Annotated in this window: 102 protein-coding genes, 1 pseudogene and 2 riboswitches (2 of these 105 running past the window's edge); of the genes and pseudogenes, 70 read left to right on the forward strand and 33 right to left on the reverse strand. The window is 40.6% G+C overall.

Annotated features, from left to right (window positions below; translation table 11 throughout):
• The 4 genes from ABOA58_RS02790 to ABOA58_RS02805 all read left to right on the forward strand — a co-directional run.
• Nucleotides 1–215 carry the 3' portion of a P-II family nitrogen regulator gene (locus ABOA58_RS02790; RefSeq protein WP_063235326.1) on the forward strand. It extends 148 nt beyond the left edge of the window, so the window shows 215 of its 363 coding nt (coding positions 149–363); the start codon falls outside the window, past its left edge; the stop codon is at nt 213–215.
• Nucleotides 216–786: 571 nt separating this feature from the next.
• The gene (locus tag ABOA58_RS02795; protein ID WP_133351753.1) at nt 787–1,437 is read left to right on the forward strand and encodes a LytTR family DNA-binding domain-containing protein; all 651 of its coding nucleotides are present in this window, start codon (nt 787–789) and stop codon (nt 1,435–1,437) included.
• Nucleotides 1,438–1,567: 130 nt separating this feature from the next.
• Nucleotides 1,568–3,094, forward strand: coding sequence for an acetyl-CoA hydrolase/transferase family protein (locus ABOA58_RS02800; protein WP_350301113.1), 1,527 nt, complete (start codon nt 1,568–1,570; stop codon nt 3,092–3,094).
• 394 nt (nt 3,095–3,488) lie between these two features.
• Nucleotides 3,489–4,595 carry an AI-2E family transporter gene (locus ABOA58_RS02805; RefSeq protein ID WP_289348694.1) on the forward strand — a complete coding sequence of 369 codons (1,107 nt, stop codon included), beginning with the start codon at nt 3,489–3,491 and terminating at the stop codon, nt 4,593–4,595.
• Nucleotides 4,596–4,651: 56 nt separating this feature from the next.
• Here the strand turns inward: ABOA58_RS02805 and ABOA58_RS02810 are convergent, their stop codons facing one another.
• The 3 genes from ABOA58_RS02810 to ABOA58_RS02820 all read right to left on the reverse strand — a co-directional run bounded on the left by ABOA58_RS02810 (nt 4,652) and on the right by ABOA58_RS02820 (nt 8,683).
• On the reverse strand, nt 4,652–6,070 hold the full coding sequence (locus tag ABOA58_RS02810; protein ID WP_350301114.1) for an NAD-dependent succinate-semialdehyde dehydrogenase: 1,419 nt from the start codon (nt 6,068–6,070) through the stop codon (nt 4,652–4,654).
• A 204-nt stretch (nt 6,071–6,274) separates the two neighbouring features.
• On the reverse strand, nt 6,275–7,543 hold the full coding sequence (locus ABOA58_RS02815; RefSeq protein WP_350301115.1) for a dicarboxylate/amino acid:cation symporter: 1,269 nt from the start codon (nt 7,541–7,543) through the stop codon (nt 6,275–6,277).
• Between the two features lie 219 nt (nt 7,544–7,762).
• Entirely contained in the window at nt 7,763–8,683 is a 921-nt protein-coding gene (locus tag ABOA58_RS02820; protein WP_350301116.1) for a ketopantoate reductase family protein, read from the reverse strand.
• A gap of 603 nt (nt 8,684–9,286) precedes the next feature.
• Here ABOA58_RS02820 and ABOA58_RS02825 point away from each other — a divergent pair.
• From ABOA58_RS02825 to ABOA58_RS02850, 6 genes are all read left to right on the forward strand, one after another.
• Nucleotides 9,287–9,736 (forward strand): LytTR family DNA-binding domain-containing protein, encoded by a 450-nt coding sequence (locus tag ABOA58_RS02825; RefSeq protein WP_350301117.1) that lies wholly within the window; start codon nt 9,287–9,289, stop codon nt 9,734–9,736.
• A complete protein-coding gene (locus ABOA58_RS02830) occupies nt 9,733–10,155 on the forward strand; it encodes a DUF3021 domain-containing protein (protein WP_350301118.1) in 423 nt (140 codons plus the stop codon). The genes ABOA58_RS02825 and ABOA58_RS02830 overlap by 4 nt, the downstream gene beginning before the upstream one ends.
• Nucleotides 10,156–10,166: 11 nt before the next feature.
• Complete coding sequence (locus ABOA58_RS02835) at nt 10,167–10,436, forward strand: 2TM domain-containing protein (RefSeq protein ID WP_350301119.1); 270 nt, start codon at nt 10,167–10,169, stop codon at nt 10,434–10,436.
• Between the two features lie 248 nt (nt 10,437–10,684).
• Nucleotides 10,685–11,620: an ABC transporter ATP-binding protein gene (locus ABOA58_RS02840; RefSeq protein WP_350301120.1), complete on the forward strand. Its 936-nt coding sequence runs from the start codon at nt 10,685–10,687 to the stop codon at nt 11,618–11,620.
• Nucleotides 11,617–12,492, forward strand: coding sequence for an ABC transporter permease (locus ABOA58_RS02845; RefSeq protein ID WP_350301121.1), 876 nt, complete (start codon nt 11,617–11,619; stop codon nt 12,490–12,492). Before ABOA58_RS02840 ends, ABOA58_RS02845 begins: the two co-directional genes overlap by 4 nt.
• 23 nt (nt 12,493–12,515) lie before the next feature.
• Complete coding sequence (locus ABOA58_RS02850) at nt 12,516–13,178, forward strand: 4'-phosphopantetheinyl transferase family protein (RefSeq protein WP_350302773.1); 663 nt, start codon at nt 12,516–12,518, stop codon at nt 13,176–13,178.
• Nucleotides 13,179–13,425: 247 nt separating this feature from the next.
• On the opposite strand, the gene ABOA58_RS02855 is transcribed toward ABOA58_RS02850, so the two are convergent.
• Both ABOA58_RS02855 and ABOA58_RS02860 read right to left on the reverse strand, forming a co-directional pair.
• Nucleotides 13,426–13,983 (reverse strand): 3D domain-containing protein, encoded by a 558-nt coding sequence (locus tag ABOA58_RS02855; RefSeq protein WP_101224913.1) that lies wholly within the window; start codon nt 13,981–13,983, stop codon nt 13,426–13,428.
• A 663-nt stretch (nt 13,984–14,646) separates the two neighbouring features.
• Complete coding sequence (locus tag ABOA58_RS02860) at nt 14,647–15,711, reverse strand: M20 family metallopeptidase (protein ID WP_350301122.1); 1,065 nt, start codon at nt 15,709–15,711, stop codon at nt 14,647–14,649.
• 163 nt (nt 15,712–15,874) lie between these two features.
• On the opposite strand from ABOA58_RS02860, the gene ABOA58_RS02865 reads away from it, so the two are divergent.
• Nucleotides 15,875–16,381, forward strand: coding sequence for a general stress protein (locus ABOA58_RS02865; protein ID WP_350301123.1), 507 nt, complete (start codon nt 15,875–15,877; stop codon nt 16,379–16,381).
• Between the two features lie 49 nt (nt 16,382–16,430).
• On the opposite strand, the gene ABOA58_RS02870 is transcribed toward ABOA58_RS02865, so the two are convergent.
• From ABOA58_RS02870 to ABOA58_RS02880, 3 genes are all read right to left on the reverse strand, one after another.
• The gene (locus ABOA58_RS02870; RefSeq protein ID WP_350301124.1) at nt 16,431–18,425 is read right to left on the reverse strand and encodes a methyl-accepting chemotaxis protein; all 1,995 of its coding nucleotides are present in this window, start codon (nt 18,423–18,425) and stop codon (nt 16,431–16,433) included.
• A 204-nt stretch (nt 18,426–18,629) separates the two neighbouring features.
• Nucleotides 18,630–20,102, reverse strand: a complete 1,473-nt coding sequence (locus ABOA58_RS02875) for a PH domain-containing protein (protein WP_350301125.1) — start codon at nt 20,100–20,102, stop codon at nt 18,630–18,632.
• Nucleotides 20,102–20,596 carry a PH domain-containing protein gene (locus tag ABOA58_RS02880; protein ID WP_350301126.1) on the reverse strand — a complete coding sequence of 165 codons (495 nt, stop codon included), beginning with the start codon at nt 20,594–20,596 and terminating at the stop codon, nt 20,102–20,104. The genes ABOA58_RS02875 and ABOA58_RS02880 overlap by 1 nt, the downstream gene beginning before the upstream one ends.
• Before the next feature lie 304 nt (nt 20,597–20,900).
• Here ABOA58_RS02880 and dacB point away from each other — a divergent pair, with 304 nt between their 5' ends.
• The 3 genes from dacB to bluB all read left to right on the forward strand — a co-directional run bounded on the left by dacB (nt 20,901) and on the right by bluB (nt 23,989).
• Nucleotides 20,901–22,322 carry a D-alanyl-D-alanine carboxypeptidase/D-alanyl-D-alanine endopeptidase gene (gene dacB / locus ABOA58_RS02885; protein ID WP_434547781.1) on the forward strand — a complete coding sequence of 474 codons (1,422 nt, stop codon included), beginning with the start codon at nt 20,901–20,903 and terminating at the stop codon, nt 22,320–22,322.
• 328 nt (nt 22,323–22,650) lie between these two features.
• Nucleotides 22,651–23,256: a uridine kinase family protein gene (locus ABOA58_RS02890; RefSeq protein WP_350301128.1), complete on the forward strand. Its 606-nt coding sequence runs from the start codon at nt 22,651–22,653 to the stop codon at nt 23,254–23,256.
• Between the two features lie 91 nt (nt 23,257–23,347).
• Nucleotides 23,348–23,989, forward strand: a complete 642-nt coding sequence (gene bluB, locus ABOA58_RS02895; RefSeq protein ID WP_063235341.1) for a 5,6-dimethylbenzimidazole synthase — start codon at nt 23,348–23,350, stop codon at nt 23,987–23,989.
• A gap of 124 nt (nt 23,990–24,113) precedes the next feature.
• On the opposite strand, the gene rpoN is transcribed toward bluB, so the two are convergent.
• Nucleotides 24,114–25,475 carry an RNA polymerase factor sigma-54 gene (gene rpoN / locus ABOA58_RS02900; protein ID WP_350301129.1) on the reverse strand — a complete coding sequence of 454 codons (1,362 nt, stop codon included), beginning with the start codon at nt 25,473–25,475 and terminating at the stop codon, nt 24,114–24,116.
• 385 nt (nt 25,476–25,860) lie between these two features.
• Between rpoN and ABOA58_RS02905 the strand changes: the two genes are divergently transcribed.
• From ABOA58_RS02905 to ABOA58_RS02915, 3 genes are all read left to right on the forward strand, one after another.
• Nucleotides 25,861–27,186: an aspartate aminotransferase family protein gene (locus ABOA58_RS02905; RefSeq protein ID WP_350301130.1), complete on the forward strand. Its 1,326-nt coding sequence runs from the start codon at nt 25,861–25,863 to the stop codon at nt 27,184–27,186.
• 18 nt (nt 27,187–27,204) lie between these two features.
• The gene (locus ABOA58_RS02910) at nt 27,205–28,638 is read left to right on the forward strand and encodes an aldehyde dehydrogenase family protein (RefSeq protein WP_434547782.1); all 1,434 of its coding nucleotides are present in this window, start codon (nt 27,205–27,207) and stop codon (nt 28,636–28,638) included.
• A 218-nt stretch (nt 28,639–28,856) separates the two neighbouring features.
• Entirely contained in the window at nt 28,857–30,377 is a 1,521-nt protein-coding gene (locus ABOA58_RS02915; RefSeq protein ID WP_350301132.1) for an aldehyde dehydrogenase family protein, read from the forward strand.
• A gap of 470 nt (nt 30,378–30,847) precedes the next feature.
• On the opposite strand, the gene ABOA58_RS02920 is transcribed toward ABOA58_RS02915, so the two are convergent.
• Nucleotides 30,848–32,896 carry a molybdopterin oxidoreductase family protein gene (locus ABOA58_RS02920; protein ID WP_350301133.1) on the reverse strand — a complete coding sequence of 683 codons (2,049 nt, stop codon included), beginning with the start codon at nt 32,894–32,896 and terminating at the stop codon, nt 30,848–30,850.
• A gap of 151 nt (nt 32,897–33,047) precedes the next feature.
• Between ABOA58_RS02920 and putP the strand changes: the two genes are divergently transcribed.
• From putP to megL, 4 genes are all read left to right on the forward strand, one after another.
• Nucleotides 33,048–34,517 carry a sodium/proline symporter PutP gene (putP, locus tag ABOA58_RS02925; protein ID WP_350301134.1) on the forward strand — a complete coding sequence of 490 codons (1,470 nt, stop codon included), beginning with the start codon at nt 33,048–33,050 and terminating at the stop codon, nt 34,515–34,517.
• 114 nt (nt 34,518–34,631) lie between these two features.
• Nucleotides 34,632–35,957 carry an ATP-binding protein gene (locus ABOA58_RS02930; protein ID WP_350301135.1) on the forward strand — a complete coding sequence of 442 codons (1,326 nt, stop codon included), beginning with the start codon at nt 34,632–34,634 and terminating at the stop codon, nt 35,955–35,957.
• A 47-nt stretch (nt 35,958–36,004) separates the two neighbouring features.
• Entirely contained in the window at nt 36,005–37,141 is a 1,137-nt protein-coding gene (locus tag ABOA58_RS02935) for a DEAD/DEAH box helicase (RefSeq protein ID WP_350301136.1), read from the forward strand.
• 239 nt (nt 37,142–37,380) lie between these two features.
• Nucleotides 37,381–38,556 carry a methionine gamma-lyase gene (megL, locus tag ABOA58_RS02940; RefSeq protein ID WP_350301137.1) on the forward strand — a complete coding sequence of 392 codons (1,176 nt, stop codon included), beginning with the start codon at nt 37,381–37,383 and terminating at the stop codon, nt 38,554–38,556.
• On the opposite strand, the gene ABOA58_RS02945 is transcribed toward megL, so the two are convergent.
• Complete coding sequence (locus tag ABOA58_RS02945) at nt 38,553–39,290, reverse strand: TspO/MBR family protein (protein ID WP_350301138.1); 738 nt, start codon at nt 39,288–39,290, stop codon at nt 38,553–38,555. The genes megL and ABOA58_RS02945 overlap by 4 nt on opposite strands.
• Before the next feature lie 202 nt (nt 39,291–39,492).
• Nucleotides 39,493–39,623, forward strand: a riboswitch (FMN riboswitch).
• Nucleotides 39,624–39,769: 146 nt separating this feature from the next.
• On the opposite strand from ABOA58_RS02945, the gene ribE reads away from it, so the two are divergent.
• The 4 genes and pseudogenes from ribE (at nt 39,770) to ABOA58_RS02965 (ending at nt 43,188) form a co-directional block, all read left to right on the forward strand.
• The gene (ribE, locus tag ABOA58_RS02950; RefSeq protein WP_350301139.1) at nt 39,770–40,408 is read left to right on the forward strand and encodes a riboflavin synthase; all 639 of its coding nucleotides are present in this window, start codon (nt 39,770–39,772) and stop codon (nt 40,406–40,408) included.
• A gap of 18 nt (nt 40,409–40,426) precedes the next feature.
• Nucleotides 40,427–41,065, forward strand: a pseudogene (gene ribB, locus ABOA58_RS02955) (3,4-dihydroxy-2-butanone-4-phosphate synthase); the annotation flags it as partial.
• Nucleotides 41,066–41,143: 78 nt separating this feature from the next.
• Nucleotides 41,144–41,614, forward strand: coding sequence for a 6,7-dimethyl-8-ribityllumazine synthase (gene ribH / locus ABOA58_RS02960; protein ID WP_048685088.1), 471 nt, complete (start codon nt 41,144–41,146; stop codon nt 41,612–41,614).
• A 407-nt stretch (nt 41,615–42,021) separates the two neighbouring features.
• The gene (locus ABOA58_RS02965; protein WP_350301140.1) at nt 42,022–43,188 is read left to right on the forward strand and encodes a DHH family phosphoesterase; all 1,167 of its coding nucleotides are present in this window, start codon (nt 42,022–42,024) and stop codon (nt 43,186–43,188) included.
• Between the two features lie 62 nt (nt 43,189–43,250).
• Here the strand turns inward: ABOA58_RS02965 and ABOA58_RS02970 are convergent, their stop codons facing one another.
• From ABOA58_RS02970 to mreBH, 7 genes are all read right to left on the reverse strand, one after another.
• The gene (locus ABOA58_RS02970) at nt 43,251–44,117 is read right to left on the reverse strand and encodes a YihY/virulence factor BrkB family protein (RefSeq protein ID WP_350301141.1); all 867 of its coding nucleotides are present in this window, start codon (nt 44,115–44,117) and stop codon (nt 43,251–43,253) included.
• Between the two features lie 405 nt (nt 44,118–44,522).
• Complete coding sequence (locus ABOA58_RS02975; protein WP_350301142.1) at nt 44,523–45,749, reverse strand: cation:proton antiporter; 1,227 nt, start codon at nt 45,747–45,749, stop codon at nt 44,523–44,525.
• A gap of 6 nt (nt 45,750–45,755) precedes the next feature.
• Nucleotides 45,756–46,253 carry a cation:proton antiporter regulatory subunit gene (locus ABOA58_RS02980; RefSeq protein ID WP_137017835.1) on the reverse strand — a complete coding sequence of 166 codons (498 nt, stop codon included), beginning with the start codon at nt 46,251–46,253 and terminating at the stop codon, nt 45,756–45,758.
• A gap of 52 nt (nt 46,254–46,305) precedes the next feature.
• Nucleotides 46,306–46,869, reverse strand: a complete 564-nt coding sequence (locus tag ABOA58_RS02985) for a tyrosine-type recombinase/integrase (protein ID WP_350301143.1) — start codon at nt 46,867–46,869, stop codon at nt 46,306–46,308.
• Between the two features lie 566 nt (nt 46,870–47,435).
• Complete coding sequence (locus tag ABOA58_RS02990) at nt 47,436–48,008, reverse strand: VanZ family protein (protein WP_350301144.1); 573 nt, start codon at nt 48,006–48,008, stop codon at nt 47,436–47,438.
• Between the two features lie 11 nt (nt 48,009–48,019).
• On the reverse strand, nt 48,020–48,250 hold the full coding sequence (locus ABOA58_RS02995; RefSeq protein WP_350301145.1) for a hypothetical protein: 231 nt from the start codon (nt 48,248–48,250) through the stop codon (nt 48,020–48,022).
• Between the two features lie 1,427 nt (nt 48,251–49,677).
• Nucleotides 49,678–50,685: a rod-share determining protein MreBH gene (gene mreBH / locus ABOA58_RS03000; protein WP_350301146.1), complete on the reverse strand. Its 1,008-nt coding sequence runs from the start codon at nt 50,683–50,685 to the stop codon at nt 49,678–49,680.
• A gap of 125 nt (nt 50,686–50,810) precedes the next feature.
• On the opposite strand from mreBH, the gene ABOA58_RS03005 reads away from it, so the two are divergent.
• The 7 genes from ABOA58_RS03005 (at nt 50,811) to map (ending at nt 55,865) form a co-directional block, all read left to right on the forward strand.
• Nucleotides 50,811–50,939: a hypothetical protein gene (locus ABOA58_RS03005; RefSeq protein WP_350301147.1), complete on the forward strand. Its 129-nt coding sequence runs from the start codon at nt 50,811–50,813 to the stop codon at nt 50,937–50,939.
• 40 nt (nt 50,940–50,979) lie between these two features.
• Nucleotides 50,980–52,077, forward strand: coding sequence for an AbrB family transcriptional regulator (locus tag ABOA58_RS03010; RefSeq protein WP_350301148.1), 1,098 nt, complete (start codon nt 50,980–50,982; stop codon nt 52,075–52,077).
• A gap of 432 nt (nt 52,078–52,509) precedes the next feature.
• Nucleotides 52,510–53,301 carry a flagellar motor stator protein MotA gene (gene motA, locus ABOA58_RS03015; protein WP_101224885.1) on the forward strand — a complete coding sequence of 264 codons (792 nt, stop codon included), beginning with the start codon at nt 52,510–52,512 and terminating at the stop codon, nt 53,299–53,301.
• On the forward strand, nt 53,294–54,049 hold the full coding sequence (motB, locus tag ABOA58_RS03020) for a flagellar motor protein MotB (RefSeq protein WP_350301149.1): 756 nt from the start codon (nt 53,294–53,296) through the stop codon (nt 54,047–54,049). Before motA ends, motB begins: the two co-directional genes overlap by 8 nt.
• Before the next feature lie 45 nt (nt 54,050–54,094).
• Nucleotides 54,095–54,370, forward strand: a complete 276-nt coding sequence (locus ABOA58_RS03025) for a late competence development ComFB family protein (protein ID WP_230177842.1) — start codon at nt 54,095–54,097, stop codon at nt 54,368–54,370.
• Between the two features lie 126 nt (nt 54,371–54,496).
• Complete coding sequence (locus ABOA58_RS03030; RefSeq protein WP_350301150.1) at nt 54,497–55,012, forward strand: type 1 glutamine amidotransferase domain-containing protein; 516 nt, start codon at nt 54,497–54,499, stop codon at nt 55,010–55,012.
• Between the two features lie 106 nt (nt 55,013–55,118).
• Nucleotides 55,119–55,865 (forward strand): type I methionyl aminopeptidase, encoded by a 747-nt coding sequence (gene map / locus ABOA58_RS03035; protein WP_350301151.1) that lies wholly within the window; start codon nt 55,119–55,121, stop codon nt 55,863–55,865.
• Nucleotides 55,866–55,905: 40 nt separating this feature from the next.
• Here the strand turns inward: map and ABOA58_RS03040 are convergent, their stop codons facing one another.
• The 4 genes from ABOA58_RS03040 to ABOA58_RS03055 form a co-directional block, all read right to left on the reverse strand.
• Complete coding sequence (locus ABOA58_RS03040) at nt 55,906–56,148, reverse strand: DUF2164 domain-containing protein (RefSeq protein ID WP_063234700.1); 243 nt, start codon at nt 56,146–56,148, stop codon at nt 55,906–55,908.
• A gap of 11 nt (nt 56,149–56,159) precedes the next feature.
• Nucleotides 56,160–56,675, reverse strand: a complete 516-nt coding sequence (mobB, locus tag ABOA58_RS03045) for a molybdopterin-guanine dinucleotide biosynthesis protein B (protein WP_350301152.1) — start codon at nt 56,673–56,675, stop codon at nt 56,160–56,162.
• A complete protein-coding gene (locus ABOA58_RS03050) occupies nt 56,663–57,928 on the reverse strand; it encodes a molybdopterin molybdotransferase MoeA (RefSeq protein ID WP_350301153.1) in 1,266 nt (421 codons plus the stop codon). Before ABOA58_RS03050 ends, mobB begins: the two co-directional genes overlap by 13 nt.
• Before the next feature lie 97 nt (nt 57,929–58,025).
• Nucleotides 58,026–58,250 carry a DUF1128 domain-containing protein gene (locus ABOA58_RS03055; RefSeq protein ID WP_034305672.1) on the reverse strand — a complete coding sequence of 75 codons (225 nt, stop codon included), beginning with the start codon at nt 58,248–58,250 and terminating at the stop codon, nt 58,026–58,028.
• Between the two features lie 221 nt (nt 58,251–58,471).
• Here ABOA58_RS03055 and ABOA58_RS03060 point away from each other — a divergent pair, with 221 nt between their 5' ends.
• Both ABOA58_RS03060 and ABOA58_RS03065 read left to right on the forward strand, forming a co-directional pair.
• Nucleotides 58,472–58,864 (forward strand): YtxH domain-containing protein, encoded by a 393-nt coding sequence (locus tag ABOA58_RS03060; RefSeq protein WP_350301154.1) that lies wholly within the window; start codon nt 58,472–58,474, stop codon nt 58,862–58,864.
• 16 nt (nt 58,865–58,880) lie between these two features.
• A complete protein-coding gene (locus tag ABOA58_RS03065) occupies nt 58,881–59,720 on the forward strand; it encodes a YihY/virulence factor BrkB family protein (protein ID WP_350301155.1) in 840 nt (279 codons plus the stop codon).
• Between the two features lie 234 nt (nt 59,721–59,954).
• Here ABOA58_RS03065 and ABOA58_RS03070 read toward each other — a convergent pair whose 3' ends face one another.
• Together ABOA58_RS03070 and ABOA58_RS03075 are read right to left on the reverse strand one after the other, a co-directional pair.
• The gene (locus ABOA58_RS03070; RefSeq protein WP_350301156.1) at nt 59,955–61,874 is read right to left on the reverse strand and encodes a heavy metal translocating P-type ATPase; all 1,920 of its coding nucleotides are present in this window, start codon (nt 61,872–61,874) and stop codon (nt 59,955–59,957) included.
• A 333-nt stretch (nt 61,875–62,207) separates the two neighbouring features.
• Complete coding sequence (locus ABOA58_RS03075; RefSeq protein ID WP_350301157.1) at nt 62,208–63,374, reverse strand: MFS transporter; 1,167 nt, start codon at nt 63,372–63,374, stop codon at nt 62,208–62,210.
• A gap of 189 nt (nt 63,375–63,563) precedes the next feature.
• Between ABOA58_RS03075 and cax the strand changes: the two genes are divergently transcribed.
• Nucleotides 63,564–64,622 carry a calcium/proton exchanger gene (cax, locus tag ABOA58_RS03080; RefSeq protein ID WP_350302774.1) on the forward strand — a complete coding sequence of 353 codons (1,059 nt, stop codon included), beginning with the start codon at nt 63,564–63,566 and terminating at the stop codon, nt 64,620–64,622.
• 469 nt (nt 64,623–65,091) lie between these two features.
• Nucleotides 65,092–65,904 carry a YfkD famly protein gene (locus tag ABOA58_RS03085; RefSeq protein ID WP_350301158.1) on the forward strand — a complete coding sequence of 271 codons (813 nt, stop codon included), beginning with the start codon at nt 65,092–65,094 and terminating at the stop codon, nt 65,902–65,904.
• Between the two features lie 35 nt (nt 65,905–65,939).
• Here the strand turns inward: ABOA58_RS03085 and yfkAB are convergent, their stop codons facing one another.
• Nucleotides 65,940–67,061, reverse strand: a complete 1,122-nt coding sequence (yfkAB, locus tag ABOA58_RS03090) for a radical SAM/CxCxxxxC motif protein YfkAB (protein WP_434547783.1) — start codon at nt 67,059–67,061, stop codon at nt 65,940–65,942.
• Nucleotides 67,062–67,217: 156 nt separating this feature from the next.
• Between yfkAB and ABOA58_RS03095 the strand changes: the two genes are divergently transcribed.
• Both ABOA58_RS03095 and ABOA58_RS03100 read left to right on the forward strand, forming a co-directional pair.
• Nucleotides 67,218–67,403, forward strand: a complete 186-nt coding sequence (locus ABOA58_RS03095) for an SE1561 family protein (protein WP_101224874.1) — start codon at nt 67,218–67,220, stop codon at nt 67,401–67,403.
• Nucleotides 67,404–67,691: 288 nt separating this feature from the next.
• Nucleotides 67,692–69,260 carry a fumarate hydratase gene (locus ABOA58_RS03100; protein ID WP_133351834.1) on the forward strand — a complete coding sequence of 523 codons (1,569 nt, stop codon included), beginning with the start codon at nt 67,692–67,694 and terminating at the stop codon, nt 69,258–69,260.
• A gap of 49 nt (nt 69,261–69,309) precedes the next feature.
• Here the strand turns inward: ABOA58_RS03100 and ABOA58_RS03105 are convergent, their stop codons facing one another.
• Entirely contained in the window at nt 69,310–69,447 is a 138-nt protein-coding gene (locus ABOA58_RS03105; RefSeq protein ID WP_170971547.1) for a hypothetical protein, read from the reverse strand.
• A gap of 109 nt (nt 69,448–69,556) precedes the next feature.
• Here ABOA58_RS03105 and ABOA58_RS03110 point away from each other — a divergent pair, with 109 nt between their 5' ends.
• The 6 genes from ABOA58_RS03110 (at nt 69,557) to ABOA58_RS03135 (ending at nt 75,279) form a co-directional block, all read left to right on the forward strand.
• Nucleotides 69,557–69,742: a hypothetical protein gene (locus ABOA58_RS03110; protein WP_101224872.1), complete on the forward strand. Its 186-nt coding sequence runs from the start codon at nt 69,557–69,559 to the stop codon at nt 69,740–69,742.
• A 339-nt stretch (nt 69,743–70,081) separates the two neighbouring features.
• Entirely contained in the window at nt 70,082–70,867 is a 786-nt protein-coding gene (pdaA, locus tag ABOA58_RS03115) for a delta-lactam-biosynthetic de-N-acetylase (RefSeq protein ID WP_434547760.1), read from the forward strand.
• 122 nt (nt 70,868–70,989) lie between these two features.
• Nucleotides 70,990–71,874, forward strand: a complete 885-nt coding sequence (locus ABOA58_RS03120; protein ID WP_350301160.1) for a DNA-3-methyladenine glycosylase family protein — start codon at nt 70,990–70,992, stop codon at nt 71,872–71,874.
• Entirely contained in the window at nt 71,871–73,259 is a 1,389-nt protein-coding gene (gene rlmD, locus ABOA58_RS03125) for a 23S rRNA (uracil(1939)-C(5))-methyltransferase RlmD (protein ID WP_350301161.1), read from the forward strand. Before ABOA58_RS03120 ends, rlmD begins: the two co-directional genes overlap by 4 nt.
• A 402-nt stretch (nt 73,260–73,661) precedes the next feature.
• Nucleotides 73,662–74,624 (forward strand): tRNA dihydrouridine synthase, encoded by a 963-nt coding sequence (locus tag ABOA58_RS03130; protein ID WP_350301162.1) that lies wholly within the window; start codon nt 73,662–73,664, stop codon nt 74,622–74,624.
• 127 nt (nt 74,625–74,751) lie between these two features.
• Nucleotides 74,752–75,279, forward strand: a complete 528-nt coding sequence (locus tag ABOA58_RS03135) for a DUF1456 family protein (RefSeq protein WP_350301163.1) — start codon at nt 74,752–74,754, stop codon at nt 75,277–75,279.
• A gap of 164 nt (nt 75,280–75,443) precedes the next feature.
• On the opposite strand, the gene ABOA58_RS03140 is transcribed toward ABOA58_RS03135, so the two are convergent.
• Nucleotides 75,444–76,343 carry a 3-hydroxyacyl-CoA dehydrogenase gene (locus ABOA58_RS03140; RefSeq protein ID WP_350301164.1) on the reverse strand — a complete coding sequence of 300 codons (900 nt, stop codon included), beginning with the start codon at nt 76,341–76,343 and terminating at the stop codon, nt 75,444–75,446.
• Nucleotides 76,344–76,628: 285 nt separating this feature from the next.
• On the opposite strand from ABOA58_RS03140, the gene ABOA58_RS03145 reads away from it, so the two are divergent.
• Entirely contained in the window at nt 76,629–77,897 is a 1,269-nt protein-coding gene (locus ABOA58_RS03145; protein ID WP_350301165.1) for an S-adenosylmethionine decarboxylase related protein, read from the forward strand.
• 562 nt (nt 77,898–78,459) lie between these two features.
• Here the strand turns inward: ABOA58_RS03145 and ABOA58_RS03150 are convergent.
• Nucleotides 78,460–78,600, reverse strand: coding sequence for a hypothetical protein (locus ABOA58_RS03150; RefSeq protein ID WP_350301166.1), 141 nt, complete (start codon nt 78,598–78,600; stop codon nt 78,460–78,462).
• Between the two features lie 373 nt (nt 78,601–78,973).
• Here ABOA58_RS03150 and ABOA58_RS03155 point away from each other — a divergent pair, with 373 nt between their 5' ends.
• From ABOA58_RS03155 to ABOA58_RS03180, 6 genes are all read left to right on the forward strand, one after another.
• On the forward strand, nt 78,974–80,164 hold the full coding sequence (locus ABOA58_RS03155; RefSeq protein ID WP_350301167.1) for a glycine C-acetyltransferase: 1,191 nt from the start codon (nt 78,974–78,976) through the stop codon (nt 80,162–80,164).
• Between the two features lie 44 nt (nt 80,165–80,208).
• Nucleotides 80,209–81,168, forward strand: coding sequence for an L-threonine 3-dehydrogenase (locus ABOA58_RS03160; RefSeq protein ID WP_350301168.1), 960 nt, complete (start codon nt 80,209–80,211; stop codon nt 81,166–81,168).
• Between the two features lie 329 nt (nt 81,169–81,497).
• Complete coding sequence (locus tag ABOA58_RS03165; RefSeq protein ID WP_350301169.1) at nt 81,498–82,892, forward strand: amino acid permease; 1,395 nt, start codon at nt 81,498–81,500, stop codon at nt 82,890–82,892.
• A 178-nt stretch (nt 82,893–83,070) separates the two neighbouring features.
• Nucleotides 83,071–83,364, forward strand: coding sequence for an RNA polymerase alpha subunit C-terminal domain-containing protein (locus ABOA58_RS03170; protein WP_137024044.1), 294 nt, complete (start codon nt 83,071–83,073; stop codon nt 83,362–83,364).
• 96 nt (nt 83,365–83,460) lie between these two features.
• Nucleotides 83,461–84,381, forward strand: coding sequence for a type I pantothenate kinase (gene coaA, locus ABOA58_RS03175; RefSeq protein WP_350301170.1), 921 nt, complete (start codon nt 83,461–83,463; stop codon nt 84,379–84,381).
• 619 nt (nt 84,382–85,000) lie between these two features.
• Entirely contained in the window at nt 85,001–86,506 is a 1,506-nt protein-coding gene (locus tag ABOA58_RS03180) for a malate:quinone oxidoreductase (protein WP_350301171.1), read from the forward strand.
• A gap of 329 nt (nt 86,507–86,835) precedes the next feature.
• Here ABOA58_RS03180 and ABOA58_RS03185 read toward each other — a convergent pair whose 3' ends face one another.
• Entirely contained in the window at nt 86,836–87,909 is a 1,074-nt protein-coding gene (locus tag ABOA58_RS03185) for a potassium channel family protein (RefSeq protein WP_350301172.1), read from the reverse strand.
• 382 nt (nt 87,910–88,291) lie between these two features.
• Between ABOA58_RS03185 and ABOA58_RS03190 the strand changes: the two genes are divergently transcribed.
• The 10 genes from ABOA58_RS03190 (at nt 88,292) to ABOA58_RS03235 (ending at nt 97,978) form a co-directional block, all read left to right on the forward strand.
• Nucleotides 88,292–88,498, forward strand: a complete 207-nt coding sequence (locus ABOA58_RS03190) for a hypothetical protein (protein ID WP_350301173.1) — start codon at nt 88,292–88,294, stop codon at nt 88,496–88,498.
• 83 nt (nt 88,499–88,581) lie between these two features.
• Nucleotides 88,582–89,919, forward strand: a complete 1,338-nt coding sequence (locus tag ABOA58_RS03195) for a YjiH family protein (RefSeq protein WP_350301174.1) — start codon at nt 88,582–88,584, stop codon at nt 89,917–89,919.
• 335 nt (nt 89,920–90,254) lie between these two features.
• Nucleotides 90,255–91,880 (forward strand): nickel ABC transporter substrate-binding protein, encoded by a 1,626-nt coding sequence (gene nikA / locus ABOA58_RS03200; protein WP_350301175.1) that lies wholly within the window; start codon nt 90,255–90,257, stop codon nt 91,878–91,880.
• A gap of 17 nt (nt 91,881–91,897) precedes the next feature.
• Nucleotides 91,898–92,842, forward strand: a complete 945-nt coding sequence (nikB, locus tag ABOA58_RS03205; RefSeq protein ID WP_350301176.1) for a nickel ABC transporter permease subunit NikB — start codon at nt 91,898–91,900, stop codon at nt 92,840–92,842.
• Nucleotides 92,839–93,669, forward strand: a complete 831-nt coding sequence (gene nikC, locus ABOA58_RS03210; RefSeq protein WP_063234728.1) for a nickel ABC transporter permease subunit NikC — start codon at nt 92,839–92,841, stop codon at nt 93,667–93,669. The genes nikB and nikC overlap by 4 nt, the downstream gene beginning before the upstream one ends.
• A gap of 18 nt (nt 93,670–93,687) precedes the next feature.
• Nucleotides 93,688–94,515: a nickel import ATP-binding protein NikD gene (gene nikD / locus ABOA58_RS03215; protein ID WP_350301177.1), complete on the forward strand. Its 828-nt coding sequence runs from the start codon at nt 93,688–93,690 to the stop codon at nt 94,513–94,515.
• 33 nt (nt 94,516–94,548) lie between these two features.
• Nucleotides 94,549–95,364 (forward strand): nickel import ATP-binding protein NikE, encoded by an 816-nt coding sequence (gene nikE, locus ABOA58_RS03220; protein ID WP_350301178.1) that lies wholly within the window; start codon nt 94,549–94,551, stop codon nt 95,362–95,364.
• 397 nt (nt 95,365–95,761) lie between these two features.
• A complete protein-coding gene (locus tag ABOA58_RS03225) occupies nt 95,762–96,538 on the forward strand; it encodes a transporter substrate-binding domain-containing protein (protein ID WP_137017804.1) in 777 nt (258 codons plus the stop codon).
• Between the two features lie 64 nt (nt 96,539–96,602).
• Nucleotides 96,603–97,247, forward strand: a complete 645-nt coding sequence (locus ABOA58_RS03230; protein WP_076370951.1) for an amino acid ABC transporter permease — start codon at nt 96,603–96,605, stop codon at nt 97,245–97,247.
• Nucleotides 97,244–97,978: an amino acid ABC transporter ATP-binding protein gene (locus ABOA58_RS03235; RefSeq protein ID WP_101224851.1), complete on the forward strand. Its 735-nt coding sequence runs from the start codon at nt 97,244–97,246 to the stop codon at nt 97,976–97,978. Before ABOA58_RS03230 ends, ABOA58_RS03235 begins: the two co-directional genes overlap by 4 nt.
• A 228-nt stretch (nt 97,979–98,206) precedes the next feature.
• Here ABOA58_RS03235 and ABOA58_RS03240 read toward each other — a convergent pair whose 3' ends face one another.
• A complete protein-coding gene (locus ABOA58_RS03240) occupies nt 98,207–100,714 on the reverse strand; it encodes an NEW3 domain-containing protein (protein ID WP_350301179.1) in 2,508 nt (835 codons plus the stop codon).
• Between the two features lie 255 nt (nt 100,715–100,969).
• Between ABOA58_RS03240 and ABOA58_RS03245 the strand changes: the two genes are divergently transcribed.
• The 6 genes from ABOA58_RS03245 to ABOA58_RS03270 all read left to right on the forward strand — a co-directional run bounded on the left by ABOA58_RS03245 (nt 100,970) and on the right by ABOA58_RS03270 (nt 108,068).
• A complete protein-coding gene (locus ABOA58_RS03245; protein WP_350301180.1) occupies nt 100,970–102,196 on the forward strand; it encodes an ROK family transcriptional regulator in 1,227 nt (408 codons plus the stop codon).
• Complete coding sequence (locus tag ABOA58_RS03250) at nt 102,196–103,287, forward strand: extracellular solute-binding protein (protein ID WP_350301181.1); 1,092 nt, start codon at nt 102,196–102,198, stop codon at nt 103,285–103,287. Before ABOA58_RS03245 ends, ABOA58_RS03250 begins: the two co-directional genes overlap by 1 nt.
• A 15-nt stretch (nt 103,288–103,302) precedes the next feature.
• A complete protein-coding gene (locus ABOA58_RS03255; protein ID WP_350301182.1) occupies nt 103,303–104,415 on the forward strand; it encodes an ABC transporter ATP-binding protein in 1,113 nt (370 codons plus the stop codon).
• Nucleotides 104,412–106,100 carry an ABC transporter permease gene (locus ABOA58_RS03260; RefSeq protein WP_350301183.1) on the forward strand — a complete coding sequence of 563 codons (1,689 nt, stop codon included), beginning with the start codon at nt 104,412–104,414 and terminating at the stop codon, nt 106,098–106,100. The genes ABOA58_RS03255 and ABOA58_RS03260 overlap by 4 nt, the downstream gene beginning before the upstream one ends.
• A 15-nt stretch (nt 106,101–106,115) precedes the next feature.
• On the forward strand, nt 106,116–107,600 hold the full coding sequence (argH, locus tag ABOA58_RS03265) for an argininosuccinate lyase (protein ID WP_350301184.1): 1,485 nt from the start codon (nt 106,116–106,118) through the stop codon (nt 107,598–107,600).
• 261 nt (nt 107,601–107,861) lie between these two features.
• On the forward strand, nt 107,862–108,068 hold the full coding sequence (locus ABOA58_RS03270) for a hypothetical protein (protein WP_350301185.1): 207 nt from the start codon (nt 107,862–107,864) through the stop codon (nt 108,066–108,068).
• Nucleotides 108,069–108,192: 124 nt separating this feature from the next.
• Here the strand turns inward: ABOA58_RS03270 and ABOA58_RS03275 are convergent, their stop codons facing one another.
• From ABOA58_RS03275 to ABOA58_RS03285, 3 genes are all read right to left on the reverse strand, one after another.
• Nucleotides 108,193–109,671 (reverse strand): sodium:solute symporter family protein, encoded by a 1,479-nt coding sequence (locus ABOA58_RS03275; RefSeq protein ID WP_350301186.1) that lies wholly within the window; start codon nt 109,669–109,671, stop codon nt 108,193–108,195.
• Nucleotides 109,668–109,868, reverse strand: coding sequence for a DUF3311 domain-containing protein (locus ABOA58_RS03280; protein WP_048685209.1), 201 nt, complete (start codon nt 109,866–109,868; stop codon nt 109,668–109,670). Before ABOA58_RS03280 ends, ABOA58_RS03275 begins: the two co-directional genes overlap by 4 nt.
• A gap of 274 nt (nt 109,869–110,142) precedes the next feature.
• Nucleotides 110,143–111,483 (reverse strand): amino acid permease, encoded by a 1,341-nt coding sequence (locus ABOA58_RS03285; protein WP_350301187.1) that lies wholly within the window; start codon nt 111,481–111,483, stop codon nt 110,143–110,145.
• Between the two features lie 208 nt (nt 111,484–111,691).
• Nucleotides 111,692–111,770, reverse strand: a riboswitch (glycine riboswitch).
• 503 nt (nt 111,771–112,273) lie between these two features.
• Here ABOA58_RS03285 and ABOA58_RS03290 point away from each other — a divergent pair.
• From ABOA58_RS03290 to ABOA58_RS03300, 3 genes are all read left to right on the forward strand, one after another.
• The gene (locus tag ABOA58_RS03290) at nt 112,274–113,662 is read left to right on the forward strand and encodes an amino acid permease (protein ID WP_350301188.1); all 1,389 of its coding nucleotides are present in this window, start codon (nt 112,274–112,276) and stop codon (nt 113,660–113,662) included.
• A 65-nt stretch (nt 113,663–113,727) separates the two neighbouring features.
• The gene (locus ABOA58_RS03295) at nt 113,728–113,910 is read left to right on the forward strand and encodes a hypothetical protein (RefSeq protein ID WP_350301189.1); all 183 of its coding nucleotides are present in this window, start codon (nt 113,728–113,730) and stop codon (nt 113,908–113,910) included.
• A 137-nt stretch (nt 113,911–114,047) separates the two neighbouring features.
• Nucleotides 114,048–115,343, forward strand: the 5' portion of a protein-coding gene (locus ABOA58_RS03300; protein WP_350301190.1) for an FAD-binding oxidoreductase. Its footprint extends 54 nt past the window's final position; the window shows 1,296 of its 1,350 coding nt (coding positions 1–1,296); its start codon is at nt 114,048–114,050; its stop codon lies off the right edge, out of view.

Here is a 115,343-nt window from a genome sequence, read left to right on the forward strand (position 1 = left end):
ATAGAGGCAGAAATCGTGAAATGTCACTACATGACAGAATGAAAATAGAAATCGTCGTGTGTGAAGTGCCAGTTCAGGATGTTGTGGATGTAGCAAGGAAATTCTTGAGTACAGGTAAACCAGGTGACGGAAAAATCTTCATTTATGAATTGGCGAATGTTGTGAATATCCGTACCGGGAAAGAAGGTCATGATGCGTTAAAAAATGACATCTGAATGTCCGGCCTAATGTGCCGGATACCGTTGATGCTAAGAAAGGGAGCTGAAAATGGGGAGACTGGTCCGAATTGTTAATGCAAAAAAACAGAAGATCGTTAATACGCTCATTTCAGAGGATGTATATCAACCTGATGACCGACCCTTTTTATTGGAATTGCCACTGAAAAATCTAGAGGAGATACTATCTCTAAGAATAAAATCCTCGTTTCAAAATCCCCGTTTTAAAAAATAATCTTTCAGCCGTTAACCTATATGGGGAGAGCGGCTTTTTTTATGCGTTCCACCCTCCGCTATGGCATTTAAATGTTAGTATATAAGGAAACTTTTTTCTTGAATCCCCCATGGAAATCGGGGAGCTTTCCAACTATAATGAATAAGAATATAAATTTAAATACGATTTTTTTGCTTTTTTCGACGCTTTTCGCTTAGTTACTTCAATTTTTCTTTAATTTTACGAAAAGAAAATTCAAAAAAATGTAAGTTTACCAAAAAACTATGAATTAATTCATGAATGCCCTGTTGAATAATAGGGAAATTATTAATATGTTCTTTTAAGAGGTGAAAGGAAATGGATCAATTTACGGTCGAATCCGTTTTAAATATCATCAGGGAATTTGTACCGAAGGATGCTTCAATTTCTGTGGCTGATTCCGAAAAATACATTTATTATCAACCGAGCAAACAAGTCGACTTAAGAATAAAACCAGGTGATTTAATCAGTGAAAACACAGCGACATATAAAGCACTGAGTGTCCGTAAAAAAATAGGGGTGCAGGTTGAAAGCAATGTATTTGGCGTACCTTACTATGGCCTGAGTGTTCCTATCATGGACCAGGGCAATCCTTTAGGAGCGGTTACGGCCATCTTGCCAACAAAGCCATTAATTTTACCGACATCATTTTTGACCATTAAAACGGAAGATCGCTGGATACCGCTTCCATATGATGAAATCATGTATCTGGAAGCTCAAAATAGGAAAACTAAAATTCAGTCCGAACGTGTGAGTGGATTTCATAAAATGAACTTAAGTGAATTGGAATTCATTTTACCTAGTGATTTATTCATTCGTGTGCATCGTTCGTACATCGTCAATATCAACTATATTCAAGAAATCCTTCCCGATTTTCATTCTACATTTTTACTGATAATGAAAGACAATTCTAAAATCCAGGTCAGTCAAACGTATGCAAGTCAATTCAGGAGGGCTTTAGGATTTTAATGATTCTCCCTTGTGTGAATAAAATGCTGGTTTATGCCCTATATAAGGCTTTTCATTCGAAAATGAATGTGACGATTACACAGGATTGGTAAAATTAAGTGTAAGAAAAGCGAAAATGGGGGTCTTTTGTATGAACGAAAGCGTTTTCAAAAAAATTCGCAATGAACAATTTAAGGGGAAAGTAGTTACAGCGGAAGAAGCAGCTTCATGGATTAAAGATGGGATGAAACTCGGTATGAGTGGATTTACCCGTGCTGGTGATGCTAAAGTTATTCCGATGGCTCTAGTTGAAAAAGCAAAAACTGAAAAATTCAAAGTTGACGTTTATACTGGTGCTTCATTAGGACCGGAAGTCGATCAACATATGGCGGAAGCCGGTATCATAAACAAACGTTTGCCGTTCCAAGCGGATAAAGGCATTCGCAATAAAATAAATGCTGATGAAGTCACTTATGTGGACCAGCATTTATCTCATACTGCTGAACAAGTTCGTCAAGGCATTGTCGGACCTATAGATTTTGCAATCATCGAAGCATTGGCGATTACGGAAGAAGGATTGATCATCCCGACAACTTCTGTAGGTAACTCAGCCATATTCGTTCAAGAAGCTAAACATGTAATCATTGAATTGAACGTGTCCCATCCAGAAGGATTGGAAGGGATGCATGATATATATACACCAGCAAAACAAGGGGAACGCGAACCGATTCCTATGACTAAAGCTAGCGATCGCCTTGGATCGATCGGTATTGCGGTTGACCCTGAAAAAGTAATGGGAATCGTCATTTCTACAGATCTTGATGCACCTTCTACAATCGTGCCTCCGGATGAAGAAACTGCAACAATCGCCAACCACCTCATTAACTTCCTTCGTGAAGAAATCAAGGCTGGCCGTTTAACTGAAAGTCTTGCTCCGCTTCAGTCGGGTGTAGGTTCAGTGGCAAATGCAGTATTCGCTGGCTTCCTTGATTCTGAATTTAAAGATTTGGAAGTTTATTCAGAAGTGCTGCAAGATGCGGTATTTGATTTAATCGATGCTGGAAAAGTTAAATTCGCTTCAGGTTGTTCGATCACATTAGCTGAAGAAAAAGGGAAGCAAGTTTACGGTGAGCTTGAAAAATACCGTGATAAACTAGTTCTTCGTCCACAAGAAATATCCAACCATCCTGAAATCATCCGCCGCCTTGGCTTGATTTCAATCAATACAGCGTTAGAGTGCGATATCTATGGTAACGTGAACTCGACCCATGTTTCTGGGACAAGAATGATGAATGGAATCGGTGGATCGGGAGATTTTGCCCGTAACTCACGCCTAGGCATTTTCGTAACGAAATCATATGCAAAAGGCGGCAAGATTTCCAGTATCGTTCCTTTCGTTTCTCATGTGGATCATACTGAACATGATGTGGATGTATTAGTGACAGAGCAAGGGATTGCAGATTTACGTGGCTTGGCACCAAAAGAGCGCGTAGAGTTAATCATAGAAAACTGTGCGCATCCTGACTACCGTCAACAGCTTCGTGCATACTTCACTGAAGCTGTTGCGCAAACGGGCGGGCATCAAACTCCGCACATTCTTGAAAAAGCATTTTCATGGCATACGAACCTAGCTAAAAACGGTACGATGCTTGAAGCGGTTCTTCAAGATCAAAAATAAGACTCAAAACCCCGCCAATACAGCGGGGTTTTTTTATTTGGGTCCGTGTCCGGTATAGGTGAAAACCCATGAATCTTTCGTCACATCAATGGAATATTGAAAGGTAAATAGATTATTTCTCCTAAGTAATTTGTATGATGTATCCTATTGATTCTTTTTCCTGCGACATATAACAGATTTAAAGTGTAAAATGATGCTTAACCATCAAAAGGATAGGGAACTGTATCTTTAGGCTTTTTTCTTTTATTTTTGTATATAATTATTCATCCAAGTTATAGAAATATGGTAAACTGCTAACAATGAATGATTATATACATAGGATTTTTCGCATTTATGATGTTGTTTCCTTAGAAATAGGGAGTTAAATAGAATTGCTTATAGTGGAGGAGATAATTTGTTCAAGCAAAAACTGCATTTTTGGACGTTAGAGTTATTACTATTGTCTTTACTTTTTTATGTTGGTACAAAGATTTCTTTTCTTTTTGAACCAATAGTCATTTTTACATCTACATTGTTCTTTCCAATCTTGATTTCGGGTTTTCTCTACTTTTTGTTCAACCCTACCGTTGATTTCCTCGTTAAAAGGAGAATGCCAAGGGGATTGGCGATTTTATTGCTTTACGTATTTTTCCTTGGGTTGATAAGTTTACTGGTCGGTCTGGTTGGCCCGTCACTTTCCAAACAGGTTACGGATTTACTCAATAACCTTCCGGATTATTTCAATCAAACAAGGAAGTTCATTGAAGATTCAGCGGAGTCAAAATGGTTTTTGTGGACGGTGGAACAAGATTATGTACCTCTGCAAGAAGTAGGGGATTCGCTGCAAAAATATTTGACGAACTTACCTAGTAATATAACGAACAGTTTAACTTCCGTTTTCAGCGTAGTGACGAATATTACTTTAGTGGTCGTAACGGTTCCTTTCATCCTGTTTTATATGTTGAAGGATGGGGATAAGCTTCCGGCCGCCATTATGAAATTCGTACCGGTTCGCTATAGAAAACCAGCTTTGACAGTACTTCAGGAAACTGGCGGGACTCTTACTACATACATACAAGGGCAGATGCTTGTTTGCATGTTTGTCGGGATCGGAACGTTCATCGGGTATTTAATCATTGGTTTGCCTTACGCGTTCTTATTCGCGCTGATTGGTGCTGTAACCAATATCATTCCATATGTAGGTCCGTTTATCGGAGCCGCTCCTGCTGTCATTGTGGCTTTGATTCATTCACCGACCGAGGCGTTATTGGTCATTCTGGTTGTAACGGTCATTCAGCAATTGGATGGTAATTTCATTTCACCGCTAGTCATCGGGAAAAAATTGAACACACATCCGCTTACCATCATCATCCTATTGCTCGTCGCGGGAAACATTGCCGGTATCATCGGCATGATTTTGGCCGTTCCGACTTACTCCGTTGTTAAAACGATTGTATTGAATATCGTTAAATTCATCAGGATCCGAAAAGAGGAAAAGCTTGAAGAAGATATATTGGAATGAAAAAACGGGCCCGACTCAATTGAGTCGGGCCCGTTTTCTTAGTGCTCCTAAATAGGTTACAAACCTAAGGAAATATATTTTACTTCCAGGAATTCTTCGATGCCTTGGTGTCCGCCTTCACGGCCGAGCCCGCTTTGCTTGAATCCGCCAAATGGAGCTTGCGGAACGGAAGGAAGTCCATCGTTCAAGCCTACAATACCGAATTCAAGTGCCTCGGTGAATTTGATGCCCTTGGTGATATTTTCAGTGAAGACGTAAGCTGCCAAACCGAAGATGGAGTCATTTGCCCTCTTGATTGCCTCTTCATCAGTCTTAAAGGAGGCAATGGGAGCTAGCGGACCAAATGTTTCTTCCTTCATGCAGAGCATGCTGTCATCAATGTTGGACAATACGGTTGGTTCAAGAAAAAGGCCGCTTATTGATTTACCGCCAGCTTCGAGCTTAGCGCCGCTGCTGATTGCTTCATCAATTTGTTTTTGAACCTTATCCACTGCATTTTGATCGATAAGCGGACCGATATCGACGCCATCTTCCAGTCCGTTTCCTACCTTTAGTTCCTTTACCTTGCCAACGAGCTTTTCGATGAAGGCTTCTTGAATGGCTTCGTGGACATAAATGCGATTTGAACAGACGCATGTTTGTCCTGCGTTACGGAATTTTGAACTGATGATGCCATCTACCGCTTTATTAAGGTCGGCATCTTCAAGAACGATTGCTGGTGCGTGGCCCCCGAGCTCTAGCGAGATTTTCTTTACCGTGTCAGCTGAGCCCCTCATAAGCGTTTTACCGACTTCTGTAGAACCGGTAAACGTCAATTTGCGGACCCTCGTATCTTGAAGCCATGTTTCACCGATTTCTGATGATTTTCCTGTCACGACATTGATGACTCCTTTTGGAATGCCAGCTTCTTCAGCTAATTCAGCCATTTTTAAAGCTGTTATGGGAGTCAGGTTTGCCGGTTTAATGACGACTGTGCAGCCGACGGCAAGCGCTGGTGCCACTTTTCTTGTAATCATGGCTGCAGGAAAGTTCCAAGGCGTAATGACAGCTACAACCCCGACAGGCTGTTTAGTCACGAAAAGCCGCTTATTGGACACGGAAGCAGGGATCGTTTCGCCGTACACCCTTTTTCCTTCTTCGGCAAACCAAGATAAAAAGCCATTTGCATATGTCATCTCACCAAGTGCTTCTTTAAGGGGCTTTCCTTGCTCTTCAGTCATGATTTTTGCCAGTTCTTCTTTATGATCATCAATCAATCGATGCCATTTCCAAATCAGTTCAGCACGTTCGTAGACTGAGAGTGCAGCCCAGCCCGTAAAGGCTTCATATGCGGCATCTGCAGCCTTTGCCGCTTCAGTTGCACCGCCTTTAGGAACGGTGGCAACTATTTCATCCGTTGCCGGGTTTCTCACTTCAATTTTATCCAATCCAAAATCCGACCACTCACCGTTAATAAATAATCCGTAATCCTTCATGATAAAACCTCCTAATTTGGTTAAATCCATCAAACTACTAAAACTTTTAACTTTATACTTTTACCTGTTACATAAAAGTATAAACACTTTTCACTGATTCTGAAATTTATTTGATTGGCTATTTATAGAAAATTGGCTAATTGATAGAAAGGGAGCAATACAAAAAAAGAGGTGCAAGTTGCACACCTCTTCATTAGTGTTCGATTATTTTTCCGTTGAGACGGCCACTTCACTCATATCACCTGAGATGGCCTGGTTTGGATTGAATTCACCTTCTGATTTAGAAATGACCACTGTAGCGACACTGTTACCGATTAGATTGGTGATGGCACGTGCTTCAGACATGAAGCGGTCGACTCCCAGCAGTAACGCCATTCCTTCAACTGGAATCATTGGGAAGGCAGCTAATGTTGCAGCAAGTGTAATGAAACCGGATCCCGTTACACCAGCAGCACCTTTGGATGTTAACATCAAGATTCCTAGAAGGGTCAATTCCTGCCAGATGCTTAAATCGACACCATAGGCTTGGGCGATGAAAATCGCAGCCATGGATAAGTAGATGGATGTGCCATCAAGGTTGAAAGAATAACCGGTTGGGACAACCAACCCGACTACCGATTTTGAGCAACCGTATTTTTCGAGCTTTTTCATCACGCTTGGCAGGGCGGATTCCGATGAAGAAGTTCCTAAAACTAAGAGGATCTCTTCTTTTATATAGGCAATGAACTTGAAAATATTAAAGCCGTACATTTTTGCAATCGAGCCAAGGATAAGAACGATGAAAAGTGCCATTGTGATATAAACACTGCCCATTAATTGTCCTAACGAGGTTAAAGAACCAAGGCCAAACTTACCGATTGTATAAGCCATTGCTCCAAATGCGGCCAATGGAGAAACTTTCATGATCATACCGACGATGCCGAAGAAAATGTCGGCAATATGCTGAAAGAAAGAAACGACTGGCTGCACTCTCGGTCCCATTGCCGCCATGGATAATCCGAATAATACGGCAAAGAATAGAATAGGGAGTAAGTCTCCGCCAGCCAGTGCGGCAACGGCATTATCAGGAATGATATTAGAAATGAAAGCAACGGCGCCATGTTCCGTTTCGGAAGCGGCTGTCGTATATTGTGATACATCTCCGCCCTCGACTGAATCGATGTTAAAGCCTTTACCAGGTCCCAGCAGATTGACCACGATGATTCCGATGGCAAGTGCGAAAGTGGTAACGATTTCAAAATAGAGCAGGGCCTTTCCGCCGATGCGGCCAACCTTTTTCATATCGCCCATACCGCCAATTCCGATTACGACGGTTAAGAAGATGATTGGTGCAATGACCATTTTAATCATTTTAATAAATAAATCTGCCAATATCTTCAGCTGCTCACCGAAAGCAGGGAAGAAGAAACCGACTGCTATACCCAGAATGATACCGATGATGACTTGAACTGTTAAATTTTTTAATATTTTCAAGGGGCATTCTCCTTTGTTATATGATAGCGCTTTCTTAACTTGATAATAGTGTAACAGAAGAAAGAATCAGAATATTCTTTTGGTGATATTGTTTTCTTTTTGTTCTTTTTGGTCTTGGGGATTTTGAATAACTGAAGAGGAATTAAAAGTGAAGATTAGGATATAAAGAGATTACTAAGCCGAAAAAAAATACCGGTGGAGCACCGGTATTGGCGAAAATTAATTTTCAAAAGGTTTTATGAGTGCATATAGAGTTCCGATCACAGGAAGTTTCAAACCGGCCTTGTCGGCAAGGCGCAGTGCACCGCCCTGTAAATGTTCCACTTCGAGGGTTAGGCCCTTCCGGCGGTCCTGGTGCATGGACGAGGTTGATTCGTCAGGTAAACCTGCCATGTTTTCCAACGCTTGAGCAATATTCTCCACAGTAATACCGACGTCATAAGCATTTGCAAGCTCCTTCATTTCAATAAGGACTTTTTCTAGCAATCCATTGGTTTCCGGGAATCTCCGTATCGTGCCGATAGGGAGGTTCGATGCAGTTGTCACACCGGAAAAAGCGGTGATGAACATATATTTGATCCACATCCTGATCAATATATTTTCCGTTCTGCTTACCTTCATGATAGCTGATCCGGCCGCCTGTTCGAATTCATCACAAATCTTTTTTTGTGACGGATGAAGCGGGCCATAGATTAAATCGTGATTTTCATTGGAGTGAATGACATGACCTTTTTCATCAAGGGTTGCTATGATGAAGGCGCTTCCTCCCAAGACGGCTTCTTCGCCCAGTTCGTCCTGTAAAATGGATATATGTTCCAACCCGTTCAAAAGCGGGAGGACCTTTGCGCCCTTTTCAACAAGCACCTTTAAATCTGTAAGGGTGCCTTGCAGATGCTGGCCTTTTACAGCGAGAATCACAAGATCGACCTTTTCTATATCATTTACATTCTCTGTGATATGAAGGTCGTTTAATTGGTAGTTTCCATGTGGGCTGGTTATGCTGATCCCGTTTTCCTTCAATTGTTTGGCGCGGTTTTTTCGGACAAGGTATTGAACATCCTGCCCGGCCTGCTGTAACCTGCCCCCAAAGTAGGAGCCGAGTGCCCCGGCCCCTATAATGACTATATTCAAAGTGCACACCTCTCTTTTGATTAAGATATTCTAATCATAACATTGACTGAATTTTCGGTAAATGTTAAGGATTATAAAGTGTTTATAAGCTTGGTTGCCTAAGTCAATCGGTCCTCATTGCAGTGGTCAAAAATGGAAATTTGGAGTATGATTGCTTTACCATTATATTTAGGCAAATCCTGTTTAATAGATAAATCCGCACAGTATCACATGGATACTGTGTTGTTTTAGTTGACAAAAGGAAAAGGCATTTGTGATTTTATAGTGAAATAGATTCGAGAATGCTATTAAAATATATATTGTTCCAGCCTTGTGTATTATTTCATATCTCTAATTCCTATTGCCATTCCAGACTAGCTGTTAATTCGTAAATTACCTTAGTTTATGTAGGGCGGAACAGTAAAATTGGTCATAAACGAAATTGAAAGGTTATTACTACATGTAAACTTCAAAGGATTTTAAAAAGTGTTATTTTTTTCGATATAAAAAGAGTATGAAATGTATTTTATAATCAATTCCAGGTAAGTTATAGATTGTTTTCAACCACTTATGATTAAATTTGAAAAATCATGAAATGCCCATGGTATATTTTAGAAGAAGCGGAGGAGGCTTATGCAAATTAAGCTAATAATCGATGAAAAATATGTCGAGCCAGAAGTAGTTATCCATGCAAATGAGTATAGCAGCCAAATAGAACAACTTATGAAGTATTTGAAGGCTACGAGTACAGATGTAATTGACGGATATTTACAAAAAGAAATTTTCATGTTGAAAATTGTCGACATTTACTTTGTATTTTCAGAAGGAGCTAAGGTTTACTTTCAAACAGAAGAAAATGAATATGAATCCAAGCGTAAGTTATATGAACTTGAGGAGTTATTAGAAAAAGATTTTGTACGTGTAAATAAATCCACACTTGTGAATGTAACGAAAATTTCCTCTATGAAGGTTGAGGGAATGGGGATGATGCAGCTCGTGATGAATAATGAAACGACTGTCCTTGTTAGTCGTTCGTATTTAAAAGGTCTTAAAAAGAGATTAGGAATCGGGAGGGATACATGATGAAAATCATTATGCAGGTTTCCCTTTTAGGAATGGTAATCGGACTAAGTATTTCCTATACAATCATTACTATTATCTTATTACAAAATCCAACCCATAAGATAGACGGTCAGGAGTTATTTTTAGAATTTCTTTTAGCTATTATTCTTGGGTTTGGCTGTGGTATTACTTTACTTATTTTTTACATTGAGCGATGGCCGATAACGCTAAAACTATTCATACATTATGCTGTTTCTTTGTTGCTTGTACTTGCTTGCGGTGCAAAAGGGCAGTGGTATGAAAGCCCATTTGAGAATCCTATGGCAATCATCGTGTTCTTTGTCATTCATCTTGCGATATATCTTGTTATTTTATGTGTAATTTATTGGATCAATTTTCAAGAAGTGAAAAGCATTAATGAAAAATTAAAAAGACGATAGAGGGATAAATTATGTCACAAAATAGCTATGAGAATGCAAGAAAACGTGTAAGGGAATTAAAGTTATTATATGTTCATTTAGTTTGGTATATTTCTGTGAATGTTATGTTGATTTTTATTAATATGATGACTAGTTCCGGCAGTTGGTGGTTTATTTATCCTTTAATGGGATGGGGACTGGGTATTGTCGCACATAGTTTATATACCTTGGTACTAAGTAGATGGGGCAAAGAATGGGAAGAGAAAAAGATAAAGGAATACCTAACTAAAGATAATGAATAAATTAATTATAGCTGGTATATTTCCTTTCGCTTAAGGATGAGTGAACCATGGAATTCCTAAACTGAACGACCAATTATTGATTATCATGGATACATAGATTTATAAATGTAATAAAAATCTGTAAAAGTTACTGTTAAAAACTAGTGAAATAATATTTTTTCTTGCGAAATATATAACTGGACAAATTATCACAGTCGATGGAGGTTTGATGATCTAAACCTCCTGTATAGATTGAAGAGGGTGAAGGAATGCCGGAAGAACAAGCCATTATTAAGGTAACGAATTTGCAAAAAAAATACGGTGCATTTGAAGCTGTAAAAGGGATATCCTTTTCGGTGAAAAAAGGGGAGCTATTTGCTTTTCTGGGAACCAATGGGGCAGGGAAATCGACAACGATCGACATTCTGTGTACGCTGCTAAAAAAAACCGCTGGGGATGTCATGATCGATGGCTGTATCCTCGGTGAGGGCAAAGGAAACAACTCGATTCGCGATAAAATCGGGGTTGTATTCCAGGAGAGCATATTAGACGAACGTTTAACGGTGTATGAGAATATTCTGAACCGGGGCCACTATTATAATTTAAGCAAAAGTCAAATTCAAGAAAACTATCATTTTGTTTCGAAGTATTTGAACCTGGATGATATAAAAGCTAAAAACTACAGTACTTTATCAGGCGGGCAAAGGAGGCGGGCGGACATTGCCCGTGCCATTATCCATAAACCGAGTATTTTATTCCTGGATGAACCGACGACGGGTCTGGATCCGCAAACGAGACTATTTGTTTGGGATGCCATTAAGAGATTACAGGAAGAGACGAATATGACCATTTTTCTAACAACACATTATATGGAAGAAGCAGCCGTGGCTGATAATGTAGTTGTCATAAAAGAAGGGCGTCTGGTCGCAAAAGGTACACCTAGTCAATTAAAGGATGAATATGCATTTGATAGTATGCATTTAATATTTAACCAGGCTTTTGATCCCCCGTCATGGTTTAAGAAGAAACGATTATCCTATACGTTGAAAAATTCAACGTACACCCTTCGCTTGCCTTCTACGTTAGATGCGTATGGCATTTTAAAAGAACTAGAGGGGCAAATAAAATCGTTTGAGGTTATAAAAGGAAGTATGGATGATGTCTTTATCAACATTATAGAGGAAAAAGGGAGTATCTCACAGTGAAATCCTTGTACCACTTAATCAGTAGGAATAACAAAATATACCGTCGCGATCGTACATTATTGCTTCTTTCCTTATTGTCCGTTTTCATTGTCATTCTATTGTATGCGGTATTCTTACAACAAACCCAAATCGACACAATAAAAGAACTTGTCGGAAGCACAAAAGCATCCAAAGCGATGGTCAATGAGTGGATGGTCGCAGGGTTATTATCGATTACTGCAGTAACGACAACTCTAGGCGCATTCGGGATTATGGTCAAAGATAAAGAAAGCAAAAAAACAAATGATTTTTTAACGGCGCCATTATCAAGATCAACTATACAGCTAAGCTATGTTATAAATTCATTTGGAATTGGTCTGTTTTTCTCGTTACTTGCCTTCGTGGGTTGTGAACTATTTCTTGTCTTGGCAGGCAGTGAAATCATGAGTGGGGTGAAGATTTTAAAGGTATTGGGCATTATTGTTCTTTCGGTTGCCTTATCCAGTTCAATAAATTTATTCTTGACCCTTTTCATCCACACGCAAAACGCATTTTCCACACTGAGTACAATCGTCGGAACGGCCATAGGTTTTTTATGTGGGGTGTATGTCCCTATTGGTGGTGTCCCCACTTTTGTGCAGAATATCATCATGTACTTCCCGATAAGCCATACGGCCGTCCTCCTGAGGAAAGCGTTCATGACGGATTCGGTACAAACTGTATTTAAAGATGCGACCCCGGAACAGATCTTAGAATACAAGAAACATTACGGCATAGTATACGAAATGAATGATAAGCTTGTGACATCCGCCTATAGTTTATGGATGATCCTAATTACGATGGTTGCATTCACTATAATATCCCTCATCGTATTCAAAAAGAAAAATAAATAACCATGAGGATCTTTTTATTGAATATGAATTCCATTCATAAAACAGATTATTATAGTTTGTGGGATACCTGTTTGCCAGAAAATAGGGCTAGGTATATCAATAGTTCAAGTCAGTACAGAAAGCAAACTATATTTGCAGGAGATATACTGTTGCGCTATGCTTTATTGAGTGAAAAATTAGATATTTCAAAAGTTAAGATTGGTTACGGCAAATATGGAAAACCTTATATAAAAAATGGTGGGATTCATTTTAATTTATCTCATAGTAAGAATTTTATTGTTCTAGGAATAGGAAAACAAGAATTAGGTATCGATATTCTATGTGAAAGAAAGTTAAATAAAGAATTAATTAAGTATTTTTTTAGTGAAGAAGAACAGAGATACCTCCATCACTTAAAAGAAGGAAAACAGGATTATTATTGGAACGTGTTATGCTATAAAGAGGCATATATTAAATGTAGTGGTGGTCAAATAATAAATATGAAAAACAGGCTTGTTTGTCCTAAGGATTTACAGTATGGCAAAGTAAACAGAGTGAAACAGGAAAGAGAACAGATCGAAAGCATATTCTTCAAAGATTCAAATTACCATATTTGTATGATTTCCAATAATATATCAAGGAAATTAACTTTTGAGATTTTAGATATGGATGTAATATATAGGAAAATTGAAGGTTTGATTTCATGATAAACGTGATATTCCCAAAAATAACTTGATTTTTGTAACCGATCATAGGCTTCTTTTATGTCGAAGTATGCGACATAAGGGAAGTCTGTTTTTTGTTTTATAGTTTACTCTTAATAGTGACAGTCCTTTGTATGGAATCTATTGACCTTCCATTTCGGATTTATATGGTAAGGTTTTAGCTTTAGTAAGGAAAATATTGCAAAAAAAACAGCCCTGTGTGTCCAGAGCTGATCAGATTCTACTATTATTATTTATAGATTTTTACTTTAACGGTTTTTCTGCCCCAATTGATAGCTTTTGAGTGAGAAGAGTAGAAGACGTCAATTTTATTACCTTTGATTGCGCCGCCTTTATCTGCCGCAATGGCATCCCCGTATCCTTCTACATGAACTTTTGTTCCAAGTGGAATGACTTTAGGGTCGACTGAGATGGCTTTTACGTTAGGGTTTTTCTTTAAGTTAAGACCCGATGCTGTAATCCCGCTGCAGCCTTTGCAGTTCGCTGTGTAAGCTGTTGCCTTCACCGTGATCGTTTTATATTTTTTTGATGATGATGATGTTTTAGCTTTAGGTTTAGCGGCGGTCGATGTTTTCTTGACCTTTAAAACTTGTTTTGGATGGATGTTATCTTTTTTCAGGTTGTTCCAACTTTTGAGTTGATTGACTGTTATATTATGTTTATTGGCGATACCCCATAGTGTGTCGCCGCTTTTAACTTTGTATGTAGTAGTAGCAGCCGATGAAACTCCGGAAAAACTAAATACCAAAAAGAAAGCAGTGAATAATGGAAGTAGTATTTTTTTCAAAATGAATAGTCTCCTTTGTTTTAAATCGTAGACTTAGAATAACAGGTCTTTATGACAATAATGTTTCGGTGGAATAGTAATTGTGTTACAAAAAGGTTTCCCTTGATAAATAAATGTAATATAAACTAGGTCAAAAGGACTTGTCTAATAAATGTAAATATATTATTTATTATGTCAGTATAAGCGTATTTTTGTTAAATAGTGTTGCTATAATGGCGTATCCTGTTTAATGAGGTAATATATGGATGTTTAATCCCTGGTTTTAAAGTCCTGTATATTTTGTAAAAAAACAACGCAATAATAGACGATTGAATGCTGTTTATTTTAGTAGGAGAGGATATGCGGAACATGAAAAAAGCCGACATCTATGTGATGCCGGCTTAGACTAGACAAACTCGATGAAAATCAAGTCTGTCTATAGTTTTTATGAGGGTTTGTAAAGCTTCGAACGTCGATTTCCACTCCAGGCACTCGCTTTCCGCGGGCGGTCCGTGAGCCTCCTCGGCGCCTTTGCGCCTGCGGGGTCTCCCTTGGACACGCTTTTCCCGCAGGAGTCTCGCACCTTCCGTTCCAATCAACTTTGTTTTGAAATTTAGATAAACCCCTTTTGTTTACAAACTCAGCCGGCATCTATGTGAAGCCGGCTTTTTTTCATGAAATGGTTTAATTTAAAATAAATTCAGAAGCGAAATCGACTAGCATTTTTTGATAGACTGCTACCGATTCAAGATTGACGCATTCCCTATCTCCATGCCAGTTCTCACCTTTTGGTCCGAATTCAATCGCTGGGATATCATATGCCGCAAAAAAGACGGTATCTGCGGAGCCGTGCTGTCCAAAAATGACAGCGTCTTGCTTCGTGTTTCTTTCGATAATCGGACGGAGCAGAGTGATGAATGGGTCTGACTCTTCGGTTTTTACAGGTTTACTGTACATATTAAGGTGGACATTATTTCCTGTCACACTTTCGATCTGAGCAAGGATATCTTCCATTGTTTGCGTAGGGAGATAGCGAATATCAAGACTTAGCAAACAGGCATCCGGTACCTTATTATAGACCTCCCCGCCTTTTATTTTTGCTAGGTTAAGTGAAGGGGAAGAGTAAAGGGGAGTATGATCCCGGGTGAAAGGAAGTTCCTTTATTTTTTGATAAAGATCATAGGCCTTTTCAATTGCATTCACGCCTTCCCATGGACGGCTTCCGTGTGCGGATTTGCCGGATACTTCAATATCGAGACGAAGGGCACCCTTTGCCTGGAGCCCGATTCCCAATTGCGTCGGTTCGGCACAGATCACAAAGTCCCCTCTATAACCATGTTTCGCTAAATATCCGGAACAGTTCAAACCGCCAATCTCTTCATCCGATACGATCTGAAGCTGGATTTTCAAACCTAATTCCTTATCTTTCAGTTCGGTAAATGCACACATCATCCCTGCAACACCGGCTTTCATATCGGCTGTCCCGCGTCCATATAAGTTTCCTTCATGAACCTCAGGGAAAAATTGATCCGGCGTTCCGCTGACAACATCGACATGGCCATTCCAAATTAGGGTTTTATCTCCGCTGCCAATCTCGCTTACAAGCATCTTATAACCGTTATTTACGATCACATTCACGGTAAGTCCTTGATCTTTAAGCCAGTTTGCACAGTAATCAACTGCCTGGTTAGCTCCTTCTTTCGATGAACTGTCGATAGATACTAAATCTTTAAGTAACTCGATGAGCAAAAAGAAAACCTCCTAAAAATATGCATACTATGATTATATATACCCTTTCTTAGGAAGGGTTAACTTAAAATTTTTTTCCTGTTAAATAACGTTTAGCACTTTCATCCTCTGGGGTATGTAAAGGGGGAGCGACAATTTACATTCTTTAAGGAGGATGATAGATATGGATAAACGTATAATTGGTGTATATGAAACTGGAGAAGAAGCTATAAAGGCTGTTGAGTCATTACAGGCCCAAGGATATGATCGTGAAGATATTTCAGTGGTAGCTAAAGATAAAGAAGAATTAAATGCAGTTAATGAAGAAACGGGTACAAAAGTTGAGGAGGGGCTCGCAGCTGGTGCGGCGACCGGAGGTATTTTGGGCGGTGCTGCCGGATTATTAGCTGGTGTGGGTGCGTTGGCGATTCCGGGAATCGGACCGGTACTGGCAGCTGGACCGCTTGCTGCAACATTAGCCGGAGCGGCTGTAGGTGCTGGTACAGGAGGATTGGCCGGTACATTAATCGGTATGGGCATACCTGAAGACGAGGCGAATCGTTATGAAGCGGATGTAAAGAGTGGCAAGCTGCTTGTGTTAGTTGATTCGGATGCGAGAAAAACCAGTTCTTCTTACTCAGGAATAACGGAAACCGATGAAACGCTAACGAACGGTAGAAGAACTCTATAGGTCGTAAGTTAAAAAAGGACGGATCCCTTAGGATCCGTCTTTTTTTTGATTAGAATGTGAACTTCTTTATTTCTTTGTGCATTTCCTGGGATAGGGCATCCAATTCACTAGCCAGGGAATTTAATTGTTCCATGGAAGCATTCGTTTGTTCTACGGAAGCAGATACTTCTTCAGTTCCTGCGGCAGTTTCCTGACTGATCGAATTTAATTTTTCTGCATTGCTCGCCATCCGTGTGACCTCGTTTACCATATCGTTCATCATCTTTTTGATTTCGTCAAAATTGCTGAATGTGTTCGCGATGATGGATGCAATGTGACTGAAGGCATTTTCCGTATCCGTTACAGAAGTATCCTGAAGATGGATTTTTTGATTGACTTGATCAATCAAATGAACGGTATTTGTTGTATCGGTTTGCATCGCTTGAATGATTTCAGAGATTTCTTTCAGTGAGTTTTCCGTCTGTTCGGCCAATTTCTTAACTTCATCGGCAACAACTGCAAACCCTTTTCCGTGCTCACCAGCCCTGGCTGCTTCGATGGCAGCATTAAGAGCGAGTAAATTCGTTTGTCCTGCAATCCCGCTTATGGTCTTTACGATCGCACTAATATCATTGGAGCGTGCATCCAATGATTTGACTGCCGTACTCATCTTATTGGATATTTGGGACGTTTCATTGAATTGTTGTTTCAGGCCTTGCACTTGAGTGATTCCGTTTTCAGAAGCCTTGAACATATTTTCGGATTCCGTGGCCATTTTGCCCGTTTGCGCCTCAAGATCATTGATTTTGTCAGCCAATAGCTTTACGGCCACTTCGTTATTCTGCCCGACTTCGATTTGGTCTATGGCTCCGGCTGCTATTTGTTCCATCGTCATGGCCACCTCGTTAGCTGCCGCTGAATTTTCATCGGCACTAGCCACTAGCGTCATGGAGGAATCCGATACTTTATCGGAAAGGTTGTTGACAACCCCTAACATATGACTCATATTCCTGGTCATTAAGCTGGTATCTTCTGCAAGTTGGCCTATCTCATCTTTCCTTGAAATGGAATTCCTGGAGGTGAAATCACCGTTAGCCATTTTCCGTATGGATTCCTGCAGCTTTTTAATGGGATTCGTTAAAGAACGGGTGATGAAGATGGCAGATAGTGCAGTGACGGTAAAGACGATCAACAGTGTGATGATATTATCGATTATCATCGGGTTTGCACGGACGAGCACTTCGTTTTCATCCATTACCCCTGCTATTCTCCATCCGGTTGTAGGATTTGTGGCGTATCCGACGATCCTGCTTTTCCCTTCAAATTCCTCGATCATTGAACCGGATTCACTTTTCATTTTTTTGAAAATATTTTCCTTTGATATATCCTGTTGAATTTTTTCCTTGTCTGGATGGGTAACGAATGACCCTTTCTTATCCAGCAAAACCGTATAGCCCGTTTCGCCGAATTTCGTTTGATTGACCATTGTGATCAATGTATCGATCGAGATGTCGACACCGAGCACGCCTACTAATTCATTACGATCATCATATACAGCTTTTGCTGCAGTAATGACAAGTGTATCCGTCGCCTTATCAATATAAGGTTCCGTCCAAATGGTCTTGTTTTTTTGTTTCAATGCGGATTGATACCAGTCCCTTTGTCTTGGATCGAAGTCAGTCGGCAATTCAGCTTTTGGGAATATTAATGTTTTTCCATCTTTCTCCGTGCCAAGGTATAAACCATTTATTTCAGAACTGCTTGATTGTGTATGGGAAAACTCATCCATTATGGATTCGGGGTTCTTATCATAAGTACTCATGATAGGATACTTACCGATCCTATCCAATTGACTTTCCGTTTTTTGAAAGAAGATTTCGAAAGAATCGTTCATTGACTTGACTTGCTCTTCAGTCGTTCCGGTAAATTCCTTGGTCGTCAACTCGATACTATTTTTATAGCTCATGTAAGAGATGGCCATTCCGCTTAACATGATCAAAGCTAAAAAAGGAATCAATATTTGTTTTTTTAGCGAATTAAAATACCAGTCTGTTAGTCTTTTCATATGTACAATTCTCCTTATATACCTCGAATTAATTTAGGCTTCTATAGATATTTCGGTCTGCTTTGACTTTTTTGAAGTTTCTAGTTAGAAAATTCCCAATATTAATTTTGAGGTGAGTGGGCGACATATATTCAAGGTATGAGGAGGATATAGAGGATAAAAAAAGAGCTGACTGCCGTAGTCAACTCTTTCATTCAATGATAACTATTCGACTTGGATATTTTTTGTCCTGTCCATATACCATGTGTAAAACTCGTCTGCATATTCAACGGATACATCTTGGAGCTTTGTATGGTGTACAGGCTTGGAGCGGTTGATCGTTTCAATTGTGGCAAGCCCGAAAAGCTTTTGCAGCTTCGAACGTTCCACCTCAATTTGAATGACCTTGCTTCTTTTGGTTATGAATAGTGATGTTTCCAAACTTCCGGATTTGAACTGAATGAACTCATCATTTATTAAGTAACGGCTATTTTTGTAATTGATTATTCTCAATGTATAAATGAGAACGAGTAGAATCAGTGAGATATACAATAGGGAGGGGTTGAAATAATAGATCGCCAATGTTGTGAGAATCCAGAAAAAGCTGGGCCGCAGCATTCGGATTTTGAAGGCCTGTTTCGATAGTGACTTCATTGACCGTTCCACTTTATAAGCGGGTAAAATCTCTTCTACCATCCCATATGCCCGTTCAATTGATAAAAAAGGATAGAGGGTGTTCGTTTCCAGCTCTTCATCACCGGTGCTTCCTGCACTGATCAGTTTCACTTCTGCCAACCCTAGCAATCTTTTAATGATTGATTGGGTGATTTCGACTGCTTGTACTTTTTCTTTCCGAATGGAAAAAGCGGATTCGTCCAGTACGCCTTTCTTGATATATATGCGCTCGTGATCCGATGAAATTTCATATTTTCCATATTTAACGAATGTGGAAACGATTCCGAAGGCAACGGCGACACATATGAGGCCTGCAATAACGATGGTAATGATCCACCATGTATCCAATAACTTGGCAAGAAACCCTTCGGCATTCTCCAAATCGATAAAATCATCGAGTGTATTATATAACGTAGCCAATATCGGGATAAGAGCCAGGAAGCTGAGTGATGTAAAGGAAGCTTTCAGAACATCTTGTTTGCTTGGCGTGAAGTGGATTGTTTTTTCATTGGCTGGTTCCATATCCTCAGCAATTCGTTCTTCGGGAATATCCGCTTCTATTACCGGAAGTTCCTGTTTTGAAGCATATTCCCCCTCAAGCCGTTCGGCCTCTTTTCGGGAAATCATCTCGAAAGGTACGCTACCCTGATCACCAGTCATCCCGGTTTCGAATGTTAAAGAGGTCAATCTGAAAATCTTATGAAATAACGTCGTGCGTTGCTGGACATTCTGAACCTTATGAAGCGGGACAGTTCGATACGATTTCGAGACAAGCCCTGAAGTAATATATAAGGTCCCATCTTTGATTTGGTATTTATATGTATACCATTTAAGGATGACAGAAATGACTTTCCAAATCAGATAAACTAGAAAGCCGATTTGGAGTACCTTCATATACATCTTTTCAGAACCGAAATTCAGGACATAAAGCATGATTATAAAAAATACATTCCCTTTCAGCAATTTCCAAAATTCGAAAGGGATTTTGATAGGGTGTAATCGTTTTGCTTGTTCTTCCATCATTAATCCACTTCCTTAATTTTTGCGAAATGGGCAATTTTATCTCGTAATTCATACGCCTCTTTCTCGGGGATCGCTGGTATGTCATGAGAATCGCCCATTGTACCGATGCTTAGGGAATAAAGGTTGTATTTTCGCAAAAACGGTCCTTGGTTCAATTTGACGGATTGAACCTTCGTCATCGGAATGAGTTCATGCGTTTCACTCCAGGCTCCACGTCTTGTTTGAATGAACTCTTCGTTCACGTCGTAACGCCAATACTTTTGCAATAGTATCGGTTCAATGAAGATGGACCAGATAGCATGGAAAAAAGATAATACGATAAGTCCGTTTAAAATCCATCCAATCCATTCTTTCCAAGTGAAATAATCATCAACAAATAATAGGGTGCCAAGGACGGCGAGGATAATGAGATTGGTAATGGCTTCAGTCATCCGCCACACCTTCACTGATTCTTTGGATATTTTCTTCGTTGGTGGCTGTATCTTGGAATACATATATTCACTCCTTACTATGTCTTTATACTTATACGGATTATCTTGCAAAAAAGTTCCCTATTATAAGTACATGTAAAGAAATTATGCAGCCGCATACCATGGAGTGGCGGCCGAATAATCCTGCAGTTTCCCGAGTATGTATAAATAAGGAGTTTTCTAGTGGATCTTTTCTTTTTATATGACCGAAAAATGGACAAGATAGAAGTGGTGAGTTTCTAGAGTGGGAGTGATAGGTTTGACGTATAAAAGGAAGTTGGGTTTTATATTTTTCCTGTTTTTGATTTGTTTTTTTAATGGAGAATCGATGCAGGCTGCGAATGATGATGAAAACCTAGGGCAGGAAATTCAACGAATATTGGAGCATTCGCCAGGATTGGCTGGGGCGTTGACGGGAATTTCCATCCGTTCAGCTGAAACGGGGGAAATGATTTATGAACAGGGGTCGCAAACGAGATTGCGGCCTGCTTCGAACCTTAAGCTTTTGACTGCAGCAGCTGCGCTGGAAACTTTAGGGGAAGATCATGCTTTTCAAACGGAACTATACATAAAAGGAGTGCAGGTTGGCCAGGTTCTGCAGGGCAATGTATACCTGAAGGGAAAAGGAGATCCTACATTATTGGAAAAGGATTTTGATGAACTGGCAGCTTCACTGAAGCACAGGCAAGTTAAGTTCGTTCACGGGGATCTTATAGGCGATGATTCTTGGTATGATGATGTTCGTTATTCCCAAGACTTAGTTTGGAGCGATGAACAGGAATATTACGGTGCAGCCGTTTCGGCTTTAACCGCTTCCCCGAATGAAGATTACGATACCGGTACCATCATTCTGGAGATGACCCCTGGGGAAAAGGCTGGGAAGAGGGCAACGGTGAAGCTTGAGCCGGAAACCGATTACGTGAAGGTCATCAATAAAACGAAAACTGTATCGGCAGACGCTAATAACAAAATTGAAGTCGAACGGTCTCATGGCACACAAGTCATTACGGTTTCCGGGACCATTCCGGAGCATTCCGGTGTGACCAAAGAGTGGATTTCGGTGGAAGATCCCACAGGATATGCGCTGAGCCTATTTGAAAAATCAATGAAGGAACATGGAATTAAAGTGTTGGGAAAAAGGAAAAAAGGGAAAACGCCACTAGGAGCGGACATGATTGCCACTCATCAGTCCATGCCGCTTTCACAGCTGCTTATTCCTTTCATGAAATTGAGCAATAACAGCCATGCCGAGGTTTTGGTAAAGGAAATGGGCAAAGAGGCAGAAGGGGAGGGAAGCTGGAAGGATGGTTTGGAGGTTACTCGAAATCAGCTGAAGAGTATGGGTCTCGATATGCAAACGATCATGATGCGTGATGGATCTGGAATTTCCCAAGTCAATATGATTCCAGCGAATGAAATAACGAAGCTGCTGTATGCCGTTCAGGAAAAAACGTGGTTTCCTGCTTACTTGAATGCTTTACCGATTGCAGGCAACGAAAATCGGATGGTGGGCGGTACGCTTAGAAAGAGGATGAAAGGGACACTTGCAGCCGGGAATGTTCGTGCGAAAACAGGAACGATTTCAGGAACGAGCTCCTTATCAGGATATGTGACGACCAAAAAAGGGGAAAAAATCATATTTTCAATCATCTTGAATAATTTTGTCGAAGAAAAAGGCATTACGGCAATCCAGGATAAAATAGCCGTAATGCTCGCAGAACAGGAAAACCTATTGGGAAGCGGCCATTAGTATCCATGGAAAGCTAAGTTGAAGTTCAGGATCTGCGAGAAACAGGTCGGCATCAGCCAAATCATTTTTATATAGTTTCCCAAACGACTGTTAGTGAGACGCCTTTAATCCAAGAGTATACCCTGTCCAGCTTACTTCTGTTGGAAGAATCTTAAGCATTTTTCTTTAGTGAAGGACCTAATCTATTATTTGTTTGAAACAAGGTCCATATCGAAAATTGGATTATATTAAATAACAGTACCCTTTATCTTAGTTTTTTCATTTTATCCACTCAAGGAAGGAATTTAAGGGAGGATGAATAGAAATAAGTAGTATAGGGGGAATGCTTATGAACTTTCCAACACTTAATGGACCGTATACGATTAGCAGTCTTATAGCTGAAATTCACAAAATTTCCAAAGAACGATCTCTCTATATATTGGCCATAGATGGCCGGGGCGGGTCTGGAAAAAGTACACTCGCTGCCAGTATCCAAGCAGAATGTCCGGGCAGCGCGGTCGTACATATGGATGACTTTTATTTGCCGTCTTCGGATAGGGTTCAACTGCCTCCATCCCAAAAGGCGATTGGAGCGGATTATGATTGGGAACGGGTTAGTAACCAAATCCTAAAACCGCTTACAGAGGGGAAAGAAGCAAGATATCAAAGGTATGATTGGGAAACGGACACTATGGCCGAATGGCATGAGGTTCCTGCTGGGGGCCTTGTCATTATAGAAGGAACTTATTCTATCCGTAAAGAATTGGCAGGGTATCATGATTTCACGATTTGGGTGGAATGTCCCCGTGATCAGCGTTTGAAACGTGGCCTTGAGCGGGATGGTGAAGATGCGCGTCAAATGTGGGAGGATAATTGGATGGTTCATGAAGATCTCTATGTGGGTGCGCAAAGGCCTCAAGAAGGAGCGAATCTTGTTGTGGACGGAACGAGCTGAGTCAGAGGATATTTTAATTGTAAGGGTTTACCTATAAAATAGATTGTATGTTTAGATAAATTTCTGGGGAGCCGGAAACAGGGGGGAAACTATGTTTACTAATGAAGAACAAGCTGCTGTATATAAAGCCATTTATAACCGAAGGGATATCAGGAGTTTTTTGCCAAAGCCCATTTCAAAGGATATACTCCGCAGAATTTTGGATGCTGCACATCATGCGCCATCTGTAGGATTCATGCAACCTTGGAGTTTCATCGTGATTTCATCTCAGGAAACCAAGAACAGTTTGGCATGGGCAGCGGATAAAGAAAGAAGGGCACTCGCTATTCATTATGAAGGAGGTAAAGAAAATAAGTTTCTTAGTTTGAAAGTGGAAGGGTTAAAAGAAGCACCATACACCATTTGTGTTACATGCGACCCGACACGGGGAGGCTCCCATGTTTTAGGGAGGAACTCCATTCCGGAAACCGATATTCTATCCACGGCCTGCGCAATTCAAAATATGTGGCTGGCTGCCTGTGCGGAAGGATTGGCAATGGGATGGGTAAGCTTTTATAAGAAAAATGATATTCGTGATATTTTGGAGATTCCGCCGCATATAGAACCCGTTGCACTCCTGTCGATTGGCTATACGGATCAATATCCGGATAAACCCATCCTTGAACTTGCTAATTGGGAAAAAAGAAGGCCGATGGATGAACTTATTTTCGAGGATAAATGGGGTAATAAATAAAACGATATATTAAGATTCCAAAAAAAAGCCCCTGGTTCAGGGGTTTTTGGTTGTGATGAAAATATAAAAGACTCTACGAAAGATACATCTTTTGAAAGAGTCTTTTTAAAAATTTGGTTTGATTTTAAAATCTACGCCGTTTTGAAGATCCCGGTATACCGAGATCTTCACGGTATTTTGCAATAGTGCGGCGGGAGATCTTCGTTCCTTCATTTTCGAATATTTGACAAAGTTTCTGATCTGAAAAAGGCCTTATCTTATCTTCATCGGCAATCAACACCTTTATTTTTTCTTTGATGGTGGTCGTTGATTCGGTTGCTTGGCTGTTCACGCGGTGTAACCCTCTAGTAAAGAAGTTCTTTAGTTTAAAGAGGCCATGCGGCGTCTGGATATATTTATTGCTCGTCGCCCTGCTGATCGTTGATTCATGAAGCTGAAGTTTTTCCGAAATGTCTTTCAGTGTCATTGGTTTTAATCCCGTAATTCCCTTCATGAAAAACTCTCGCTGCTCGTCCACGATTGACGCTGTCACTTTGTAAAGTGTCATTTGCCTTTGTTCAAGCCCTTTTAAAAGTAATTGGGCATCATTTATGTGCCCTTTTATATAATCTTTAGCTGGATTAACAGAATTCATAGCAACGTGGTTCTTGTAGTAAGGATTGATGGAAAGTTTAGGTGTGCAGCTATCGTTGACCGTTATCAGAAAACCTTCTTTATCTTTTTCCACGTAAACGTCCGGCACGATGTAATGAGTCATATCATCGGAAAAGTGACTGACTGGACGTGGGTTTAACGTACGGATGAAATCCGAGGCCTCTTGTACTTCCTGAACGGTCACTTGGTAAAGGCCGGCAATTTTCCTGTAGCGTTTTTCTGCTAAATCCGTTAAATGCTTTTTAACGATCTTATACGCCAATTCATTGTAATCCTCATGCCCACGCAGCTGAATGAGTAAACAGTCGGTCAGATCTTTAGCCCCGACTCCAATGGGCTCAAGGGACTGCAATACTTGAATCATACTTTCGATTACTTCCACGGACACGGAAAAATGCGAGGCAGCCCATTTGGCATCCAATTCAAGAAATCCATATTCATTTAAGTTCCCAATCAAGAATTGGAGAATTCTCTTTTCAAAAGCTTTCAACGAACTTAGTAAACTCAATTGTTCCAGTAAATGGCTTTCCAGTGTTTCTGTGTTGATTGAATAATTGTTGATAGGGTTGTAATCATTGTCTCCGTTGAAACTTTTACTTTTAGAGGACCGTATCTGAGAATTTATTTTATGTGTATGAATGCTGGATTCAGAAAGTGATGCGAGGGGTTCTTTAAAGCTAATTTCGAGAACGGGATTTTCGTAAGCCTGTAGGTTCAGGAAATCTATCAGTTCATGGGTGGAGTATTGAAGGATATTGATCGATTGCTGTAATTCAGGGGTTAATGACAATTTCAATGTTTGTTTTTGGTACAGTTCAAATCCTACCTGCATATATATCAACTTCTTTCGTTTAGATTAACATAGCGGTTCAAAAGGAATGGAAAAATATTAAGATGATAATAATACAAATCTTCCGAAAATTCAACATTCTGTGTCAGGTTTTATAACATTGATCAGAAAATAAAGAGGGGGATTCAATTTGTGTAAATTAATATTTAATTTAATGAATAGGTATCGAGTGATTCAAATTCGAATTGAATGATTCGTATATGAATCGACACACGCTCCTAATGATTCATCTATGAATCGTTTTAACTTGAATACCTTTAATATAAGGCTCATATAATTTGGCATGCATCTTGCTATATCTATATATATAAATATAAAAAATTAACTAGCTTGAAAAAAATCCATACATGAGAAGGGTGTTTTTTACATGATTAAAGAAACGACGGGTATTCAGGAATTAATCGATTTGGATAAAAAGCATTTTATCCATCCGACTACGGCAATCGAACAACAGCAGGCAGATGGTCCAAGTTTCATCTTTAAGGAAGGAAAGGGAATATATCTTACGGATGTAACGGGCAGGACTGTCATTGATGGCATGGCTTCACTTTGGAATGTGAATATTGGACATGGACAAGAAGAGATGGCTGAAGTCGCGAAGGAACAAATGGCGAAGTTAGCTTTCACCTCAAGTTTCGCCACTTTCAGCAATGAGCCGGCAATCCGTTTAGCGGCCAAAATCGCTTCCATCGCGCCTGGGGATTTAAATGCAGTTTTCTTCACTTCAGGTGGATCGGAGTCGAATGATACGGCTATCAAGCTTGCTCGACATTACTGGCTTTTGAAAGGGCAGCCTAATCGTCAAAAAATCATTTCCCGCTCGAAATCTTATCATGGAGTGGCAATGGGAGCCACAAGTGCGACTGGCCTGAAACCGTTCCGAGACTTCACGAATTCAATCGCACCGGATTTTTACCATGTAGACGGTTCCTCCATTGAGGAGTTGCGTAAGGTCATAGAACAGGAAGGACCGGAAACGATTGCGGCATTTATCGCTGAACCGATTCAAGGGGCCGGTGGCGTGAACCTTCCTCCTGAAGGCTATTTTAAGGAAGTAAGGGAGATTTGTAATGAATACGGTATTTTAATGGTGACGGATGAAGTCATTACAGGTTTCGGAAGAACAGGGACTTATTTTGGGATTGAGCACTTTGGTGTTGTACCTGATATGATGTGCTTTGCAAAAGGTGTGACAAGCGGATATGCACAGTTAGGCGGGGTCGTCCTGAATGATAAGATGCATCAGGATTTCATTGCCCTTTCAAAAGGCACGCTTTTACACGGCTACACATACAGTGGCCATCCTATGGCTTGTGCGGTTGCTTTGAAAAATATTGAAATAATTGAACGTGAAAACCTGATAGAAAACTCTAAACAGCGTGGTGAAGAGTTGCTTGCCGGCTTTAAGAAGCTTCAAAGCAAACATCCGATTGTTGGTGATGTCAGGGCACTTGGATTAATTGGAGGCATCTCCATCGTAAAGGACAAACAAACAGGCGAAGGATTTGAGACACAGCTTGCTCCAAGGCTGGTTGCTGAAGCGGCGAAAAATGGTTTGATTTGCCGGTCTGTTACGTTTGATCAAGATACACTCGTATTCGCACCGCCTTTAATCATTACTAAAGCGGAAGTCGAAAGAATAATTGAAATCCTTGATGAGACATTTACTGCTGTCGAAAAAGAAATTTTATAAGAGGTGAAAGTGATGGTCATGACGGAAACGCTGAAAAAGAAATTATTCATTAATGGTAAATGGAAAGAAGCTGAAAAGTTCACGACACTAAAGTCTCCTTATAGCGGGGAAGTTCTAGCGGAGATTCCTTCGGCAAGCCTTGAAGATGTCGAGTTGGCAATAGAATCAGCCTATCAAGCTAGAAAAACAATGGCAGCTTTACCTAGTCATAAACGTGCTGCCATACTTGAAAAGCTTGCGAGCCTTTTGGAAAGCCGCAAAGATGAGGCAGCTGAAATAATTGCTAAAGAGGCAGCGAAACCGATTAAAACGGCAATGGTTGAAGTATCCCGGACGATTGCCACATATAAATTTGCAGCAGAGGAAGCAAAACGGATTCATGGAGAAACATTGACGATGGATGCTACAGCTGACGGAGAAGGAAGAATAGGATACACAGTCCGTGAGCCTCTTGGTGTCGTGGGTGCAATTACGCCTTTTAATTTTCCGATGAACCTGGTTGCCCATAAAGTAGGCCCGGCGATTGCTGCCGGAAATACACTTGTCCTGAAACCTGCGAGCCAAACACCGCTATCTTCGCTATTTCTAGCTGAACTATTAGCCGAAACGGATTTGCCGGCAGGTGCGTTTAATTTAGTTACCGGAAGCGGCTCGGTAATCGGTGATAAATTAGTCACCGATGCACGGGTGAAGAGCATTTCATTTACCGGAAGTCCGGCTGTCGGAATCGGGATCCGTAATAAGGCTGGGTTAAAGAAAGTGAGTCTTGAACTAGGTTCGAATGCGGCTGTCATCGTTGATAAAGGGATTAATATCGATAAAATCATCCAACGCTGTGTATCGGCAGCATTCGCTTTTCAAGGGCAGGTCTGTATTTCCTTACAGCGTGCATATGTTCATGAAGAGGTATATGATGAGTTCGTCAAAAAATTCACAGAAGCAACGAAGGACTTGAAACTTGGAGATTCTTTGGACCCGTCAGTGGATATTTCGGCATTGATCAGCGCTGGCGATGTACAGCGAAGCCTGGATTGGATCGGTGAGGCTAAACAACACGGTGCGATTGTTGCGGCAGGAGGCAAATCTGAAGGAAATATCCTGCATCCCACTGTTTTGCTGGAAGTGGATGCAATGCTTAAGGTATCTTGCCAGGAAGTCTTCGCTCCAATTGTTTTGATCAATAAGGTTTCTTCCGTTGAGGAAGCGATTGACTTGGTCAATGATTCCGAATTCGGATTGCAGGCCGGGATTTACACGGAAAATATCAATCTGGCTCTTTCTGCCGCAGAAAAATTGGAAGTCGGCGGTGTTATCATTAATGATATCCCAACTTACCGTGTCGACAACATGCCATATGGCGGAGTCAAAAAAAGCGGAACTGGCCGCGAAGGGCTAAAATATGCCATTGAAGAAATGACGGAAATGAAATTGGTCATTATTAACCGGAATTAATCAGAAAAGAGGTGAGCAGCTGCTCATCTCTTTTTTTCTATGAATCTTGAAAGAGTTTGGCCCATGAGTTATGCAAAAATGAATAGGTAATTCACGACTGAATTTAAATGAGACAGGAAAGGGCAAAAAACCGTGAGTTACCTAATATTTCAAACTGGCATGAATCTTGCTCATATCTAATATATAGGTAGATAACTTAAAATCGAGGAGGAAATTACATGCAGGAAACATTGCAAAATAACAAGAAAAAAGACGGAACGGGAGCACTGGACTTAAAGATGTTCATCAATGGGGAATGGGTGAATTCGACTTCAGGTGAGAAGAGGGATGTATTGAATCCGGCTACAGGGGAAGTTATTGCCAAAGCTGCGGAAGGAACACAGGAAGATGTGGATGCAGCGGTCGAGGCAGCAAAATATGCTTTCTATGAAGGTGGTTGGTGGGGAACTCCTGCAGTGGAAAGAGCTCGCATTTTATTCAAAATAGCCGACAAAATAGAAGAAAAAGCTGAAGAACTAGCTGCGTTGGAAACATTGGATAATGGGAAACCATTGCGTGAGGCTCGTTATGATATCGCTGATTCAGCAGCCTGTTTTAGATATTATGCAGGATTGGCTACAAAACCGACAGGTCAGACTTTTGAAGTTCCTGACGGCCAGCAAGCGATGGTCGTAAGGGAACCGATCGGTGTATGCGGGCAGATCGTTCCATGGAATTTCCCACTAATGATGTCAGCCTGGAAACTGGCTCCGGCGCTAGCAGCAGGAAATTCCGTTGTATTCAAACCATCTGAGATCACTCCGGTGACAGCGGTCAAACTATTTGAAATCATGGATGAAGTCGGATTGCCAAAGGGTGTCGCAAACCTTGTGTTAGGAGCAGGGCCAGTTGTCGGACAAGCCATTGCCGAACATGAGGAAATCGATAAAGTAGCCTTTACAGGAGGAACGGCAACAGGACGTAAGATCATGGAGGCTTCACTTGGTAACCTAAAGAAAGTGACATTGGAGCTCGGCGGGAAATCGCCTAATATCGTATTTGCGGACTCTGACTTTGAGACTGCAGTTGATTATGCTCTATACGGGATTTTCTGTAATCAAGGACAAGTGTGCTCAGCAGGCTCCCGTTTACTATTGGAAGAGTCCATTTACGATCAGTTCATTGCAAGTCTTACTGCGAAGGCGAAAAAGATCAAAGTAGGTTCAGGTTCTGATGAAAACAGCCAGATGGGACCTATCGTTTCAGAAGCCCATATGAACAAAATATTATCGTATATCCAAATCGGAAAAGAAGAAGGTGCCAAATTAATCGTCGGTGGAAATCGAATTAAAGAAGAAGGCATGGATAAAGGTTACTTTGTCGAACCTACTATTTTTGTTGATACGACACCGGACATGCGGATTGTGCAGGAAGAAATTTTTGGACCGGTGCTTGTCGTTCAAAAATTCAAGGATGAAGCGGAAGCTCTTCGACTTGCCAATGATACGAAATATGGTTTAGCGGGAGCGGTGTTCACTAATGATATCGCAAAAGCATACCGTGTCATTAAAAAAGTGCGTGCCGGCATCACATGGATTAACTCATATCATCCAACTTATAACGAAGCCCCTTGGGGAGGGTTCAAGCAAAGCGGAAATGGACGCGAACTGGGAACTTTCGGTTACGAAGCTTATACGGAAGTGAAGCAAATCAATAACAACTTGGATATCCAGCCAACAGGCTGGTTTGATGCAGAGTAAATAGCTTGACGAAAAGGCTGCTCCTTGGGGAACAGCCTTTTTTGGTGGAATCGGAGATATATTCTTGAAAATCGCAGATAAAACTCCGGAATCGGAGATATAATCAGGAAAATCGCAGTTATAATTCCGGACTCGGAGATATAATCCGGAAAATCGTAGATATAATTCCGGAATCGGAGATATAACGCCGGAATCGTAGATATAATCCGAAAAATCGCAGATAAAACTCCGAAATCGGAGATATAATCCGGAAAATCGCAGATAAAACTCCGGAATCGGAGATATATTCTTGAAATCGCAGATATAACTCAGAAATCGAGATATAATCCGGAAAATCGCAGATATAATTCCGGAATCAGAGATATAATCCGGAAAATCGCAGATATAACTCAGAAATCAGAGATAAAACTCCGAAATCGGAGATATAATCCGAAAATCGCAGCTATATTCAAAGATTGCTCAACGTTGATCTACTCTTGTTGGACTTTTTCGAGATCGACCCGCCCTGAGAAGAAAACGGCGCCATTACCCATATCCGCGAGGCGATCTGGGGTAAGGGAATTGATGTGTTGCTTTGTTTCGGGCGTATTCTGCCACAAGCCTTGGCTGACAAGAACGCCTGGTAACACATTTTCACCGGGAGCAGCGGTAAGCAAACATTCACCGCGACCGTTCCAGATTTTTACGATATCTCCTGGGGCTATCCCCATAGTTTTGGCATCAGCGGCATTCATGTGCAGTTTCGGTTCCTTTTCCATGGAGATATGTTTGGCATTATTTGAAAAGGTTGAATTCAAGAAATTGTGATTAGGTGCCGGAATGAATAAAAATGGCAGATCGCTGTCTTTAATGATTGGCGTATATGTTGGCAAAGGCTCGTATCCATCCCGCTTCATCCGTTCGGAATAAAGTTCGATTTTACCGCTTGGTGTCGGGAGTTTGCCTGGGAACATCGGCCGCATTTTGGCTTTGACAAATTGATTCCTTGAAAGGGAGTCATAGGTTATGCTTTCCAAATGCGGGTTGTCGGGAAAGTCCAGAGCCTGCCGTATCATATCTTCCTCTGAATCTCTAAATGCTTGTTCCCCAAATCCCATTCCAACAGCCAACAGTTTGAACAATTCAACATTCGATTTCGATTCGCCATATTTTTCGACTACAGGCTTTTGTATTTGGACGTAATTATGCCAGTATGAATTATAAAAATCCTCCGTTTCATAAGATGATGTGGCAGGAAGAACGAGGTCGGCAAACATGGCCGTTTCGGTTAAGAATAGATCATGGACCACTGTGAATAGATCTTCCCGCATTAGACCTTCCTGTACCTTATTTGCATTCGGAGCGACAAGTGCTGGGTTGGAGCCGTATACAAACATGGAGCGAATCGGGTTTTCTTTTTCCAGAAGAGCTTGACCGATTTGGTTCATATTAATGGTCCGGGTAGCTTTATTTTGCAATAAATCAGGACGTCTTAAGGCATTTGTATTAAACGCTAGATATCCTGAATTCCCTTTGATGGCTCCGCCGCCTTCCGCCATCCATTGGCCGGTAAGTGCAGGCAGGCAGGCAATGGTGCGTACTGCCATGCCGCCATTGTCATGGTGCTGCAGGCCATTGCCTATCCGTACGAATGATGGACTTGTCGTGCCGTACATCCTGGCTAATTCATATAAGTCATCAATTGGAACGCCAGTGATCGCGGAGACCGTCGCAGGGTCATATTGGCGGACGTGTTCGCGCAATTCAGCAGCACCCACTGTGTATTCATCGAGAAAGGGCTGGTCGACTAGATTCTCGGCATATAAGATATGCATTAATCCGAGGGCGAGCGCACTATCTGTACCAGGCAGAATCGGAATGAACCAATCCGCCCACTTGCCGGTTTGGTTTTTATGTACGTCAATGACAACTACTTTGGCCCCGTTTTTTCGGGCTTGCTGGGCAAGCGTAACTTGATGCATATTTGTGCTCACAGCGTTAATGCCCCACATGATGAAAAGCTTTGTATGAATCGTTTCTTCCGGGTCGGTGCCGAATGAACCACCCATTGTATAGCTGTATCCGACTGAGCCAGCCGCGTTACAAATGGAACGTTCGAGCATGCTTGCACCTAGCTTGTGGAAAAAACGGCGATCCATCCCCTCAGCGCTAAGATTGCCCATGTTTCCGTAAAAGCTGTAGGGAAGTATGCTTTCCGGACCGTGCATTTCGATCAGGTCTTTCCATTTGGATGTGATTATGTCAATGGCCTCTTCCCAGCTGATTGGAGCGAATTTCCCTTCACCTTTCGGACCGATGCGCTTTAATGGCTGTTTTAAGCGATTGGGGTCATATAGACGGGCAGTCATGTTGCGGACTTTGTTGCAAATATTCCCTTTTGTGACGGGATGATCAGGGTCTCCTTGAACTTTAATGATTTTCCCGTCTTTTTTGTGCAGCAGTAAACCGCATTGATCAGGACAGTCAAGAGAGCAAACAGAGGGAAAGACTCCATCTGGCTGATTGATATAGGATTGCATGGCGTATTCCTCCTAATAATTTAATCTAATAAAATGAATTTTCTTAATTATATTGAAAGTGAAATCGATGAAAGGTGCAAGAACTTCTTAACATATGTTTTTTTTTCTGATAAGCTTACTAGATGAAAAATTAACCTAGGGGGATTCATTTTTGGATTACGGAATTATAATATCAATTGGTATATACATGGCCGGCATGCTGTTAATTGGTTATTTGGCCTATCGGAAAACGGCAAACTTAACCGATTACATGCTTGGCGGCCGGAATTTGGGCCCGGCTGTAACTGCATTGAGTGCAGGTGCTTCTGATATGAGCGGCTGGCTGTTGATGGGTCTTCCGGGTGCAATGTACATAAGCGGGTTGAGTGCTGGCTGGATTGTCGTCGGACTGTGTGCAGGGTCTTATTTAAACTGGCTATTCGTGGCACCAAGACTTCGGACATATACGGAAGTAGCCGGCAATTCGATTACGATTCCCGACTTTTTGGGAAATCGGTTCAAGGATGGCTCCCGGGTCTTAAAAGTGGTATCGGCATCGGTCATTTTAATTTTCTTCACCTTTTACACATCTTCAGGTATGGTAGCAGGCGGCGAGCTTTTCCGCACGGCATTCAATTTGGATTACCGTTGGGGCATTTGGCTGACGGCGAGCGTCGTTATTCTTTATACATTATTCGGCGGATTCCTGGCTGTTAGCTGGACGGACTTCGTACAAGGTACGATTATGTTCATTGCCTTAATTCTAGTACCGGTTGTCACGATTGTAAATATTGGAGGCTGGGATCCCACCTTCAATGAAATAAATTCGATCAACCCGAATTTAATGCATGTTTTTGAAGGAACATCAACCATTGGCATCATATCTCTTCTGGCATGGGGGCTTGGTTATTTCGGACAGCCTCATATAATCGTTCGATTCATGGCGGTTTCATCTGTTAAAGAATTGAAAAGCGCACGTCGGATCGGTATGGGCTGGATGATTTTTGCCATCGTCGGAGCGATGTTCACCGGGTTGGTGGGGATTGCTTATTTTAACCTGACAAGCAGTCCTTTAGGGGAAAAAAATGCTGAGTCCGTCTTCATCATTTTAGCTAAAGAACTGTTTCCTTCCCTAATTACAGGCTTTTTGTTGGCTGCGATTTTAGCAGCGGTCATGAGTACGATTGCATCTCAGCTGTTAGTATCTGCAAGTGCCCTGACCGATGATTTCTATAAGCAGTTCATTCGGCCGAAGGCGTCTGATAAGGAATTAGTGCTGGTAGGTCGGTTTGGTGTATTGGCGATATCTGCCATTGCCTTATTATTGGCGTTTAATCCAAGCGGTACGATCCTTAAATTGGTGGGTTATGCATGGGCTGGTTTCGGAGCGGCATTCGGTCCTGTCATTCTGTTAAGCCTGTACTGGAAACGAATGACGAAATGGGGAGCCCTGGCGGGAATGATTGTCGGTACGGCAACCGTGATCGTCTGGGATATGATCGATAAGTTCGCTGAAGTATACGAAATCATTCCTGGTTTCATCGCTGGTTCAATAGCGGTGGTCGTTTTCAGCTTATTAACGGCCAAGCCTACAAAAGATATAGAAGAAGAATTCAATCAAGCCATTAAAAACCTCTCTTGATCATTGAAGGTCCAGTTAAAATGCTCTGGATTTTTTAGCGATATAAAACAATGATTGCAATATATATGGTACAATATCGATAGAGTCCTTATGTTTAAAACATGAGGGCTTTTTTTGAGTGATTTGGGAATAATAAACCAAAAACAATACAAAGGAAAAAATATGAACCAATCTCATAAAATTGCATGTAAAGTGGCTTTTATATATATAATCATTGGGGTCTTATGGATTGTCGTTACGGATTACATCTCTATGACACAGGCAAGGGCAGATGTTCAGATATATGCAATGTTTCAACATTCCAAAGGGTGGATGTTCATTTTCATAACCGGGCTTTTCCTATACTTCATAATCAGGTATTGGACGGGTAAAATGTTGAGGTCCCAACAGGAATTCAATCTGAAGGATGAACAGTATCGGTCGCTGTTCAAGCATAACCCGGATTGTGTCCTTGAGCTTAATCTCGAAGGAAATGTTGTTTCGCTAAACCCGGAAGCTGAGAAACTGTTGGGTCATAATAGTGACAATTTGAAAGGTAAGAATGCGAATCATCTCCTCAACTGGAATGAAAGTGATAAAGTATCTGAATTCTTTTTACAGTCCCTTCAAGGGGAGGCTGTTAAATTCGAAACGACCATCCAGAATAGCAGTGATGAAAAACGGATAATCCGTGTGACCTTTTTACCGATCATCGTTCACGCGGAAATGCTAGGGGTATATGCAATCGTTAGGGATATTACTGAATTGCGGCGCGAAGAGGAATTGATGATCATGTCTGAAAAGCTATCTGTTATCGGACATCTGGCTGCCGCCGTCGCACATGAGATAAGGAATCCACTGACATCGTTAAAAGGATTCGTACAGTTAATGGATATGACCAAGGAAGTAAACCCGCTGCATTCCGATATTATGTTAAAGGAAATTGACCGAATCAATATTATCTCAAGTGAACTTTTGGTTCTCGGGAAGAAACAGGATGTCGCATTTCGCAGGATCGATCTTGCCGACAGTTTACAGCAGGTATTCACGTTGATGAAAGCAGAAACGAATTTGAATAATATCGAAATGGGGTTCAGGGTTAAAACTGCCGAACCGATTTATATTATGGCTGATTCAATTGAACTTAAACAGTTGGTAATCAATATCATAAAGAACAGCATTGAAGCGATAAAGGATAATGGGGAAATTGAAATTTCGCTGCAAATCATCGATGGACAAGCTGTAGTCAGCGTGAGTGATAATGGCATGGGAATGGGGCCCGAGCGTCTTGAACGGATTGGTGAGCCTTTTTACTCCACGAAGGAAAAGGGCACAGGGATCGGGCTTGCAATTTGCCGGAAGATCGTTCATCGCCTTCAGGGGGAAATGCATTTTGAAAGTGAGATAAACAAAGGGACGACGGTTACAATTCGCATTCCGTTGGCTACTGGACAAGAATAAATGGTACTATGAAAGATAGGAAAAGTTTTATATTAAAGGAGAACGATATGAGCGAATTACCTGCATTAATAAACGATAGAAAACCATATATACAAGAGGTCTGGAAAAAGTCCGGATTCGGACAACTTACCCCAATTCAAACGAAAGCGATTCCCGTGATAGTCGAGGGAAAAGATATCATGGCCGAATCACCGACAGGTACAGGGAAAACATTAGCATATTTACTGCCTTTGCTGGAAAAGATAGATCCTGAAAAAAAATCGCCCCAAGCTTTGATTTTGGCATCATCACGAGAACTGGTCATGCAAATCAATGAAGAAATTCGCATTTGGTCAGAGGGAAGTGGCATTACAGGTGCAGCATTCATCGGCGGTGCTAATGTGAAAAGGCAGTTGGACAAACTGAAGAAGCGTCCACAGGTGATTGCTGGAACACCGGGACGGATTTACGAATTAATTGCCCAAAAGAAATTGAAGATGCATGAAGTTAAGACGATAGTACTTGATGAAGGTGACCAATTGATCACTCCGGAGCATATGGGAACGATCAATAATATTATCAAAACAACGCTAAAAGACCGGCAAATCATGGTGTTTTCAGCGACCCTGCCGGAGGAAACGGAAAAAGCGGCAAGGGGATTCATGAATGAACCCGAAATGATCAAGGTTGATAAGCATGAAAAAATGGAATCAAAGGTGGACCATCTTTACTTTGTTGTTGAGAGACGGGAAAAGTCCAAGATTCTGGAGAAAATCACAAGAATTAAAGATGTGAAGGCCCTTGCCTTCCTGAATGATATAGCAGAGCTGAGCGTCTTACATGAAAAGCTGAGCTATAAAGGTATTGAAATGGGCGTGCTTCACGGCGAATCCAATAAAATCGACAGGGAGAAAGCGCTGCGCAAGCTTCGTTCCGGAAAATCCCCGATGCTGATAGCAACGGATGTAGCGGCAAGGGGGCTGGATATTAAAGGCCTTACTGCGGTCGTCCATATTGATATGGCTGACAACATCGAACAATATATCCATAGATCCGGGAGAACTGGGCGTGCAGGTGCAGATGGCACTGTCATTTCAATCGTAACGGAAAGAGAAGAGCGAGAGTTGAAAAAAATGGCTCGTGAACTTGAGCTACCATTAACGAGAGTAACCTTCTATGGTGGAAACATCGTAGTCGATGAATGATTCGCAAAAAGGGACGGCCATGGCGGCTGTCCTTTTTTTACGAATGCCCGTAGGTTTAAAAAGAGTTGCTCAATTTGCAGAATCCAACTGAACTTGTTCATCTATTGCCCTCGGAGAAATCATATTATATTTACTAAATTCAGGAGTTCATTTATGGGTGATAATCATGAATGAAAACGCTTCCTTTGTATGGGTTTTTGACATATGATAGCAATAGACATAGGTTAGGAGGAGACGGTATGACAGGAAAGTATAAACAATTTGAAACGGCAGTCATCCATGAAGGATATGACTCGAAGAAGCATTTAGGAAGTTTGGCAACACCCTTATTCCAAACCTCAACATTCACTTTCGAAAATGCCGAGCAAGGGGAGAGGCGTTTTGCCGGTGTGGAAGATGGATATATTTATTCGCGACTTGGAAATCCAACGGTACAGGTGCTTGAAGAAAAGATTGCCGCTTTGGAAGGCGGGGAAGCTGGCCTTGCTTTCGGTTCAGGCATGGCTGCCGTTTCAGCTGTGCTTTTTGCGTTAACGAAAACAGATGACCACATCCTGTGCTCACAGGGGTTATATGGTTGTACATTTGGCCTCCTGCAGCTAATGAAAAATAAATACCGCATCACTCATGATTTTTGTGAAATGGATACAGAAGAACAGGTAAGGAAAATGATCCGGCCGGAAACGACCTGCATCTATGTAGAAACCCCGATCAATCCGACGATGAAAATGATTGACTTACAGATGGTGGTGAAAGTTGCGAAGGAATATAATGTGACGTTCGTAGTGGATAATACGTTTTCGACGCCATACCTACAGAGACCGCTTGAGTATGGCTGTGATATCGTCCTTCATAGCGCTACGAAATATCTTTGCGGGCATGGGGATGTCGTTGCAGGACTTGTCGTAGGTAAGAAGGAATTCATGAATCAGGTAGCTGGGACTACACAGAAGGATATCGGTGGAATCATTTCACCTTTCGATGCTTGGTTACTATTGCGGGGGTTAAAGACCTTGCCTGTCAGGATGGACCGTCATTCGGCCAATGCAATGGAAATCTTTCATGAACTTAAGAAACATCCAAAGGTGAAAAAGGTATATTATCCAGGTGATGAAGCTTCACCGGACCATTATATAATGCACAAACAGATGAAACATGGCGGCGGCCTTATCTCTTTCGAATTGCATGGCACAAAACAGGATGCACAGGAATTCCTCAATAAATTGAAACTAATCAAAATTGCCGTAAGTCTTGGGGATACCGAAACATTGATCCAGCATCCCGCTACCATGACGCACTCTGCCGTTCCTGAAGATTCACGGAAACAAATGGGCATCAGTGACCAGCTGGTCCGTCTCTCAGTTGGCCTAGAAGCTTGGCAGGATGTCTGGCAAGATCTTCAGCAAGCATTTTAAGCTACCATTTTTCTTCTATTTTTAATGAAGATGGTGATGGATACGACAAAAGTGATGACAGCCAGGATATAAGAAATGTCCGTAATAACCGGATAGGCGGAGCTATTTCGTATCCCGATGCCTATGAACGCCCAAACGAATACGAGAGGATAGCACCAATCCCGGTTTTTACCTGCAAAGACAAAAGCCAGGATTGTTGCTGCAATCAGCAGGACGATCGTCCAGGCTAAACTTGAAACCCCAAAGCCGTCCCATTTGATATACGTGAGGTAATAAGAAATGTCAGCGATCGTTGCAACACTTACCCAGCCTGTATAAACGGAAAACGGAAATAGGTCGAAAGGAGTGTGCTCCACCTTTTTTATGCTTGTATAAATGACCATTAAAGTAGCCAAAAGAGCAATGATAATGAATACGGATAACAAAAAGTGTTCATAGTGCCAAGCCAAAAGCCAAGCTCCATTCAAGACACAGCTTAAAGCGAACCAAGGGAAGGATGCCTTATAAGCAGGGCTGTTTTGATGTTTGCTTAAGAACTGCCTGAATACCCAGATGGCGAGCAGGAAATAGATCAAGCCCCATATGGAAAATACATATCCGGCAGGAGTGAAAAGGACATCAAGTTTATCGGAAATCTCTCCTGATGTCTGGCCGTTCAATGGCAGGAAATTAGCTAAAAAATTCATCGTGACGACGAACAGATAGAAAATCAAGTTGATGATGGAAATAAGCATTATGGCTTCCTCCTTATATGAATTGTGATTCTCTAACCCTATTCCACAAATTTAGCCTGATTAACCTCTTTGGAGCACATCGGGGACTTGGGGGTCGATTTTTCATAAAGGGAGGAAGTTTCTGTAACCATTGAACCATTTAAGGTTAGAAATTTTACATCTTCACTTTATGGTGATAAAATATTCAAAGATTCATATTATTTTAGTCCTTCGGGGTCGGGTGAAAATCCCAACCGGCGGTGATGAAGAAATTCTAAGCCCGCGAGCCTGTTAAAGGCAGGATTTGGTGAGATTCCAAAGCCGACAGTAAAGTCTGGATGGGAGAAGGACGTGTGGAACCCAAGTGTATACGTACGCCTAATTTTTCAAAAATGAAAATATTAGGCTTTTTAGGTATACAATTTTTTTCACTCATTTCTCCTGCTAACTCCTTAGGTCATCCTAAGGGGTTTTTTATATTTTATAAAAGGGGGAAAAACATGTTTACGGGAATCATTGAGGATATCGGTACCGTACATTCCATGAAAAAAGGAAAAAGCAGTATGGAGTTATCGATTCGTTCTGAAAAAGTCCTTCAAGATGTTCATCTGGGGGATAGTATTTCAGTAAACGGAGTCTGCTTAACGGTAACGTCCTTCACGAAAAGTTTGTTTACGGTCGACGTGATGCCGGAAACGGTCAAAGCTTCCTCGATCCGGACATTGAAATTGGGATCACCTGTGAATCTTGAACGAGCCATGAGTGCACAGGGAAGGTTTGGCGGTCATTTTGTTTCAGGTCATATCGACGGAACCGGAACGATCATAAAAAAAGAACGGAAAGAAAATGCCGTATATTATGTAATCCAATTGGAAGAGGGGCTCAGTGCCTTTTGCATTCCAAAAGGATCCGTGGCCATTGATGGAACGAGTTTGACGATATTTGGAATCGAAAGGAACCTATTGACTGTATCACTGATTCCATTGACTCATCAGGACACCATATTGGGACAAAAAGCGGCTGGCGATATTGTTAACATCGAAAACGACATGATAGGGAAATATATAATACATCAAATGAAAAATGGCAATCCAAAACCAGGACTGAATTTAGAGTTTTTGGCAGAGCATGGATTCTAATAAAAGGGCGGTGTAATGATGTTCCATACAATAGAAGAAGCGATAGAAGATTTGAAGGCTGGCAAGGTAGTAATCGTATCCGATGATGAAGACCGTGAAAATGAAGGGGATTTTGTAGTGCTGGCCGAAAAGGCGACACCGGAAGCGATTAATTTCATGGCGACTCATGGACGTGGTTTGATTTGTACAACCATCACTGAAGAACTGGCAGCAAAATTGAAACTGCATCCTATGGTAGGAGAAAATACCGATCATCATGGCACTGCTTTTACGGTAAGTGTCGATCATAAAAGCACCTCTACAGGAATCAGTGCTTTTGAAAGGTCCTTGACCATCCTTGAGCTTCTTAATGAAGATTCGGTCGCTGAAGATTTCCAAAGGCCTGGTCACACTTTCCCGATAGTCGCAAAAGAAGGTGGCGTATTAAGGAGGGCAGGACATACAGAGGCATCGGTGGACTTGGCGAAGTTATGCGGTGCCGCTCCAGCTGGTGTCATTTGTGAAATCATGAATGAAGATGGATCGATGGCCCGGGTATCCGATTTAGAAGTCATCGCTGATAAATTCAATCTGAAATTCATTACGATAGCCGATTTGATTCGCTATCTTCAACAAAATGATACGATCGGGAAACAGGAGCTTGAACTGAACATCCCTAAAGCTTGAGGATTTAAGGAATTACATCTTAACAGAACAAAAAATAATATTGTTTTTAAAAATTAGGAGGAATTGGACATGGGGAAAACTATTGAAGCACAATTAATCGGATCAGGATTGAAAGTCGGCATTGTGGTAGGAAGATTTAATGAGTTTATCACAAGTAAGCTTTTAGGAGGGGCATTGGATGGTCTTAAGCGTCATGGCGTAGATGAGAATGATGTTGACATCGCTTGGGTCCCGGGTGCTTTTGAACTTCCGTTAATTGCTAAGAAACTTGTGAATACAGGTAAATATGATGCGGTAATCGGTCTTGGAACGGTAATCAGGGGTGCCACTTCACATTATGATTATGTCTGTAATGAAGCAGCTAAAGGCATGGCTTCCGTTTCCTTGGAAACGGGTGTACCGGTTATCTTCGGTTTGCTGACAACTGAAAATATTGAACAAGCCATTGAACGTGCTGGAACAAAATCAGGTAACAAAGGCTATGAAGCGGCCGTTAGTGCCATTGAAATGGCCAACCTTGGAAAATTGATAGAACAGTGATTTCACATAAGGAAGCCGCATGGAATAACATTCCTGCGGCTTTTTTTGATGTACTGGATCTTGGGTCTGATTGAGTCAGCCCTTCTTAAACCATTAAGCAATTCTTTAAAGTTCGTAAAGTTCCTAGCCATTGATCGATTAGGAAATGCTGCTCATCGACACTCACCGAAATCCCTTTAATGAAAATATCTCGGTTTCAAAGTAATGTGTTTTCCTTATATATACGTATAAATTATGGAAAATAAAGAATCATTAGGGAATTTTTCAAAAAAAAAACGAACAAAAGCATCACGCAATGGAAGCATGATAAAATATGCGGATATGATTATGCTACAATTGTAAAGATTGCAATTGAAATTCATGTCTTTAGGGAAAAGTAAATTTATTAGTTACTAGGAGGGGTTTGTGTGTACCATCTCTTTACACATAATGATTTAGATGGAGTCGGCTGCGGCATTATAGCTAAGTTGGCCTTCGGAGAAGAAGTAGTGGTAAGTTATAATTCAATTGGTCGCCTCAATCAGAACGTAGGAGCATTTCTTGAGCAAGCCAAGCTTGAAGATACATTGATCGTTACTGATCTATCGGTTGATGAAGATAACGAAAAAATGATTACTCAGTTTGTGGAAGATGGAGGCAAAGCTCTGCTGATTGATCATCATAAGTCAGCATTGCATTTGAACGAACATGATTGGGCATCTGTAACTGTCGAACAGGAAGATGGTAAACAGACGGCAGCGACATCATTATTCTATCAGTATGCAGTTGAAAATAAATACCTGGAACCTTCAAGCATTGTCGCTGAATTCGTTGAATTGGTCCGACAATACGATACTTGGGAATGGGAAGTCAATAAAAATACAACGGCAAAACGATTGAATGACCTGTTTTTCATGATTCCGATAGAGGAATTCGAAATGAAAATCGCAAATAAGCTGTCGACGGCTGAAAGTTTTGCTTTTGACGAAGTGGAGCAGACCCTTCTGAATGTTGAAGAGAGTCGGGTAGATCGGTACATAAACAGGAAAAAAAGAGAAGTCTATCAGGCTACGGTCGGTCCCCATACAGCTGGTGTGGTCCATGCAGAGTCATATCACTCAGAATTGGGTAATGAACTGTCGAAAGAGTTCTCGCATCTTGATTATATAGCGATCCTGATGGTTGGAAGTAAAAGAATCAGCTTCCGGACAATTCACGACGATATTGATGTTTCTGAAGTTGCTGGCAAGTACGATGGGGGCGGCCACCAAAAAGCGGCAGGTTGTACCATGTCCGAAAAGGCATATAGCCAATATGTCGAAAAGACCTTCTTTGCCGAGCCCCTTAAACGAGACGCACATAAGAATCAACTGAATGTAAAGGAATCCCCAGAGGGCTGCCTATATTCAACGAGAGACAAACAGGACATATTCATTTATGAAGATGAAGAAGAGCAATGGATCGTTGAAATCAACGGAAAACAACAGAAAAAAACATTCGATACATTTACGGAAGCGGAAAAATACATGAAGCGGAAATACGCGGCATGGCTGGCCCATGATGAAAGATATGAAGAGTTTGTCAATAAGGGATGAATAGGAAAGCGGCTGTCCGAATGGGACAGCCGCTTTTCTATCTTTTGTCGTAATTCATGTTTTTACCTTTTAAGCGGGACAGGATGGACAATAGTGCGGGATGGTTTAATTGGAATGGAGTTTTGGCGATGGAGAATTGCATTGATTTCTCCGCCGATCACAAAAATCAGACCACTCAAATACAGCCATAGCATCAAGATGATGACGCCTCCTAAACTGCCGTAAGTAGAAGAATAGTTGGCAAAATTACTGACATAGAATGAAAATCCAAGTGAGATTCCCAGCCAAAGTACAGTTGCGGTCACTGCCCCAGGGATGACATGTTTAATGGGAAAACTTTTATTCGGTGCAAAGCGATATAAAAAGGTCAGGACAAGTGATATGACCACAACCGCGATAACCCACCGTAATAAGCTGAATATTATTTGCGTTTCTTCAGGGATCGGAATGACTTGCTGTAATAAATCGATGATCACTTTTCCGAAGACGGGGAGACCCAACATGACGATGAATGCCACAACCAGGCCTAATGTCAATACAATGGAGATGAAGCGGGCTTTAATGAAATTCCTTGTTTCTTCAACATCATAGGCAATATTCATGGAATGGATGAACGCATTCATTCCATTGGAAGCGGACCATATGGTGCCAAGGAAACCAAAAGTCAGTAAGCCGCCGTTCCGTTCAGATAATATGTTAATGATATTTTTCTCGATGACTTCCATCGTTTCCGCAGGCATGAAGGTTTTTATCGTGTCCAGGGCAGTCTGAATATCGATGTTCAGATAAGGTAATAAGGACAGCAGTAAAATGAGCAAAGGGAATAGTGCCAGTAGATAGTAATAAGCTTGTTCTGCTGCCAGCCCGGTCACACGATCTTCCTTTATTTCTTTAATCAGTTTCTTTGAAAATTTTATCGACTTATTCATCTGGGCATCACTCCTGAATAGTTACTTAGGTTATTGCTTCTTTTCCCTCTGTTCATATAAGTTAATCCTCAAAAGAAAAGAAATTGAAAGCTCTAATCCGGGCACTTGTAAAAGCTTGTGACAATGATATGCCGGAATGATGGGATGACCAACCTTAGCCAGTTCTTTTTTCAATGCTTTTTTTACGGGGAAAGGCGAGTAACATGCCAGGGAAAATCAGGATTGAAGATTCGTACAGCAAGCGACTAACTGATAAGCATTCGATACTTCAAGCCTATCAATAATGCCAACACTACTGCTAGGTATGATTTTATGCCCTCTTTAAAACAAGTATAATAGCTAATTAAGTGAATTTATAAAGGTAAACAGAAAAGCTGCCAGACATTGCTGTCTGGCAGCTTTTCTCTATTGCACTTCTTTTCCCTGTTCCTTCTGAACCTTCGGAGGGGTCCATTTGAATACTTTATTTAGGATATTATAGATGTGTTTGGATTCTTTGGTAAGGATTGGCCCAAGAATCGCTAAGGTTAAAACATAAAGTGCCGCAAACGGGGTTAGTATAGGCATTAAACCGCCTGCAATGCCTAAGTTGGCTAAAATGATGGAGAATTCGCCGCGTGAAACGATCGTTAAACCGATGTTTGCGGAAGCTCTGTGAGATAAACCGGATTTGAGTCCAGCGATCATACCAGCTGCAAAGTTACCGATGATGGTGATGATGACGGCTCCAAGAACCATCCAGACAGCTCCGCCAAGGGTTGTCGGATCGATACTCAAGCCAAAGCTGAAGAAAAATATGGCCCCGAAGAAGTCTCGAAAGGGAATGACAAGTTTCTCGATCCTGTCGCTATGTTCCGTTTCAGAAAAGACTAGGCCGAGCAGTAATGCACCAATGGCTTCCGCAACATGAATCGTTTCCGAGAAACCGGCAATGAAGAATAGTAATGCGAACACGACGATGATAAAAATCTCATCGGAGGAGATATTGAATAATTTGTTAAGGACCCCAGATGCTTTCCGGGCGATAACGAAAAATATCAGCATATACCCAATCGCGATAAATGTAGAAAGTAATGTTCCCCAAACGGAACCAGAAGAGCTTAATACCAATCCGGATACGACTGATAAATAAACAGCGAGGAAGATATCTTCAAACATGATGATGCCAAGGATTAGCTCCGTTTCATTGTTACCGGTCCTTTTAAGGTCCACAAGCACCTTTGCCACAATGGCACTTGAAGAAAAACTGATGATCCCGGTTAATATCAGAACCTCTTTCAATGGAAGACCGAGCAGGAAACCGTACAGCAAGGCCATTCCCACGTTGATTAAAATGTAATAGGTTCCGCCTGTCACGATATTTTTCCCGGATTTCATAAGCTTTTTGACGGAAAATTCAAGCCCTAGGTAAAACAGAAGGAATAAAATACCGACCCGACCGAGGAATGCTATGATTTCATCGCTTTCGATGAAACGCAGGTCAATTAATCCGAAGTGCGGGGCATGGGGGCCAACGAGCATCCCGATGATAATTAATAGTGGAACATTCGATATTTTGAATTTACCTGCTACGAGAGCGGCTAATGCCACTAGAAGAAGGGCAGTTCCCACTTCAAAGACTAAATGGTCCATATGAGCTTAGTCACTCCTTTCGTCGGTCAATAATTCTCTTGTGAGGTTTCGGATATCTTTTCTTTCACCGGATATCACAAGGGTGTCGCCTGTTTCGATGATGGAGTCAGGACCAGGATTATTCAGTTGTTTTTTTCCTTTTTTAGAATGGGCGATGACGGTCACGTTATAATTGCTCCTGATATCAATCGAACCGATCGTTTGATTGATGGCCTTTGAACCTGGTTCGACTTTGAACCATTCAATCACCAAGTCACCCAATGACATTTCAATCGTTTCAAGTGCTTGCGGTTTATAAACCATGCCGCCAATGATGGAAGCCATTTGCCGTGATTCCTGATCGTTAAGGGTGATGCTCGATATGACGTCCTCATGTTCATTATCAAAATGGTATAATTCCCGACGGCCGTCATCATGAATGACGATTACTAACTTTTCATCATTTCTCGTTATGATTTCGAATTTTTGGCCAATACCAGGAAGTTCACTTTCTCTAATTCTCACTGGAATTCCTCCTTAAAATGTTGGTTAGAGTTAATAGAAGATAGCAGAATGTTTATAAGTTAACGTCAATATTCGTCTTGAATTTCTTCTCCTTTGATATGCCGATGTATTTTAATGTCTCCGATGGACTGGAATGATGGTAATGCTTCTGTATCAATGCCAGTGATACTCCTTGTTTATAGGCATGGTAGCCAAAAGTTTTACGCATCGAACTTGCTCCGAATTTGCCTGTCAGCCCTGCACCTTCCACAGCATCATGGATGATTCGGTGCGCCTGTTGACGTGTGATCGGCTTTTTTGTCTTAGGGGAAAGAAATAAAAATTGACCTTCGATAACCTTCGAGCCTTTAAGGTATTCTTGTAAGGCGGTACGGACTTTCAGGTTCAAATAAATTTGGTTGAATTCGTCATTTTCCGTCCGCTGCTCATAGAACTCCTTGATTTTGCCCGTTTCATCCAGAACGCTGGCGACGGTGATTTCGAGCATTTCATTTATCTTCATACCTGTATTGATGCCGAGTACAAACAATAAATAATCCCGACTGGAGTGAGAGCGTAAGTATGTTTTTATTTTGCTGATTTGATTGATATCCTTAAAGGCTTCTACATATTCCATAGATCTTCTCCTCTTGCCAATGTAACATAATTACATTATATCACAAGTTATGTAACATTGCATGCATTAAGTCCTATTAAGGCTTCTCCAAAAAGCAAAGTACTGTTGAACCAAAAAAAGCTTTTTCTTATTCTCTACACAATCAAGTGAAAATATATCAGTTTCTTTTAAAAGCAAAAAGGGGTTTGTCTACATTTTTTTTGGCTTGTACAATGTGGGCGTGGTTGTAACGAGAGGCACTAAGCTTTCCAGAGGCGGTACGGGAGCCGCATCGGCTTTCAGCGAGGCTGCTGAAAAACTAACGGTTTTGAATGAGTTATTGTTTTTTCAACAAAAATAGATCACTTCCTGTACGATAATGAACAGGAAGTGATCTATTTCTTTCATATTTAGTTACTTTTCTGCTTTGATTTTCGTGGAAATTCGTTTGAGGTTGACTGCGAAAATGGCTGTTGCTCCTTGAATTCTCATGCCAAATAGAGACCCGCTGATGATGCTTCATCATACCCGTGTCTGTGTAGTCGGATAACGATTTGAAATGGCGTTTTTCACAGGATAAATCGTTATTATGTATTATTGATATGTTTAACAATGGAATTAAACTTTATATGCCACTTTCTCACAAGGATATGAAACGTTAATTTAAATAACTTAAATAAAATGAAGTATCCTAATAATGTCCCTGATATATTAAAGATTACATCATCAATATCAACAAATCTAAAAGTATATCCTGCATATAAAGCTGTTAGTAGTTGACCTGATTCGAGAATTATTCCAGTTAATACACCAGCTATTAAAATTTTCTTAAATGAGGCTCTAAATAAGAAGGGTAATCCAAAGCCTAGTGGGACAGTCATTAAAATATTAAAAAAGCTCAATTTGGTAAATTCATATTTAAATGGGATTAAATTCATTTCTCTCCAAACATTTTGCCCCCCAAATGCTTCTCTTTGATCATCATCTACATAAATGGGAAATTGAGTGAGGTTTATAACATTACATAAATAAACATACATAATTGTATAGAATAAAAGATAGGTATAACTTTTTTTAAAACTTAATTTTAGTATTAGTGCCAAAATGATATATAAAATTATAAAACTGTAAAGAATCCAACCGCTGAAATGATAAACCATTTTAGGGACTCCTATCGTAAAATTGCAGTTCCTTTATTTAATTTAAAATATTGACCGTTTTTACTTCCATCAACTATACGAAGATTCATTGTAAAGCTATAAGCATTAGTTGCTGCAAAAGCAAAAGAGGGCATTGCTATTATAATTGATAATATACATATCACTGAAACTGAAAATAATTTGGTTTTAATAATTACACCCTTTCCGTTTTTAACAAGGACTATAGTATCGTAAATATCCACAATTTACGTCTCAATTTTGAAATGTTCTGTTTCAGAAAAGAATAATAGTATAAAGAAATAAATGGTGAAACGATGTTTGAATATTTAATTTTATTTTAAAATTCATGGTGAATAATGATTGTAAGTTAATGAACAACAGATGTATTAAAGGAAGTGGTTGTAACGCAGATAAATCAAGTTTATCGAGTTGAGGTATAACCATGAAAAAAACAATCTTTTACATAATCACTATGTTATTTATCAGCATACGATTTTAGTAGTAAAGAAATTAAGGTGAAATTTAATGATGTTGAGTGTTAGAAATCTGGGCTATGTGTCTAATATCATTATTTATGATAAGCCTAAAAAAGACGCAATCTTAGACAGCGTTATTAATGATCAGTAACCTGGTTTAAATGGACAAATTGTTGCTAAATATGACGTAATTAATAAAAAAATTATACAAAAGATTTGATTTATATGGTCATGGAACTCCAATTGCAAGCATAATTGCCGCAAAGGAAAATGAAGAAACGGTGCAAAAGTAATTGATGACGAAGGGAGGGATAAGATGTTAAGCATTGAAAGAAATCCAAAAAATCGAGTATATTAAGAACAGCTTGATTTATGCTTTGATGTGTGTGATGAGTTTCATCTAGTTGTTAGAAACGATATGGGTTCGATACGAGGGTTAGAAGAAATAATAAATAAGTTAAAAGCATCATTAATAGAATTGAGATGCGAGTCAACATGGGCTAGTACCACTCTTGGTGATGATCAAACAGCAAATGTTTATTATTTTCACGCTGACGAGAATGCAAAGAAAATTATAAGATTGATTACAAAATCGCTTTATGAGTGGGAAATGCCAAATTTACCTGAAGATTTGTCATTTTTTTAAACAAGGAAAGTTTTGGTTTGGCTACTTCTTCGCATGAAAAACAATGCTTTATATATCCTGAAAATGATACCGAAGCTTCTAGGATTAAGGATATTGAAGGCTTAAGAATTCGAGAATTGGAAGATTAACAAATGGGAGTTTTCCTTGATAATAAAATAAGGGTGAATCCTATATACCTTTACAAAGCATGAAAGAGTCTCAACTTAAATGTTGAGGTCTTTTTTCTTTGTATTGGATACGAAAAAAAGGTTGCTGGAGGACGGCGCTATGGGGATAGGCGTATCACCTTAGAATCACGTAACCAAGGTGCTCGCATCAAGTGTAATTTTGTATAGGATGAAACAAGTCCTTCCATTCCATATTTTAGATAGCGACCCATCTTTTCAGAGGGGATAAACCTGATGTCTTTCTTGGTTTTTTTCCTTCTAAGTAATCTAAAACTGCGTTTGATTTTTGGTCTATCGTATATTTAGGAAAAAAAACTGCACCTCCAATTGTTAGATGTTGTCTAACAATTGGGGTGCAGTTCAAAGACAGCCATTTATTTCTAGTATACGGCTTTTTGTAATTTGTGAATGACTTCAAGTGAAAGCCCGGTTCCGATGGCAACTGATTCAAGCGGGTTATCTGCAAGTTGGACTGGGACGACGATTTCATTCGTCAGCCATTCTTGTACCCCGTTGAGAAGTGCACCCCCGCCGGATAAGATGACACCTTGATCGACGATATCCCCGCTCAATTCAGGAGGGCAATCTTCCAAAGTGGCCCTGATTGCTTCCAATATATGAAGAAGCGATTCCTGGATGGCTTCCTGAACGTCAGTGGATGATATTGTAATAGGCTTTGGAAGACCCGTTACAAGATCGCGGCCCCTGACTTCCATGGTGATCACAGAATGTTTAACGAGTGCGTAGCCGATTTCTTTTTTTATTTCCTCGGCTGTTCTTTCCCCAATCAGCACATTATGTTTTTTTCTGACATATTGGCTGATATCTTCATCCAATTGATCTCCGCCAATTCTGATTGAATTGCAAGAAACGACGCCGCCATAAGAGATGATTGCGACCTCAGTCGTTCCGCCGCCGATATCAACGATGACATTGGCAACTGGCTCTTCGACAGGCAAGCCCGCACCTATTGCTGCTGCTACTGGTTCCTCGATAAGGTGGACCTGTTTCGCTCCGCAGCTTTTGACTGCATCCTGAATGGCCCTTCTCTCAACTGATGTGGAACCTGATGGTGTACAGACCACTACACTAGGTTTGCGAATTGATAATCCTAGGGCCTTACTTGCTTTTTTCATGATTTCCCGAAGCATTTGCGCGGTCACATCAAAATCCGCAATGACACCATCCTTAAGCGGACGGATTGCCACAATATTTCCAGGTGTTTTCCCGATCATGTTTTTTGCATCCACACCGACTGCCAATACTTTATTAGTCTCTATATCAATGGCCACCACAGATGGCTCATTAAATACGATTCCTTTATTTTTACTGTAAACTAGCGTATTTGCAGTTCCTAAGTCAATGCCTATTTCTGTATTTGATAACATCTAGTCACCCCTCCATAAGAGTTTGACCCCTATATACTCATTCTACCTTTTATAGCGAATTTGTGGGGGTGGGAAATCTAGTAAATAGTGGAAGTGCCGTGCTGTTACTTTCATAGAGCGAAAACATGATGAAATATATAAATGCACTGGTGAGGGAGGCGCGCCAAGAACGGCCAATGTCCAATTGGCATCCTGACATTGGAATGGTGAAAACAAGCGTGGGTGCAGCTTTGAATCCGACTATTTTATGTTAAGATAAAGATGAAAATCCGCTTAAATAAAGAAGGTAATTTTGTGAGTGTAAATTTAATCGAGAGTAAGAGTTTTAGAGTAATCTTTACAGCTTTTCTAGCTTTCCTGGGCGGTTATGCGTTTGATAGCCTTGGAATATACCTGCCATGGATGCTTGGACCATTATTCGTCGTGATGATTGCTAAAGTGAAGTTAAGGAAGTACTTGTATTGGTCTAAAACCTTTAGAAGTACTGGATTGGTCATTCTAGGTTTACAACTGGGCAGTTCATTCACGAAACAATCGCTAAATGAGATGATTGAATATCTGCCTGTTATGCTTTTTACGACAATTGCAATCATTTCATTTACAGTGTTGACTGGCTGGTTTGTCGGAAAGCGTATGAACTTATCCTTGGGCACATCGATGCTTGGCAGTTTTCCGGGAGGCCTTTCCCAGATGGTGGTCTTAAGTGAGGAAATGAAGGATAGTGATGAAACGGTTGTAGGTTTCATGCAAACTCTGCGGGTCATCCTGGTGATATCCATTGTTCCTTGGATTGTGACCCATGTAATGTCAGTTCAATCAGGTGCGGTAATGGCAGTATCGGAGCGGCCGTTTTTCTTATTTGAATATGATGGGAAATTAGCCATCATGATGTTGGTAACATTGCTGATATTCATCTTCATCACAAAGAAAGCCAATTTTCCGCTCCCTTTTTTGCTAGGACCTCTTATGGCAGCAACACTATTCAATTTAGCAGGCCCAGGTGCCCCGCAGATTCCTGACTTTTGGTTGAACTTGTCGCAATTGTTGATCGGAGCACATTTAGGCTACACACTGAAGGTTGATAACCCCCGACTTTTCAGAAAGATGTTCGGGGCGGTATTCGTCAGTAATGTCCTATTGATTGGATTTTGCTATTATCTTTCCATTCAGTTTGCCCCAATCCTATCTTTACAGGCGAACGAATTATTTTTGAGCATGGCGCCAGGCGGCGTCGCCGAAATGGCAGTCACAGCCATGTCTGTTCATGTGGATTTATCCGTTGTCACAAGCTTTCATTTATTCAGGATCTTATTCATTTTATTTTTTCTATCACCCATCATAAAATGGCTGGCCGGAAGAAACCATGGGAAACAAAAACAGGGACAAAGCTGACAGGCTTTGTCCTTTTGGCGTTAAGCGGAATTCACGAGTAAAAGTGTGAAACTCACGAGTAAACCGCTGAAACTCACGAGTAAAATGCTGAAATTCACGAGTAAACCGCCAAAATTCACGAGTAAAAGTCCGAAACTCACGAGTAAACCGTCAAAATTCACGAGTAAAAGAGCAAAACTCACGAGTAAATGCCCATATTCCAGACGCATTGAGATAATTTCGTACAGAATAGGCTGGTGATTCCATTCTCGAAAAAATATTGTACCCAAACCATTGAAATGTACTGTTGGTTAAGCTCATCTGGCAATAAAGTTGGTGGATTTTGTGATGATTTAGTGAAAATTGAAATCGAATAGTAAAATAATCCTCACTTTTTTTAAACTTCATCCGATATAAGGAGGAGACGAGACTTTAAATGAATGGGTGAGTATTATGGATATAACATCAGTTTTGGGCGTAGTTCTGGGTATCGTGGCCATCTTGGTCGGAATGGTGTTGAAAGGCGTTAGTGTAACGGCGCTGATTAACCCGGCGGCTATTTTGATCATCATTGTAGGGACGATAGCTGCTGTCGTAACGGCTTTCCCTTTGTCGGAATTAAAAAGACTACCAAAAATATTCAAGATTTTATTCTTTGAACAAAAATTGACAAAGCCTGAAGATTTAATAAAAACCTTTTCTGAATGGGCGGTCATTGCCAGGAAAGAAGGCTTATTGGCATTGGAAAGCATTTCGGATCAAGTGGATAATACTTTTTTGAAAAATGGCTTGAATCTTGCAGTCGAAGGTCAGAGTGCCGATTATATTCGTGATATTTTAGCAGAGGAAATAGATGCGATGGAAGAACGTCATCTAAGCGCGGCAGCGATTTTCAGTCAAGCCGGTACATACGCACCGACGCTGGGTGTATTGGGTGCGGTAATCGGGCTTATTGCTGCATTGGGTAATATGGCCGACACTGAGGCTTTGGGACATGCCATATCTGCAGCGTTCGTCGCAACCTTGATGGGGATTTACACGGGGTATGTGTTATGGCATCCATTTGCCAATAAGCTAAAACGGAAGTCGCAGCAGGAAGTTCGAATCAAAGAAATGATGATAGAAGGGATTTTATCGATCATCGAAGGGGAAGCGCCGCGAACGATTGAACAGAAATTAACATCATATTTGCCTGCTGGAGATCGTAAAAAGTGGTTAGAAGGCGATGTGAGAGAAGATGGCTAGGCGCAAAAAGAAACAAAGGCATGAAGAGCATATCGATGAATCATGGCTGGTTCCCTATGCCGATATCTTAACATTGCTTCTCGCGCTTTTTATCGTCTTGTTCGCATCAAGTTCGGTTGATGCAGTAAGGTTCCAGCAGTTGTCCAATGTATTTAACCAGGTTTTTACAAGCGGAACGGGTTTTATGGATTTTCCAAGTGATTCCCCCAGCAATGAGCCAACGTCACCAGAACAAAGAACAGGTGCGGAAGATCTTGAGAAGCTAGGGAAAAACGAGCAAGAAGAACTTACGGAAGTTCAGGAGCGTGTAAATGCCTACATTCAAAAGAATGATTTAACGGATAAATTGGGAACGAACCTTACGGATGAAGGCATGTTGATTTCAATTAGGGAAAACGTGCTGTTCGAATCGGGTGTGGCTGAGGTGAGAAGTGAAAACCGAAAAATCGCTAAGGAAATCTCGGATTTGCTGGTCATGGATTTACCCAGAAACATTATCGTAAGCGGACATACCGATAATATTCCTATAAAGAATCACCAGTATGAATCCAACTGGGATCTGAGCGTGATGCGATCCGTGAATTTTATGAAACTTCTCCTCGAAAATAAAGAGTTGGATCCCGAAATGTTCAGCGCTAAAGGACATGGGGAATTCAAGCCGGTTGCTTCCAATGAAACGAAAAAAGGAAGGGCGAAAAACCGGAGAGTTGAAATCCTAATTGTTCCACGGACAGCGATAAATGAGTGAAAACCTGTCAGGAATGGACGGGTTTTTCTTTTTTAAGGAGATTATATGGAAAGAGAATATACAAATGTAATGGAAGAAATCGTTGTGACTTGGGTGCAGGTTTTAATGTCAGGTATGGAATACCAAACATTTTGTTCATGCGGTAAATGTAAAAATGACATCATCACATTATCATTGAATAACCTGCCTAATTACTATGTAACCACGGAAGAAGGGCGGAAAAGGATATTTGGAAATTTGAATACAGAAGAAAACAGGAAATGGATCAATAAAAGAATCATCAATGCGATACACGTTGTTGGCCAGTATCCTAAACATTGATTTGCTTTGGGAATAGGCTAAATATAGCACTAACATTAATTATGTGTTTTATTTATGGTAACAGAGGGAACATGAATAAAGTGCAAAGTTGGTTCATTCAATCAAAAATTGAGGAGATGAATTATTATGGGTAAAAATATCGCTTGTGTAGTAACGAATATGTTTGAGGACTCGGAGTATAGTGAACCGGCAAGGGCATTTGAAGAAGCCGGCCATACGGTAACGACGATTGAAATGATAAAAGGGAAAACTGTTAAAGGAAAACAAGGGGAGGTAGAAGTCGAGATTGACGAAAGCATCGACTCAGTGAAACCGGAAAATTTTGATGCATTATTCATCCCCGGTGGGTTCTCGCCTGATCAGCTGCGTGCTGACGAACGCTTCGTATCTTTCGCCAAATCGTTCATGGATGATAAAAAGCCTGTATTTGCGATCTGTCATGGACCGCAGTTGCTGATTACAGCCAAAACACTTGAAGGGCGCCACGCAACAGGATATACATCCATTAAAGTCGATATGGAATATGCAGGTGCCACATATTTGGACAAGGAGGTTGTGGTTTGCGGCAACCAGCTAGTAACCAGCAGGACACCTGAAGATCTTCCGGCATTTAACCGGGAATCGCTCAATCTATTGAAATAATGAAAAATCCCGGCAGCTGCCGGGATTTTTCATTTTAAAGGATTCATATACTTTCATCTTTGCAGTAAAATAAAAGGAGAGACGAATAAAAAAGGAAGTGTCACGATTGATCGTATTAAAATCTGCACGTGAAATTCAAGCGATGCATGAATCGGGTAAAATTTTGGCAGCTTGTCATAGGGAGATTGCTAAGTTGATTGTTCCTGGGGTGACAACATGGGAAATAGAAGAATTTGTTGAAGGATTCTTAAAAACACATGGTGCGAAGCCGGAACAAAAGGGTTACAAAGGGTATGAGTATGCGACATGTGCCAGCATAAATGAAGAAATCTGTCATGGTTTCCCTCGTAAGACCCCTTTGAAAAATGGAGATATCGTAACGATTGATATGGTCGTCAATTATAACGGGGCCCTTGCCGATTCTGCCTGGACGTATACGGTCGGTAAGGTTTCAAAGGAAACCGAGCATTTGGTTCATGTGACGAAGGAATCTTTATATAAGGCGATTGAAGTATGTGTGGAAGGCAATCGGATTGGAGATATTGGTCATGCCATACAAACATATGTCGAGGCGGAAGGCTTTTCTGTCGTTCGTGATTTCATCGGCCACGGGATAGGAAGTGTCATTCATGAAGAGCCGCAGGTTCCGCATTATGGACTGCCGAATAAAGGTCCGCGTCTTAAGGAGGGCATGGTATTCACCATCGAACCAATGGTAAACGTAGGTACATATAAAGCAAGCCGGGATCCGAATGGATGGACGGCATCCACTGCAGATGGGAAATACTCGGCTCAATATGAGCATACGATTGCCATTACGAAAAACGGTCCGCTTATTCTGACCGAACAATGAACATGAAAAAACAGCATCGATTATGATGCTGTTTTTCATGTTAATCAATTGGCCGTTCCAATGAATACAAATCTTCTTCGATATTTCCTAATCTGTCCTCAATGACTTTCTTAGCATCTTTGATACCTTCATTATATATAAATGGAGCAATATTTTCGAAAATGAACTGCAAGTGATTTTCAGCAGCGATTTCACCGATTTCCTTGCCATGTTCCTGATATACATATTCTTGGATACTTTCGATCATCTTGCGGCGTTTTTCTATGGGAAATTGAATGAACATTGTGCCCTCCTTCATATTTGTTCTAAAAACCATGTAATGAATGAATCCGAATCCAAAGGGAAGACAGGTACTGAAGCATGATTCCTGGTTCGTTCCAGACATTCGGGCCAAGCCACCGCTGCTTTGACATTAGTAAGCCGTTCCAATAACACGAGGTCACTTTCTTCCTTGATTAAAATGACCTTAGGAAAGTCCTCTTGCTTATAACCCTCAATTAAAATCACATCAGGGAGGAATAGACACAGTAATTGAATCAGCTCAGTGATAGGGGCTTCCCCCTTGAAATTCCCGAGCAGCTCGATTGTTCCATCACCTTCAACAAGTGAAGCTGCCGCCCCAGCCTGAAAGTGTTTATTGGAATCCTTCATACCGTTAACATCCGGTTTTCCGCCATGTCCATGATGTTTTAAAACGGCTGTCTCTAATTTGGCTTTGCGAAGCTTTTTGATAATATTCGTTATAAAGGTTGTTTTTCCTCTATTTTGATAGCCAACCACCTGAAAAATAAAGGGCTTCACCAAGGCCATTTGCATCCTTCTTGGTCATCGAGGAGCAGGATGTCCACGAGATCTCCCGTTTGGAAACCACGGGTCCCCCCAGGTAAGACGGTCAGTGAATTGGCACCTGCCAAGCTTGTTGTAATATTGGATTTATCCACACCGCTGGGAATTACCTTCAACTGGCCGGATTCATAAAATAATCGGGTCCGAAGCAGACGTGAGAATGGATTGGGCTTTAAGAAGTCCTCTGCCAATTGGGCCGTCTCTTTCCGTAAATGCGGATGTTCCGAAAACAGCATGGTGCGGATGATTGGTCTTGCAAATAGTTCAAAGCCGACATAACTGGCGGAGGGATTGCCTGATAAGCCGAATAAAAATTTGTTATTATATACCGCTACGGTCGTCACGCTGCCGGGGCGCATGGCCACTTTGTTGAATAAGACTTCAGCACCCATTTTTTGATAAATATCCGGGAGAAGGTCAAAATCACCGACAGAAACCCCTCCAGTTGTAATGAGCAAATCCACTTCCTTCAAGGCAGTTAAAATGGCCTCGTAGCTTAATTCGAATTCGTCCTTAAGCTTTCCATAAAAGCGGACTTCTCCTCCGGCCCTCTGAATTTGGGCGGAGATGGCATGTGAATTGCTGTTGCGGATTTTCCCAGGCTGCAACGGTTCGTTAACATCAAGAAGTTCCGAACCTGTAGCGAATAATCCGACGACAGGTTTCTTGGCAACTGGGACTTCGGCATATCCGAATGTTGCCAGCAAGCCGATGATCCCAGGATTGATCGCTGTTCCTTTTTTTACAAGAACATCGCCTTTCTTTGCATCCTCTCCTTGAAAAGATACGTTTTCGCCTTCCTTAAGTGAGCGTTTAAATGATATGTACTTCTTTCCGTCCTTTTCGAATTCCTTTGTGAGCTCGAGCATGATTACGGCATCACACTCAGCTGGCATCTGAGCTCCAGTCATGATTCTCGCCACTTGATTTTTTTGTACAGGGATAGTCGATACCATCCCCGCAGCCAGTTCTTCAACCACTTCGAACTCAAGAGGGTTATTTATGGAACCTTCTGCCGTATCCTTGGACCTGAGGGCAAATCCATCATATGGAGAGCGGTTAAAATGCGGAACATCATTTGTAGCTACAATATCTTGAGCCAAAAAACGGTCTTGGCTTTCCTTGAGGGGAATCAGTTCCACATGTCCTATTAATTTATGCTTCATCACTTTTTCAACTGCTTCTGCAATACTGATGGGTGTTCTTCTTTCTACCATGCTTACAACTCCTGTCGGTTTTCAATTTCTATATCAAATGTAGCAGAATTATTTTAAAAATGAAAAAAATCCTCACCGGTATGGGAGGATTTGAATGTTACTTATTACGCAGTCTTCCAAGTTCTTCGGCGATGGCTTCCATTTCACGGACACTGAAATTCGTTTTTTTCATCACCATTGTATAAATATCATGCAGTTCTTCGTACATTTCGATATCAAAATGGGTTGATTTGATTGCACCGAAGTTCATCACTTTTAATTTATCCTTGATTGCTTCGATCATAAACTCGACACTTTCGGCTGTATTTTGCGTTAAATCCATTTCCCTCATCCTTTCATACGTTTCTAAATTATTTTCATCTTTGCATGATTACCGCTGGAAGTCAATGAATATTACGAAGCTTGATCCCCAATATACTTGGTCATCTCCACGTTTTAAACTGAGGTAGTTTGGGAAAAGATAGGAAAAAACTTTTTTAAACATTGTATAATGGAGATAGCTACCATTATCCATCAACTAATATATGACGAGGAGGAGAATATATGAGCAACATTCGAGAAGAATATAAGTGTGACAAGAAAAGTAAATTTATGCAAGCGGTCTTTATTGGGGCGTTAGCAGGGGCTGCGATAAGCCTTTTTGACAAGGATACGCGTAATTCTGTATTGGAAAACAGTAAAAGCTGCATGAGTAATATGAAGGAATTCGTGAAGAATCCCAATGGGGTGCTTACACAAGTACGTGAAACATCATCAAAGGTCCGTTCCACTGTTGAAAAAATTTCCGATGATGTATCCTTCATTTCCCAAAAGGTGGAGGAAATGAAAGATATTCCATCGCAAGTTGCCCAAGTGGTGATGGAGACGAAGGAAGTTTTTGCTGCAGAGCAAGATGAGTCATCTTCAAGTCACCATGAACGGATTTCCTTAAATTAGAAAATGGGGTGGAGGTATGGCCAATAAAAAAGAATGGCTGAAAGGCTCATTCTTCAAGACTTTCATAAAACGGTTACAGATGGATGATGTATCGGGGCTTGCCGCACAGCTGTCTTATTTCTTCTTACTTTCCCTGTTTCCGTTACTTATTTTTTTATTCACTTTATTGGCCTATCTGCCATTTTCCCAAGAAGATATATTAAATACCGTCCGTACATATGCGCCTGACGATTCGATGAAAATCATTGAGGCCAACCTATCTGAAGTAATGGAAGCGAATGGGACTTTATTGTCGTTTGGTGTCATCGGAACGATATGGTCGGCATCGAATGGGATGAATGCAATCATTAAAGCATTTAACCATGCATACGATGTAAAAGAAAGTCGAACATTCTTTATTTCCCGGGGAATGTCGATTCTTCTCACTTTAGCGATGATTTTTGTTTTTATTGTCGTTTTATTGCTGCCGGTATTCGGAAAACAGATCGGAGTATTCCTATTTGCCGAAATTGGACAATCCGATGAGTTTCTTACGGTTTGGAACCAGCTTCGCTGGGTGATAAGTACGCTTGTATTTTTAATTGTGTTCACTATCCTTTATTGGATTGCGCCCAACATAAAGCTGAAATGCATAACAGTACTGCCCGGTGCTATCTTTGCAACGGCAGGATGGAGTCTTGTTTCCTTTTTGTTTTCTTTTTATGTGGAGAACTTCGCTAATTATTCTGCAACATATGGAAGCCTTGGAGGGATCATCGTATTAATGGTCTGGTTTTATTTATCGGGGCTCATCATCATACTGGGCGGGGAAATAAATGCGCTCGTAAGTGAAAGGCAAAAACCAGAATGTGCATGAGCTTCCTGGAGTTCCCGTAATAGCGGACAATCATGCTGCAGATACTATTCAAGAAATAACAACTTTTGAAGAGGAGGAGTTCTTTCATGAGTAAAAAGGATGGCAGCACAAAGCAAAAAGGAAAAAATAAAGGTTCGAACCATAAAACATCTGGTTCTGCAAATGGTAAGAACGGATATCACTAAATGAAATGATCATAAAAAAAGGGAGCCTTGGAGGGCTCCTTTTTCATGTTTAGTTTCTCAAAAGTCTTAAGCTGTTCAGTATAACGAGAATTGTGCTTCCTTCATGTCCAATGACGCCGTATGGAAGGTCAAGGAATTGAAGGAAATTGGATGCGATCAGGATCATGATCACCGAAATTGAAAAGATGACGTTTTGTTTGATGATTCGATTCATCTTCTTGGATAATTTGACTGCTTCCGCGATGCGCGGCAGGTCATTCTTCATCAGAACAACATCCGCTGTCTCCAAAGCAACATCCGTGCCTTCACCCATTGCAATTCCCACAGATGCCGTTGCCAGAGCAGGTGCATCATTGATGCCATCCCCAACCATTGCTACAGTGCCAAAATGTTCTTTCAGCCTTTTTACTTCAGTCACTTTGGTTTCTGGCAGGCATTCGGCAATATATGCATCAATATGGCTTTCCGACGCAATCGCTTTAGCCGTTTTTTCACCATCGCCTGTCAGCATGACGGTATGGATGCCCTCATTTTTCAAAGCTTCGATGGCTGTAATGGTTTCTTCACGCACGACATCTTTCAAAGTGAGAATACCGGCAATCCCTTGATCATCCTTTGCATAAACGATTGTCTTACCTTGTTCAGCCAATGTCAGTGCAATGCCATTTTGGAATCGTTCTGCTTCACTGCGACCGACGAAATCAGCCTTTCCGACTTTCCAAAGCACGCCATTGATGTATGCTTGAACCCCATTGCCTGAGATATCTTCCATGTTATCCGGTTTAATGATGTCTCTTTGCAATTTTGTTTTGGCATAACGTACGATCGATGTTGCCAAAGGGTGGTTCGAATAATTTTCAACAGATGCAATATGAAATAAGAAATCATCTTCGTTTAAATCTTCGCGGATAATGACATCCGTTACCTCCGGTTTTCCTTTTGTCAATGTACCGGTTTTATCTAAAGCAATTGCCTGAAGGTTACCTAGATTCTCAAGATGGATGCCGCCTTTAAATAAAATGCCATGACGAGCACCATTTGAAATGGCAGAAAGCGTAGCTGGCATAATAGAGGCCACAAGGGCACAAGGTGAAGCGACAACGAGCAGGATCATCGCTCTGTAGAATGTTTCGGTCCAGCTCCACCCCAATATGAAATGGGGTACGAACATCATCAAGCCGACAACGGTCAATACCACTTTTACATAAGTCCCTTCAAACCGTTCAATGAACAGCTGGGAAGGGGACTTTTCACTTTGTGCGGATTGAACGAGAGTGATTATTTTTTGAAATAATGTTTCACTTGCTGGTTTGGTGATTTCCACGGTAATCGTACCACGGAGATTAACCGTTCCGGCAAATACTTCATCATCCAATGATTTGCTGACCGGTATGGATTCACCAGTGATGGCGGCTTCATCGATATTGGTACGGCCGTCCGTGATTTTTCCATCTGAAGGAACTCTCTCACCTGGTTTCACTAAAATCTGATCCCCGACATGCAGCTGTGAAACGGATACGGTTTCTTCATATCCGTTAGTGATACGCAGTGCTTCCTCAGGCTGTAAGTCCATAAGTGCCGAAATTTCTTTATGGCTTTTATTCATCGTGTATGTCTCAAGGGCACCGCTTAAAGCGAAGATGAAAATCAATATGGCACCTTCCGTCCAGTAACCGATAACCGCAGAACCGATGGCCGCAAAAATCATCAGCATCTCAACATTCAATTCCCGGTCGGCAATCGTATCTTCTATTCCTTCTTTTGCCTTGGCATATCCGCCAATCAAGAAAGAAGCTAAGTATATGACGATTGAAGTGGACTCCATTCCGTTCTTTGAAAGGGCCCAGCCCAACACTATTAATAAACCGCTGAATAATGCAGCAATAAGTTCTAGATGAGGTTTTGCTTTTTCCAACCAAGTGGTTTGGCATGAAGCCGGTTGGGTTAAATGTTTAGTATCTGTAGTCATAAGATTCCCTCCCACATTCTTTTCTATTTTGTGTAAATGATATAGATTATCATTTGTATGATATATAATTGAGAAAGATAATCAACGTCATTTCTCTGGATAAAATATGAAAGCTGCCACCGTAATTGCGATGACAGCAATGTTTTCAAAGGTTTTTAAATGTAATGTCCCTTTTGTTATTATTATAATACCACATATCCTATTCAGAAATAAAGAAGAATGATTCTAATCTAGTAAAAAATATAAAGTACTTCCTATCCAAATATTTAGCCGCTATTGAGAAATACCTTTCAAATTGAATAATAAAAGAAGTAGTCCAGATAATAAACTATACTACATAACTGAAGCAGGCATTTTCTCCTTAAACAAGGCCAATGAAATGAAGACAAGGAAAAGCATGATGCTGATCATATAGAAAAAATTCCCACCTTGTATATGTTCAATGACGAGGCCGCCAAAAAACGGACCGCCGATGCTGCCGAGGCTAAAGAAAATACTGCATAATAAATTTCCAGCAGGTAATAGGTTTCGAGGCAAAAGGTCTGCCATATAACTTATTCCCAGCGAGAAAGTCGAACCAACCATCATTCCGCCAAACATAAAGCAAATGAATAGACCAAGCACTGAATAAGAATAAATCCCTGCAAGAGTGAATATGGCAAACCCTGAAAAAAGTATCGTCAGCAAGGTCTTTCGCCGGCCAAAACGGTCACTTATCATCCCCAAGGGAATCTGGGTAAGCAGAGTCCCTGCGGAAAATGCCGGAATGATGATGGATACTGCGGTTAAATCGATTCCGGAGCGCAGGGCGAATACAGGAAAATTGCTATTCAATGATGCTTCAAGCACGCCAAAAGTGAACGGAAGTAAAAAAGCGACCCAAGCTATGCGGCTAACTTTCGTAAACCTTTTGAGTGTGCCAAGGAATGATGTGCTTTCAGAATCATCCTGTTCAGGAAGCTCATTTCTAATAAGGAAAACAGTGGACCAAGCTAGAAGACTAAGTATGGATGTGATGATGAAAGGCAAAGACTGATTAATCTCGAGAAGCTTCGTCATCATCGGGCCAACCATGAAGCCAAGACTGAAGAAAAGTCCATAAATGGCAAGATTCCTTCCGCGCTTCGTTTTTGGTGAAATGGCAGTGATCCATGTCTGGGTAGCAAAGTGAAGTGTATGATCGCCGATTCCGATGAAGAAACGGAGGACGAACCAGAACCAGAATGATTTCCAAACAGGAAATAAGGCAAGCGATAGAATGACCGTTATCCCGCCAAATAATATCAATGGCTTATAGCCGTATTTACGGAGCGGGGCTTCCATAAAAGGAGAAATCAACAGAATTCCAATATAAAGCGAGGCTGCATGAAACCCGTTTAGGGATGAGCTAATTCCGTCATTTTCAAAAATGATGGCTATGATCGGCAGAAGCATCCCTTGAGAAAACCCAGATATGCCGACAATTACAATTAAAACGCTAAAAAGCAATTTATTATTCATAAAATCATGTCTCCTAAGATATGTATACCTTCTTGATGTTACATCTTAGGAAGAGGATTAAGCAATAGAAATTTGGGTAAATATTGACAAGAAGAGAGAAGATGATAAAATTTTCCTTTGTCATCGCCGGAAGATTATGTATGATAGTTTTTGTTACATAAAAAGAACTATAGGATTGTGAGGAGAAGTATCGTGAATAAAATATTTTTGGGGCTTGTCCTGTTAGGCGTCCCTATATCAGTCATTGGGTCATTATTGCATTGGCCGAGTGTGATCATGTTCATCGTATATTGCTTAACCATCGTCGCGCTAGCAGGATTCATGGGCCGTGCGACTGAAAGCTTAGCGATCGTTATGGGACCAAGGATAGGCGGTCTCTTGAATGCAACCTTTGGAAATGCAGTGGAATTGATCATATCCATCTTTTCATTAAAGGCGGGGCTTGTTGGGGTCGTGTTGGCTTCTTTGACTGGTTCCGTATTAGGAAACTTATTGTTGGTGGCAGGACTTTCATTCTTTGTCGGAGGGACTAAATACAAAAGGCAGAAATTTAATGTATTCGATGCGAGGCATAATGCCGGTCTATTGATTTTTGCAGTTATTGTAGCCTTCGTCATACCGGAAGTATTCACACAAGACATGAGTGAATCACGTACGATGTCGTTAAGTGTAGGAATTTCCATTATATTGATCTTATTATATCTTGCTGCATTATTCTTTAAATTGGTTACTCACCGCGGGGTATATCAGCATACGGAGAAACCTGAGGAACATGAAGAGGAAGTACCGGAGTGGAGCAAGAAAAAGGCAATTATAATACTTGCTGTCGCTACATTGGCCGTTGCGTATGTATCGGAGAAACTTGTTCATACGTTCAGCGAAGTGGGGGAAACCTTCGGATGGTCGGAGTTATTCATCGGTGTCATTATCGTTGCAATCGTGGGTAATGCGGCAGAGCATGCGTCCGCCGTCATAATGGCCTATAAAAACAAAATGGATGTCGCAGTGGAGATTGCCGTAGGTTCCACGCTTCAAGTAGCGATGTTCGTAGCTCCTGTACTAGTGCTTATTTCATTAATGTATCCAACGCATATGCCGCTTGTTTTCACAATGCCAGAACTGATATCAATGGTTACAGCAGTCTTTCTGATGATCATGATTTCGAATGACGGGGAAACGAACTGGTTTGAAGGCCTTACCTTATTGGCCGCTTACTTCATTATGGGAATTGGATTTTACTTATTATAAGGATGCAGGCCTTCCGATGCGGGAGGTCTTTCTTTTTATATAATTGAAAAATAAAAATGACTCTGCTCAAGTTAGATTTAGCAGAGTCATTTCTATATTAGTAAATTACCATTCATAAGTTAATCCAAAATTTTTCATCATGCTTTTGTAAAAGTTGAGAAAATATTCTAGAGTGTCACACCATCCTTTTACATCAGATTTAAGTATAGGCGAATTCGTTTTCTGTCATCCTTTAAAAGGGTGTCATGGATTGTTCGATAAGCATACCTCCTGAAGGTTTAATAGGTATGAACGATTTCGCCTCCTTTTTATAATGTAAAATAAGTATAACCGATTTGAATTAAAAAGTAAATATTCTGAACTTTACAAATTCATTACAAAATCGAAATAAGAATGAAATGTATAGAATGTTGGCTAAAAACAAAATCTATAACAAAATGATTGAACCCCTCAAAAGGAGTGCGACAGCATGAGAAGAACTATTCTTATTACGATGATTGCCCTAATTGCCTTCATTCAGGCGAATGTAAGTTTTGCAGCTGATATTCCAGAAGGCAAAGCAAATCCGAATATGGTGAATATCCCACCTTCCGTTTTGAATATTGCAAAGGAGAATACGTATCCGAACCCAACCCAGGATCTTCCGATGCTGCAGCCGAGTAAGCTGGCCGAACAATTGATCGATTCAACGGATATCAAGATTGAAAATCCAGAACTCATCCATATGTTGAATGAATCGGCAATTGCAAAAGCTCCGCTTGCTTTTGGTTACAGGGCAACGATTTACCTTGGCCATTGGGCATTGAATTATGAGTCTTCGGAAACGGCGCCAAACTGGGAATACCAAAAAATCAATACGAATTACTACGATAATCGCGGCGGTGAGGTTCCATACAAGATCCGTTATGTCCAGGAAAGTCAGAAGGCAGTGAGTGGCGGTCTCACAGCAAAAATCCCTAAGGCAGAGGATGTTCAAAAGATGATGCTGTTAAAAGCCACTGAGAAAACGAATTTGCCATTGGCTTTTGAAACGATCATCGGAGCTGGTACGAAAAAAGATGAAGTATACAATATTGCTTCTAATAGGATAGGTTACTTATCCAGTTATGCTTCCGCCGTCAATGAAAAAGGGAAGGTCACATATGGGGAAGTGTATTTGAACTTAAAAGGAAGTAAAAGAACCATTACGATAAAGAACATCACTTCACAAGGCATCGGTGCATGGATACCGGTTCAGGACCATGTTTCCTTCAGCTTTACAGTCTCGCAGCAACCCAGGTAAATTAAAAAACTCGCCGGATTGGCGAGTTTTTTTCTTCATATGGTTGACTTCCTGATCCTGAAGTCCTCCTTCGGGTAGTATGCATTTTTGACGAGAACATTCGGGCCTAGACATTTGACTGCCGGGCAGTGGCAATTCAATTCATTGGCCAGTTTCGAATTCATCCATGTTTCATAGGATTCGGTCAAGGGCTGGTCTTTGATATTCCCTAATGTAGGTGCGTCCCCGAAATCGGTCACGATCACTTCCCCTGTGAAAATATTGATGTTCAACCGGGAACGTCCATCAGGGTCATTACGAACAGTCACTTTATGTGAACCATAAAGGCGTTGAAGCAGCTTTATATCCTCTTTATTGTTATTGCAAGGATAAAATGGCAGGGTACCGAAAAGCATCCAAACATTTTCATCACGGATATCAAGCAAATGATGAATCGCTTCACGCATTTTGTCCAGTGATAAAGTTTCAAGTGCCGAAGCGAAATCGCTTGGATACATGGGATGAATTTCATGCCTTTGACATCCCATTTCATCGACGATCTGCCTGTGAATATGCTCAAGATGAGGCAATGTCCGTTTATTGAGCATCGTTTCTGCAGATACCAGCACACCAGCTTTTGTCAGGGCACGGGAATTTTCAATCATTTTATCAAATAATTTCTTTCGCTGTTCCCGAGATGGTTTTCGGTCCATCATGGCAAAGCCGATATCAATGAATTCATCGATTGTTCCCCAGTTATGGGAAATGTGCAGAACATCCAAATAAGGAATGATTTCCTCATACCGTTCCAGGTCAAGGGTCAAATTGGAATTGATTTGTGTCCGGACCCCGCGGCTACGGGCATATTTCAATAGAGGCAAAACATAATTCTTCACTTGTTTTCTTGAAAGCATCGGCTCCCCGCCAGTGATGCTGAGCGAGCGAAGCAAAGGGATCTCATCGAGGCGCTGAATCAGTAATTCCAGTGGCAGTGCATCCGGGTCCTTGGGCTGGAGTGTGTAACCGACGGCACAATGCTCACAACGCATATTGCAAAGGGTGGTTGTGGTGAACTCCACATTGGTAAGGCTGAGTTTTCCATATTGTTCAACGTCCATATATGCTTCCCAAGGGTCATACTTGGGTGTAATTGGTGTTAAAAGATCTTGCTTGATTATTGACATATTTAAAACTCCTTACGTAATAATGCACTAACCCATTATGAACAATGGGGACAAAAATTGTCAAATGGCGGAGAGCTGCATTTATAGCTTGCCATTGCACTTTCAAGCAGATTTCGTTACGATGAAAGAAGAACGGAAGGAGAGTGCCTCATGGGAAAATCCATTACAGGTAAAAACGAACAATTAACATACTTAAAAGAACGCCTCACGATGTTCATGGAAGTTCTTGATCATATCGAACCGGAAAATACGGAGTTGGAAGATATAGACCGTTTAATCGGCATGTTAGATGATTTGGAAGGCAAAGTGGAACAATTCAAAACCCGCGAAGACTAATATCTGTTTCGATAGTATGATTTTTTCAATGTTAATATTCATGAAGGGATGACGGGAAAACTGCGTCATCCTTTTTTGATGGAAATGATTGGTGATGCAATTTAACTCATGGGCTATTTCTGGCGCTTTGCTCATTTCTCTCCAAATTGCTTTTCATTATGAAAAATAATTACTTGTTTTCGAAAGATTATGTTAGATGTATAATAAAACGGGTGTTGTATCATTCGCTATTTATAGAGAAGCAGGGAAATGATTAAATTTAGGGGAAATAAGAGGGGGAAGAGAAATTTGGATATTCAAAAATTCCAAGAAAGTATGTACAGTCTAATCGTTGAAACTTCAACGAATCTTCCAAAGGATGTTCGTCGTGCGGTCAAAAGTGCAAAACAACGTGAAAATGCAGGTACTCGTTCTGCATTAAGCCTGACCACCATCACGAATAATATTACAATGGCTGACGACAATGTATCACCGATTTGTCAGGATACTGGTCTGCCGACTTTCAAAATAAAAACTCCAGTTGGCGTGAACCAACTTGAAATAAAAAAAGCAATCCGGAATGCGATCATCTTAGCGACAAAGGGCGGAAAACTTCGTCCAAACGCAGTTGACTCTTTATCGGGTGAAAATAGCGGGGATAACCTTGGGGAAGGTCTTCCTGTCATTAAATTCGATCAATGGGAAAAAGACTATATTGATGTTCGGCTCATCTTAAAAGGCGGCGGCTGTGAAAATAAAAACATCCAATACAGTCTGCCTATGGAGCTTGAAGGATTGGGAAAAGCGGGCCGTGATTTGGACGGAATCCGTAAATGTGTCCTTCACTCTGTCTACCAAGCACAAGGACAAGGCTGCAGTGCCGGCTTCATCGGCGTTGGTATCGGAGGGGACCGTTCATCCGGATATGATCTGGCTAAGGCTCAACTTTTCCGCAGTAATGAAGATGTGAATCCGAATGAAGACCTTCGTAAACTTGAAGATTACATCATGAAGACAGCTAATGAATTAGGAATCGGCACGATGGGCTTTGGCGGCGAAACTACACTGCTTGGATGTAAAATCGGTGTCATGCACCGTATTCCGGCAAGCTTTTTCGTATCCGTTGCTTACAACTGCTGGGCGTTCCGCCGTTTAGGAGTTAAAGTCAATCCTGAAACAGGCGAAATCAATGAGTGGTTATATCAAGAAGGGGAGAAAATCGACTTTGCTTTGGAAGCGGAAAAAGCAGCGAAGGATGAAGTGGCAGCCGCTGCAGAATCGGACGTTGAAGCTTCCCGTGAAATCACCCTGCAAGCACCAATCACGGAAGAACAAATCCGTGAATTAAAAGTTGGTGACGTCGTTCATATTAACGGCAGAATGTATACAGGCCGTGACGCCATCCACAAGCACTTATCTGAAAATCCTGCACCAATCGACCTGGATGGACAAATCATCTACCACTGTGGACCGGTTATGCTGAAGGATGAAGAAGGCAAATGGCATGTGAAGGCTGCCGGACCGACAACAAGTATTCGTGAAGAGCCATACCAAGGCGATATCATGAAACGATTCGGCATCCGTGCAGTTATCGGTAAAGGCGGAATGGGACCAAAAACACTAGAAGCACTAAGTGAACACGGCGGCGTTTATCTAAATGCAATCGGCGGGGCTGCTCAATATTATGCAGACTGCATCAAATCCGTCGAAGGTGTGAACTTCACTGAATTTGGTATTCCAGAAGCAATGTGGCATCTGAATGTTGAAGGATTTACTGCCGTGGTTACCATGGATTCACATGGAAACAGCCTGCATAAAGACGTTCAACAATCTTCATTGGAAAAATTGGCACAATTCAAAGAACCAGTATTTAAATAAATGTATGGCAAAAGACGCTCACCAAACGGTTGGGCGTCTTTTGCATAGCTTACTCTTCTATTTCGGGCAGTGGATCGATCCTCGATGCATCCTCTAAATTCAATCCACTTTTCACAAAATGAACAAACACTCCACCACTTAAACCAAGACAACCAACAAAGCCTAAAGTGATAACCCATTCCAGCATTTAATTCCCCCCCTGCTAATGTATATGAAAAAAAGGCGAAAATTACCTCAGAAAAGTACAATCTTTTGGAAAGGTCGCACATACATTAGAAGAGAAAGGGGGGATTTTCATGCAGAATAACTACTTCTTATTCTTTATGGCCATGCTAACCGGTTTTGCTTTCATCAAACTTCCTGTGGCAAACACGATTTTCTCCGGACTTGAAACATTCCTTGACGTAATCGGAATTGTAATCGTTCTCATTTTCGCTATCGCCATTATTTGGAAGGCGGCACAAGCGTTATTTAAAGGATAAACAAAACATGGAGGGCCAATCCTTTTCGGAGGAGAGGCCCTTTTTTGCTTCTGATTATAGACACGAACTAACTAATTCGGCCTCCGGGGCGTTAATTTGATCCAGAGCGAAATTTTATTCGACCCACGGCGCGAAAATTCGACCTGCGTTGGCAGTAATTCGACCCACGGCGAGATCAATTCGACCTACGGCGAGAAAAATTCGACCTGCGTCGGTAGTAATTCGACCCACAAGGCGAAAAATTCGACCTGCGGCGAGATCAATTCGACCTTCACAATATAATGCATATAAATCTCCATGTTCCAAACAATAAGAAAAAAGAACATGGGGGATATTCCAATGAAAAAAATGGTGATTTTATCCGCTTTTATTTGCTTGATATGCTCTTTGGCAAGCCCGGCTTTTGCAGAATCCTATAACTGGGGTTTCAATAAAGGGAAAAATGGGACACCTGCCGATGCCGGTAAAAAATTCAATGAAATGCTACCTGAATATGAAGCGATTTATAAGGGGGATACAAAGCAAAAAGTCGTTTATTTAACATTTGATAACGGTTATGAAAATGGCTATACGGCTCAAATTTTGGATGTTCTGAAGAAACATGGTGCTCCTGGAGCTTTTTTTGTCACGGGTCATTATTTAAAAACGGCACCTGAGCTTGTTGTCCGAATGGCTAATGAGGGACATATCGTAGGAAACCATTCATGGAACCATCCGGATATGACCAGCGTGACGGATGATGTGATTCGTACGGAGCTTGAGAGGGTAAAAGAAGCAACGGAAAAATTAACGGGACATAAGGGAATGAACTACTTAAGGCCGCCTCGTGGGGTATTTAATGAGAGAACAATGAAGGTCGCAAAAAAAGAAGGGTATTACCATATCTTCTGGTCACTGGCATATAGAGACTGGATTGTTGATCAACAAAAGGGTGCCGCGTTCGCACACGATGAAGTTCTTAAGCAGATTCATCCCGGTGCGATTTTATTATTGCATACCGTATCGAAGGATAATGCGGAAGCATTGGACTCGATTCTGACGGATCTTGAAAAACAAGGGTACGCTTTCGGTAGCCTTGATGATTTAATGATTGAGAAGCAGTTGCCGAACCGAATGCTTTATTAAAATGAGAGGCGGGTCCTGTAGAGATAATTCAGGTCCCGCTTTTATCCATTCTCCTCAATTTCAAGTAATATTTCAGGAAACATGCTATAATACGTGGAAAACTGCTAAAGGATGGATCGCTTGTGTGGACAGAAAAATTACAGGTTCAAGGACCCTATAATTTCGATCTAGTTCTCGAACGATTATCGTTAGACCCACTTCAGGTAGTTGATTTTACTAACAGGACGGTAAAAGTTCCGCTATATATAGAAAAAGAACCAATCGTTTTGCAGGTTCAGGCAATAGGAAATATCGATGAACCATCTTTTATCATCAAAGGTCATTCAGAGGTATACAAGTCAAAAGCAATCGAACGGTTAAAAAAGGTTTTTCATTGGCATCAGCCATTAGAAGGCGTTTCCCGGCATTTCCGGGAATCCGATTTGCGGGAAATCTTCGAAGAGCACCGCGGTACTGCCATAGTCTTGGACTTCGATTACTACAGTTGCCTCGTCAAATGCATCATACATCAGCAATTGAACTTATCCTTTGCCCATACGCTTACGGAACGATTCGTTAAAACCTTCGGCTACCAGATGGAAGGTGCCTGGTTTTATCCGACGCCGGAAACAACCGCCCAACTTAAAATCGAGCAATTGAGAGCCATTCAATTCAGCGGCCGGAAAGCGGAATACGTCATCGGACTTTCCGAGCAAATCATTCAGGGCCATCTCAACCTTGATATAATGGAAAAGCTATCCGATCAAGAGGTTATGGATACACTAATAAAAATACGCGGTATCGGTAGATGGACGGCTGAAAACTTCCTGCTTTTTGGACTTGGCCGGTCGAATCTATTTCCTAAAGCCGATATTGGCATTCAAAATGCCTTGAAAATATTATATGGCTTACCGCAAAAGCCAACCCTAGAAGAAATGGAGTCCTATAGTGAGAAATGGGCTCCATATCTAAGCTACGCTTCCCTCTATTTGTGGAGAAGCATTGAAAAACGGAGTGAAAAGAAATGACAAACATTCAAGATACAAAACTGGAAGTGAACCAAACCCTTCCCCTTACGATTAAACGGCTTGGCATTAATGGAGAGGGAGTCGGTTATTTCAAAAAGAAAGTCGTCTTCGTCCCAGGAGCATTGCCTGGTGAAGAAATTGTAGCTTTGGTCACAAAGGTGCAGCCAAACTTCACCGAGGCGAAAATAAAAACCATCCGTAAAGAATCACCGCATCGCATTGCAGCGCCATGTCCGGTTTACGCTGAATGCGGCGGATGTCAGTTACAGCATTTGAGCTATGACCAGCAGCTTATCGAAAAGCGCGATATCGTCATTCAAGCGATGGAACGCCATTCAAACTTCCCAGTTTCTTCATTAAATGTAAAAGAAACGATCGGTATGGAAGATCCTTGGAATTACCGCAATAAAAGTCAGTACCAAGTCGGCCAAAAAGATGGTAAATTGATTGCTGGCCTTTACGGCTTGAATTCCCATAATCTGATCGATATCCCGAATTGCCTTGTACAGCATAAGGCAACAAATAAGGTAACACGTACAGTGAAAAAGATACTAAAGAACCTGAACATCTCGATATATAACGAAAGAAAAAGAAAAGGTGTTATTCGTACGGTCATTACACGGGTAGGCTTTGAAACAGGTGAAGTGCAGGTTGTCCTTGTTACAGGTGCGGAGGAAATTCCACAAAAAGATCAGTTGCTAAAACAAATCCGGGACCAATTGCCCGAAGTGAAATCGGTCGTTCAAAACATCAACAACCGGAACACATCACTGATCTTTGGCGAAAAAACGATTCATCTGGCAGGCGAAAAAGTCATCAACGAAACATTGGGTGACCTATCATACGAACTATCAGCCCGTACATTCTTCCAGCTTAACCCCGTTCAAACTGTTCGCTTATATGATGAAGTGAAAAAAGCGGCAGCCTTAACCGGCACGGAAAAAGTGGTTGACGCTTATTGCGGTGTAGGAACCATTGGGCTATGGCTGTCTGAAAATGCCATGGAAGTCAGAGGAATGGACGTCATTAAAGAATCCATTGAGGACGCCAAGAAAAATGCCAAAAAACATAAACGCGACAATGTATACTATGAAACAGGCAAGGCCGAGAACATCCTTCCACGCTGGGCAAAAGAAGGCTGGAAACCGGACGTACTTGTCGTCGACCCGCCAAGAACCGGCTGTGACCAATCATTACTTCAGACAATCTTGAAAGTAAAGCCTAAAACCATAGTGTACGTATCATGCAACCCTTCCACATTGGCGAAGGACCTACAAGAACTGAGCACTTCTTATCGCGTTGAGGCCATACAGCCTGTGGACATGTTCCCGCAGACGAGCCATGTAGAGTGTGTCTCGCAACTCATTTTAAAAGAAGGAAACTAACGAATCGCTATTTGCCTTTGTATAGAGTTTTTACACGATAAATCTATTGTTGGAATCACGTATTATTTAAGGGAATAAAATACTGATTTTCTGAGAACATGTTTTATTAAAACATGTTCTCCTATTTTTTATCCTTCTTCATACTGTAATTCTAGTGGGTTTGAGCTATAAATACGTTTTGGGTATTCAAGTCCGCCGTCAATTCCATTCAGGACCGATTTTCGTTAAAATAAACATTGTATAGTTTTTCACAAATTATAAATGTCCAAATTGTACTTGTGTTTGATAATAAGTTATTAAGCATGATATAAGTGTAAGTGTAAAAGAAATGGAACAATTGGCTTTATATTTTTTGACCAAGTGTTTGAAATTGTATCCATAGTGAGAGGATTTGAGTTTGAAATGATAGATAATTTTTGGCGTGATTTACCACGACCATTTTTTGTACTTGCACCAATGGAAGATGTGACAGATGTTGTTTTTCGTCACGTAGTAAGTGAAGCCGGTCGACCGGATGTGTTTTTCACAGAGTTTACAAACTCGGATAGCTATTGTCATCCAGAGGGCATGAAAAGTGTGCGTGGCCGTTTGACTTTTACAGAAGATGAACAGCCAATGGTGGCACATATTTGGGGGGATAATCCCGAATATTTCCGTCAAATGAGTATTGGCATGGCAGAGCTAGGATTTAAAGGCATCGATATTAATATGGGCTGCCCTGTACCGAATGTGGCATCGAGAGGGAAAGGTAGTGGCCTTATTCTGCGTCCAGACGTTGCGGCAGAACTTATTCAAGCAGCAAAAGCGGGCGGACTGCCTGTCAGCGTGAAAACACGACTTGGCGATAATGATGTAAATGAGTGGGAGGAGTGGCTGACGCATATTTTAAAACAGGATATTGCGAACCTTTCCATTCATTTGCGTACAAGAAAGGAAATGAGCCAAGTAGATGCGCATTGGGAGCTAATTCCGGAAATCAAAAAATTACGTGACCGTATCGCACCAAATACGCTACTAACAATCAATGGAGACATTCCTGATCGTCAAACTGGGCTGCAGCTTGCTGAACAATATGGTATTGATGGCGTTATGATCGGGCGAGGTATTTTTAAAAATCCTTTTGCTTTTGAAAAAGAGCCAAAAGAGCATAGCAGTAAAGAATACCTCGATCTTTTAAGACTGCAGCTTGATCTTCAAGATCAATACGCGGAAGAAGTGCCACGTTCAATCACAGGGCTACATCGCTTTTTCAAAATTTATGTCAAAGGATTCCGTGGAGCTGGTGAATTAAGAAATCAATTGATGAACACGAAATCAACAGATGAAGTGCGTGCATTGCTTGATAACTTTGGAAAAGAATGTTGATGGGAGCAATAAGCAGAGTGATCCGGGAATCTGTAAAAGGTTCTCGGATTTTAACCTGCGTTTATTTCCATCCATTTGTGAAATAATGAAAGTACTGTGAATAGAGAAATACATAGGAGGTTTTTGGATGCATAATCATGATATATTAATTCGATTAAGATATGCGCTTGATATTAAAAATAAAGATATGGTAGAGATATTTAAACTAGGGGAGATCGAAGTGACAATGGAAGAAGTCATGCAGATGCTCACAAAACCAAAAGATGATTATTATGATGAATATGAAGAATATGATGATATGGATGAAGATGAAGATGGGATAACCTGCAATAACATGATGTTAGAGTCCTTTTTAAATGGTTTGATCATTTTTAAAAGAGGGAGACAAGAGCCAAAACCTGGTCAGCCTCAAAGTCAGGCACCTGCTGTAAAGAATAAGGAAAGTGTGAACAATATCCTTCTGAAGAAACTGAAAATAGCATTATCATTAACCAGTGAGGATATGATTGATATTTTGGAAGAAGCAGGAGTCATGATAACCAAAGGGGAATTAAGCGCTATACTAAGAAAAGTGGGTCATAGGAATTATAAAGAGTGCGGAGATCGATACGCGAGGAATTTCTTAAAAGGATTAACTTTGAGATATAGGGGATAAGGGTTCAGTAACTGTTTCTATCATGCACATCATTACAATTAGGCCTTGATTTCGTGAAAAGTACTTTTCCGATTTCAGGGTCTTTTTCTTATGACGTTATTGAAGGGATAGAAAGTGCGAAATAGTAAAAAACAGAAGGCACCCTCAAGGCACCTTCTGAAACATTAACCTTTTAAAAAGTCTGGCTTTGCGAAATTGGGGTTGGGATATTTATAGAAGCCTTCTCCTGCTTCTCTTCCGATTTTCCCTTTATCGATATACTCTGTTTTCAATAAGTTAGCCAGTTTTTCGATCTCTGGATCACCTGTCGCTTTCGCTTTTGCAAGTGAAATATTATAAGCTGTATTAATTCCTACCACGTCCAATATGGCGAAAGGACCAAGGGGTGCCCCTGTTGCGACCATCCACGTTTTATCGATGGTTTCCGTATCAGCCACTCCTTTTAATAAGAGCATTTGGGCAGCATCCAAAAGAGGAACCAATAAGGAATTTAGAATATAGCCTGGCTGCTCTTTATGTAAAGGCAAAGGAACCATTCCAATCGATTTTGCAAAATCAATCACTTCATCGAACACTTCACTATCCGTTCCAGGATGCTTCATGATTTCTGCCGTATTGTTTTTCCAGATTTCATTAGCGAAATGCAAAGCGAGGAATTTTTTTGGACGGCCTGTCGCTTCGGCGAATTGGCTTGGTAATAATGTAGAAGAGTTCGTGGCGAAAATTGTTTTTTCAGGTGCCACTTTTCCTAACTCTGTGTAAAAATCGGTTTTGATTTGAACCACTTCCGGAATCGCTTCAATCACAAGATCAGCTTCGGCAACTGCCGCAGATAAATCACTGTGGAAAGAAATGCGGGAATAAGCAGTATTAAGATCTTCCTCCGCAGCGCCTATGTCTTCTTTATAGTAGGGCTTTAAATTAGTGATCCTATCTTTTGCACGTTCTAACGCTTCATCATTGATGTCATATACTGATACGTTAAATCCTTTGAATGCGGTTTGAAATGCAATCTGACTTCCTAAAACGCCGCTGCCGGCAATCGTGATATTCTGGTAATTCATAGTCATTCTCCTTTATTTCTTTGGATATCTATACTTGTTAATTATTTCACTTAGCTTGAAAATAGATGCAGGAATAGCTTAGGATATATATTATTTTCCCTTTAAGGGACCCGATAAACGCATAGTGAAACGTAACACCCCTTCTTAGATGCAGGAGTTTCTTCATCACCTTCCTATCATTTTGGATTGATGATAGCTTGTACGTATTGCTCATTTCATCAGTTGCCCATTGCATTTCATCCGTAACCACATAGTTTATAATAAAAGGTTGGACGAGGTGTAAAAATGGATGATTACCAAAAAGTGATAACCATTCTTGGGAGTGCAGGAGGGGCCGCAAAATCAATACTTTCCATATTGAACAAATCAGCTATTGATAAAAAGGATCCAATCCATCTTTTTATATCCAGTTGTATTATTCACTTAATTGATATTAAACAAAAGGAAGAAAAATATTATCATGAATTATTTCCACAACTAAAAGATCAAATTGTACTGCATCAATTTGATTTAAAAGATACAAAGAGGTTTATTAAGCATCTTGAAAGCACAAAAACATTATGTGTCATTGATCTTTCATGGGCGGATACGGTTGAAATGCTGCAATGTTGCGACGCATTAGGCATTAATTATGTTAATTCCGCTTTAGAAAACACAATGATCGATGAAAATGAAGAATTATATTATGGGTTTCCTGTAATTGAACGGATCAGGCATTTTGAAAAGGTTAAAGATCAATTTTCCAATTCTACAGCTATCATTGGATCGGGAATGAATCCAGGGGTGGTCCAATGGATGGCCATTGAGCTGTTAAAGAGTGATTCAGAGGAACGACCGCTTGGCTGTTACATTGTAGAGCATGACAATTCGTTTTTTAAGGACAAATCGAAGGCAAAGAATGACGTCATTTACACAACCTGGTCTCCCGAGTGCTTTCTGGATGAGGCTATTTCATGCTATCCAATGTTTATGAATCACCATACACCGCTCTTTTTATATGAAAATGTTTATGATGTCGAATTTAAGGTCACATTAGGGGACAAACAGTTTTACGGTTGTTTAATGCCTCATGAGGAAGTATATACTTTAGGTAAATTGTATGATATGGAAGGCGGCTTTTTATATAAGATAAATGACCATACGACGGAGTTAATCCGCTCGAAACTGGATGACGCCGATCAATTATGGAACCATGACATGAAGGTTCTCGATCCGCTTGAAGCCGAACTTGACGGGGAAGATCTAGTTGGTGTCCTTATCGTTTATCAAGATAAGGAGCGTTATATGTATAATACATTAAAGAATCGCGATATCTTTTCCAAATATAAAACCAATGCAACATACTTTCAAGTGGCCTGCGGGATATATGCTTCATTATCGGTGCTGCTAATGGATCAAATCCCCAAAGGGGTATACTATGTGGATGAGTTATTGTTAAATACCAATAATCATTACGGTCAATATTTGACCTATTATATGACGAGTTTTGTGATTGGGGAAAACAATCATTCAGATGGTCCATTACTTCACAGAATGAAAAAAATGAATCAATAATGTGAATTTTTAAGTCGGCATCAATGAAGGGAGCTGGCTTGATTTTTCAACTATATAAAGTTGTGCACAAGGTGGCGGAAAGGAAAAAGGGAAATCCTTCTCCTTCAAATTTCCCTTCTGAATGTGCATAACTTTTTTTGTTTTTTAGATCTTCTTTTTACGTGAACGTTACGGCAATATCCGGAGCTGATCAGCAGCTCTTTTTTTATTGTTGTAATGGACTTTAGCGTCCATTAGTACAATGTAAAACAGACAAAAAAGAGGATAATTAATCCCCTTGCAGGCTATAGACAATTTCAGTTTTTTCTTTTAAAAAAAGTTCCAGCTTGATTTAAGAAATTCGCTCCTTTCCGCCGACTGTCTGCCAAGCCTCATCTGGAAGGGGGGCGCAAATTTCTTCAATTCAGTGAGTTTTCGTCTCATTTAAAACAATTAAAAATCATGGAGTATAACCAAGCATTGTTTTAAAAATATGGTGAAAATCACTTCGGTAAAATCGTGGAAGGGATTCGGCAGGAGAGCATTACGGACTCCCTTTTGTCGACAAACTGAAAGAGGATAATCAATCCCCTTGATCGTCTTCATTTGTTTGTTCATCAGATTTTTGGACGATTTCTTTTAATTCACCAATGTCACCTTTTGCATTGATAATCTCAAAAATCTCATTTAAGCCTTCTGAGGTTTTTTCATCTTCCGTTTTCACTATACCCCTCCTTAATTAGGTTAATGGTTAAGGTCTCCAAAAAACCAGTAGATAAAACATCGGTTGCCTTGGAAAATTGATGAAATTCTCTTCGCATTTCCATTGATATAAACGCATTTTAGGCGGATGTTGATTGTAAAAACTACAAAAATTCAAATTTTTTTGTCCGCGCAATATGGACAACATTAAAATTATCTATTATTATGATTGTTATAACACTTAGTATAAAGGGATTTATGTTAATATCGAGTGTGTTTCTGGAAAAGACACGTGTATTTTTGGAAAAAAGGAAAAAAATACAATTTTTTTAAATAGGGGTAAAACATATAAAGATCCTGCATTTATTCCAACCATCAATGAGGGGGTATATTAAATGTCAAGTGAAATATTAAATAAATTTTTGAAAGAAAATTTGGAAGATTTAAAAGAAAAGGGACTTTACAACGTTATTGATCCGGTGGAAGGTCCAAACGGTCCGGTAATCACCATTGCAGGCAGAGAGCTTATTAATTTATCATCCAATAATTATTTAGGTTTAGCAACAGATAGACGATTAATAGAGGCTTGCATAGAAGCGACGAAAAGATATGGTGTCGGTGCCGGTGCGGTTCGTACGATCAACGGAACGTTAGACATTCATGTCAAATTAGAAGAAAAGCTTGCCGAGTTCAAACATACAGAAGCAGCCATTGCTTATCAATCTGGATTTAACTGTAATATGGCAGCGATTTCAGGAGTGATGGATAAACACGATGCCATTCTTTCAGATGAACTGAATCATGCTTCAATCATTGATGGTTGCCGATTATCCAAGGCGAAAATTATTCCCTTTATCCATTCCGACATGGACGATTTACGGACAAAAGCACGTCAAGCAAAGGAGTCCGGATTGTATAACAAGATCATGATTATTACCGACGGAGTGTTCTCCATGGATGGGGATATTGCCAAGCTTCCTGAAATTGTGAAGATAGCAGAAGAGTTCGATTTAATCACGTATGTTGATGATGCGCATGGTTCGGGTGTATTAGGTAATGGTGCAGGAACGGTAAAACATTTTGGATTATCGGATAAAGTGGATTTCCAAATTGGAACATTATCCAAAGCCATTGGTGTTGTTGGAGGCTATGTAGCAGGAAAGAAAGATTTGATTGATTGGTTAAAAGTGAGAAGCCGTCCATTTTTATTTTCAACGGCTGCCACACCGGGAGCAGTTGCAGCTAGTATAGAAGCCATCGATATTTTGATGAATAGCTCAGAACTTCAAAATAAGCTGTGGGAAAACAGCGATTACTTGAAAAAAGGCCTAAAAGAATTAGGATTTGATATCGGGGAGAGCGAAACACCGATTACACCTTGCATTATAGGTGATGAAGCAAAAACGCAGCAATTCAGCAAGAGGCTGAATGAAGAAGGTGTGTATGCCAAATCCATCGTATTCCCTACCGTTCCAAAGGGAACAGGAAGAGTGAGGAATATGCCTACGGCTGCTCATACAAAAGAGATGCTGGATCGTGCAATTGCCATTTATGAAAAAGTAGGAAAAGAGATGTCAATCATATAAGAGATTGCTTGTTTCGTAGTTTAAAACATGGGGAGGGATTTTTGATGAAAAAGGTCTTGGTAACGGGGGCTTTAGGTCAAATTGGTTCAGAATTGACGCTGAAAATGAGAGAGATTTATGGAGCTGACAATATCATTGCAACAGATATTCGAAAAACGGACAGCGATGTTGCTCAATCAGGTCCATTTGAGATATTGGATGTTACGGATGAAAAAGCGATGTATAACATGGCAAAAAAACATGAAGTGGATACGATTATACATTTAGCCGCTTTATTGTCGGCAACAGCTGAAAAGAAGCCGCTTTTAGCCTGGCATTTAAACATGGGCGGATTGGTCAATGCTTTGGAATCTGCACGAGAACTTGATTGTCAATTATTTACACCTAGTTCCATTGGAGCGTTTGGTCCAACCACTCCTAAAGATTGGACACCGCAAGACATCATTCAACGACCGAATACGATGTACGGAGTGAATAAAGTATCCGGAGAGTTATTATGTGATTATTATCATCATAAATTTGGGGTTGATACGAGAGGTCTTCGATTCCCGGGACTGATTTCGTATGTCACACCTCCTGGCGGCGGAACTACCGACTATGCAGTTGAAATTTACTATGAAGCGATTAAAAACAAACGATATACTTCTTACATTGATAAGGGAACGTATATGGATATGATGTATATGCCTGACGCTTTAGCAGCCATCATTAATTTAATGGAGGCAGATGCCTCAAAATTAAAACATCGCAATTCTTTCAATGTGTCAGCCATGAGCTTTGATCCGGAGCAAATTGCAGCCGAAATTAAAAAGCATATTCCGGAATTTGTCATGAATTATGAAGTCGATCCTGTAAGACAATCCATTGCAGACAGTTGGCCAAATACAATTGATTCAACTTGTGCGAAGGAAGAGTGGGGATTCAAGGCGGAATATGATTTGGAGAAAATGACGAATGATATGTTGTTAAAGCTGAGATTAAAGTCCCTTTTAGTAACAGCATAATAAACCTGCCAGCCGAATAAAAGAGTTGCAATACTCTTTTATTCGGGTTACTTTATACAGGGGAATTTTAATGTTTAAGGGGTGAGCTGTTATAAACGATAAAAAGTAAGCGCTTTCTATGAAACCTTGAACAGAATTAAGAAATAACATGAAATTTGATAGTAATCTTTCTAACTGTCAGGAATGCTTAAGAGTGAAGAATGATTTTATGAGGCAGCTTTAAGAAAGATAAAAAAAGTGGAGCCTGCTATATCATTTCTATACTAAATAGGGAGTGTATTAAGCATCTTGAAAAAATTTCGACTATTAGTAGTGTAGGGGGAAATGGAATGGCAAACAAAGATTTGAATAGGGACTTGAAAGGTCGTCATATTCAGATGATCGCTTTGGGCGGAACGATTGGTGTCGGTTTATTTATGGGTTCAGCCAGCACGATCCAATGGACAGGCCCGTCTGTAATGTTAGCTTATGCGATCTCTGGGCTTTTTATATTCTTGATCATGCGCGCAATGGGGGAAATGTTGTATTTGGAGCCAAGTACAGGTTCATTTGCAACATTTGGTTATAAGTACATTCATCCATTGGCAGGGTATATGACAGCATGGAGTAACTGGTTCCAGTGGGTTATTGTCGGGATGGCAGAAATTATTGCAGTGGGGACGTACATGCAGTATTGGTTCCCTGATCTCCCTGCTTGGATTCCAGGTTTAATCGCAATGGTGATTCTTGGAGCAGCGAACTTAATTTCCGTTAAATCCTTTGGGGAAATTGAATTTTGGTTTGCATTGATTAAAATCGTGACTATCATTTTAATGATCGTTGCAGGATTTGGACTTATCTTCTTTGGAATCGGTAACGGAGGGGAAGCCTTAGGATTATCGAATCTTTGGGAGCATGGCGGTTTATTTACAGGTGGCTGGAAGGGCTTCTTCTTTGCTCTTTCACTGGTGGTTGCCGCTTATCAAGGTGTAGAATTAATTGGGATTACAGCTGGTGAAGCAAAAGATCCTCAAGAAACGATAACGAAAGCGATTCAAAGTACCATTTGGCGTATTTTAATCTTCTATATCGGTGCGATTTTCATTATTGTAACCGTTTACCCTTGGGATCAATTAAGCGCGATTGGCAGTCCATTTGTTGCGACTTTTGCGAAGGTTGGTATCACGGCAGCAGCTGGAATCATTAACTTTGTCGTAATCACGGCTGCTATGTCTGGCTGCAATAGTGGTATTTACAGTGCTGGACGCATGCTTTACACATTAGGGATGAATGGACAAGCACCAAAATTCTTTGCTAAAGTATCCAATAGCGGTGTTCCTTTATTCGGTACGTTCGGAGTGATAGTCGGGTTAGCAATTGGGGTTGTTTTAAGTTATATTGCACCAGAAAATTTATTTGTGCATGTATACAGTGCGAGTGTACTTCCTGGAATGATTCCATGGTTTGTCATTCTGATCAGTCAAATTAAATTCAGGAAAATCAAAAAAGCTGAAATGCACAATCATCCATTCAAGATGCCTTTTGCACCTGTTACAAACTACCTGACCATCGCTTTCTTGGTCATGGTATTGATCGGTATGTGGTTTAATGATGACACACGTATATCACTTATGGTTGGAATAGGTTTTCTTGCTATCGTTGTAATTAGTTATTTCGCTTTTGGAATAGACAAGCGTGTACAAGCCAATGCTCAGGCAGAGGCTCAGGAAGATAAAGTGGGTTAATCTATCATTCACTTTGGGTTTTACAAAGGGTTGCTGCGGCAGCCCTTTTCCAATGAAACCAAAAGGGCAGTTCAGTTTTAACAAGAGATGATAAAATGGAATAAAATGATTGCTTACTTGTGAAGGGTGAACTTTTTATGTTCGAACTTAAAAATCATAAGAAAAGGGGAAGTTGACAATGACAACTTCAAAGAAGAATTTGAGGACTTGCGAAAAGGGACACAAATACTATAAATCCAGCGACTGTCCGACCTGCCCTGTATGTGAGCAGGAACGAAAACCTGACACCGGATTTCTTTCAGTGCTCTCGGCACCAGCCAGACGTGCATTGGAATACAATGGGGTAACCTCTTTACAACAGCTCTCAACATATAGTGAAAAAGAGATTTTGAAATTTCACGGTATGGGACCAGCTTCTTTACCTAAACTTAGGGCTGCTTTGGAGACAGGCGGGTTATCATTCAAAGATTAATCACTTTACGTGGATAAGGGATCAGGAACATCTTTTTTATGGTCATCATCCTTGTTAAACTGATAGTAACTCTAAAAAGTGAGGTAACGAAAAATCATGAGTTCCTATACTCCCTATTTTGAATTCAATCGAGAAAAGTGGGCATCTCTGCGAAACCATACTCCTCTTCCTTTAACAGAAGAAGAATTGGATAACTTAAAAGGAATAAATGAAGAAATATCCATTGTGGAAGTAGAAGAGGTTTATTTGCCCTTGACTCGTTTGATCAATTTACATGTTGAAGCATCTCAGCAGCTTAATACAGCCACCACTTCATTTCTAAAAACTGATGCTAAAAAAGTACCATATATCATTGGAATTGCAGGAAGTGTTGCTGTAGGAAAGAGTACGACAGCAAGGTTGCTTCAGACTTTATTATCTAGATGGGATAATCACAGAAACGTAGGTCTTGTCACTACCGACGGTTTTTTGTACCCAAATGATCTTTTAGAAGAAAAAGGACTCATGAAAAGAAAAGGGTTTCCTGAAAGTTATGATACTCAAAAATTAATTAATCTTATCGGAGATCTAAAAGCAGGAAAAAATAAAGTGGAAGTTCCAATCTACTCACATTTGAAGTATGACATTTTGCCAAATGAAGTGCAGACTATCTGTAATCCGGATATTTTAATCGTGGAAGGTGTTAATGTTCTTCAAGTTGACAAGGAAAACCAAGTATTCGTCAGTGACTTTTTTGATTTCTCACTCTATGTAGATGCAAACGTAAACGACATAGAACGATGGTATGTTGAAAGGTTCCTTTTACTTCAAAAGACCGCATTTCAAAGTCCGGAATCCTATTTTCACCGTTATATTAACTTGTCTAAGGAACAGGCCATTAAACAAGCGACTCAAATTTGGGAAGAAATTAATTTGAAAAATTTACATGAAAATATACTGCCGACTAAAGGACGGGCAAAACTCGTCTTGAAAAAAGGATCAGAACACAAAGTTGAAAATATCTTTTTGCGAAAATAATAAAATGGATGCAAGGATTGTGTATTAGAATAATATTTTTTTGTAATAGCAATAAAGTAAGGAATTTTATTTATAATGGACTATGCAATAAGTCTTAAAATTAGCAATATTATCAATGGTCTTACCTTATATTGGTTTAATTATCAGTAATTATTGGTATTGTTATAATATCTAATAATTGGGTGAAATTTATGATACAAGTCAAAAAGGTAGGAGTTTAACATTTTCAGGAAGGTCCTTATTTTTTAGGGAAATGGTTACAGATCCTTCTAATTTCACTTCTGATTTTGTTAATAAATGTGTATTTTCGTCGCCTTTTCCGATGTGTCAATATTATTTCACTAACAGATTTTTCCTTCAATGAGGAGAAGTTGCTGAAAAAATCTTTTAATGCGACTATCGGGGCGGTTAAGTTTAAGCTAATTTCTTCACAAAATCAATATTTTAGCAAAAAAAGTAATAGTAGAATATTTTAATCTATGAAATAATAATAATAGACTATGATATAGTTATAAGGAGACAGAAAAGGTGTGTTCCTTGTTCGTGCCTGGCTTTTTGTGACACCTAAGCAGGAGCGCCTACATCTTTTTTGAAAATATAGGGGATAAGGAAGGTTATAATGAGCAACATACAGAAACAAACAGACGTTATCTTAATTGGCGGCGGAGTCATGAGCGCGACTTTGGGATCATTACTGAAAGAGTTAGCACCGGAATGGGAAATCAAAGTATTTGAGAAGCTTGCAAACGCAGGAGAAGAAAGCTCTAACGAATGGAATAATGCGGGTACGGGTCATTCTGCACTGTGCGAGCTTAACTATACATCCGAAAAATCTGACGGATCTATAGATATAAGCAAAGCAATTAAAATTAATGAACAGTTCCAAGTTTCATTGCAGTTTTGGTCGTATCTTGTAAACTGTAAGTTGATTGATAATCCGCAAGACTTTATCATGCCATTGCCTCATATGAGTATGGTACAAGGGGATAAAAATGTAGCGTTCTTAAAGAAACGTTTTGAAGCGCTGTCAAAAAATCCTCTGTTCCAAGGTATGGAGTTTTCCGATGACCCAGCAAAACTGATGGAATGGATTCCACTTATTATGCAAGACCGTCCATCAAATGATTCTATAGCGGCAACAAAAATTGATTACGGTACAGACGTTAACTTTGGTGCTTTGACACGCATGTTGTTTGACCACTTAAAGACTAAAAACGTCGATATCAAATATAAACATAGTGTTGATAATGTTAAACGGGCTAGCGATGGCACATGGGAATTAAAAGTGCGTAATGTCGATACTGGCAGCGTAGAACGCCATAATGCTAAATTCGTCTTTATCGGAGGCGGGGGCGGAAGCTTGCATCTGCTGCAAAAATCCGGTATTCCTGAAGGGAAGCATATCGGCGGATTCCCTGTTAGCGGATACTTCATGGTATGTAATAATCCGGAAGTTGTTGCGCAGCATCATGGAAAAGTATACGGAAAAGCTAAAGTTGGTGCTCCACCAATGTCTGTTCCGCATCTTGATACACGTTTTATCGATAATAAAAAATCGTTGCTATTTGGACCATTTGCGGGCTTCTCTCCGAAGTTCTTAAAAACAGGTTCAATGTTCGATTTAATAACTTCCGTAAAACCGAATAATGTTTTAACTATGTTGGCCGCAGGCGCAAAAGAGATGCCATTGACAAAATACCTGATCCAGCAAGTTATGTTATCGAAGGAACAGCGCATGGAAGAGTTACGAGAGTTCATCCCGAACGCTAAGAGCGAGGATTGGGAATTAGTAGTAGCTGGCCAACGTGTACAAGTCATCAAGGATACTGCTGAAGGCGGCAAAGGTACACTTCAATTTGGTACGGAAGTTGTCAGTGCATCCGATGGCTCGATTGCAGCATTGCTAGGTGCTTCTCCAGGGGCTTCTACTGCTGTTCATGTTATGCTTGAGGTAATTAATAAATGCTTCCCGCAACGTATGAAAGAGTGGGAACCGAAAATTAAAGAAATGATTCCTTCTTATGGAGAGTCACTAATGGAAAATACAGAGCTTCTGCACGAAATTCAAACTTCAACATCAGAGACGCTTGGTCTAAGCAAAAAAAAAGAGTTAGTTTATAGTTAATTTTTGGATACTGAAGCAACATTGAAATTAAAAACAACAGAACCTTTAATCTATCATTGATTGAAGGTTCTTTTTTTGTTTTAAAGCCTATTCAATTAAGAATGCTTATTTGTAGGCAAACTCGAAGAAAATTGAGATTATGGCTTGTACAATTTGGATGTTGATTGGAACGTAGGGCACTCGCTTTCCGCGGGCGGTCCGGGAGCCTCCTCGGCTTGCGCCTGCGGGGTCTCCCCTAGACGCGCTTTACACCCGCTCCAATCGACTTATTTTTAACTTTTAGATAGAACCCTTTTGTCTACAAACTGAGGGATGCTATTATAGCATCCCTAAAGATTTCTGCTTCTAATGTGTGCATTTGAATTTATTTGGGAAATGGTCTCTTTATCGCAAATAATGAAAAGCTGTGCATCATCAGGAATTCGTGCATCTAATTTTTGGTTTATGTTCAGATCACCACGATCCGCTACCAGTGTGGCTCCTTTGTTAAGAAGATCTATAAACGCATCACGATAGGTTAGCCATTCATCTTGTTTAGGAATCTCATACATAGTTTCCTCATATTTCGTGCTCATAAGTTCTGAATACATGTGGGTGACTCCATGAGAAAATAATGATCGTACTGCTGCGTGGGAAATCATTTCTTGCGTAGGAATAAACTCATCCACCTTTACACGCTCGAATAAACGAATATGCTTTTGATTGATCACCTCGGCTGTGACATGGATGGACGTATTTGTTTTTTCTTCAATGGCCGTTATGGCAGTGGCAACTAATAATGTCTTTCCATCGACAAGTAACGGATCCTTTGTAGCATAATTATCTTGTGTTATTTGGTCAGCAAAAATGATAACGCCTTTTGCTTTAGGCAGATTTGCACGGAGTAATGTTTCTTCATCGGTGGCATCCCCGCGAACATAAAACAGACGCTCCTCCATCATAGGAGCTTTTTCCAAGTTATCAATGATTACAATATCAATGGTTTCATCAGATTTAAAAATTTCTTGGAGTGCTGATTTTGACTTATCACTCCAACCAATCAAAATGATATGATTTTTACCTGTATATTTCATTTTTCCACCAACTTTACGTTTTTCGATAAGATATACAGATTTAATGATTTTTCCAATAAAAAGACTAACAAGCCCAATGCCCGTGATGTAAAGACCAATGGTAAATGCTTTTCCAAGATCGGTGACCGGTGCATAGTCCCCAAAACCAACCGTAGCAAGCGTTGTAAGAACCCAGTAAACTGAGGTTAAATATGATTCGAACGTCTGTGGCTCAATAGAAAAAGCAACATACGCAGCAACTAATATGTATAAAATGGCAAATGGTATAAAGATTCTACCTCTTAATTTAATCAGGTAATATATTATTTTTTTTACCTTAATTCTCATCATACCCATCCTAGTTTTCAAGTCATCATCGATTAAATTTATATTTCCCCAATTAAACAATTAAATAAACGTAAGTGTAAAAAAACTATTTTTTACCCAAGTAGGGAGTAAGAAGCAAAAGAGAACTGTTTAAAATAACGTTCAGGGCTCTTTTTCTTATGCAAAAAAAGGGGCGGATCGTTGAGAATTCCATTGAGTTTCATCTGCCCAAGTTTAATAGACCATACAATCAGTTTAAGTTTCAAAACCAAGCATTTTGCTATTAAATTTCGCTCTAATTTAATATAGATTATAAAATGAACAATATTAGATGAATTTTTGTAAATAAATTATAAAATAATCATCAAAAAATAAAATTATTATTAGAATTTTCAGTATACAATGAATGTTAAATAACGAGGAGGTCTATCAAAATGAAAGCGGATACAATAAATGGAATAACGACTTTATGAAGGAACAGGATTGCATACAAAAGACAGTACTTCCCATATTAATGAACGACCGGAATATAGCTGAGCACCCAGATGGCGGTGTAAGGCGGGATTGGAAAGCGGCACATAACTGGAAGTGTTTTGCTTCGAATCCTCAATAAGAGCTGGAAGAGGGTGAAACTCTGGGGAATCCTAACAATGCACGAGGATCGGATATGGGTATTATATAATAGGGGGAATAATTATGGGATCACCAAATGTGGCGACAAATACGAAACAAGAGAAGCCGCAAATTCAATCAACTACTAATATACTGAAGTTTATAGTATATAGTTTAATAGGAAGTTTTATGTTTTTTATTCCTATTACCATAAATGGTGTTTCAAGCATACCAATTGATCATATAGTAACATGGATCAAAGTAACCTTGCCGTCAGCCGTTCCTATTTATGCTCTTATTGTCATTCTATTAGGAGCTGTTTATCCATTTATTTCAAAAAGCTGGAGCAAGGATAAGGTATCAATAGTTTTTTCCTTTTTAAAAGTAATAGGTGCTGTTGTTGCGATCTTAATATATTTCAAGATTGGGCCCGAATGGTTAATGGCCCCAAGTATGGGTCCTTTCCTTTTCGAAAAACTTGTCATACCTGTAGGACTTGTCGTTCCTTTTGGTGCTCTATTTTTGGCGCTTCTCATTGGATACGGGCTTCTCGAATTTTTAGGTGTACTGATGCAGCCAATCATGAGGCCGATATTTAAAACGCCGGGGCGTTCAGCAGTTGATATGGTCGCCGATTTAGCAGGAAGCTACTCCATTGGTATGCTTATTACGAATCGACTATATAAAGAAGGAAAATACACGGTTAAAGAAGCCGCTATTATTGCAACTGGTTTTTCAACCGTTTCAGCAACGTTCATGATCGTTGTAGCAAAAACTCTCGGGCTTATGGACATATGGTCCCTTTTCTTTTGGGTTTCTTTAGGGATAACATACCTTGTCACTGCCATTACCGTACGTATTTGGCCATTAAATAAAATGAGTGACGATTATTATTCGGATAATGCCGATCCAGAAGAGGTTATCAAAGAAGGACTTCTCAAAAATGCCTGGTATAGTGCGATGGTTGGAGCAAACAATTCCGTAAGTCTTGGCAGAAATTTATGGGATAACTTAAAGGACGGTTTTCTTATGACAATGAGCATTCTGCCGTCCATTTTATCGGTTGGTCTCATTAGCCTTGTATTAGCGGAGTATACTCCAGTATTTAATTTACTTGGCTATCTTTTTTACCCATTTACTTGGGCATTGCAAATACCTGAACCATTTTTGGCTGCAAAAGCTTCAGCTATAGGAATTGCAGAAATGTTCCTGCCGGCGCTTCTCGTAGTAGAAGCACCTCTGGTAACTAAGTTCATTATTGCCGTGGTATCTGTATCATCCATATTGTTCTTTTCAGCGACGATCCCTTGTATCCTATCAACCGAAATCCCAATCAGCATTACGAAGTTGATTGTAATCTGGTTTGAACGGACGCTCATCACGTTAATTATTACTGCACCTATCGCAATATTGCTGCTTTAGTACAAATCAACGAATCTTAATTCGATCACAAATCGAACGGGGAGTTCGTATTAGAAGGTCAACCAGTAAAAATTACTGGTTGACCTTCTTTAATAGAATCTTTTATAGTCAGGAGGCATGGTAGGACGTACGGGTGCGTGGGGCATTTGAAGGCTTGTTGGGACGTAGTATAAATTATTTGGAGCAGCATCACCACAGAAAAGGATTTTGAGTTTATATGTTTCTAACAAAACATATTTATATCTTTCAAGAATTTCGACATTATATTGACAATAATATAGTTACTCATTAGAATTGAAAATGATTCTCAATATGGTACTGGAGGCACCAATGTTATGTCAAAAAGAAGAAAAAGCAAACAAGTGTTATTTATATCCGCAATCGTTTTAATTTTATCAACGCTTTTACTTGGATGTACAAATGAATCAAAAGAAAATTCAACTTCAAATAAAGACAGTAAAGACATGCTTACTTTGGCTTGGCCGAGGGATATAGGTGAAATGAATCCGCATGTCTATAATCCTTCTCAATTATTCGCTACATCAATGATATATGAACCTTTGGTTAGCTACCAAGATGGAGGAGAGCTGAAGCCGCATTTAGCTGAATCTTGGGAAATTTCCAAGGATGGGAAGGAATATACGTTCAACCTCCGTCAAGATGTGAAATTTTCTGACGGTACGAGCTTTAATGCTGAAATTGTGAAAAAGAACTTTGATACTATATTGAAAAATGTTGATTTACATAGTTGGTTGGGCTTTATTACGAAAGTGGATCAAACGGAAGTAATTGACCAAAACACATTTAAACTAACATTAAAGGAGCCATATTATCCTACTATTCAAGAGTTAGCCGTCGTTCGTCCAGTCCGATTCTTAGGTGATGCTGGATTCCCTAAAGATGGTGACACTTCTAAAGGTGTTACAAAACCAGTCGGTACAGGCCCATGGATTTTGGAAGAACATAAAGCAGATGAATATGCTATTTTCAAACGCAATGAAAATTATTGGGGTGAACTCCCTAAAGTTAAGAAAATCAAAGTCAAGATCATTCCTGATGCTGAAACCCGTGTTCTTGCTTTTGAAAAAGGTGACCTGGACCTAATTTATGGTGAAGGTGCTATCAGTCTGGATGCTTTCAAACAATTAGAAACAACAGGTAACTATGAGACTAGTATTTCTGATCCGGTTGCGACAAGACAACTAGTTATGAATACGAAGAAAGAACAACTTTCAGATTTACGTGTTCGTCAAGCGTTACAATATGGATTTAATAAAAAAGCAATGGTTGACGGAGTTACTTCTGGGTTGGAAGAGAAGGCAGATTTCATTTTACCGACAAACTTCCCGTATACTTCAGACATTGATGTAACAGCGATTGATTATAATGTCGAAAAAGCAAAAGCTTTATTAGATGAAGCAGGATGGAAGCTTCCAAAAGGAAAAAACGTTCGTGAGAAAGACGGAAAGCCGCTTGAAATCGAGTTAATGTACGACTCTGCAGAATCGATTCAAAAAGCAATGGCCGAAACATTACAATCTGAGTGGGCGGCACTGGGTGTTAAATTAAATATCGTTGGAGTTGAGCTTACGGTACAAATTGAAAGATTCAAAGCTAATGATTTTGAATTGAATTTCTTTAGTAACTATGGCGCTCCATATGATCCACATACTTTCGTAAATGTCGTTGGTTCAGAAGGATTTGGTTTTAACGAAGCCATTTCATCTTATCCGAACAGAGATGAGTTGTTAAAACAAATTGCAGATGTTCCTGGAACAACAGATGAAAAAGAACGTCAAGAACTTTACTCAACCATTTTGGAATCACTGCAAGACCAAGGAGCGATTGTGCCTATTTCTTATATTAAGAAAATAGCTGTTTACCAAAAAGATGTATCTAATTTTACATTCCCTGCTAACCGGGATGAACATCCATTCACAGGAATTAGCATCGAGAAGTAAGTTACAGGAGGGTTATCATGGGCACTTATATCTTGAAACGAATTATGGCCATTATTCCCATCTTTCTTTTGGCCACTCTTCTAACGTTTGGAATGATTCACCTTTCACCAGTGGACCCAGCTGAGGCATATTTATCTGCAGCACATATCCAATCTACAGATGAGATATTGGCACAGAAAAGACATGAGTTTGGCTTAGATCAACCCCTCCATGTTCAATATGTAAATTCTATTATTAAGATATGCCAATTTGATTTTGGCATATCTTATCTTTCGAATAAACCTGTTTGGGACGAGGTTACCTATCGAATGCCAGCGACCATTCAGTTAGCTTTAGGTAGCATCATATTAGCTATCCTGGTCAGTGTCCCTCTTGGATTTTTGGCAGGCATAAAGAAAAACAGCGGTATTGACCATTTTAGTCGCCTTCTCTCTTTTTTCGGGGCATCCATCCCCTCTTTTTGGCTTGGTTATTTATTGATTTTTTTCTTTTCTGTTAAACTCGACTTGTTCCCTGTTGAAGGAATTGGGACTTGGCAACATCTGGTTCTCCCTTCCGTTACTTTAGCTTTGCCATTAATAGCCTTGTATACTCGACTATTACGTGCTAGCGTTCTTGAAAATTTACAGGAACCTTATGTCCTTTTTGCTCGCACAAGAGGGATTCATGAAAAAGTCATTATGGGAAAACATGTATTGAGAATAGCCATATCCCCAATGATTACTGGACTGGGGATGAATTTAGGAAAGCTGCTGACTGGAACCATTATCGTCGAAGCGGTTTTTTCCTGGCCAGGATTCGGTCGTTATTTCATTGAAGCTATTTTTAATCGGGATGTTCCGGTCATTCAATGCTATGTGCTTTTAGCAGCGGGACTATTCATTTTTAGCAACTTGATTGTTGACCTTATTCAAATGTGTATCGACCCACGCATCTCCAGAAAAGGAGGGCAACGTCAATGATAACAAGTCTTCGTATTATGATGAAAAGTCAGAAAGTGATTGTCCTTTGTTCGATAATATTGAGCTTCCTATTTATCATTACCATCTTGGCTCCTTGGATTGCACCTAATGATCCTATTGCAGTCAATTTAGCTAATAAACTACAGCCCTCTTCCTTTGAGTATCCATTGGGAACTGATCATTTAGGAAGATGTACGTTATCACGCATCTTATATGGAGCTCGCATTTCGTTAGGATTTGCCACATTAATCTTTATCTCATCTTTAGGCATCGGCTTGATTGTTGGAACCATTGCTGGTTATAAAGGTGGATGGGTGGACCAGGTGCTAATGAGACTTTGTGATGGTGTTATGGCATTTCCGAATCTTTTGCTCATTCTTGGACTTGTAGGTATTTTGGGACCTGGCCTTAAACAGGTCATCTTAGCATTGATGCTTGTGCAATGGGTGTATTATGCGAGAATTTTCCGAGGAATGGTACTTAGTCTGAAAGAACAAAACTATATAGCTGCAGCTAAAATAAGCGGTTCTTCTCAATGGAAGATAATAAAGAAACATATCGTTCCAAATGTTCTTCCGCCGCTCGCTGTTATGGGTACATTAGAAATGGGTTGGGCCATCATGGATATATCGGCCATGTCGTTTCTAGGTTTAGGTGTGCAACCCCCTACACCAGAATGGGGAGCAATGATTCATGAAGGGAAATCGTATATTCGGACGAATCCAGAATTAATGCTATATCCAGGTTTGATGATTATGCTCGTTGTCGTCACCTTCAATTTATTAGGCGAAGCGCTATCAGAACGTTTTGGAGTCAAACGTCGTTAATAAAAAGGAATGAGAAGATTGGGAACAGAACGATCGAATGTATTAAAAGTGAGCGATCTACATGTACAAGTAAAAACAAAAGATGGTGCTTCCACCCTCGTTCAGGATATTAATTTTGAACTGGAAAAAGGGAAGGTACTGGGGCTTGTTGGGGAAAGTGGGAGTGGTAAAACCGTTACGAGTATGTCCATTCTACAGCTTCTTGATCGGAGAACAACGACCATTGAAGGTAGCATTACCCTCCAAGGACGAGAATTGAATGGTTTAGACGATAAAGAAATACGTGAAATTCGCGGCAAGGATATTGCCTTTATTATGCAAAATCCGATGAATGCATTTACGCCTGTTTTTACAATTGGCAATCAATTTATCGAAACGATTAGGTCTCATACCTCATTGAATAAAAAACAAGCAAAAGAGCTTGCCATCGATGCGATGCAAAATGTAAACCTGCCAGATCCCGCGAAACTATTAAAAAGCTACCCTTTTCAATTGAGTGGAGGTATGCTTCAACGGGTGATGATTGCGATGGCTGCTTGTTTAAATCCTACCGTTATTATTGCTGATGAGCCGACAACTGCACTCGACGTTCATAACCAATTACAAGTACTTCGCCACTTGGATAAAATTCGTTCTGAATATGGAACATCCATTTTACTCATTTCTCATGATTTAGGAGTCATTTCTGAAATGGCAGATGATGTAGTCGTTATGCAACATGGCAGAATTGTAGAAACTGCAAATGTATTTGAATTATTTGATAATCCGCAGCATGAGTATACAAAGAAACTGCTAAATGCCCGCCTTATCTTAAACCATGAAGAACCTATCACCCATATGTTGTGATATATAGATTGCATTCTTTTGAGGGGGGAACAAATGAGTTTATTACAAGTAAAAGAAGTAACTCATAGCTATAATTCTCATGCGTTTTTTAAATGGAAAGAGCATTCTAAAAAAGTACTCACTGACATTTCCCTCTCTATAGACGAAGGAACATGTTTAGGACTACTTGGCACGAGTGGAGCTGGAAAAAGTACATTAGGAAAAGTGATCCTTGGCTTAGAACGTCCACAGCAAGGACAGGTTCTGTTTCAAGGGCATGATATCTATACGGCTGATAAGCTTACTCGACAAAAGATACGCCGAGATCTACAAGTCGTCTTTCAGGATTCGTATTCATCTGTCAATCCACGAATGACAGCCGAGAGTATTATAGGCGAGCCATTAGGAAACTATGAAAAACTAACCGTAGCCGAACAAAAAAGAACGGTTATTGAGTTATTGGAAAGAGTGGGCCTAAGTGAAAAGGATTTGAAAAAATACCCACACCAATTTAGCGGTGGACAATTGCAAAGAATTAATATTGCTAGAGCAATCTCTCTTAAGCCACTGCTAATCGTCTTAGACGAATCCGTAAGCAGTCTGGATATGGTTAATCAAACACTAATTTTAGAATTATTAAGTGAGTTGAAAAAAGACTTCGGCTTATCTTATCTTTTTATTACACATGATATTAAAGCGGCCTATTCAATCTCTGATACTTTGGGTGTACTGGAAAAAGGAGAATTAATCGAGCTTTACGATTCTAAGGATCAGTTTTTTTCGTCAGAACATCCTGTCATTAAACAAATGAGAGGCTCTATCCTTGCTGAGCATCCACGTTTTCGTTCTCTTCCGACGAGGACTAACTAGACCTAGTCTAGAATCTATATTTATTGATTAGAAGGCCTCGATTTCAGTTTGTTAATCGAGGCTCTTTTTTATATTTCTTCTGAAGAACATATTGGAGGGCCTAAAATCGAAAATCAAGCTTCCAATGATCTTAAAGGGTTGTCTCCTAATGGGGGTTTCAAAACTGCCCCTGGTAAAAAACAACTTTAAAGGCATGACCGGCTGTTTTTATAGTGAAGGATTCCATATCCTTTTTATTTTCCATCACTGAAACAATATTAGGAAAAACATCCATAAAAATTATTTGGAGAAAATAATATTTATTCTAAAAATTCATATTATAATACTTTGTTCTTATGCTATATTATAGGGAGAATTATTTATTATCACGTATAATTTAAGAATTGGAGTGATTTGAATGAAGAAACTTGGTTTACTTAGTATGTTTTTGATTCTAACTATCTTTATCTCGGCTTGTGGCACCAATGAAGAAAAAAATGCAGGTGAGGAAAAGAAACCTGAAAAGGTATATAAAGTTGGTGTGGATACGACTTATCCTCCTTTTGAATTTAAAGAGGGGAACGAATATAAAGGCATTGATATTGAATTGATCAATGCAATCGCAAAAGACCAGGATTTTAAAATCAAATTGTCTCCAATGGATTTCGGCGGAATCATCCCGGCTATGCAAGCCAATCAGCTTGATGTGGCCATTGCGGGAATGAGCATTACAGAGGAAAGAAAAAAGGTAGTGGATTTCTCAACACCGTATTTTGATGCAGGATTAACGATAGTTGTTAAAAAAGAGAATACAAGTACTAAAACTGTTAAAGATCTTAAAGGAAAAACCATAGCAGTGAAAAAAGGGACAACCGGTGCTAAATATGCACAGGATAATGCTACGAAACTAGGAATTAAAGTTGTTCAATTCAATGATAGTCCAGCGATGTTCCAGGAAGTGGCCAACGGCAACGCCGATGCCCTTATAGAAGATTACCCGGTTATCTCCTATGCGATCGCCCAAAAAGATCTTGGGTTGAAAATCGTAGGTGACCGTTTGAATGGTGACCAATATGGAATTGCTGTATTGAAAGGGCAAAACGAGGATTTATTGAAGAAAATAAATGATGGTCTTGCCAATCTTAAAAAAGACGGCACGTATGATGAAATTATAAAAACGTATCTTGGTGAATAAACAATAGATTAAAGCTCAATAAGCGCGCTTATGGCGCGCTTTCTTTTTCAAAGGGGTGAAAGAAATGGATATAATTGTTGCGGCATTGCCTATTTTATTAAAAGGACTTCAGGTGACACTTTATATCTTTGTGATTGCCATTATCCTAGGTTTTTTGATTGGTTTACTTGTCGCATTGCTGCGACTTGCCCCCATCAAAATCTTGAACTGGATTGCAAAGGTTTATGTGGACGCAATACGAGGGACACCGTTCATCGTTCAGTTATTTTTTATCTATTTTGGTGTGAATTCACTGAATTTGATTTCTTTGGACAGTACAACAGCTGGTATAATTACCGTTGCAATCAATGCAGGGGCATATTTTGCTGAAATAATAAGGGCAGGGATACAATCCATTGATAAAGGACAAACGGAAGCGGCAAGATCCATCGGGTTCACTGGAACTCAAACAATGAGGTATGTCGTGCTTCCGCAAGCCTTCAGAAGGATGCTCCCTACCATTACGAACCAATCGATCATCAGCTTGAAAGACACTTCTCTATTATCCGTCATTGGAATAGCCGATTTAACCCAGCAAGGTCAGATTCAGGCTTCGGCAACCTTTGAAGCATTCAAGATTTGGCTGGCAGTTGGTGTGATCTACTTTATCATCATCTATTTGTTAACCCTAATTGCTAATTTCATAGAAAGGAGGGTACAAGTTCGATGAGTATCATAACTGTAAAAAACCTGAGAAAATCATTTGGAACTGTCGAGGTTTTAAAAGATATCAACGCAGAAGTGCAGGAAAAGGAAGTAATTTGTGTAATAGGCCCTTCTGGATCTGGAAAGAGTACCTTCCTTCGTTGCCTGAATCTCCTTGAGGAAGTTACGGGCGGTGAGGTGGTCATTAACGGACATGATATAACCGATCCTAAAAGGAAAATCAATATAAACAAAGTCCGGCAAGAAGTTGGAATGGTTTTTCAACATTTCAATCTATTTCCTCATAAAACCGTTTTGGAGAACATAACCTTGGGTCCTATTAAAATTCGTGCCACCGATAAAGCAGAAGCGAGAAGGTTAGCGCTTGAGTTATTGGATAAGGTTGGTCTAAAGGAAAAAGCAAATAGCTATCCAGGGGAACTTTCCGGCGGACAAAAACAGCGGGTCGCAATCGCAAGGGCATTGGCGATGAATCCGAAGATCATGCTATTTGATGAACCGACTTCGGCCCTTGACCCTGAAATGGTCGGCGATGTTTTGGAGGTAATGAAACAACTTGCAAAAGAAGGCATGACAATGGTCGTTGTTACGCATGAAATGGGCTTTGCCCGGGAAGTCGGGGACCGGGTGATATTCATGGATGGAGGGTATATCGTGGAAGAAAATGAGCCGAATGAATTATTCGGTAACCCTCAGCACGAAAGAACGAAAGCATTCTTGAGCAAAGTGCTTTAACTGGATGCCTATAAGAGATCATGGTAAATCATGAATGAGGTTGTGCATGAAGTGTGGACAAAGGAATGCGGGAAATGAGGGGAAACCCAAACGCATGAGCCTTTCCCTCGTCTTTGTGCATAACTTTTTTGGTTTTTAGAGCAGGAATCGGTCAGGCGATGGCTTCAATTGGCAAACATCAAAAAAAGAAACCTATGCATTCGACACATGCATAGGTTTCTTCTTTATTTACTTGGCACCGTAACTAATCAAGTTCGTCATGATTCGATATCCGCCTGGAACCTGGCCTTGAATTTGCCTGTATAGCACAAGGTTAGTGTAGAGGTAGGTGCCATTACCGTATTTGGCCATGAGGATTCCGCCATCAAATGGTTCTTCATTTGGATCAGCCATGGAAATGAATGTCTCATACCGTTCATCCCATTCCATTGGGAAATACAATCCTCTTTCTTGGACCCAATTGCTCCAGTCATCATTTGTTATTTTATTTGGATAGTTAAAAAGCGCTGATTCTGGTTTCGACACGTTTACCGTGGCTTTTTCATCGGTTACCCGCCAGCGAATGGAAGGATTCCCGAGGGTAAGAGGATATGGAGCAGTCTTCATGGCATCCCAACCATCACCCGGTTTATGGTATTGCACGACGAGATGACCGCCGTTTTCCACATATTCAAGTAAGCGCGCGTTATTTGCCTTTAAATCTTCCCTTGATAGATAGGCACGGATGCCTGTAACGATCGTATCATATTGACTTAAATCACCTTCAGCTAAATCAGCTGCAGTTAACTTCGTAATGTTCAGCCCTGCATTGCTTAAGTAATCTGCCACTTTATCGAATCCGCTTTCAATGTACCCCACTTTTAATGAAGCTGGCTTCAAAAGCTCAAATGCAACGGTATTGATAGCTGCTGGGTATTGGTAATAGAATGTTCCGATATGGTCATAGGAAATTTCCTGAATGGTCGAATCAAAGGTTTTCCCATTGACAGTAGCAGCTGCCTTCACCTGATATTCACCATTTTGTATTGTCTTCGGTGGTCTGAGGGTGAACTTCACTTGTTTTTCTTCTGATTTTTCTTTAAATGATACAGTGGCATTTTGGGGATGAACTCCCCAATTTTCAGGGACTTTTAAAGCGACCTTTGCCGATGCTTTTCCTTCTGTATAGTTTTTCAAGGTTACCGTCACTGGGACTTCCTCTTTTACATCTGCTGTATTTACGACGATATCTTCAGGAGATAGGGTAAGGCCAACGTCGGGAAGGACAGCGATCGTTCCATCCACTTCCTCCTTGATGGAAGTTTTTGTGCTGCCGTATTTATAAGAAATGCTGGTCGTAATGGTTGATTGATCATAGGCATGGTAATAGGCTGCATCTTCAGGGACTTCAACCAGATAGGTCATTGTCGCTGATTTATTTGGTGCCAGATTGACATCTTTAGCTTTTGTTTTGGTCTTCCATCCTTTAGGCACGTTCAATGCAGCAGAGACTTTTTTCAAGGTTTGTTTCCCGTTATTCTTCACGGTTACGGTTACGTGCGTTTTTTGACCTTTCGTCAGGATCTTTGAAGCTGCTTTAGCTTGAACTTCGAGTCCTGAGGAGACATAACTGACGTTTTGCAATTGCTCTTCTTTTAATGAGAGCTTATGAAGCAAGTCGTTCTTAATGGCAGGGCTTAGCTTTGTCTTTTTGACTTGCGCGGTAATTGAACGAACATTGGAGAGAGCATTTTGGGATATTGAAAAAACACGTTTTTCATTTGGATAAGCCGCAATAACAGCGTCCAAATTCCGTTGCAGGTATTTAAATTCACCTTTTAATTTTGAAGCTGAGCGGGGGAGTTTTTCAGTCCATTCAGTAAAATTGTAAGGTACACCTGCAAAAAGGTCCGACTGGTTTTTTGTATCAACGGCGCTTTGCTTCAAATCCAGATGAATCTGGCGGGGTGCTGCCGGGATATCAGAACCCATGCCTTGGCTTTTATGCAGATAGCGGGATTGTTCTCCAAGCTGTGGGTAAGTCATATTGTATATTGGGTCATATTCACCGATTTCAATCGAAGTGGTTGCTTGATCTGCCGAGGAAACGGGCAAATATAACTTTTTCACTTGCCATACCGATAGCCCTTGTTTCAATTGTTGCGGAAACACAGTTGGGTCGGCCGCATCCTTAAAGGCACGTTCACTTAAGATTGTCATTGTTCGATGATGTCCATGCTGGGTAGCATCATTTTGAAAGGATGGCATCAATATATCCGGCTGATACGTCCGAATAAAGCGGATAAGCCGTTCATAGGTGAGTTCTTCGCCCCATTTTTCTAATGTTTCCTCTGGTGTTTTAGAGAAGCCGAAATCATAAATGGGATCTGAGGTAGTTTCACTTAGATGATAGGCCTTAACCCCGGTGATTTTCGCAGCTTCAATCATTTCCCTCGAACGGATGATTCCAAGAGCATTGTCCAGTTCATCCCCAATTTCATTTTGTCCGCCTTCACCTCGGTTTGCAATCAGGCTGGAGGTCTTCACCCCTAACCCTCTCGATAGATATGCGAGAAAGTCACTGCGTTCATCATCTGGATGGGCACCGCTGTTCAAGAATGTCACGGTCGTCTCGAGCGGCTTGACCGCATTCCATAACTCAACGTTTGCTTCCTCAGGATTTGCAGCGCTACCTCCAAGCGGCAATAATGCAAGAACCAACAAAAGGGAAAGCAGCGATAACAGAGCTTTTTTCATTAATTTTTTAACCCCCTTCAACTTTATAAGACACCTAAAAAAATGTAGGTTAGTAATATTTTCTAACTAACCAGACGAAAAAAACTTATCTAATAAATAGCATTAATGGTTATAAATGTAAATGATTCGAAGTAACTATTAAAGGTTGAACATTTTAAATGTTCAGAAAAATAACTTGTGTACTGAATTTTTTTAAGTTATATTTTTACTTAATTAGTAAGATTTACTAACTAAATGATGTAAGGCCGTGATGTGATGAGTTTTAAAAGAACACCCAGTCATCAAAAATATGTAAATAAAAAAAGAATCATTCAATGCATCCAGGAATGTTCGCCCATTTCAAGAGCTGAAATCGCCGTTAAGCTTCAGCTAAGTAAACCAACTGTTTCTCTGGCTGTGGATGAACTTATAAGGGAGAAATGGGTATTTGAGAAAGGAATAGGAGAATCCTCCTCTCAAGGCGGGAGAAGGCCCATCCAGCTCTTTTTTAATGAAAAGGCTGCCTATATCATTGGGGTCGATATAGGCGGGACGAAAGTGAAAATCATTTTAAGTGATTTAAGCGGCAACATTCTTGCCGACACTAGTTTTTCAACAAACACTTATTTACATTCAGGACTTCTTAAACAAATGGCGATTGAAACGGAACGGTTAATTGCAAAGAACCAGATTGCGAAAGGCAGGATATTGGGAATGGGAGTCGGGATTCCTGGTATAACGCAAACGGCAAGCGGATTAGTAATAGAGGCACCGAGTTTAGGCTGGGTACAATATCCGTTCATAGCCGAAGCGAAGCGGTATTTTGATTTCCCGATTTTTCTGGACAATGATGTAAACGCGGCTGCATTAGGTGAACAGTGGCTGGGTAATGCACAAAATAAGCGGAATTTGCTGTTCATTGCGGTAGGCACGGGGATAGGAAGCGGTATTATCTTGAATAACCAGTTATACAGAGGGGCTTCCAGTGCAGCTGGGGAAATGGGATATATGGTAACGGACAAAGAGGATATGAAGCGTGAATTCAAGCCGATTTTCAATAGATACGGTTATTTGGAAAGTGTCGCAGGAGGAAAGTCGATAGGCAGTCATTTTACAAGGGAGGTTCTCAAGGATCCTCTTCATCTTTTATTCGAACGGGCCAAATCTTCCGAACTATCGGGGGAGGATGCCTTTTTGTCAGCAAAAAAAGGAGACACGACTGCAATGGCCGTCATAAATGAAGCCATCGAACATTTAGCGTGCGGAATTGTCAATGCGGCTAGTTTGCTAAATCCAGAAGTGATCATTTTAGGAGGTGGTGTATTAAATTCATCTGAATACATTTTACCTAGAATTCGGGAGGTCGTTGATCGATATCTTCCAAGTTTAGTAGAATTGAAAACTTCACAACTTGGAGAAAACGCAGGAGTACTAGGAGCGGTTTCCTTATTCTTAAGGGAGCATGATGGCATTTTGAATTTTCGGGATGAGGGGGAGTATTAATGAAAAATAGGAAAAAGTCGCTTGTTTCAGTAATGGCCTTATCGGCAGCACTATTGATTTCGGGATGTAACGGTACAGATACGAAAACGAATTCGGATGCTGGCGGTGCCAAGGGAAAAAAGGGTGATCTGGAAGATAAAATCGTTGTTTATTCACCGCATGGCAAAGATATTTTATTTAAATTCGAAAAGCAGTTCGAAGATGAGTATGGTATTGATGTTGAGTGGCTTGATATGGGGTCCCAGGAAATCCTTGACCGCGTTCGATCAGAGAAAAGTAATCCGCAGGCAGACGTTTGGTGGGGGGCACCTTCCACGAACTTCAATCAAGCAAAGGGTGATGGGCTGCTGGCTTCTTATAAGCCTAGCTATTCCGATAGTCTCGATGAAGGATTCCACGATCCGGAATGGTATTGGACGGGAACGAGCCAGACACCGGAAGTCATCATGTATAACAGCAAAGAACTATCAAAAGACGAGGTACCGAAAGATTGGGATGAGCTGCTTGATCCGAAGTGGAAAGATGAAATCATCATCCGCTATCCGTTAGCCTCAGGAACGATGAGGACAATTTTTTCTGCTATGATCTATCGGACGTATAAGGATACAAATGATCCAAAAGAAGGGTATGACTGGTTAAAGAAGCTCGACCAAAACACAAAGGAATATTCAGCAAACCCGGAAATGATGTATAACAAGGTAGCCAAAGGAGAGGGCTCACTTTCCGTTTGGGCAATGCCGGATGTTGTCATGCTGAAGGAAAATAAAAATTATCCGTTTGAGTTCGTCATTCCGGAAAGCGGAACACCTGTATTGACAGAAGGTATCGCCATCGTTGAAGGTGCCAAGCATCCAAAAGCGGCTGAAGCCTTTTATGAGTTCGTGAATTCACCAGAAGCCGCAAAAACATTGGCAGAAGAATTTTACAGAATTCCGACCAGAAGTGATGTGAAGGATTTACCTGAATGGATCACGGAAACGGAAATTAAAGCGATGGATATTGATTGGAATGCATTCGAGGAAAAAGGTGACGAGTGGATGAAATACTGGGACGAAAATATTAAAAGTGGAGATAAAGAAATTAAAGAATAAGGAAGTGTCGTTGGGATGGCGTCAATAAAAATAGAGAATGTCCAAAAAGCCTTCGGGAAAACGATAGCTGTTGACCATTTAAATCTGGACATCAAAGAAGGGGAGTTTTTTACCTTTCTTGGTCCAAGCGGCTGCGGTAAAACGACAACGCTTCGGATGATTGCCGGTTTTTATTATCCAACAAAAGGTGTCGTCCGATTTGGCGACAAAGATATGACGCGTGTACCTCCGGAGAAAAGAAATACAGGCATGGTTTTTCAAAACTATGCCCTCTTTCCCCACATGACTGTTTTTGAAAATGTAGCGTTTGGCTTGCGTGTGAGAAAGGTTTCTTCTGCTGACTTAAAGAGGAGAGTGCTGGATGCCCTCCAAAAGGTCAGGCTGGAGAGCTACTCGAATCGTCAAGTGAGCCAGTTAAGCGGAGGGCAGCAGCAGCGGGTGGCCCTTGCAAGAGCACTGGTCATTGAACCGGAAATATTACTGCTGGATGAACCATTAAGTAATCTGGATGCCAAGCTTCGTGATGAAATGAGAGTGGAAATCTTAAGGCTGCAGCGTGATTATAAGATTACCACCATTTATGTCACGCATGATCAAGCTGAGGCATTATCCATGAGTGATCGGATAGCTGTGTTCAATTATGGTGTATGTCACCAGGTCGGGACACCGGCAGAAATTTATAATCGGCCGGCCAATGATTTTGTGGCGAGTTTTATAGGCGAGATTAATCTATTGCCCGTTCAAGTCGAAAAAGTCCAACAAGATAATATAGAGGTTGCCCTTAAAAATAGTGAACAACCGATTAAATTGCATGTACCAAATCAAGCTAGAGAAGGAATTTCGATCTTACAGACTGATGATGACCTTGCTGTTTCGATTCGTCCTGAAGCAATCAGATTTCTGGATGTGACCGAGGAAGGAAAGAATATCTTTAAAGGTAAAATAAATTCCGTCCAATTCTTTGGATCTGTTGTGAATGTCATGGTGGATGTTCAAGACGTGTTACTAAGGGTCGACGTATTTAACACTTATGATTTTGGATACTTTTATCAAGGAAAGGAAGTGTATGTCCAGCTTCCTGAGAAACAGCTGCGTCTTATCCCTGTCATAAGCGGTGATGCGCCATGATTAAAAATCGTGATACGAGATTGACGGTTTGGCTCCTTATACCAGTTGCATTGGTGCTCATAGCTTATGTACTCTATCCATCGTTGAGGACCTTTATAGAAAGTCTGCAAAAAGAAGGAACGATATCCCTTGGGAATTATCAGGACTTCTTCGTACAGGAATCGAAAACGAACTTAGAGGCTCTATGGAATTCTGTTTATATATCCTTATTGAGTGTATTGGTCAGTGCCTTGATTGGCATTCCGCTCGCATTCATTTTTAACCGTTACGATTTTCCCGGCAGAAGCTTCTTTTCATCAGCAGCGATTTTGCCGATTGTCCTTCCATCATTGGTAGGGGTCATGGCCTTTATGTTTTTATATGGAGAATCGGGATTGATTCCAAATGCCATCAAGGACCTGTTTGGTCTCGAGAAGGTTCCATTCAAGATTGGCGGGGTATCGGGAATCCTTATCGTGCATGCCTATACGATGTATGTTTATTTTTATATGACCGTATCAGCTGCAATCAATAAAATAGATCCGTCCCTTGAAGAAGCGGCTTATAACTTAGGTGCAAATAAAATCAAGGTTTTTTGGAAGGTTACATTTCCATTATTGACACCTGCCATCGTTGCCGCTTCTCTACTTGTTTTCATGATATCGATGGCTTCTTTCAGTGCCCCGTTTTTATTAGCTGGCGGATACAGGGTGTTGAGCCTGCAAATTTATTTTTCAAAAATCAATGGTGATATGGAAATTGCCGCTACTCAATCCGTCATTCTATCCATCGTTTCGATTTCATTTCTATTATTCATGCGTTGGTATCAGAATAGGAAGGATTATCGCATGGCTTCGAAAGGAATTGGCGCACACAGGAATGAAGTGAAGAACCCGTTTATGAAATGGGTGATGGTCTTAACGGGTATCATCGGCGTAATTATTCTGCTTTTACCGCACTTTACGATTCTATTGCTTTCACTAGTGCCGGATGGAACCTGGACATTTCAAACATATCCAACAGTATTTAATATGGAAAATTACCGGCTTTTGTTTGAAGACCCTAATATCTTCAAACCGTTACGAAATAGTTTACTGATGGCGGTTATTGCTACGTTGGCAAATCTGGTGTTTGGGGTCATAGCGTCCTATGTACTTGTTAAACGGAAATTCGTCGGGAAAAGCTTTGTCGATATTCTAGTCATGATTCCTTGGGCGTTGCCTGCAACGGTCATAGGGATGAACTTGATATTCGCATTCAATGAACCTAGCATTTTTTCCTTTGGTCAAATATTGGTAGGAACATTTTGGATTTTGCCGCTTGCCTATTTCATCAGGCATATTCCGCTCGTTGTCCGTTCGACTAACGCCGTTCTGGAGCAGCTGGATGACTCGATTGAAGAAGCAGCAAGAAACTTGGGGGCAAAGTGGTTTTATACCTTCAGAAAAGTCATATTCCCGATTATTATGCCTGGTGTTTTATCAGGGACATTATTGGCATTTATCGAATCTGTGGGGGAATTCCCGACCTCGGTCCTGTTGTACACAATTTCAAACAGGCCCATATCCATTGAAATCATGAATCAGCTTCGGATGTTCAATATGGGGCAGGCAGCTGCCTATGGGATGATTCAAATCACGCTGATTGTAATCGTTCTCTTTATTTCGAACAAGTTTTTTGGAATCAAAGCGGAAAAAGCTTTATAAATCGGAGGTTCAAAGATGAGCAGGCTTGAAGAATTTATCAAAAATGAAGGTAGTGCCTTTCCCGGAAAAACATATGCTAGAGAGCTTCTGATGCCTGTTTTTAATGATCAAAGAGATTACTTATTTCATGCAATGTTCGATATTCATCGGGCACATGTCATCATGCTTTCGGAACAAAAGATCATTAAAGAAGAAGAGGCGAAAACCATGCTTGATGGGATTCGGAAAGTGGCTCAAACAGATCTCGCGCAGTTGACCTATCAGCCCCAATTCGAGGACTTATTTTTCATGATGGAGGCAAAGGTCGGTGAGGAAATCGGTCATGAGCTTGCAGGAAAGATTCATATCGGCCGCAGTCGTAATGATATGGGCGTTGCGATGTACCGGCTTGTTTTGAGAGGTCATCTGCTTCAATTGATTGGCTATGCATACAATTTGAGTGAGGCATTCTTGGTGCAGGCTGAAAAACATACAGAAACCTATATTACTGGTTATACGCATACCCAACCGGCTCAGCCAACTACGATAGGACATTACTTTTTGGCAATATATGATGTGCTTCAAAGGGATATTGGCCGGTTATGGGCAGCCTATGAAACGGTTAACCAATCCCCTTTGGGCGCGGCCGCGTTAACGACCACCGGTTTTCCGATCAGCCGGAACCGTACGGCTGAACTGCTTGGATTTGATTCGGTGATTGAGAATTCCTATGACTCGATTGGCGGGGCGGATTATTTATTGGAAACCGCAACTGCCATCATGACGTGCATGGTCAATACCGGAAGATGGATTCAAGATTTCCTGCAGCATGTGACAAGGGAGTTTGGAACCTTTCATGTGGCGGACCCTTATGTTCAAGTGAGCAGCATCATGCCGCAAAAAAGAAATCCAGTCTCCATTGAACATTCCCGTTCGATTGCAAGCAGTGCGTATGGTGATGCACTTGCTGCAATGAATATGATCCACAATACACCATTTGGTGATATCGTCGATACGGAAGATGATTTACAGCCGCATTTATATCGGGCTTTTTCGAATGCAGGACGTGTCCTGAAACTAATGTATGCCGTCATGTCGACCTTGAAAGTAAATGAAGAACACACAAAGAAAATGGCCGCAAAATCCTGTATAACGGTTACTGAATTAGCGGATACCCTATCAAGAGATTACGACATATCCTTTAGAAAAGCCCACTCCATAGCAAGTACAATTGCAAAACGGTCAATTAGTGAAGGGAAAGAGCTATATGATTGGGACACGCAAGAAATCAACAAGATCATCAATGAATTCGTTTCAGTGAACATAGCAGAAGATGAATGGAAAAAAATAATCTCCCCCGAGTATTTTGTGGAAATTAGAAGCATTCAAGGCGGGCCCTCCCCTAAAGAGGTTACGAGAATGATTGTAAATAGAAAACAAAAACTGGAACAAGATTTGCAGGAATACAAGGAAATGGTCAAAGCATTGAATGATGGCAGGAAGGCTTTAGTGGATTATTAAAGGTACGGGGTATAAAGGAAATGAGTCTTAACGCGCATGAAACTCACGAGTAAAAGCGTGAAATTCGAGTATTTGGCTCGTAAGCATTAGCATTTTACTGAGAAAGCTTCATATTTCATGATATATAGTCATTCTTTATTAGGGTGGCTATTTATTTTGGATTTTTATTGCAACTGAGATATCCCTATTGACAATAAATGTAGATTATTTCCAATAAAAATGCTATTATTTGTAAAATATATAATATGAGGCGGAATGTAAATGTCAAATAGATCTCAGTTCGGTGTTATCCTGATTTTAATAGCTTTCGTAATATCGATTACCTTTTGCTTTAATCCGGAAGCCTTATTAAGAGGTGGATATGACTTAGCTATTGATGGCCTGGTAGTATCCAGAGCCTTGATGATTATTTTTTCATTGTATTTATTAGTTAAAATAGGGGATTTGTTTATAAACAGAAAAGATTAATAGTCTAAAATGAGACTTCCTATAATCAATCTTGAGAAAAAGGACATTATGCTTTGGATGTCGATAATAAGGAAGGCTCAGTCTTTTGACTGAGCCTTCCGATGTTTATTATCCAAAATAACCTTCATATATCGTTAACGGATTTAGGTTCCAACTGAACCGCGTGCTTTCTGAAAGCAAGACTTACCGTCATCATCACAATGAAATTGACTGCCAATGCGATGATTCCCACATTCAAATCTTTCGCTGCTTGTGGCAAGGATGGAAACAAGGTCCCTATTGTCGATTGACTGAGTGTAATGCAGATTACGATGGCCAATCCGGTAATGATGCCGGCAATTGCGCCAAATTTATTGATCGGATTGTTCCTTTTCAGACTAAAGAGAAGGGACGGGAAAAGCTGTGTGATGAGACTGTATCCCATAAGAATTAATGCCGACATCGTTTCGCCGCCGTTTAAGGTGAAGTAGACGGCTATAAGGGCAATGACTGGAACAAGGAACTTTGCCAATCGTACAACATGGCGATCGGATACTGCAGGTGCAAATTCCTTATAGACGTTTTTCGCGAGCAGTGTAGCGACGCTCATCAAAAGCATGGATCCCGGCACCAATGCGGTCAACAATCCAGCTCCGCCGATTATGCCTATAAACCATGGTTCAAAGGTCTCAATCGAAAGGCGCAGCAATGAGAGGTCTGCATCTGCCCCAACGAGTCCGGGCACTTTCAATATAGCTGTAAACCCAACGAAAAAGACGAATAACAGCATGAGTGTATATAATGGGCTGATAATGGCATTTTTTCGAAATACCTTGCCGCTGCGTGCTGAATAAACAGCGCTGAAAACCTGGGGCCACATATAGAAACCGAATACGAGCAATATTACCGTGGAGATGAACCATGATACGCTAAGTCCCTGATCTGGGAACTTTAGAAAACCAGGCTTGGCCGCATCAATCGCTTCAAACATCGGCTGAAATCCGCCAAAGTAATGAATCGGCAGATAAATCCCCAAAAATCCTATTATGGCAACCATCATGATATCTTTAATGACCGCTGTCCAAACTGATCCGTGTATACCGGAGATCATCACATAAATGGTAAGGCTGATCGCCCCCATCCAAACTGCCTCAGACATAGAGATGGCACCATAAGATGCTTCTGAGACAATGATCCCCAATCCTTTCAGCTGCACGACGATCACTGGAATCATCGACACCACACCGACAAGCGCAGCCAAAACTCCTAAACCGGGACTCTTATATTTGCTTACAAAGAAATCGGATTGAGACATCAGTTTATTTTCCTTGGCATATCTCCAAATTTCCGGCAGGAGCCAATAGGATAATACGTAAGACAAAGTAATGTAAATTAGAACATATAGAGCGGGTGCGCCCTTGCCATAAGCCCAGCCGCTGCCGCCAAGGAAGGAGAAGGTCGTATAGATTTCCCCGGCCATCAGCAGAAAGACGAATATCGCACCAAAACCGCGTCCGCCCACCGTCCATTGTTCCAAGTCCATATCTTTTCCTTTTGAAGAGCGTATGCCTAAAAATATCGATAGAAGTAAAAATGCTAAAATGATTAAGAGAGCAATATTCATTCCTGGTCACCTTCCCGATTCCTGGGATCCAGCTTATACATGATGCCCAGTATGGCAGAGGTAAGGACCACCCACATAGCCATCCAGAACATATTGAAAGGCATCCCTAATACATATGGTTCTATTTTATTAACAAAAGGCAGAAATCCTAGTATGCCTATAAAAGGAACTAGAGTAAGAATATATATAATCTTCATAAACAAACCCCTCCGTTTTAATAAAGTGAAACGCCCACCAATGGGGTTTATTCTTTAATGCCACTGATGGATGGGTGAACCAAACCGGAATGAAAAATTCATACATGACGGAAAAGGTCCGATAATATATATTAGCTTACACTATTTTGATATAAAATTTAATGCAGTTGCCTGATATATTTGAGCAACTGTGCGCAGACAGCCGAACCCTGATATGTTCATAAGACAGATAAAGCCTTGAATTCATAGTGAGTTCAAGGCTTTTTTCCTTTAGCTATCTTTTTTTTCGATAGTTATATAGTATCACCAAGAGTATGAACCAGATTGGGGTCAAGAGCAGTGATAGTCGTGTAGCTTCAGCGAATAGCATAACAATAAGGATGAACAGGAATAATCCTAAAATGGCGTAATTGACAAAGGGTGTAAAAGGAGCCTTGAAAGTCGATTCGGCTCTTAGGTCAGGCCTTGTTTTCGAATATTTGATATGGGAGATCAAGATAATGCTCCATACCCATATGAAACAGATGGCACTGATGGTCGTCACGACAGTAAATGCCTGTTCCGGTATCAGCTTGCTTAATAATGCCCCTATTGATACAACGATTGTGGATGTTAATAAGGCATTGCCCGGAACAGCCTGTTTATTTAATTTTTCCAGTTTAGCAGGGGCTTCGCCATTCCTGCTTAACATATAAAGTATTCGGCTCGTTGAAAATAAACCGCTGTTGCATGCAGAAGCAGCGGAAGTCAAAACGACGAAGTTGATGATCCCTGCAGCGACAGGAATGCCGATTAACGCAAAGACCTCTACAAATGGGCTGCTCGTGGCATCCAGTTGTGTCCATGGGTTGACGCAGAGAATGACGAATAGTGCACCAACATAGAAAAGTAAAATCCGGACAGGGATTTTATTGATGGCAGATGGAATGTTCTTTCTCGGGTTTGCCGTTTCTGCTGCGGAAACCCCGACCAATTCGACACCGACAAATGAGAAGACGACCAGTTGTAAAGATAACAGGAATCCGGAAATGCCATTGGGGAACATGCCCCCATGATTCCATAGGTTGGTTAGGGAAACCGTTCCGGTATTGGTATTGAAGCCGATGATCAAAAGGATGATTCCCACGATGATCAAGGCGATGATCGTAATTACTTTAATGATGGCAAACCAGAATTCCAATTCACCAAATAACTTAACGGTCAATAGGTTCAATCCTAAAAGAATGACCAGGCATATTAGAGCCGGAATCCATTGAGGGATATCGAACCAATATTGTATATAGACGCCGACAGCTATGATATCGGCCATTGCGGTCATAATCCAACAGAACCAATATGTCCAGCCTGTCACGAAGCCGGCCCATGGACCGACATATTCGGTTGCAAATTCAGTGAATGATGCATACCCTGCATTGGATAAGAGCAATTCACCTAGTGCCCTCATCACAAAAAACAAGGCAATCCCTATTATAAGATAGGAAAATAAAATAGAAGGACCTGCCAATTGTATGGCTTTTCCGGAACCTAAAAATAATCCGGTGCCAATGGTTCCTCCTATTGCAATCAGTTGTACATGTCTATTTTTTAAATCTCTTTTTAATTCTTGTTTAGCCAATTCCTACGCCCCCGTTTTTTTATAGTCTTGGTAGTGAATGAGTTTACCTGCATGGTCTTGGAGAGAGGGACGTGATTTTTTCGTCCAGCTTGCCTTTCCCATTGGTTTTAAAGCTGTTGTTTTTAGTCCAACCACAAAATGGACAATAAAAAAAAGAGATTGGATAATACCAATCTCTTAAAGGGTTCAGAATAACAATTTTATCATTCGTTACTCTTCTGTCCTTTTGCCTGAGATTGTGAATCCTTCGGCGCTGCATCTTGTACAGTCTCTCCAGAAGCTGCTCCTGCTATAGTGTCATCCATAGCATTCATCGCTTGCTTGTATGCGGTTGTGAATAAATGTCGTCAGTGATAATCTACCACTGCTGAATCATTCATTATGCTTATAAAATAATATTGGAATTCTATCATCTATTTTTCGGTAGGTCAACAAGTTTTTTTGAAGTGAAAAAGGCAATATCTGCAGTTTTATAGTGATCTTAATTTTTATTAAGGTACTTGAAAAATTTATTTTTTGGATGATCACTATTATGAAATATTGATCATCATTTTTTTGAAATGATATTTTTAGATTAGGGAAATTGCCAAGATATATTTGGCAACTGTTTATTTCAAAAATACAATTGTATTTTTACAGAATATTTACTATTATAAGATAAGAAAACATAATTGAAGTGTTATTGATATTTTTTCTTCGATAGAGCATTTCTAATCGCAATAATTAATAGAGAGTCGTTCGTGGTAAGGATAGAAAAGCATTACCGATATTGCATCTGGGGGAGTTAAACATGTCGAACAAGGAATTAAAGAGAGGGCTGGAAGCACGTCACATTCAAATGATAGCTTTGGGCGGAACCATCGGTGTCGGGTTATTCATGGGATCGGCGAGCACGATCAAATGGACCGGGCCCTCTGTAATGCTTGCTTATGCCATCGCAGGTATTTTTATATTTTTCATCATGCGTTCCATGGGTGAGATGCTTTATTTAGAACCGACTACAGGTTCATTTGCAACCTTTGCGAGCAGCTATATACATCCTTTGGCAGGTTATATGACTGCTTGGAGCAATTGGTTTCAATGGGTAATCGTCGGAATGTCCGAAATCATCGCGGTTGGGTTGTATATGCAATATTGGTTCCCGGAGTTACCGGCCTGGATACCAGGTGTGGTCGCCATGATCATCTTGGGGGCGGCCAACCTCATTTCCGTCAAATCCTTCGGGGAATTTGAATTCTGGTTTGCGCTTATAAAAATCATAACGATTGTATTGATGATCGTTGCCGGCGTTGGCCTTATCTTCTTTGGAATAGGGAATGGCGGGGATGCGATTGGATTATCGAATCTTTGGGAAAATGGCGGCTTCTTTACGGGAGGCTGGACAGGATTCTTCTTTGCGCTTTCCCTTGTCGTGGCATCCTATCAAGGCGTTGAGCTTATCGGCATCACAGCCGGAGAAGCGAAAGATCCAACGAAGACCGTAACAAAAGCGATCCAGTCGATCATATGGCGCATTTTAATTTTCTATATTGGCGCCATATTCGTCATCGTGACAGTCTTCCCTTGGGATCAACTGGATGACTTAGGAAGCCCATTCGTTTCAACCTTTGCAAAAATAGGTATCACAGCAGCAGCAGGAATCATCAATTTTGTCGTAATCACTGCGGCAATGTCTGGATGCAACAGTGGTATTTTCAGTGCAGGGCGTATGCTTTACACACTGGCATTGAATGGCCAAGCTCCGAAAATCTTTGCTAAAGTATCTAAAAATGGAGTGCCGGCATATTGTACGATCGCTGTACTTTTAGGATTGGGCATCGGGGTTATCCTGAATTACCTTGCACCGCCGCAATTATTCCTTTATGTGTACAGTGCGAGTGTATTACCTGGGATGATTCCATGGTTTGTTTTACTGATCAGTGAGCTTAAATTCAGAAAGGTAAATGCCGCTGAAATGGAGAAGCATCCGTTCAAGATGCCGTTGGCCCCTTTCAGTAACTATGCGACAATAGCCTTTTTACTGATGGTGCTGGTCGGTATGTGGATCAATCCTAGTACAAGGATTTCCTTGGTTGTCGGAATCGTTTTCCTAGCCTTGGTCGTAGCAAGTTATTACATCCTGAAAATGGATAAACGAACACCGTTGGATGCTAAATCCGATGATGAAATTTCGGGATAAGCAACTCAATTGGAAAGCCCTTCTCTTAATTCGAGAAGGGCTTTTTTGTCTTTGGTGATCAATTGTTGGAATTCACGAGTAAATCAGCGGAATTCACGAGTAAACCAGCGAAATTCACGAGTAAAACGGCAAAACTCACGAGTAAACAAGTGAAACTCACGAGTAAACAAGTGAAACTCACGAGTAAAACGGCGAAACTCACGAGTAAACCAGCGAAATTCACGAGTAAAGCTGCGAAACTCGAGTAAACCAGCGAAATTCACGAGTAAAGCTAATTAGCCCCCGTAACAAGGGATGCCAGCAGTGGGTCGCTTATGGAATGTGTCTTCCTGACAGATTTTTTCATAGGATGTAACATCATCTTACCCGAGGAAGGGGTTATATTTTGGAAAGAACAAAGCTTACCGGGCGGGTCGTTACACCTAATGATGCTGAGTATGAGCATGCCAGGATAAATAATAACTTAAGTTTTTCTAAATTCCCAAAGGTCATTGTGTTTTGTCAAAATTCCAATGATGTGTTGAATTCATTGAAGTGGGCCCGGGAAAATCATACACCTTTCCGGGTTAGGAGCGGCAGGCATAGTTATGAAAATTTTTCATTAGTGAATGGCGGTCTAATCATTGATATAAGTGAAATGTACAATATCAAGGTCAACCGTGAAAAAATGATTGCAAAAATCGAAGCAGGAGCTGATTTAGGTCAAGTATATAATATGCTATGGAAGTATGGCACGACGATTCCGGCTGGGACCGAAAGCGGTGTTGGTCTTGTAGGCCTTACGCTTGGCGGTGGAATAGGTATGTTATCGAGACGCTTTGGACTTACTTGTGACAATTTGCTTGAAATAGAAATGGTAAGGGCGTGCGGAAAGAGGGGCGCTAAACTCATTAAAGCAAATAGGAAAATTAATAGTGATTTATTTTGGGCATGCTGCGGGGGAGGAGGGGGAAACTTTGGCATAGTCACTTCTCTTACCTTCAGGGTACACCCCGTATCAAGGGTATCGATTTTCTCCGTCACATGGGGATGGGAAGATTTTGAAGCGGTGTTTGAAGCCTGGCAGGATTGGGCCCCTCAAGTTGAAGAGTGTTTAACTTCAGAAATCGAATTCAAGTCAAAGGAAGTAAACCAAATTATCGCTCAAGGTGAATTTGTTGGGCCATCATATAGGTTGCAGCAGCTTCTAAAGCCTTTGACGAGAGCAGGTTCTCCAGCAAATATCATGATAAAGGAAGTTCCGTACATTGATGCTGTGCAATTCTTTAATGATCCAAGTGGAAATCGACCGGCCCATCGCAAGCGGTCGGGGTCTTTCATAGAAAAACCTTTTCAACGGCAAGCAATCTTGACGATGAAGCATTTTTTGGAAAACGTTCCAAATGAAAATGCAGCCATTTGGCACCAATCCTTAGGAGGGGCCGCTGGCCGTGTGGCCCCAAATGAAACGGCTTTTTATTATCGGGATGCCATCATCGCCCAGGAGTATCTGGCTACATGGACGAATCCAGAAGAAGAGCGGCAAAACATCCATTGGATTAAAGAACTTAAATGCGCTTTGTCACCATATACTACAGGTGACTACGTGAATTGGCCGGATATCCTCATCGAAGATTGGCCAACTGCGTACTATGGAGAAAATTTCAAGCGGCTTCGGGAAGTGAAAACGAGATATGATCCG

Origin of the sequence: Peribacillus frigoritolerans, assembly GCF_040250305.1 — a bacterium.
Lineage (GTDB): Bacteria > Bacillota > Bacilli > Bacillales > DSM-1321 > Peribacillus.

Bases quoted from the DNA above. Each gene is read 5' to 3' on its own strand.
- ABOA58_RS02795 (WP_133351753.1), top strand. From the start codon at position 787: ATGGATCAATTTACGGTCGAATCCGTTTTAAATATCATCAGGGAATTT.
- ABOA58_RS02800 (WP_350301113.1), top strand. From the start codon at position 1,568: ATGAACGAAAGCGTTTTCAAAAAAATTCGCAATGAACAATTTAAGGGG.
- ABOA58_RS02810 (WP_350301114.1), bottom strand. From the start codon at position 6,070: ATGAAGGATTACGGATTATTTATTAACGGTGAGTGGTCGGATTTTGGA.
- ABOA58_RS02825 (WP_350301117.1), top strand. From the start codon at position 9,287: ATGCAAATTAAGCTAATAATCGATGAAAAATATGTCGAGCCAGAAGTA.
- ABOA58_RS02830 (WP_350301118.1), top strand. From the start codon at position 9,733: ATGATGAAAATCATTATGCAGGTTTCCCTTTTAGGAATGGTAATCGGA.
- ABOA58_RS02835 (WP_350301119.1), top strand. From the start codon at position 10,167: ATGTCACAAAATAGCTATGAGAATGCAAGAAAACGTGTAAGGGAATTA.
- ABOA58_RS02840 (WP_350301120.1), top strand. From the start codon at position 10,685: ATGCCGGAAGAACAAGCCATTATTAAGGTAACGAATTTGCAAAAAAAA.
- ABOA58_RS02850 (WP_350302773.1), top strand. From the start codon at position 12,516: ATGAATTCCATTCATAAAACAGATTATTATAGTTTGTGGGATACCTGT.
- ABOA58_RS02865 (WP_350301123.1), top strand. From the start codon at position 15,875: ATGGATAAACGTATAATTGGTGTATATGAAACTGGAGAAGAAGCTATA.
- ABOA58_RS02870 (WP_350301124.1), bottom strand. From the start codon at position 18,425: ATGAAAAGACTAACAGACTGGTATTTTAATTCGCTAAAAAAACAAATA.
- ABOA58_RS02875 (WP_350301125.1), bottom strand. From the start codon at position 20,102: ATGATGGAAGAACAAGCAAAACGATTACACCCTATCAAAATCCCTTTC.
- ABOA58_RS02880 (WP_350301126.1), bottom strand. From the start codon at position 20,596: ATGTATTCCAAGATACAGCCACCAACGAAGAAAATATCCAAAGAATCA.
- dacB (WP_434547781.1), top strand. From the start codon at position 20,901: ATGCAGGCTGCGAATGATGATGAAAACCTAGGGCAGGAAATTCAACGA.
- ABOA58_RS02890 (WP_350301128.1), top strand. From the start codon at position 22,651: ATGAACTTTCCAACACTTAATGGACCGTATACGATTAGCAGTCTTATA.
- bluB (WP_063235341.1), top strand. From the start codon at position 23,348: ATGTTTACTAATGAAGAACAAGCTGCTGTATATAAAGCCATTTATAAC.
- rpoN (WP_350301129.1), bottom strand. From the start codon at position 25,475: ATGCAGGTAGGATTTGAACTGTACCAAAAACAAACATTGAAATTGTCA.
- ABOA58_RS02905 (WP_350301130.1), top strand. From the start codon at position 25,861: ATGATTAAAGAAACGACGGGTATTCAGGAATTAATCGATTTGGATAAA.
- ABOA58_RS02910 (WP_434547782.1), top strand. From the start codon at position 27,205: ATGACGGAAACGCTGAAAAAGAAATTATTCATTAATGGTAAATGGAAA.
- ABOA58_RS02915 (WP_350301132.1), top strand. From the start codon at position 28,857: ATGCAGGAAACATTGCAAAATAACAAGAAAAAAGACGGAACGGGAGCA.
- ABOA58_RS02920 (WP_350301133.1), bottom strand. From the start codon at position 32,896: ATGCAATCCTATATCAATCAGCCAGATGGAGTCTTTCCCTCTGTTTGC.
- ABOA58_RS02935 (WP_350301136.1), top strand. From the start codon at position 36,005: ATGAGCGAATTACCTGCATTAATAAACGATAGAAAACCATATATACAA.
- megL (WP_350301137.1), top strand. From the start codon at position 37,381: ATGACAGGAAAGTATAAACAATTTGAAACGGCAGTCATCCATGAAGGA.
- ABOA58_RS02945 (WP_350301138.1), bottom strand. From the start codon at position 39,290: ATGCTTATTTCCATCATCAACTTGATTTTCTATCTGTTCGTCGTCACG.
- ribE (WP_350301139.1), top strand. From the start codon at position 39,770: ATGTTTACGGGAATCATTGAGGATATCGGTACCGTACATTCCATGAAA.
- ribH (WP_048685088.1), top strand. From the start codon at position 41,144: ATGGGGAAAACTATTGAAGCACAATTAATCGGATCAGGATTGAAAGTC.
- ABOA58_RS02970 (WP_350301141.1), bottom strand. From the start codon at position 44,117: ATGAATAAGTCGATAAAATTTTCAAAGAAACTGATTAAAGAAATAAAG.
- ABOA58_RS02975 (WP_350301142.1), bottom strand. From the start codon at position 45,749: ATGGACCATTTAGTCTTTGAAGTGGGAACTGCCCTTCTTCTAGTGGCA.
- ABOA58_RS02985 (WP_350301143.1), bottom strand. From the start codon at position 46,869: ATGGAATATGTAGAAGCCTTTAAGGATATCAATCAAATCAGCAAAATA.
- ABOA58_RS02990 (WP_350301144.1), bottom strand. From the start codon at position 48,008: ATGGTTTATCATTTCAGCGGTTGGATTCTTTACAGTTTTATAATTTTA.
- mreBH (WP_350301146.1), bottom strand. From the start codon at position 50,685: ATGTTATCAAATACAGAAATAGGCATTGACTTAGGAACTGCAAATACG.
- ABOA58_RS03005 (WP_350301147.1), top strand. From the start codon at position 50,811: ATGATGAAATATATAAATGCACTGGTGAGGGAGGCGCGCCAAGAACGG.
- motA (WP_101224885.1), top strand. From the start codon at position 52,510: ATGGATATAACATCAGTTTTGGGCGTAGTTCTGGGTATCGTGGCCATC.
- motB (WP_350301149.1), top strand. From the start codon at position 53,294: ATGGCTAGGCGCAAAAAGAAACAAAGGCATGAAGAGCATATCGATGAA.
- ABOA58_RS03025 (WP_230177842.1), top strand. From the start codon at position 54,095: ATGGAAAGAGAATATACAAATGTAATGGAAGAAATCGTTGTGACTTGG.
- ABOA58_RS03030 (WP_350301150.1), top strand. From the start codon at position 54,497: ATGGGTAAAAATATCGCTTGTGTAGTAACGAATATGTTTGAGGACTCG.
- ABOA58_RS03040 (WP_063234700.1), bottom strand. From the start codon at position 56,148: ATGTTCATTCAATTTCCCATAGAAAAACGCCGCAAGATGATCGAAAGT.
- mobB (WP_350301152.1), bottom strand. From the start codon at position 56,675: ATGGCCTTGGTGAAGCCCTTTATTTTTCAGGTGGTTGGCTATCAAAAT.
- ABOA58_RS03050 (WP_350301153.1), bottom strand. From the start codon at position 57,928: ATGGTAGAAAGAAGAACACCCATCAGTATTGCAGAAGCAGTTGAAAAA.
- ABOA58_RS03055 (WP_034305672.1), bottom strand. From the start codon at position 58,250: ATGGATTTAACGCAAAATACAGCCGAAAGTGTCGAGTTTATGATCGAA.
- ABOA58_RS03060 (WP_350301154.1), top strand. From the start codon at position 58,472: ATGAGCAACATTCGAGAAGAATATAAGTGTGACAAGAAAAGTAAATTT.
- ABOA58_RS03065 (WP_350301155.1), top strand. From the start codon at position 58,881: ATGGCCAATAAAAAAGAATGGCTGAAAGGCTCATTCTTCAAGACTTTC.
- ABOA58_RS03070 (WP_350301156.1), bottom strand. From the start codon at position 61,874: ATGACTACAGATACTAAACATTTAACCCAACCGGCTTCATGCCAAACC.
- ABOA58_RS03075 (WP_350301157.1), bottom strand. From the start codon at position 63,374: ATGAATAATAAATTGCTTTTTAGCGTTTTAATTGTAATTGTCGGCATA.
- ABOA58_RS03085 (WP_350301158.1), top strand. From the start codon at position 65,092: ATGAGAAGAACTATTCTTATTACGATGATTGCCCTAATTGCCTTCATT.
- ABOA58_RS03095 (WP_101224874.1), top strand. From the start codon at position 67,218: ATGGGAAAATCCATTACAGGTAAAAACGAACAATTAACATACTTAAAA.
- ABOA58_RS03105 (WP_170971547.1), bottom strand. From the start codon at position 69,447: ATGCTGGAATGGGTTATCACTTTAGGCTTTGTTGGTTGTCTTGGTTTA.
- ABOA58_RS03110 (WP_101224872.1), top strand. From the start codon at position 69,557: ATGCAGAATAACTACTTCTTATTCTTTATGGCCATGCTAACCGGTTTT.
- pdaA (WP_434547760.1), top strand. From the start codon at position 70,082: ATGAAAAAAATGGTGATTTTATCCGCTTTTATTTGCTTGATATGCTCT.
- rlmD (WP_350301161.1), top strand. From the start codon at position 71,871: ATGACAAACATTCAAGATACAAAACTGGAAGTGAACCAAACCCTTCCC.
- ABOA58_RS03130 (WP_350301162.1), top strand. From the start codon at position 73,662: ATGATAGATAATTTTTGGCGTGATTTACCACGACCATTTTTTGTACTT.
- ABOA58_RS03135 (WP_350301163.1), top strand. From the start codon at position 74,752: ATGCATAATCATGATATATTAATTCGATTAAGATATGCGCTTGATATT.
- ABOA58_RS03140 (WP_350301164.1), bottom strand. From the start codon at position 76,343: ATGAATTACCAGAATATCACGATTGCCGGCAGCGGCGTTTTAGGAAGT.
- ABOA58_RS03145 (WP_350301165.1), top strand. From the start codon at position 76,629: ATGGATGATTACCAAAAAGTGATAACCATTCTTGGGAGTGCAGGAGGG.
- ABOA58_RS03155 (WP_350301167.1), top strand. From the start codon at position 78,974: ATGTCAAGTGAAATATTAAATAAATTTTTGAAAGAAAATTTGGAAGAT.
- ABOA58_RS03160 (WP_350301168.1), top strand. From the start codon at position 80,209: ATGAAAAAGGTCTTGGTAACGGGGGCTTTAGGTCAAATTGGTTCAGAA.
- ABOA58_RS03165 (WP_350301169.1), top strand. From the start codon at position 81,498: ATGGCAAACAAAGATTTGAATAGGGACTTGAAAGGTCGTCATATTCAG.
- ABOA58_RS03170 (WP_137024044.1), top strand. From the start codon at position 83,071: ATGACAACTTCAAAGAAGAATTTGAGGACTTGCGAAAAGGGACACAAA.
- coaA (WP_350301170.1), top strand. From the start codon at position 83,461: ATGAGTTCCTATACTCCCTATTTTGAATTCAATCGAGAAAAGTGGGCA.
- ABOA58_RS03180 (WP_350301171.1), top strand. From the start codon at position 85,001: ATGAGCAACATACAGAAACAAACAGACGTTATCTTAATTGGCGGCGGA.
- ABOA58_RS03185 (WP_350301172.1), bottom strand. From the start codon at position 87,909: ATGATGAGAATTAAGGTAAAAAAAATAATATATTACCTGATTAAATTA.
- ABOA58_RS03190 (WP_350301173.1), top strand. From the start codon at position 88,292: ATGTTAAATAACGAGGAGGTCTATCAAAATGAAAGCGGATACAATAAA.
- ABOA58_RS03195 (WP_350301174.1), top strand. From the start codon at position 88,582: ATGGGATCACCAAATGTGGCGACAAATACGAAACAAGAGAAGCCGCAA.
- nikA (WP_350301175.1), top strand. From the start codon at position 90,255: ATGTCAAAAAGAAGAAAAAGCAAACAAGTGTTATTTATATCCGCAATC.
- nikB (WP_350301176.1), top strand. From the start codon at position 91,898: ATGGGCACTTATATCTTGAAACGAATTATGGCCATTATTCCCATCTTT.
- nikC (WP_063234728.1), top strand. From the start codon at position 92,839: ATGATAACAAGTCTTCGTATTATGATGAAAAGTCAGAAAGTGATTGTC.
- nikE (WP_350301178.1), top strand. From the start codon at position 94,549: ATGAGTTTATTACAAGTAAAAGAAGTAACTCATAGCTATAATTCTCAT.
- ABOA58_RS03225 (WP_137017804.1), top strand. From the start codon at position 95,762: ATGAAGAAACTTGGTTTACTTAGTATGTTTTTGATTCTAACTATCTTT.
- ABOA58_RS03230 (WP_076370951.1), top strand. From the start codon at position 96,603: ATGGATATAATTGTTGCGGCATTGCCTATTTTATTAAAAGGACTTCAG.
- ABOA58_RS03235 (WP_101224851.1), top strand. From the start codon at position 97,244: ATGAGTATCATAACTGTAAAAAACCTGAGAAAATCATTTGGAACTGTC.
- ABOA58_RS03240 (WP_350301179.1), bottom strand. From the start codon at position 100,714: ATGAAAAAAGCTCTGTTATCGCTGCTTTCCCTTTTGTTGGTTCTTGCA.
- ABOA58_RS03245 (WP_350301180.1), top strand. From the start codon at position 100,970: ATGAGTTTTAAAAGAACACCCAGTCATCAAAAATATGTAAATAAAAAA.
- ABOA58_RS03250 (WP_350301181.1), top strand. From the start codon at position 102,196: ATGAAAAATAGGAAAAAGTCGCTTGTTTCAGTAATGGCCTTATCGGCA.
- ABOA58_RS03255 (WP_350301182.1), top strand. From the start codon at position 103,303: ATGGCGTCAATAAAAATAGAGAATGTCCAAAAAGCCTTCGGGAAAACG.
- ABOA58_RS03260 (WP_350301183.1), top strand. From the start codon at position 104,412: ATGATTAAAAATCGTGATACGAGATTGACGGTTTGGCTCCTTATACCA.
- argH (WP_350301184.1), top strand. From the start codon at position 106,116: ATGAGCAGGCTTGAAGAATTTATCAAAAATGAAGGTAGTGCCTTTCCC.
- ABOA58_RS03270 (WP_350301185.1), top strand. From the start codon at position 107,862: ATGTCAAATAGATCTCAGTTCGGTGTTATCCTGATTTTAATAGCTTTC.
- ABOA58_RS03275 (WP_350301186.1), bottom strand. From the start codon at position 109,671: ATGAATATTGCTCTCTTAATCATTTTAGCATTTTTACTTCTATCGATA.
- ABOA58_RS03280 (WP_048685209.1), bottom strand. From the start codon at position 109,868: ATGAAGATTATATATATTCTTACTCTAGTTCCTTTTATAGGCATACTA.
- ABOA58_RS03290 (WP_350301188.1), top strand. From the start codon at position 112,274: ATGTCGAACAAGGAATTAAAGAGAGGGCTGGAAGCACGTCACATTCAA.